Genomic DNA, 115,343 nt, shown 5'->3' on the forward strand with positions numbered 1-115,343 from the left:
AGATTCCTAGGCATTACTCACCCGTCCGCCGCTAAATCAAGGAGCAAGCTCCTCTCATCCGCTCGACTTGCATGTGTTAGGCCTGCCGCCAGCGTTCAATCTGAGCCATGATCAAACTCTTCAGTTCAATACTGCTTGGGTTTTGAGAAAACCCTAAACTTGGCTCAGCAATCGCAAAACTTTCAAATTAATGAAAGGTAACTCTCGAATTAACGAGTGTTGCTTTGTGATGCTGATAATCAGTTGACTATCAGTCTTACCTCACAAGCACCCACACGAATTGCTTGATTCAGTTGTTAAAGAACAGTTGGTTAAGCCTTTCATCTCAACCGAGGCGCGCATTCTACAGCAGCCCTTGTATCTGTCAAGCTGTTTTTCGAATTTGTTTCCGGAGAAACTTCTTTCTACTCAACCACTTGCGCCTTCGATCAGAACTTCTTCTCTCCAGCGGGAGGCGCATTCTACAGCGTTCAAAACCGCTGTCAACCACCTCTTTCAAACCGCTTTCGATCCATTCGACCGAACCACCAACAGAACCAAACCACCGCCCTGTCGACCGGCGCGCATTCTACACGCCAGATCTAGCTTTGCAAGCCCTTCATTCAACTTAACTTATTGATTAACAAGCAGTTTTTGAAGCGCTTCATCGCTGAAGTGGCGCGCATTCTACATCCAGCAGAATGCGCGTCAAGCCTATATTTCGATTTTCTTTGGATTCTCTCGAAAAAGGACGCCCGCTCTCTGTAATGCGCCCGCGGCAGCGGAGAGACGCATCAGCAGCAGCGCGCCACCGATCAACGCGTAAGCGAGCCATTCCCCCAGGTCAGCACGCACCACCCAGAGCATATGCAACAAGGCCAGCAGCAAGATGACGTAGATCAGGCGATGCAGCGTTTTCCACTTACGACCCAGCTTTCTAATACTGAAACGGTTCGAGGTAACGGCCAGAGCCAGCAAGCCCACAAAAGCCAATGCACCAACGATGATATAGGGGCGCTCGGAAAGATCGCGCAGCACCAGCTCCAGTCGCAACCCGGCGATAAACAGGACATAGCCGGACAGGTGCAGCGCCACGTAGGCAAAGCACCAGAGTCCTAGCTGTCGCCGCACGGCAATCCACCCACCCCATCGCGTCAACTGCTGCAAAGGGGTCATCGCCAGGGTGATCAGTAGAAGGATCAGGGCTCCGAGCCCCAGGTTATCCACCATCACCTTGCCGGGGTCAGGCCCCAGCAAATTGAAGACGGCGCAGTACAGCCAATACAGCGGCGGTACCGATGCAGCCAGGAATACGCCGACGCGCCAGAGCCTGTAGCGCATTAGTAGTACCTCGACAGATCCATGCCCGCATAGAGGTCAGCGACCTCCTCGTAGCCATTGAACATCCGCGTATCGATCACGTTGGGGCTGAACAACCCGCTGGGCAAACGTCGCTCGGTCGCCTGCGACCAGCGCGGATGGTCGACCTGCGGATTGACGTTGGCATAGAAGCCGTACTCATTCGGCGCGATACGCTCCCAGGTAGTTTTGGGCGCCTCACCCACAAGACTTATCCGCACGATGGATTTGATGCTCTTGAACCCGTACTTCCAAGGCACTACCAGGCGCAGAGGCGCCCCATTCTGGTTTGGCAAAACACGTCCGTACATGCCGACGGCCATGAAGGCCAACGGATGCATGGCCTCATCCAGCCGCAGCCCCTCGACATAGGGCCAATCGATCAGCGAGAACCCCGAGCGTTGCCCCGGCATGCGCTCACGATCGACCAGCGTCTCGAAGCGCACATAGCGAGCCGACGAGGTGGGTTCGACCTGTTTGAGCAGATCAGCCAACGGAAAACCCAGCCAGGGAATGACCATGGACCAGGCCTCGACGCAGCGCAGCCTGTAGATACGCTCTTCGAATGCATGCGGTTTGACCAAATCCTCGATGGAGTAGCGCCCAGGCTTGCTCACTTCGCCATCGACCATCACCGTCCAGGGCTCGACCTGCAACTTGCCGGCATTGGCTGCCGGGTCGCCCTTGCCCGTACCGAACTCATAGAAGTTGTTGTAGTGCGTGGCGTCCTTGAAGGGCGTGATGCTTTCACCTTCAGCGGTTATCGCCTGCCAACGCGCCGCCGCCAGCTTCTCTTGAAACCAGCCCGGAGCCTTCGACGGCTCGACATCGGCGTAGACACCTGGAGTGTCAGCACTGGCCAGACCCGGCATGGCAGCCATGGCCGCCAGCGCCAGCGAGCCCTGCATCAGCTTGCGACGAGAGAGATAAACAGACTCGGGGGTGACTTCGGACTCGAGGGCTCGAGAGGAAGGAGGAACTCGGATGAGCATGGCGACTCCGCGACTACAGTTCGAGAAACGAACTGTAGACCACGGAGTACGGAAGAAATTACAGCGTCACACCGTTTTACGACGGCGTAATTGCAACAGGTACTGAATAGGCCCCGAAAAAGCGTAAGCGAGGAAGATCAGCAGCAGGATACGGGGCGGATCGCTGAACACCACGGCGAACACTAGCACCACGGCGAGAATGGCTACGAAGGGCACGCGCCCCTTCAGATCCAGATCCTTGAAGCTGTAGTACTTGATGTTACTGACCATCAGGCATCCCGCAGCGGCCACCAGCAGCGCCACGGCGAAGGACATGTTCGAGCCCTTGATGCCGAAGTCACTGAACGCCCAGACAGTGCCAGCAACGACACCCGCCGCAGCCGGACTGGCCAGACCGATGAAGTAGCGCTTGTCGACACTACCGATCTGCGTATTGAAACGTGCCAGGCGCAAGGCTGCACCAGCGACATAGATGAAGGCGACCATCCAGCCAACCTTGCCCATGCTGCCCAGCGCCCATTCGAATGCGAGCAACGCCGGCGCAACGCCGAAGGCCACCATGTCTGAAAGCGAGTCGTACTCGGCGCCGAATGCACTTTGCGTATTGGTCAGGCGCGCCACGCGACCATCCAGACCATCGAGCACCATGGCAACGAACACCGCGGCGGCGGCCACGTAAAAGTTGCCGTTCATAGCATTGATGATGGAGTAGAAGCCGGCGAACAGGTTGGCCGTGGTGAACAGATTGGGCAACAGGTAGATACCACGGTGACGCACCTTGCGCCCCTCCGCGTCCTGCCCTTCCTCTATGTGCTCGTCGATCGGCAGCAGGCTTTCCAGATTGTCGCCAGCCGGCTTTTGATCCTCGGGACCTTCACTCATGAACAGCACCTTGCAACGGGTTTGAAAAATTTCGACCCGGGTAGCTGAACTCAGTTCGCCACCCGGCGAGCTGGCTTTATACCAGAAGCCTCGCTACAGAACGAAAAAACGCGGCATAAAGCCGCGCTCTTTCGCACATCGCAGACCTTAGTTCTTGGTCTTGTCGACGATCTTGTTGGCAGCGATCCACGGCATCATCGCTCGCAGTTGCTCGCCGATCACTTCGATACCGTGAGCAGCGTTGTTACGACGCTTGGCAGTCATCGACGGGTAGCCCGTGGCGCCTTCGCTGATGAACATCTTGGCGTATTCGCCGTCCTGAATACGCTTCAGGGCGTTACGCATGGCCTGACGGGATTCGGCGTTGATCACTTCCGGACCAGTCACGTACTCGCCGTACTCGGCGTTGTTGGAGATCGAGTAGTTCATGTTGGCGATGCCGCCTTCGTACATGAGATCAACGATCAGCTTCAGCTCGTGCAGGCACTCGAAGTAGGCCATTTCCGGCGCGTAGCCGGCTTCTACCAGGGTTTCGAAACCGGCCTTGACCAGCTCGACGGTGCCGCCGCAGAGAACGGCCTGCTCACCGAACAGGTCGGTTTCGGTCTCGTCCTTGAAGGTGGTTTCGATGATGCCGGTACGGCCGCCACCAACGCCCGAGGCGTAGGACAGGGCAACGTTCTTGGCGTTGCCGGAAGCGTCCTGGTAAACGGCGATCAGGTCAGGGATACCGCCGCCTTTGACGAACTCGGTACGTACGGTGTGGCCCGGGGCCTTCGGCGCGATCATGATCACGTCGAGATCGGCACGCGGCACGACCTGGTTGTAGTGAATGGCGAAACCGTGGGAGAAGGCCAGGGTAGCGCCCTTCTTGATGTTCGGCTCGATCTCGTTCTTGTACAGCTGGCCCTGGAACTCGTCCGGGGTCAGGATCATGACCAGATCGGCAGCAGCGACCGCGCTGGCGACGTCAGTTACTTTCAGGCCATGAGCCTCGGCCTTGGCAACGGTAGCGGAGCCTTTGCGCAGGCCGATGGTGACGTCAACGCCGGAGTCCTTCAGGTTGCAGGCCTGGGCGTGGCCCTGGGAGCCGTAACCGATGATGGCGACTTTCTTGCCCTGGATGATGGAGAGGTCGCAATCTTTGTCGTAATAAACTTTCATGTTCTTGGCTCTTTTGAATCGAAAGGGATGGGGTGCGAGGCACCGCGACGAAGACACCTTAAGTGATCCGCACCATTGCGTAAAATGATATATTTGCAATACAACATGCCGATATATGAAACATAAATGGACAGCCATTCCCTCCGGCTTTTTCTCTCCCTGGCAGACAACCTGCACTTCGGTCGCACCAGCCGCGAGCAGCATGTAAGCCCGTCCGCACTCAGCCGCAGCATCAAGCAGCTCGAGGACGAACTGGGTGCTGCCCTGTTCGTACGCGACAACCGCTCGGTGCGCCTGACCCGAGAAGGCCAACAGTTTCGCGAGTATGCGAGCGAGGTCATCAATGGTTGGCAGGCGATTCGCCAGACCTTCATGCAGGACCAGTTGAACCTGCATGGCGAGCTGTCGCTGTATTGCTCGGTTACCGCCAGCTACAGCTTCCTCTATGACATTCTTAGCAGCTTTCGCCAGGACTACCCACGCATCGAAATGAAACTGCATACCGGAGATCCGGCCAAGGCCGTTGAACGGGTGCAGCAGGGACTGGAGGACCTGGCCATCGGCGCCCTCCCCGACAGCCTGCCGAGCGGAGTGGAATTCCAGTCGATCACTCGCTCGGAATTGCGCTTCATCGGCCCACAGGCTCCCCAGCTGTTGAACGAAGAACAACTGCGCAACCCAACTTCAGAGAGCTGGAAGGACGTGCCGATGATCCTCTCCGAGGAAGGCCTGGCCCGCACGCGCACCGACCGCTGGCTGAAAAGCCACAACATCAAACCGCGCATCTATGCCCAGGTCAGCGGCAACGAAGCGATCGTCAGCATGGTCAGTCTGGGCTTCGGTATCGGGGTGGTACCGCAGATCGTGCTGGACAACAGCCCGCTGACTGCCCGCATCCGTATCTACGATATCCAGCCACCGCTTACCGCTTATGACATTGGCCTGTTCGCACTGGAAAAGCGCCTCAAGGACCCGCTGATCGCCGCCTTCTGGAATCGTCAGCGCTGAATGCCAGACAATAAAAAGCCCCGCACCAGGCGGGGCTCTGCATTACTGCAACAATCAGATGCTCAGTACCTTGTCGCCACGCGCGATACCGGTGACACCACTGCGCACCGTTTCCAGGATCGATGCAGTGCCAACAGCCTGAATGAAACTGTCCAGTTTGTCGCTGGTGCCGGTCAGTTGCACGGTGTAGACGCTGCTGGTCACATCCACGATCTGGCCGCGGAAGATGTCGGTCGTACGCTTGACCTCGGCACGCTGGGCGCCGGTGGCCTTGATCTTGACCAGCATCAATTCGCGTTCGATGTGCGCGCTTTCCGACAGGTTGACCAGTTTGACCACCTCGACCAGCTTGTTGAGGTTCTTGGTGATCTGCTCGATCACCTCATCCTGACCAACGGTGGTGAGGGTCAGGCGCGACAGCGTCGGATCCTCGGTTGGTGCAACGGTGAGGCTTTCGATGTTGTAGTTACGCTGGGAGAACAGACCAACCACGCGCGACAGTGCGCCCGGCTCGTTTTCCAGCAGCAGGGAAATGATGTGTCGCATCTTAGGTCCGCTCCGTCTTGCTCAGCCACATGTCACGCATCGCACCGTCTCTGATCTGCATCGGATAGACGTGCTCGCTGGAATCCACCGCGATGTCGAGGAACACCAGGCGATTCTTCAGGGCGAAGGCTTCCTCCAGCTTGGGCTTGAGGTCCTTCAGCGAGGTGATGCGCATGCCGACATGGCCATAGGCCTCGGCCAGTTTGACGAAGTCCGGCAGCGACTCCATGTAGGAGTGCGAATAACGGCTGTTGTACTGCATGTCCTGCCATTGGCGAACCATGCCGAGGGTGCCGTTGTTCAGGTTGACGATCTTCACCGGCAGGTCGTACTGCAGGCAGGTCGACAGCTCCTGGATATTCATCTGGATACTGCCCTCGCCGGTGACGCACGCCACGTCGGCATCCGGGAAGTTCAGCTTGATACCCATCGCAGCCGGGAAACCGAAGCCCATGGTGCCCAGGCCGCCAGAGTTGATCCAGCGGTTGGGCTTGTTGAAACGGTAATACTGCGCAGCGAACATCTGGTGCTGGCCGACATCGGAGGTGATGAAGGCATCGCCCTTGGTCACGTCACACAGGGTTTCGATCACGGTCTGCGGCTTGATGATCGAACCGTCGCCCTCGTTGTAAGGGAACAGACGGCCGCTACCACGCCACTCGTCGATCTGTTTCCACCAGCTGGCAACGGTGTCCTTGTTCGGAGTTTCGCCGATTTCCTTGAGGATGGCGACCATCTCGGTCAGCACACTGTCCACCGGGCCAACGATCGGGATGTCGGCCTTGATGGTCTTGGAGATCGAAGCCGGGTCGATGTCGATGTGGATGATCTTGGCGTTCGGGCAGAACTTCGCCGCGCCGTTGATCACGCGGTCATCGAAGCGCGCACCGACTGCCAGGATCACGTCGGCATGGTGCATCGCCAGGTTGGCAGTGTAGCTGCCGTGCATACCGAGCATGCCGATGAACTGGCGATCGGTACCCGGATAGCCACCGAGGCCCATCAGGGTGTTGGTCACCGGCAGGTTGAGCATTTGCGCCAGCTCGGTCAGCGGCGCGGAAGCGCCGCCCATGATCACGCCACCGCCGGAGTACATGACCGGACGCTTGGCAGCCAGGAGCATCTCGGCAGCCTTGCGGATCTGGCCAGAGTGGCCACGCACCGCCGGGCTGTAGGAACGCAGCTTGACCTTCTTCGGATAGACGTACTCGAACTTCTGGGTGGGATCACCCATGTCCTTCGGAATGTCGACCACGACCGGACCGGGACGGCCGGATTCAGCGAGGTAGAACGCCTTCTTCAGCACTTCGGGGATTTCCGATGGGTGCTTGATGATGAAGCTGTGCTTCACGATCGGACGGGAAATACCGACCATGTCGGTTTCCTGGAAAGCATCGGTACCGACCATGGCACTCGGCACCTGGCCGGAGATCACCACCATCGGAATGGAGTCCATGTAGGCGGTGGCAATACCGGTGATGGCATTAGTCGCGCCGGGGCCAGAGGTCACCAGCACCACACCGGCCTTACCGGTGGCGCGGGCATAGCCGTCAGCCATATGGGTCGCTGCCTGTTCGTGACGGACCAGGATGTGGGTCACTTCCGGTTCTTTGAACAGGGCATCGTAAATATGCAGGAGAGCACCACCGGGGTACCCATAGATATGCTTAACGCCTTCGTCACGCAGGAAGCGGACGACCATTTCAGCGCCGGATAAAAGCTCCACGTTGTTCACCTCTTGAACGCCAGTATGCCACCCGACAACGGGTAGCCCTAAGTAGGTCTTACTGTCAGCGGACACGCACGACGGTGATCGTGGATTCGGAACATCAGCTTGACGAGTAACGGAGCAGCCCATGGTCTTGCGGGGCCGACCCTCCCAGCGCGAGGTAACGCGTTGCGGGTGTCACGGTTCGGCGCGGGTAGCGCCTCTTTTCCCCGAGCTGAAGGACGCTTGCGGCGGACTCCACTACGGGGAAGGCTGGATTGTTCGGGTTCGGCGAGGGCAAGTCAAGTGATGACTAACCTATTATTCAACCTGCTGCTGTGACGCAGCGCAGGATGAAGATTGCCGGCTTTTGGTTATAGTAACCATCAGCACCGCCGCTCTCGATAAAGGAAACAGCATGCGCCACATGATTCTTACTGGCACCCTGATGCTCGCTTTGAGCACATCCGCCATGGCCAGCCAGGTTTACAAGTGGGTAGATGACAAAGGCGTGACCCACTTCGGCGCGCAACCTCCGCAGGGTCAAGAGTCCACGACCATCAATACTGCGGCCCCGCCTCCACGACCTGCGCCAAGTGAGCCGGCACCGAGCATAGAAGAGCAGCTCGACCCTGAGCAGGCGGCCATCGACAAGAAGGTCAAGGAAGATGTGGCGAAGCAGGAAGCCGAGCGCAAGCAGTACTGCGAGACAGCACGCACCAACCTTGCGCAGTTGGAAAACAACCCACGCGTCAGAATTGAAGATGGTGGCGAGTTGCGCCGTATTGGCGAGGATGAACGTCAGGAACGCATCGCGGAACTGAAGAAGTCCATCACAGAAAGCTGCAAATAATGAACTACGTGCACGCCCTCAAGGCGTGCGCGTAATCAGGCGATCGAACTCGCCGAGTAGTTCAAGCAGCCGACGTGCAACGCGCGGCTGCTGCTGATAGACCATCTCCGCCATGGCCTGAATGCCCGATACTGAGGGCAATGCTGCATCGGTTTCCAGCAGAACCTTCATACGCGGTAGAAAAATCCACTGCAGCCATTGTTCGAACGCCAGCGTATCGACACAGAACGGCTCCGGGCTGGCCAGGGCCTCGGCGCTCGGCGCCTCCTCCTGCCACCAACCCTGCACACGTAACTCACGCTCGATCAGCAGCAGGTGTTCGGCCAATGCGCTTGCCCGAGCATCCATCAGAGATTGACTCGTGCGCGTTCGCGGGCCTGGGCCGCACCAGCGGGATCCCCCTGGCGCTCGCGGGCGCGGGCAATCAGATCCCACAGGCTGGCCTGCAGCGCCGGACGACCACTGGCTTGAGTCAGACCACGACGGGCCAGTTGCTCGGCCTGCGCTGCATCGCCCTGAGCCATACGAACCTCGGCAAGACGGTAGAGCACCTGCGGCTCACGCGGGGCGATGCGCTGGGCACGTTCCAGACTGGAGGCGGCGCCATTCAGATCACCACCGCCCTGTTGCTGTTGAGCAGTGGTCAGCAGCGCGAGAACCGGTCCATCCAGTTGCTCGTCAGCAGCCAGGCCGCCACCGCTGGGGATGCCACTGGGCATGCTCGGTGCCGAGTTGCCGAAGCTGCCTTGGCTGGGCGCAGAAGGCTGGCTACTCACGGGCGGATCGAAGGTCAGGCCGCCACTGGAGGTAATCGGCTGCGAGTCGGTCTGTAATGGCGTCGAGACGGCACCCTGCGGCACCATCACAACAACACCGGAGTCCTCCTCGATACGCTGCGGCGCAGCTGCGGGGGTTGGGCTGGTCGACGGACCAGAACCACCCGACGATAGTGGAGAGCCGGCATCGATCACCGGAATCGATCCCTGCGGTACCGTGCTGCAACCACTCAACACCGCCGTTGCCAGCATAGTGGCAAGCCACTTCTTGTTCACATCCAATCCTCTCAGGTAACACCGAATCACTCGATCCGGCCGTTATTCCAACCACCCTTTGACCCAGTCCATCACGGACTCGACCGGAGCCTGAATACCGCAAGCAGAGCCCGGAGCGGGTTCACTGCCGCGAATATAAGGCATCTGCACCGCATTCGGGCAGCCCGAAGCCGAACCCAGACCAGTCTGACGATCCACCCAGGCCTGGGTGACGTTGTCCGGCATCGGCATATCCAACGGCAGCGGATCCGCCTTGCGCATGAACCCGGTCCAGACCTGCAGTGCACCGGTCGCACCGGTCAGCGGGGTCGGACCGTTGTCGTCACGCCCCAGCCACACCACCGACAGCAGATCCTGACTGAAGCCAGCGAACCAGCTGTCGCGCGAGTCGTTACTGGTACCGGTCTTGCCCGCCAGATTCAGCGAGCTGGGCAGTTGGCTGTAAACCGAGCGACCAGTGCCTTCACGCATGGTGCGCTGCATGGCGTTTTGCACCAGATAGATGGCGCCTGGATCGAAGCGCTGCTGGATCTGGAATGGATAACGACCGAGCGGCTGGCCATCGGCGGTCAGCACGCTGCGAATGCCGCGCAACGGCGTATTGAAGCCACCGTTGGCCAGGGTCTGATACATGCCTGCCACTTCCATCGGCGTCAGAGCCCCCGCACCGAGCAGCATCGACGGATAGGCCGGCCACTTGCGCTCCACGCCCAGTCGCTCGAGCGTCTTGAGCACGTTGGGCACGCCGATCTCCAGGCCGAGCTTGGCCGTGGACAGGTTGTAGGACTGCGCCAACCCCTGATACAGGTAGATGGTGCCATGAGCCTTGCGGTCGTAATTCTGCGGCGTCCAGACCTGGCCATCCTGACCCTTGATGGAAAACACTTCGTCCTCCAGCCAACTGGTCAGGGTGTACTGACTGGGACGCTCCAACGCAGACAGATAAATAGCCGGTTTGATCAGCGAGCCAATCGGCCGCACGGCATCCAGCGCCCGATTGAAACCGGCAAACCGCGGCTGGCGGCTGCCAATCAATGCCTGAATTTCCCCGGTCTCAGGATTGGTCACCACCATGCCAGCCTGCACTTCATCCACACCCTTGCGCCCAGCCAGGCGCTTGAGCGTCTCGGCCAGCGCCTCTTCTGCCTTGAGCTGCAGGATCGGATCGAAGCTGGTGAAGATGCGCAGGCCTTCTTCGGTCAGATCCTGCTCACGATAGTCTTCACGCAACTGACGCTTGACTAGATCGAGGAAAGCCGGGAACGAGCTGTCAGCCATGCTGCCGCGCGCGCTCACGCCAAGCGGCTTCTGTTTGGCTGCTGCGGCTTCCTCGGGGGTGATCGAGCCTTGCTCGGCAAGCAGATCGAGCACCAGATTGCGGCGCGCCAGCGCACGCTCAGGATTGCGCCGCGGGTTGAAGTAGGTGGGGCCCTTGACCATGCCCACCAGCAACGCGACCTGCTCCAGCTTCAGCTCGGAAACCGGCTGACTGAAGAAGTACTGGCTGGCCAGACCGAAACCATGCACCGCGCGTTGACCATCCTGACCGAGGAACACCTCGTTCATATAGGCCTCGAGAATCTCGCGCTTGTCGTAGTGCAACTCGAGCAGCACCGCCATCATCGCTTCGGTGGCTTTACGCACCAGGGTGCGCTCGTTGGTCAGGTAGAAGTTCTTCACCAACTGCTGAGTCAGGGTACTGCCACCCTGCACCAGGCGCCCGGACGTGGCGTTGATCCACAGAGCACGGGCGATACCCTTGGGTGACACGCCGAAGTGATCGAAGTAGTCGCGATCCTCGACTGCCACCAGCGCATCGATCAGATAGGCCGGCACCTGATCCAGCTTGATCAGGATGCGATCTTCCTGATGCGCCGGGTAAAGCCCGCCAATCAGCAGCGGCTCGAGTCGGGCTACCGCCAGGTTGCCGCCGTTGGCCTGGGTCAGACCGGCGACGTAATCGCCAGAGAAGCGCACACGTACCTTCTGTGACGGTTCGGCACCTTCATAGAACTGAAAGCCGCGACTGTGCAGTTCGATGTTGTTACCGGCCACCGACACTGCGCCCGGCCCGTTGACCGTGCTCTCGCGGCGATAGCCCAGCGCATCGAGCTCACGCAAGAAATCGTCCTTGGCCAGCTTCTGCCCGACGAAAAGTTCGAGCGGCCTGGCGTAGACCTTCGCGGGCACCGTCCAGCGCTTGCCGGAAAACTTTTCCTGCACCACGGCATCGAGATAAACGGCAAAGCCAGCAAGGATCACCAGACCAACAAGACCGAGCTTGAGGCCCCAGGCAAACCAGGGACGCATACCGGACGAGCGGGATTTTTTGTTTGAGCGGGGGGAGCGTTTTCGAGTCATGGCGGGATTATACGCACTTTACATAGGGGCCAGCAGGCCGCCTGGATGGTTTGCAGAGCAGCTCACAGCGGCCATAATGCCCAGCTCGAACAGCGTCTAGAACAAGGATCGAACGTGAGCCAAGCCCTGATTGCCGCATTGCAGAACCCGGCCCTGTATCCGCATCCTGTGGATGGGTTTCAGGTCATTGAGACCCACATTTCCTGGGTTTTGCTCACTGGCCCCTACGCCTACAAGATCAAAAAACCGGTCAATTTCGGGTTTCTCGACTTCACCGAGCTCGATGCACGCCGTCATTTCTGCGAAGAAGAGCTACGCCTCAATCAGCGCCTGACCCAGGATTTGTATCTGGACGTGTTGCCGGTAGGCGGTAGTGAAGACGCGCCCAGTCTCGACGGCAGCACGCCAGTCATCGAATACGCGCTGAAAATGCGCCAGTTCCCGCAAGAGCAACTGCTCAGCGCCATCCAGGCACGTGGCGAACTGAACGACGCCCATATCGACGCCCTGGCCGAGCAGATCGCCACTTTTCATCTGAACGCACCGAAGGTGCCGCAGGAACATCCGCTGGGTAGCGCAGAAGCGGTAATGGTTCCGGTGCAGCAGAATTTCGACCAGATTCGGCCGATGCTCAGCGAGCAGGCAGACCTGCAGCAACTCGATGCCCTCGAGGCCTGGGCCCAGTCCAGCTACGAACGCCTGCAACCACTGCTGAGCGAACGCAAGGCACAGGGTTTCATCCGCGAATGCCATGGTGATATTCACCTGGGCAACGCCGCCCAGATCGACGGTCGAGTGGTGCTGTTCGACTGCATCGAGTTCAACGAACCCTTCCGCTTTACCGACGTCACCGCCGATATCGCCTTCCTCGCCATGGACCTCGAAGACCGCGGCCTCAAATGCCTGGCACGTCGCTTTATCAGCGGCTGGCTGGAGCGCACTGGCGATTATGCCGCCCTGCAACTGCTGAACTTCTACAAGGCCTACCGCGCCATGGTGCGCGGCAAGGTCGCGCTGTTTCGCCTGGGGCAAGAAGAGAGTTCGGTACAACGGGCGGTCATCCTGCGCCAGTACCGCGCCTATGCCGCACTGGCGGAAAGCTACAGCGCCATTCCATCGCCCTTCCTGGCCATCACCCATGGCGTCTCGGCAGTCGGCAAGAGCCACGTGGCCATGCGCCTGGTGGAAGCACTGGGCACCATCCGCCTGCGCTCCGACATCGAGCGCAAGCGCCTGTTCGGCGAACAAAGCGCCGAAGCCAAGGATCAGCTGGCCGCCGGTATCTACAGCACTGACGCCAGTCAGGCGACCTACCAGCGGCTGCATCAACTGGCGCGTCAGACACTACTGGCAGGCTTCCCCGTGGTGATCGACGCAACCTATCTCAAGGCAGCGCAACGCCAGGCCGCCAGCGAAGTCGCCGAAGAGACCGGCGTGCCCTTCCTGATTCTCGACTGCCATGCGCCGCAAGCCGTGATTGCCAGCTGGCTGGAGCAGCGCCGCAGCGCAGGCCAGGACCCTTCCGATGCGACGCTGGAAGTGATCCAGGCCCAACAAACCAGCCGCGAGCCGCTCGACGATGAGGAGCAGAGCCACAGCAAGCGTGTCGATACACATGACAGCGCAAGCCTGGACAGCCTGGTCGAGCGTATTCGCCAGCGCCTGCCAGGGATCTGAGCATGGCCCCAAGCAGTCGGCACGCCCTGCCAGGCAAACCCTGGCAGGGCTTCTATACTGCCGGTGAAGCCATCACCGGTATCCGCCATGAGTCAGCCACGCCAGCTTGATCATCCGCTCTACCACCTGCTGCACAACGACGATGTGAAAGGCTTCAATGCGCAGAAGCCAAAAGGTGTGGAGGTCGATCTGTCCGGCGGCGACTTTCGCGGGCTCGACCTGCGCAACATGGACACCGACGCCGTCAATTTCAACGACGCGTATTTTCGCGGAGCAGACCTGCGTGGCCTGGACTTTCGCAATGCCCGGATCGAAGGGGCCAGCCTGGCCCACGCGCAGATTTCTGGCGCCTACTTTCCAGCCGAACTGACCGCCGACGAGATTCTCATGTCGGTCAACTTCGGCACTCGCCTGCGCTATCGCACCAAGTAGCGCACTTCGAGCGACGACGCGAAGCACCCAGGCCATTGGCCGCTACACTTCTTGGCAGGCACGCCAACGTGAACCTTTCACCCGCACGCATGGAGGCCCGATGAACGACGAACTGCAACACCTGAAGAACCTGGGCAAGACCTCGGCGCAGTGGCTGCACGCCGTAGGGATCCACAGCGCCAACGACCTGCGTCGCTACGGCGCTGTCGGAGCCTATCGCGCGGTCAGGGCGCGCGGTTTTCGTGCATCCAAGGTGCTGCTTTACGCCATCGAGGGCGCGCTGCTCAATGTGCATTGGAGTGAGCTCCCCCCCGCGCACAAAGCCGAACTGAACGGCAAGCTGGACGAAGCCCAGAGCCACAACAAGAGCTAGCTCACAACACCAGTGCAAGGTGATTTACTCGAAGAGCCGCACAGCCTATTGTTTCAGGGACCTTCGTGTGGTCAGCCAGTCCAGCCAGTTCAAGGAATTACGGTTATGTATTTACTCGGGGAGCAACCGGCCTACGCCGATCAGTTGATCAATCGCCTGCAGAGTATCCCCACTCAGCTGCTGGAAGGGCTGCAACCCGCGGGTGAGCCACTGCGTCTGGAGCGTGTCGATGATCTGGCCCAGGTACTGCCTGGCAACCAGCTATTCATCATCGAGAACGGCCTGTTGCATGCGCTGGTCGATGAACGCCCATTGTTCTATCTGCAAGAGGGCGATCTGGTCGGCCTGCGCCAGGGCATCGACCTCCCCTCCTGCCGCTACAGCAGCGAAGAACCCATCAGCCTGATTCCCTACTCGCGCAGCGAAACGTTCCAGCACATCTATGCCAGCGAGCAGCGCCAGGAACAGTTCATTCAATATCTGATCGGCCATACCGCCCTACTGTCCGACGCACTGGCACGTCTGAAACAGCCGGAGATCCGTCCGGCGACTGGCTTCCAGCATTTCGCTGCCGGCGAGGAGCTGATTCATCAGGGCGATGAAGCTGACCACGTGTTCATCATCATCGAGGGCCACGCCGAGGCTTACGTCGACGGGCAGAAGGTCGGCGATGTGCAAAAGGACGAAATCTTCGGCGCCATGGCGGTATTCACTCGCGAGAAGCGCAGCGCCACGGTTGTCGCCAGCGAACCCTGCACGGTGATGGTGATTCCCAAGGAACAATTCCTCAGTCTGATGCAAAGCAACCCGCGCATCGCTCACAGCCTGATCGAGAGCATGGCCCGACGCATCGACCTGCTGAACAAGGAAGTCACTCAGCTGCGCTTGCCTGGGGAATCCTGAGTCTCCATCCCACCCCTCAGCGAACCCCGGCCCCGTGCCGGGTTTTTGCATTTATGAGCCCGGCAGAAACTTTCTGAGAAAAGTTCTCAAAAGGGCGTTGACTATGTAATGAGAATTGTTATTATTATCTCAACTGGTCGCGAGATCAGCCGATAAGCTAAAGAGACCATTCAGTCGGACTCTTCAGATTATCTCCTCATCAGGCTAATCACGGTTATTGACCCGGCTCTTGCCGGGTCTTTTTTTGCCTGGACAAAAGTGCGTCCTGCCGTCTCCGCACGAAGCCCTTAGCGGGGTCTAGTCGTCGACCTGAGCCAGCCAGTCCGGCAAATTGAAATGCAGGCTGATGCGCGCGATCAGCCCGTGCTGGATCTCGAAGAAGGCGCCGACGCGCATCTCGTAACGCTGCCCGCAGGCGTCCGGCAGGCCATCGTCGGTAGCCAGGTACTCGCCGATGACACGGTACTCGCAGGCGGCATGTCGCCCTTGTGGTTCGACCAAGATCACCAGCGACTCGATCATCTCGCGATAGCAATGCAGCTGCCGCTCCAGAAAAGCCGCGAATGCATCGCGCCCGTGTTCGGTGAAACCCTGATTGGGCTGCAGAATCAACTCGTCGCTGACCAGTGCCATACAGGCGCGGATATCACGATCATTGAGGGCGTTGAAATAACCTTGCAGCAGGTCGCGAACGTCGATGGACATAGGCCAGGCTCCGAATCGGCAAAGCGCCGAGGATACCTTGCAGGCCGCCCGCGAAAGGCGGCTAGGGTCGCAGTTTGGCGCAGTGATCCCGCTCCGGCTGCGCTGCCGTGAACTAGACGTAATCGGCCATGGAGGCGTCCACCGCACGGCCGACTTCGGCCAATATCAGTACTGCGTTGCCAGCCTGCGCGCTGAGGTCCGCCAGATACAGTGGAACGCCGAGGTCCTTGCGTACATGGAAGGCGCCGGCCAGCAGCACGCTGGGCTGCGGCGCCGCCAGCAATGCCTCGGTCATGCGCCGATCACGCTGTTGCTGCACAGCAAGCATCGCCGGCAACTGGCTGTCCGGCAGCAGGCCGCAGTGCGATTCACGGATATCGGCCAGCAAACGCTCCTGCACCTCGGCTGCACCAGAGCGCTCCCCCCCCGAGCACAGGGCGCTGGCGATAGATCTGCATGATCTCGGCACGATCCAGATTGGCCGCAAGCAAGGGATAGGGCTGACGCAGTTGATGCATGACCAGCGGCCCGTAAAGCGACCAATCCCATCCAGGTTGCCAGGCCAGGGTAGCGAACGGATCGGTAATCGCCTGCCCCGCGCGCGCAGTTGTCTGGGCCTGATCGACCTTGTTCTGCTGATCGGGGTTGAGCATCTCCATCAACACGCTGCCCTGCGGGCGCAGCCTGGATAGCTCGCGCAACAGCCAGAGCTGCAGGGTATGGTGATCAGGATTGTCGTGCTGCTCACCGACCAGTACCCGCTCGGCCCTTGCCAGGCGATCAAGCAGTTGTTCAGGGCTGATCGCCTGCCCGCTGGCGAGATCGACGATACGCCCCAGATCAGCATGCTCATGCCCCAGTGGAGCGAGCGGCGCAGGCGGTGGCATAGGTGAGCCCTGGCAGGCAGCCAGCATCATCAGACAGCTCAGCAGTACGACTCGCATCGAGGGCTCCAACATTCAGCGTGCAACGATCAGCGGGTGACCGCGTTCAGGATGAGTCTGCACCAGCACTTCCAGACCGAACACGGCCTGCAGGGGCTCGGCCCGCAATACTTCGGCAGGCGTACCCAGCGCATGCGCCCGGCCCTGCTCCAGCAACAGCAGGCGGTCACAGTAACGTGCGGCCAGATTGAGGTCATGGAGGATCACCAGTACCGCCGCGCCGGATTCGGCCAAACGACGAACCGCCTGCAGGCAGGTGTGCTGATGCAGCGGATCGAGCATCGAGGTCGGCTCATCGAGCAGCAGGATCTGCCCCTCACCGCCTGGCCACAACTGCGCCAGCACCCGCGCCAGGTGCACGCGCTGGCGCTCCCCGCCGGACAACGCCAGATAGCTGCGCCCCGCTAGGTGAACAGCATCGGCTGCCTGCAACGCCTGCTGCACGATCTGCGCATCGCGCACGCGACCGCTGTCATGGGGCAGACGGCCCATGGCGACCACTTCTTCTACGCGGAAGGCGAAATTCAGACTGGAGCTCTGCGGCAGGACAGCCAGGCGCCTGGCGCGCTCCGGTCCGGCCCAGTCATCGAGCGCGCGCTGATCCAGCGTCACCTGCCCGGCGCTGGCCGGCAGCTCGCCGGTCATCGCCGCCAGCAAGGTGCTCTTGCCCGCACCGTTGGGCCCCAGTACACCCAGCACTTCGCCGGGGTGCAACTGCAGATCGATGCCACTGAGCACCACGCCCTGCCCGCGGCGGACTTCCAGCTGTTCGACCCGCAGCATCAGCTTCGCCCCCGCACCAGCAGATAGAGAAAGAACGGCGCACCAATCAGCGCCGTGACGATGCCGATCGGTAACTCGGCAGGCGCAAGCGCCAGGCGCGCGATCAGGTCGGCCAGCAGCAGCAGGCTCGCGCCGGCCAACGCCGAGGCAGGCAGCAACAGGCGATGATCGGGGCCCACCAGCAAGCGCATCAGATGCGGCACCACAAGGCCGATGAAGCCGATCAGGCCGGCGGCCGCCACCGCAGCACCGACACCCAATGCCGTACAGAACACCAGCTCGCGCTTGAGGCGCTCGACATCGAAACCGAGGTGGCGTGCCTCCGACTCGCCCAGCAGCAGCGCGTTCAGCGCCCGCGCCCGTCGCGGCAACCACAGCGCCACGGCCAACGTGGCCAGCAACAGCGGCCAGAGCCGCGTGTAACTGGCACCATTGAGGCTGCCCAGGTTCCAGAAGGTCAGGGTACGCAGGGTCGCATCGTCCGCCAGGTAGGTGAACAGGCCGATGGCCGCACCGGCCAGCGCGGTCAGGGCGATACCCGCTAACAACATGGTCGCCACATTGGTCTGCCCGTCACGTCGGCCCAGACGGTAGACCAACGCCGTGACCAGCAAACCACCGACGAAGGCACAGGCCGACAGCAGATAGGGCGCGAAGGCTTCCGGCAAGCCGCCGAACGCAGCGCCGCCGACAATGGCCACCGCAGCGCCCAGCGCGGCGCCGCTGGAGACGCCGACCAGACCGGGGTCAGCCAGTGGATTGCGAAACAACCCCTGCATCGCCACGCCACAGAGCGCCAGCACCATGCCTACGGCCAGCCCAAGCAAGGTGCGCGGCATGCGGATCTGCGACAGGATCAATTCCGCCTGCTGGATCGATGCATCCGCCGCGAGAGGCAGGCCCAGCAAACGCAACGCAGCACGCATGGTATCGCCCAATGGCAGACTGACCGGTCCGAGCGCCAGCGACAGCCACAGCACGAGCACGAGCAGCAGGCCCAGTGCGATGAACAATGGGCGCGTCGAAAAAGAGGAGGTCATGGCTCGCGCTTGGCTTCGGTTGTCGGAAATTGGCTGGCAGGATAAAAGCCTGCGGCTAGCATCGCCAGCCCATCCGGCACGCGCGGCCCCAGGCCACCGACCAGCAGGGTCGGGTCCAGCGCCAGTAAACGTCCCTCGCGCGCCGCGCGGGTACCGGCCAGGGCAGGGTTCTGCTGCAGCAGGGCCTGCCTGGCTGCGTCACCCTCCAAGGCGCGATCAGCCACCACCACGACCTGCGGATCGAGCGCCAGCAGCGCTTCGTTGGACAACGCCTTGTAGCCGCTGTGACTGGCCAGGTTGCGCCCGCCGGCACGGCTGATCAGCCAATCTGCAGCGGTGTCGATACCACCCACCAGCGGACTGCCACCGGCATGACCGAGCAATAGCAACACACCAGGCACGTCCTGACTGCGCTGCGCCTGCTCGACCCATTGCTGCTGGGTCTGCAGGCGCTCCTGGTAATCGGTAAAGGCGCGTTGCCCTGCCGCCTCATCACCGAGCAACTGGCCCAGGCGCTTCAGGTTGGCCTGCAGGCTATCCAACTCGGCTCGCGCAGTCAGGCGTTCGATACGCACACCCGCCGCCGCCAATTGCGCGAGCACTGGTGGCGGGCCCATCTCCTCGCTGCCGAGCAGCAGGTCCGGACGCAGGGCGAGAATGCCCTCGGCCGCCAGTTGCCGCTGATAACCGACGCTGGGCAGCTTGGTCAGCGAGGCGGGATGACGACTGGTAGTATCGACGCCCACCAGCTTGCTCTCACCGCCAAGCAGCACCACCCACTCACTCAGCGCGCCACCGGAACTCACCCAGCGCTGCGGCAAGGGCTCGGCTGCCAGTACCAGATTGGGAAACAGCAGGACAGCCACCAGGCCGCCCAGGATATTGGCAAGACGCATGATCTCGACTCCTCGAAGGTGACATCGACCGGCCCCTGCGGGAGGCCGGCACACTCGGTTCAGGCCAGCACAGGTAATGATTCGACCAGCTCGCGCCAGTCGGCGCGCTCGGCCATGCCCGGCTTGCGCGCACCGAACAGCTGGACCACCAGCTCGCCCTCGGCATCGAAGGCCTCCAGACTGGTGATCACCCCGTCAATGCTGGGTTTGCGCACGCGCCACAACTCGACCACACCGCGCGTCTGCAGATGCAGGTTGAAGTCGGGGTCAAGCACGTTGAACCAGCTGTCCATCCAGCGCAGGTTGTGCACCGGACCAGTGTGAATCTGAATGCAGTGGCGGTTGCCGACGAACACCATGATCGGCACTTCAAGGGCAGCAGCCTGCTCCATCAGCGCCGTCAACTCAGAAGTCGCCAACGGTTGCGCCCATTGCTCACCCGCCAGGCGCAACGCCTGGGTACGGGCCACCTCATGCTTCTTCAAAAGGGCGAAGAAATGGTGGGTGTCCTGCAGCGTCGCCCAGCCTTCACGCAGCGCCTGACTGTCGACCTCCGCATCGGCCTTGCGCACCGGCGCGGCTGGCGGCGGCAACAACTGCAATTCGGCGCTCTGCTCGCCAGCGAAGCGTTCGACCAGCGGCTGCCAGGCGCTCAGCTCACTGCGTTCGGTCAGGTAGACCTTGTGCACGGCAATGCCCTGCTGATCGAACACCTGGATGCTGCGCTGGGTGCCCTTGGCGGTTTGCTCGGCGACGGCGAACACGCTGGCCCATCCACCAAGGAAAAGACGCAGGTCGATATCGGCAGACACCACCAGGCCCATTTGTCCAGATGCGGCAACACTCACCTCGCGGTACAGCCCCTTGCGTTCATGGACACAGTGCTCGTTGCGAGTCAGCACCATCACATGGCCGAGCGCGCCGAGTGCCGGCAGCAACTCGGCCCAATCCGGGCGCAGCCGCTGGGTGTCGATGCCCAGACGGCTTGCAGTCAGCTCGGCCTCGCTCACGCCCAGCTGCGCTGCCGCCTCGCGAGCGCGCAGACGTGGTTGTTGCAGGCGTAACGCTTGCCAAGCCTGGAAAAGATCGACCGCCTGAGCGGCAGCAGTTGGAGCGGTACTCATGGGAACAGTCCTTCCTCGCGGGCGATTGCCAGTCTCTTTGCAGCACTGATGCTAGGCCGGCACCAACAAAACAGAGCGATAATCTACATGAGAATCACTTATATATGGAGTAGTAATCTGCCGCCCCAATCATGGCAACGCCGCCAACCTCGGGCTTAGGCGTCATACCTGAGCATGGATGCGCCCTCTTTCTTCTTGCGGGATAATCCGCCCCTCTTGCGGCGCTATGCGCCCCCTCTCAGGAGGGAGAAGATCATCAGAGGTCGCCACTAAGCGACTTCCACGCTAACGGGAAACCGCGATGATTCGCCTGTGCGCCCCACACGAACTGGCCGAAGGTCAGAGCCGGGGCTTTGTGATCGACCAATTGAACCTGCTCGCCGTGCGCAGGGCTGGCCAGGTGCATGCCTACCTCAACCGTTGCCCGCATCGTGGCATTGCATTGGAATGGCAGAAGGACGATTTTCTCGATGACAGCGGCAGCCTGATCCGCTGCGCGACCCATGGCGCGCTGTTTCTGATCGAGAACGGCGAATGCGTGGCGGGCCCCTGCGAGGGGCAGGCACTGCAGAGACTGACGTGCAGGGAAGATGCGAACGGGATCTGGATCGCGCCGTAGGGTGCGCCATACGCACCAGGCGATATGGATGATGTCGCAATTGTTGCGGACAGGATGTAGCAAAGAGTCGGTGCGCGCAGCGCACCCTACCCCAGTACTTCCAGCCGACGAACCAGGGCGATCCCCTCGGAACTGAGCTCGGCGCCATAAGCCAGCACCTCAACCCCCGATGCCTTGGCTTCGCGCAAGCCGGCCGCGTAGGCAGGGTCGATTTCCTCGGCAGCGCGCACGGCGCGGATACCGGAAAGGTTCACGCAATACAGCTGCACGGTCCGCACACCGACACGCGCCAGCGCTGCCAGCTCGCGCAGGTGCTTGGCGCCTCGCTGCGTCACCGCATCGGGAAAGGCCGCCACGTCGCTATCATCGAAGCCCAGCGTCACGCTCTTGACCTCGACATAGACCGGCCCTTCCGGGTAGTTCAGACGAAAGTCGGCGCGGCTGTTCTCCACCCCGTAGGCCACCTCGCGCTTGAGCGCGGTGAAGCCGGCCAACTCGGTGATCAGCCCGGCACGCAGCGCCTCTTCCACCAGCGCATTGGCCCGCGCGGTATTGATGCAGGCCAGACGCCCTTGCGGCGTTTCGCTGATTTCCCAACTGCCCGGTAACTTGCGCTTGGGATCATTGCTGCGACTGAACCACACCCGGCACCCTTCGCTCATGCAATTGAGCATCGAGCCGGTGTTGGCGCAGTGGATGGTCATCTGCTCTCCGCTGGCGGTCTCGATATCGGCGAGAAAGCGCTTGTAGCGGCGCAACAGACGCCCCTCTTCCAGCGGCGGATCAAAGCGCATCAGGCTTCCAGCTCTTCAGGCCACGGGCGATACGCTCGACCGCCTGCTGCAGGCGCTCGACATTCTGCGTGTAGGCGAAACGCACATGGTGCCCGGCCTGGTAACGGCCGAAATCCAGGCCCGGGGTGAAGGCCACATGCTCGGTTTCGATGAAGTGCCTACAGAAAGCGAAGGCGTCGCCGCCGAAGGCGCTGATATCTGCATATAGATAGAAGGCACCTTCCGGCTCCACGGCGATAGCAAAGCCCAGCTCGCGCAACGCCGGCAGCAGGTAGTCGCGGCGGCGCTGAAATTCGTGACGGCGCTCTTCGAGGATCGCCAACGTGGCCGGCTCGAAGCAAGCCAGCGCGGCATGCTGGGCCATGCTCGGCGCACTGATGTAGAGGTTCTGCGCCAGCTTTTCCAGCTCCGGCACGGCCGCCTCGGGCGCCACCAGCCAGCCCAGGCGCCAGCCGGTCATACCGAAATATTTGGAGAAACTGTTGAGCACGAAGGCATCGTTATCCACCTCCAGCACGCTCGGCGCGTCGCAGCCGTAGGTTAGGCCGTGGTAGATCTCGTCCACCACCATATGGCCGCCGCGCTGCTTGAGGCAGGTCGATAGCGCCGCCAGCTCGTCCTTGTGCAGTAGGGTGCCGGTCGGGTTGGCCGGCGACGCGACCAGGGCGCCGACGCTGTCCGAGTCCCAATGCCGCTCCACCAGGTGCGGAGTGAGCTGGTAACGCACGTCCGGGCCGACCGGCACCAGTTGCGCGGCGCCTTCGACCAGGCGCAGGAAGTGGCGGTTGCAGGGATAGCCCGGGTCGGCCAGTAGCCAGTGCTTGCCGGGATCGACCAGCAGGCTGGCGGCCAGCAGCAACGCACCCGAGCCGCCCGGCGTCACCAGAATGCGCTGCGGGTCGACATTCAACCGGTAACGTTCGGCATAGAAGCCGGCGATGGCTTCACGCAGCTGCGGCAGGCCACGCGCGGCGGTGTAACGGGTATGCCCGGCAGCCAGTGCGGCCTGCCCGGCGCGGATGATCGGCTCGGCGGTGGTGAAATCCGGCTCGCCAATCTCCAGATGAATCACATCGTGACCAGCCGCCTGCAATTCGTTGGCACGCGCCAGCAAGGCCATCACATGAAAGGGTTCGATGGCGCGACTGCGCGCACTGTAGAGCTGGGCCATGGGTCTGTCTTCAGGGTTGCGAGGCGCGGATTCTAGCAGGGCAGCTTGAGCCCGCGGCAAGGTCGCCAAAGCGCCGCTACGCTTACTGGCCAGTCACATGCAGATTTCGTTCATACCCCGGGACAGGGCAGAGACAACCGGGAGTAGCGCGCCCCGATTCGATCTGGTAAGTTCGCCGGCTTGCAGTCGCAGGGCCGGACAAACGCCTGGCAATGGAATAACCTGCGCGATGGATTAGAAAGAGTGAGAGGCGTCATCCATGCCCACAAAAGAAAAAGCCAAAAGCACCAGCCAGCTGATTCGTGGTTTCGAGCCTTATCAAGAGAAGAAGGGCGAGGAATACATGAGCGAGCCGATGCGCGCTCACTTCACCAGCATCCTCAATAAGTGGAAGCTGGAGCTGATGCAGGAAGTCGACCGTACCGTGCACCACATGCAGGACGAAGCGGCCAACTTCCCGGACCCGGCCGACCGCGCCAGCCAGGAAGAAGAGTTCAGCCTGGAACTGCGCGCCCGTGACCGCGAGCGCAAGCTGATCAAGAAGATCGACGAGACGCTGCAACTGATCGAAGACAACGATTACGGTTGGTGCGACTCCTGTGGTGTTGAAATCGGCATCCGCCGCCTCGAAGCCCGCCCGACCGCGACTCTTTGCATCGACTGCAAGACGCTGGCGGAAATCAAGGAAAAGCAGATCGGTTCCTGATCTGACGACGGGGCGCTTAGGCGCCCCGCTCTGTTTCTGGCCTTGGCTCCATGAACACTGCCTATATCGGGCGCTTCGCCCCCACGCCCAGCGGCTACCTGCACTTCGGTTCGCTGGTCGCCGCCCTCGCCTCCTACCTCGATGCCCGCGCCGTCGGCGGCCGCTGGTTGCTGCGCATGGAGGACCTCGACCCGCCACGAGAAATACCTGGCGCACAGGACGCGATCCTGCGCACGCTGGAGAGCTACGGTTTCGAGTGGGACGGCGAACTGGTGCGCCAGAGCGAGCGGCATGCCGAATATGCAGCAGTGATCGCCCGCCTGTTCAGTCAGGGTCTGGCCTATGCGTGCACCTGTTCGCGCAAGCAACTGGAAGGCTACGCTGGCATCTATCCGGGGTTTTGCCGTAACGCCTGCCATCCTGATCACGACGCCGCCGTCCGCCTGCGCGTACCGGAGCTGGACTACCACTTCATCGACCGCGTGCAGGGCGAATTTCGCCAGCACCTGGGCCGTGAAGTGGGCGACTTCGTGATCCGACGGCGTGATGGATTGTTCGCCTATCAGCTCGCCGTGGTGCTGGACGATGCCTGGCAGGGGGTGACCGACGTGGTGCGCGGCGCCGACCTGCTCGACTCCACGCCGCGCCAGCTCTACCTGCAGGAACTGCTCGGGCTGCCACAACCGCGTTATCTACACGTGCCGCTGATCATCCAGCCCGATGGCCACAAGCTGGGCAAGAGCTACCGCTCGCCACCACTGCCCGCCGACCAGGCCGGACCTCTGCTGCTGCGCGCTCTGCGAGCCTTGGGCCAGCAGCCACCCACCGACCTGCAAGGCGCGGCACCTGCCGAGCTTCTGGCCTGGGGCATCGCCAACTGGGACGCCACGCGCATTCCACAAAGCCGCACCCTGGCCGAAGCACAATTGAAGTAGCCGTAGCCCGGATGCAATCCGGGAACGATGTGCAGGCATCCCCGGATTTCATCCGGGCTACGCGCCAGACAGGCTGGCTTCAAGTTTGTGGCTTGCGATGCGCGGCATCCTTTACCATCGCGGCATCTTTCGACGAGATGTCACATGTATATCTACCGACTGGTTCTGATCCTGGTAGTGGGGATCTACCTGTTCTCACCGGCCATCATGGACTGGTGGATCGACCCCAATGGCGCCTGGTATCGGCCTTATCTGCTGTGGCTGATCCTGATCGTCGTCACCTTCATTCTTCAGAGCCAACGCGATGCTGACGAGCTTTAGCCTGAGCGAACTGATTCTGATCAGCGCCGGCTATCTGCTGGTGCTGTTCGGCGTCGCCTGGGTCAGTGAACACGGTCTTATCCCCCGCTGGATCATCCGCCACCCGCTGACCTATACCCTGTCGCTGGGCGTGTATGCCAGCGCCTGGGCCTTCTACGGCACGGTGGGCCTGGCCTATCAGTACGGTTACGGTTTCCTTGCCAGTTACCTGGGTGTTTCCGGGGCTTTCCTGCTGGCACCGGTACTGCTCTACCCGATCCTGCGCATCACCCGTACCTACCAGCTGTCATCACTGGCCGACCTGTTCGCCTTTCGCTTTCGCAGCACCTGGGCCGGCGCACTGACCACCCTGTTCATGCTCATCGGCGTGCTGCCGCTGCTGGCCCTGCAGATTCAGGCGGTGGCCGACTCCATCGGCATCCTCAGCCGCGAGCCGCTGCAGGAAAAAGTGGCGCTGAGCTACTGCGGCCTGATCATCCTCTTCACCATCCTGTTCGGTGCGCGCCATATCGCCACGCGCGAGAAGCACGAGGGCCTGGTGTTCGCCATCGCCTTCGAATCGCTGGTCAAGCTGGTCGCCCTCGGCGTCATCGGCTGGTACGCGCTGTATCAAGTATTCGGGGGCCCGCGTGAGCTGGAATTGTGGCTGGTGCAGAACCAGGCGGCGTTGGCCACTCTGCACACGCCGCTGCAGGAAGGCCCGTGGCGCACCCTGCTGCTGGTGTTCTTCGCCTCGGCCATCGTCATGCCGCACATGTACCACATGACCTTCACCGAGAACCTCAATCCGCGCGCCATGGTCAGCGCCAGCTGGGGCCTGCCGCTGTTCCTGCTGCTGATGAGTCTGGCCGTGCCGCTGATCCTCTGGGCCGGCCTCAAGCTCGGGGCGACCACCAACCCGGAATATTTCACCCTGGGCCTGGGTATCGCGGTCAACAGCGAGACCCTGGCATTGCTCGCCTATGTCGGCGGACTGTCGGCCTCCAGCGGCCTGATCATCGTCTCGACCCTGGCGCTGTCGGGCATGGCCCTCAACCACCTGGTACTGCCGCTCTACCAGCCACCGGCCGAGGGCAACATCTACCGCTGGCTGAAATGGACGCGCCGCACGCTGATCGCCTGCATCATCATGGCCGGCTACGGCTTCTACTTGCTGCTCGGCGCCCAGCAGGACCTGGCCAATCTGGGCATTGTCGCCTTCGTCGCCACCCTGCAGTTCCTGCCCGGCGTGCTCTCGGTGTTGTATTGGCAAACGGCTAATCGCCGCGGTTTCATCGCCGGCTTGCTGGCCGGCATCAGCGTCTGGGCACTGACCATGCTGCTACCGCTGCTGGGCAACCTGGAAGGCTTCTACCTGCCGCTGTTCAACGTCATCTATGTGCTCGACGATGCCAGTTGGCACCTCGCAGCCATTGCCTCGCTCGCCGCCAACGTACTGGTGTTCACCTTGGTGTCGCTGTTCACCGAGGCCAGCCCCGAGGAAAAGAGCGCCGCCGAAGCCTGTGCGGTGGACAACGTGCGCCGCCCGCAACGACGCGAGCTGGTCGCCGTGTCGCCGCAGGACTTTGCCGCGCAACTGGCCAAGCCACTCGGCGCCAAGACCGCACAACGTGAAGTCGAACAGGCCCTGCGTGACCTGCACCTGCCCTTCGACGAAAGCCGCCCCTATGCCTTGCGCCGCCTGCGCGACCGCATCGAGGCCAACCTGTCCGGCCTGATGGGGCCGAGCGTGGCGCAGGACATCGTGGAAACCTTCCTTCCCTACAAGTCCGGCAGCGAGGGTTATGTCACCGAAGACATCCACTTCATCGAGAGCCGCCTGGAAGACTACCAGTCGCGCCTCACCGGCCTCGCCGCCGAGCTCGATGCCCTGCGCCGCTACCACCGCCAGACCCTGCAGGAACTGCCAATGGGCGTGTGCTCGCTGGCCAAGGATCAGGAGATCCTGATGTGGAACCGGGCCATGGAAGAGCTCACCGACATCCCCGCGCAGCGCATCGTCGGCTCGCGCCTGAGCACCCTGAGCGAACCCTGGCAGAGCCTGCTGCAGGACTTCATCGAACGCCCCGACCAGCACCTGCACAAGCAGCACCTGGCGCTCGACGGCCAGATCCGCTGGCTCAACCTGCACAAGGCAGCCATCAACGAACCGCTGGCCCCCGGTAACAGCGGCCTGGTGCTGCTGGTCGAGGACCAGACCGAAACCCAGATGCTCGAAGACAAACTGGTGCACTCCGAACGCCTGGCCAGCATCGGCCGCCTGGCCGCTGGCGTGGCCCACGAGATCGGCAACCCGATCACCGGCATCGCCTGCCTGGCGCAGAACCTGCGCGAAGAGCGCGAGACCGATGGCGAGCTGACCGAAATCAGCGGGCAGATCCTCGAACAGACCAAGCGCGTGTCACGCATCGTCCAGTCGCTGATGAGCTTCGCCCACTCCGGCAGCCACCAGCGCAGCGACGAGCCCGTATGCCTGGCCGACGTGGCGCAGGACGCCATCGGCCTGCTGTCGCTGAACAAGCGCAACTTCGACATCCAGTTCTACAACCTGTGCGATCCGCAGCACTGGGCCTGTGGCGATCCGCAACGTCTGGCCCAAGTCCTGATCAACCTGCTGTCCAACGCCCGCGACGCCTCGCCACCAGGCGGCGCCATCCGCGTACGCAGCGAGGCCAGCGAACATACCGTCGACCTGATCGTCGAGGACGAAGGCAGCGGTATTCCCAAGGCGATCATCGACCGCCTGTTCGAACCCTTCTTCACCACCAAGGACCCCGGCGAGGGGACCGGCCTGGGCCTCGCGCTGGTCTATTCGATCGTGGAAGAGCATTATGGACAGATAACAATCGACAGCCCGGCAGACCCCGAGCGCCAATTGGGCACTCGAATCAGGGTCACCCTGCCAAGGCATGTCGAGGCGACGTCCGTAGCGATGTAAACAGCGAGAGAGGCTGCCAATGGCACCTCCGTGACCGTCGAGAGACCGAATTGATGCCACATATTCTTATCGTCGAAGACGAAACCATTATCCGCTCTGCCTTGCGCCGCCTGCTCGAACGCAATCAGTACCAGGTCAGCGAAGCTGGCTCGGTACAGGAAGCCCAGGAACGCTACAGCATTCCCACCTTCGACCTGATCGTCAGCGACCTGCGCCTGCCCGGGGCGCCTGGCACCGAGCTGATCAAGCTGGCCGAAGGCACCCCGGTGCTGATCATGACCAGCTACGCCAGCCTGCGCTCGGCGGTGGACTCGATGAAGATGGGCGCAGTCGATTACATCGCCAAGCCCTTCGATCACGACGAAATGCTGCAGGCGGTTGCCCGCATCCTGCGTGACCGCCAGGACGCCAAGAGCGCGCCCGCGCCAGCTGCCGCCAGCAACGCACGCAGCGGCAATACAGAAAAGGTGGTGGATAACGCCAATGGCGAGATCGGCATCATCGGTTCCTGCGCGGCCATGCAGGAGCTCTATAGCAAGATTCGCAAGGTCGCCCCCACCGACTCCAATGTACTGGTACAGGGTGAGTCCGGCACGGGCAAGGAACTGGTCGCCCGCGCCCTGCACAACCTCTCCAAGCGCGCCAAGGCACCGCTGATTTCGGTGAACTGCGCCGCCATTCCAGAAACCCTGATCGAGTCCGAACTGTTCGGCCACGAAAAAGGCGCCTTCACCGGCGCCAGCGCCGGGCGTGCCGGCCTGGTGGAAGCGGCCGACGGTGGCACACTGTTCCTCGACGAAATTGGCGAGCTGCCGCTGGAAGCCCAAGCCCGTCTGCTGCGCGTGCTGCAGGAAGGCGAAATTCGCCGGGTCGGCTCGGTGCAGTCACAGAAGGTCGACGTACGTCTGATCGCTGCTACGCACCGCGACCTGAAGACGCTGGCCAAGACCGGCCAGTTCCGTGAAGACCTGTATTACCGCCTGCACGTCATAGCCCTCAAGCTGCCGGCGCTGCGTGAGCGAGGCAGCGACGTGACCGAGATCGCCCAGGCGTTCCTCGTCCGCCAGTACACCCGTATGGGCCGCGAACCATTGCGCTTCGCTCATGATGCCGAGCAGGCGATCCGCCATTACCCCTGGCCGGGTAACGTGCGCGAACTGGAAAACGCCATCGAGCGCGCGGTGATTCTCTGCGAGGGTACGGAAATTTCCGCGGACCTGCTGGGCATCGACATCGAGTTGGACGACCTGGATGACGAGGACTTCGGTCTGCCGGCGGCAGGCGGACAGAACAGTGGCAACAGCCACGAACCTACCGAGGATCTGTCACTGGAGGACTACTTCCAGCACTTCGTCCTCGAGCATCAGGACCACATGACCGAGACCGAGCTGGCCCGCAAGTTGGGCATCAGTCGCAAATGCCTGTGGGAACGGCGTCAGCGCCTGGGCATTCCGCGACGCAAATCCGGTGTGACCAGCGGCCCTTGACGCCACGGCCGCGGTGACAACCTGCCCGCACAGGGGTTCCACAGGTTGTTACCGTTTCAATATCTCGTAACAAAGGCCGGGTCTATCGGTAACGAAAACCCGGCCTTTTTCTCCCCCACCAAACACCCACGATTGCCGCAAGCCCTTGATTTACAAGGAATCGCAAAAACTGGCACGGCATCTGCTTTATCTCTGGCACAACAACAATAACAAGCAATGCCCTACACAATAAGAACAAGACGTAACGACTCCAGAACAACAAAAACAACAAGGTACGGAGGCGCAGCTAACTGATTCTTTTGGAGAGGAGTTGCCGCGAGGGGTTCGCCCCAGCGACCAGGCTGAGAACAATAAAACTGCCTCAAGGCAGCGCCGGAACTGGTTGATTAAGGCAGCATCAGCGTCCAAAGAAATCCGTTTGCTATTGGCTCCCCTCTCTGGGGAGCACCCGGTAAGCCACGGTAAGCCGGGAAGGGCCGAACAACAAAAACAACAGGCCCTCAATAACAATAAAAACATAGCACGCACCAACTTGGGGGGGAGCTTCGGCTCCCCCAGTAGCTTCCGGTCCTCGGATCCCCGCCTGCCGCCCTTCCATACACCTTCTCCCGACACGATGCTAGAATCCGCAGCAATCATGCGGTCATCGTTTCGCATGCAGTTGAAAAACCTTGCCGAAGCAAACTGCTTTTGACGCCGTGATGCTCACGCAATTCGATTTTCAAGCGCATGCGCAGCAGGCCGACCACTACTCCAAACAGTGCATCCCATGCTGAAAAAGCTGTTCAAATCTTTCCATTCACCTCTGCGCCGTGCCCCACGTCCACGCAGCACTCCCGAAGTGCTGAGCAGCAGCCAACATCCGCTCAAGCGCAACGAGATCAGCCGTCACGCCATCAGCGTGGTCGAGCGCCTGCAGAAGGCCGGCTACCAGGCCTACCTGGTCGGCGGCTGCGTACGCGACCTGCTGCTGGATATCGACCCCAAGGATTTCGACGTGGCCACCAGCGCCACGCCCGAGCAGGTCCGCGCGGAATTTCGTAACGCACGGGTGATCGGCCGCCGCTTCAAGCTGGTACACGTTCATTTTGGTCGCGAGATCATCGAAGTGGCCACCTTCCGTGCCAATCACCCTCAGGGTGACGAGGAAGAGAACAGCAATCTGGCGTCGCGCCACGAGAGCGGCCGCATTCTGCGCGACAACGTCTACGGCACACTGGAAGACGATGCCCAGCGCCGCGACTTCACCATCAACGCGCTGTACTACGATCCGACCCAGGAACATATCCTCGACTACGCCCGCGGCATGCACGATGTGCGCAACCATCTGGTGCGCCTGATCGGTGACCCGGAACAGCGTTACCTGGAAGACCCGGTGCGCATGCTGCGTGCGGTGCGTTTCGCCGCCAAGCTGGACTTCGAGATCGAAAAGCACAGCGCCGCGCCGATTCGCCGTCTGGCGCCAATGTTGCGCGACATTCCCTCGGCGCGTCTGTTCGACGAAGTACTCAAGCTGTTCCTCTCCGGTTACGCCGAATACACCTTCGACCTGCTGCTCGAACACGACCTGTTCGCCCAGCTGTTCCCGGCCAGCGGCGCAGCGCTCAAGCAGAATCCGCAGTACACCGAGAAGCTGATCCGCCAGGCGCTGATCAACACCGATGACCGCATTCACGATGGCAAGTCGGTCACGCCGGCCTTCCTCTTCGCGGCGCTGCTCTGGCCTGCGCTACCGGCCCGTGTACTGCAACTGCAGAACAAGGGCATGCCGCCGATTCCGGCGATGCAGGAAGCCGCCCATGAACTGATCGCCGAGCAATGCCAGCGCATTGCCGTACCCAAGCGCTTCACCATCCCGATTCGCGAGATCTGGGACATGCAGGAACGCCTGCCGCGCCGCAGCGGTAAACGTGCCGATCTGCTGCTGGAAAATCCGCGCTTCCGCGCCGGCTACGACTTCCTCCTGCTGCGCGAACTGGCCGGGGAAGATACCGGTGGCCTGGGCGAATGGTGGACGGACTATCAGGACGCCAACGACAGCGAGCGCCGGCAGATGATTCGCGACCTCGCCAGCAAAGGCGAAAGCACCGGCAACGCGCCGCGCAAACGTCGCCGCAGCAACAACAATCGCCGTAAGCGCAGCGACGACAGCGGCGGCGAGTGATGGAGCGGGTTTACATCGGCCTCGGCAGCAACCTGGCCGAACCACTGCAACAGCTGCGCGCGGCCCTGCACGCCATCGCGCAGTTGCCGCGCAGCCAATTACAGGCGCACTCGTCGTTCTACATCAGCGATCCCCTTGGCCCGGCCGATCAACCGCGTTACGTCAACGCCGTGGCAGCGCTGGATACCGAGCTGGAGCCCTGGCAACTGCTTGATGCGCTGCAACGCATCGAGCAGGAACAGGGGCGCGTGCGCAAGGCCGAGCGCTGGGGCCCGCGTACACTGGACCTGGACATCCTGCTGTTCGGTGAGCGCCTGATCGACGATGAGCGTCTGACCGTGCCGCACTACCACATGCAGGCGCGCCCCTTCGTGCTCTATCCGCTGGCCGAACTGGCCGCAGAGCTGCAGCTTCCGGACGGCCGCAGCCTCGATGCATTGCTGGAAGCCTGCCCCTTCACCGGGCTGGAACGCCTGGCCGAGTAGCCCGGCCGCCCTCTGTAGGAAGGGCTTCAGCCAAGCCCCGACAAGCTCGCCGCTGAAAGCGCCTCCCACCGGACGGTCCCTTGCGCAACCCGACATCCCGCGCATTGGCGGTAACGCCAGTAACAGAGCGGTAACACCTGCAATTGACTTCACGCCCCCCCATCAGGACTATAGGCGTCCCGTCGCCCCGCGCCGGGCGCACCTTTGATGCCAATCCAGGCCGGATTGCAGCCAGATAGAAGCGGTATACCGAGCCTGAGCGAGGACCTTTGAAATGCCTGACGTTACCCTGACCACCCTGCAGAGCCTCAAGCAGAACGGTGAAAAGATCGCCATGCTGACCTGCTATGACGCCACCTACGCCCATGCGGCCTGCCAGGCGGGTGTCGACGTGTTGCTGGTCGGCGACTCCCTGGGCATGGTCCTGCAGGGCCACGACAGCACCCTGCCGGTCAGCGTCGAGGAGATGGCCTACCACACTGCCTGCGTCAAACGCGGCAACCAGGGCGCACTGATCGTCACCGACCTGCCATTCATGGCCTACGCCACCACCGAGCAGGCTCTGCACAACAGCGCCAAGCTGATGCAGGCCGGCGCGCATATGGTCAAACTCGAAGGCGCCGGCTGGCTGGCCGAGCCGATCCGTTTGCTGGCCGAGCGTGGCGTACCGGTGTGCGCGCACCTGGGCCTGACCCCGCAAGCGGTGAACATCCTCGGCGGCTACAAGGTACAAGGCCGTCAGGAAGCGCAGGCACGGCAGATGCGCGCCGATGCCATGGCACTGGAGCAGGCCGGTGCTGCCATGCTGCTGCTCGAATGCGTGCCGAGCGAACTGGCCGCAGAAATCACCCAGGCGGTGAAGATTCCGGTGATCGGCATCGGCGCTGGCAGCGCCACCGACGGTCAGGTGCTGGTGCAGCATGACATGCTCGGGCTGTCGCTATCGGGCCGCGCACCGAAGTTCGTACGCAACTTCATGGAGGGGCAGAGCAGCATTCAGGGTGCTTTCAGCGCTTACGTACAGGCTGTCAAGGACGGTAGCTTCCCCGCCGCCGAACATGGCTTTTCCGCATGAACACGGTGAAAACCCTGCGCGAGTTGCGCGCAGCTGTCGCCCAGGCACGGGCCGAAGGCAAGCAGATCGGTTTCGTGCCGACCATGGGCAATCTGCACGCGGGTCACGTTTCGCTGGTAGAGATCGCCGCCCAACGCGCCGACTTCGTGGTTGCCAGCATCTTCGTCAATCCACTGCAGTTCGGCGCCGGTGAAGATCTGGACAAGTATCCGCGTACCCTCGCCGCCGACCAGGAAAAACTGCTGGCAGCCGGCTGCCACCTGCTGTTTCACCCCGATGTTGCGGAAATCTACCCGCACGGCATGGGTGACCAGACCCGCGTCAGCGTTCCCGGTGTTTCCGAGGGCCTATGCGGCGCCAGCCGTCCGGGGCATTTCGAGGGTGTGGCGACGGTGGTGACCAAGCTGTTCAACATGGTCCAGCCTGATCTGGCCGTATTCGGCGAGAAGGACTATCAGCAACTGGCGGTAATCCGCGCGCTGGTGCAGGACCTGAACATGCCGATCCAGATCATCGGTGCGCCGACTCAACGCGCCGAAGACGGCCTCGCGCTGTCTTCGCGCAACGGCTACCTCAGCGACCAGCAACGCGCCGCCGCCCCAGCTCTGTATCGAGGCCTGCAAGCGATTGCTGAAGAACTGCGCCGCGGCGCCCGCGACTACCCGCGGCTTATCGAGACTACCCAGGCGCAACAGCGTGCTGCTGGTTTCGTGCCCGACTACCTGGAGATTCGTAACGCGCTGAATCTGCGCCCGGCACAGGTCGACGACCATCACCTGGTGATTCTGACCGCCGCACAGCTGGGTAGCACCCGTCTGATCGACAATCTGGTGGTTGAACTGCCGCGCCAGTAGCTGCCTGCAAAGGCAGCCGGTTACACTCTCAAAGGCCCGGATCGATCCGGGCCTTTTGCTTTTGTGGATCAGGAGCTCCGATGGCCTATTACCAGCAGCCTCAAGACGTCACCACCCTGCCCGCCTGGCAGGCCCTGCAGCAACATCGTGCCGAGATGGCCGGTTTCAGTATGCGCGAGGCCTTTGCAGCAGATACAAGGCGCTACCAGCGATTTTCTCTCGACAGCTGCGGGCTGCTGCTGGATTACTCGAAAAACCTGATTGATGAGCGCAGCCTCGAGCTGCTGATTCAACTGGCAGAGCAGGCCGGTCTGCAGGAGTCCATCGCCAACCTGTTCAACGGTGAGCAGGTCAATGCTTCGGAAGGCCGCGCCGCCCTGCACACGGCCCTGCGCAGCCCGATCGGCCGCCGCCTGCTGGTCGATGGCCATGACATCATCCCCGAGGTCCATCGCGTGCTGAACCAGGTCACCGAACTGGTCAGTCGCATTCACAGCGGTCTGTGGCGCGGCTACAGCGAAAAACCGATCAAGGAAGTCGTCAACATTGGTATCGGCGGCTCCTTCCTCGGCCCGCAACTGGTCTCCGAAGCGCTGCGCCCGTTCACGCAACGCGGTGTGCGCTGCCACTACCTGGCCAATATCGACGGCAGCGAATTCCGCGAGCTGACCGCCCGCCTCAACCCGGAAACCACCCTGTTCATTGTTTCCAGCAAGTCCTTCGGCACTCTGGAAACCCTGAAGAACACCCTGGCCGCGCGCGACTGGTACCTGGCCATGGGCGGCCCGGAAGAGCAATTGCATCGCCATTTCATCGCCGTGACCAGCAACCGCAAGGCGGCCATCGAGTTCGGCATCGGCGAGGAGAACATCTTCCCCATGTGGGACTGGGTCGGCGGCCGCTATTCGCTGTGGTCGGCCATCGGCCTGCCCATCGCCCTGGCCATCGGCGTATCCAACTTCAAGGAGCTGCTGGCCGGCGCCTATGCCATGGACGAGCACTTCACCCAGGCACCATTGGCCGAGAACATGCCGGTGCTGATGGCCCTGCTGGGCATCTGGTACACCAACTTCTGGGACGCGCAGAGCCACGCGATTCTGCCGTACGACCACTATCTGCGGAACTTCACCAAGCACCTGCAGCAGTTGGACATGGAGTCCAACGGCAAGAGCGTGCGCCAGGACGGCACGCCGCTGGATATCGCCACCGGCCCGATCATCTGGGGCGGCGTCGGCTGCAATGGCCAGCACGCGTACCACCAACTGCTGCACCAGGGCCGCCTGCTGGTGCCGGCGGACTTCATCGTCCCGGTCAACAGCTACAACCCGCTGTCCGACCATCATCAGTGGCTGTTCGCCAACTGCCTGTCGCAGGCCCAGGCGCTGATGCAGGGCAAGACCCGCGAAGAAGCCGAGGCCGAGCTACGTGCCAAGGGGCTGAGCGAAGACGAGGTGCAGCGCCTGGCGCCGCACAAGGTGATCCCCGGCAACCGACCGAGCAACATCCTGGTGATGAACCGCATCGCGCCATTCAACCTCGGCGCGCTGGTGGCGCTGTACGAGCACAAGGTGTTCGTGCAGAGCGCCATCTGGGGCATCAACGCCTTCGACCAGTGGGGCGTGGAACTGGGCAAGGAAATGGGCAAGGAGGTCTATCAACGCCTCACCGGCGCCAGTGGTGAACCGGCCAGCGACGCCTCCACCCAGGGACTGATCGAGCACTTCCGTTCCCAGCACCGCGGCTGATCGTTCCGCCGCGGGCGCATCCGTGCGCCTAGCGGCAGAAGCGCTGCCGGTACTCCGCCGGCGTCACCCCCAGAGCCCGGCTGAAGGCATGCCGGAGGTTGTACCCGCTGTCGAAACCGCTGCGCTGCGCCACGCGCTTGAGCGAGGCTTCGCCTGCCTCCAACAGCTGGCAGGCGCACTCCAGGCGCAGCTGCAACAGCAACCGCGCCGGCGTCAGCCCCAGTTCCGCCTGGCAGTGACGGTGCAGCGTGCGCGTCGACATGGCCATGTGCTCGGCCATGGTCTCGACATCCAGCGGCTCGGCCAATGACTCGCGCAACCACTCCAGCAGCCGCCGCATCTGGCCATCCGGCGGTGCCTGCTGCGCCAGCAGCTCGGCGCTGAACTGGCGCTGACCGCCCGGCCGGCGCAGGTACATCACCAGCCCCTTGGCCACCTGCAACGAGGCCTGGCGACCATGGTCGTCCTCCACCAGGCTCAGGCACAGATCCATGCCAGCGGTGACCCCCGCCGAACTGTAGAAGGTGCCGTCACGCACGAATAAGCTGTCGTGCAGCACGCGCAAGCGGGGGAACAGGCGTTGCAGCAGTTCGGCGTAACGCCAGTGGGTGACCACCTCGCGGCCGTCCAGCAGGCCGGCCTGCGCCAAGAGAAAGGCGCCGGTACAGACCGAGCCGCAGCGCGCCGCCAGCGGCGCGGCCTCGCCCAGCCAGCGGGCGATCCGCCCTTCCTGCATGGCAGCCTGTACGCCACTTCCGCCGGCCACCAGCAAGGTGCTACCGGCAACCGAGCGAGGCTCGGGCAGCGCCTCGGTGCTCAGCGTCAGGCCGGCGCTGGAGGCCACCAGACCACCTTGCGGCGAGATCGTCTGCAGCCTATAGGCAGGCCGGCCCGCCGCTGGCAGATGTTCGTCCACTGCCGCGAACACCTCGGCCGGCCCGGTGGCGTCGAGTAATTGAAACTCGGGAAACACCAGTAGCAGCACGCGCCCCGTCATGGCTATCGCCTCAATCTGAAAACCGATTGGCAGATATTCACTCATCAGTGACAGATACGACAGCAGCCACTGCGCCACGCTGCATTCCAGCCTTGATGGAGATGCCGCATGCGCCATACCGTACAACTGTCCCGCTACCTGCTGTGGTTGCTGTGCCTGGCCGTGCCGACCCAGGCCGCAGAGGAAAGCCTGGAGCCCTACCAGCCGAGATTCGGCCGTGAACGGCCGGTGGTGGCGGTGGTTGGCCAGAACCGGATGACCGAACTGGCCGACTATGTGGTGCCGCTGGGCGTGCTGCGCCGTTCTGGCCATGCGCAGGTGCTGGCGCTGGCCAACGAGGCGGCCCCGATCGAGCTGATGCCGGCCCTGAGCCTCCGCCCCGACGCCAGCATTGCCGAATTCCGCCAGCGCTTCCCGCAGGGCGCCGACTATCTGATCGTGCCGGCCGTGCACGACAGCCGGGATCCGCTGCTGCTGGAGTTCATCCGGCAACAGGCCGCCCTGGGCTCCACCCTGGTCGGCATCTGCGACGGCGTGCTGCCGCTGGCCCATGCCGGCCTGCTGCAGGGCCGCCGCGCCACCGGCCACTGGTACTCACGCAGCCAGCGCCTGAAGGACTTCCCCGACACCCTCTGGCAGGAAGATCGCCGCTATGTGGTCGATGGCGCCCTGATGACCACCTCCGGGGTCAGCGCGGCTTTGCCCGCCTCCCTGGCACTGGTCGAGGCCATCGCCGGCCACATCAGAGCCTCGACACTGGCACGGGAGTTTGGCGTGGCCAGCTGGTCGCCCGAACACCATAGCCAGGGCTTTGCCCTGGGCGCGCAAGGCTACCTGACGGCCTCCGGCAACTATCTCGCCCGGTGGCGACATGAGCGCTTCGCTGTCACCTTGCACGACGGCCTGGACGAGGTCGCCCTGGCGCTACGGGTGGACGCCTGGGCGCGCACCTTCCGCACCCAGGTCTACGGCGTTGCCCCACATACCGTGCGCAGCGCTGGCGGGCTGGCGTTCGTCCCGCAACGAGATGGCGCCGGGCTGCCGGCGCTGCCAGGGCGCCAAATGGATGCCGCCCGGGCCATCGATGAAGCGCTCGACGGCATTGCCGGGCGCTACGGCGAGGCGACCCGGCGCCTGGTCGCCGCGCAGCTGGAACATGCGCCCGCCGGCTCGGTCAATCCTGTGAAAGGGCAAATCGAGTTGCATAGCCCTTGAACCTGCACGGGCTTGGATGCACCCTTGGGCCTGTTGCGGACAAACAATTACAAGGACCCCGCCATGTTCGAGATCACCCGTCACCCCGTGGCCGACGCGGTGCGCCAGCGTGCACACCTGGATAACGACGCCTATCTGCGCCTGTACCAGCAGTCCGTCGAGCAACCCGATACCTTCTGGGCCGAGCAGGCCAAGGCCTTCCTCAGCTGGTTCAAGCCCTGGGATCAGGTCCACAGCAGCGACCTGAAACAGGGCCGCGCCGAGTGGTTCAAGGGCGGCCAGCTCAACGTCGCCTACAACTGCATCGACCGCCATCTGCAACAGCGCGGCGAGCAGGTCGCCATCATCTGGGAAGGTGACAACCCGGCCGAGTCGGCGCACATCACCTACAACAAGCTGCACCACAACGTCAGTCGCCTGGCCAACGTGCTCAAACGCCGCGGCGTGAAGAAGGGCGACCGGGTATGCATCTACATGCCGATGGTGCCGGAGGCGGCTTACGCCATGCTCGCCTGCGCGCGCATCGGCGCGGTGCATTCGGTGGTGTTCGGCGGCTTCTCCCCCGATGCCCTGCGCGACCGCATTCTCGATGCCGACTGCCGCACCGTGATCACCGCCGACGAGGGTGTGCGTGGCGGCAAGTACATTCCGTTGAAGAGCAACGTCGACAAGGCCCTACAGAGCTGCCCGAACGTCTCCACCGTGGTGGTGGTCGAGCGCACTCAGGGTGACGTGGCCTGGGTGGAGGGCCGTGACCTCTGGTATCACCAGGCGCTCAAGGAAGTCGAGGCTGACTGCCCGGCCGAGCCGATGGACGCCGAGGACCCGCTGTTCATCCTCTACACCTCGGGCAGCACCGGCAAACCCAAGGGCGTGCTGCACACCACCGGCGGTTATCTGCTCGGCGCGGCGATGACCCACAAATACGTGTTCGACTACCACGAGGGCGACATTTACTGGTGCACCGCCGATGTCGGCTGGGTCACCGGGCACAGCTACATCGTCTACGGCCCGCTGGCCAACGCCGCTACCACACTGATGTTCGAGGGTGTGCCCAACTACCCGGACGCCTCGCGCTTCTGGCAGGTGATCGACAAGCACCAGGTCAACACCTTCTACACCGCCCCCACCGCTCTGCGTGCGCTGATGCGCGAAGGCGAGGCGCCGGTCAAGTCCACCTCGCGTTCGAGCCTGCGTCTGCTCGGCACGGTGGGCGAGCCGATCAACCCCGAAGCCTGGGAATGGTATTTCCATGTGGTTGGCGACATGCGTTGCCCGATCGTCGACACCTGGTGGCAGACCGAGACCGGCTCCATCCTGATCACTCCTCTGCCCGGCGCCACCGACCTCAAGCCCGGCTCGGCCACCCGCCCCTTCTTTGGCGTGCAACCGGTGCTGCTCGACGAGCAGGGCAAGGAAATCGACGGCCCCGGCAGCGGCGTGCTGGCCATCAAGGCCAGCTGGCCGAGCCAGATCCGCAGCGTCTATGGCGATCACCAGCGGATGATCGATACCTACTTCAAGCCCTACCCCGGTTACTACTTCACCGGCGACGGCGCGCGCCGCGACGAGGACGGCTACTACTGGATCACCGGCCGCGTCGATGACGTGATCAACGTCTCCGGTCACCGCATCGGCACCGCCGAGGTGGAAAGCGCGCTGGTGCTGCACGATGCGGTGGCCGAAGCAGCCGTGGTCGGCTACCCGCACGACGTCAAGGGCCAGGGCATCTACGCCTACGTCACCCTGATGAATGGCCAGGAACCGTCCGACGAGCTGAAGAAGGACCTGCTGGCCCTGGTCGGCAAGGAGATCGGCAGTTTCGCCAAGCCGGAGCTGATCCAGTGGGCGCCGGGCCTGCCCAAGACCCGCTCGGGCAAGATCATGCGACGCATCCTGCGCAAGATCGCCTGCAACGAGCTGGAGAACATGGGCGATACCTCGACCCTGGCCGACCCCAGCGTGGTCGACAGCCTGATCGATCAGCGCCTCAACCGCTGAGCCTCGCGCCCGGCCCGAAAGGCCGGGCGCATCTTGTCTTGCGCCTGCCAAGCGCCGAAACTGCGCGCCATGGAAAGCCTACGTCGTCAGATCGAAAAACAGGTACACAGCCTCACCGGCGCCTCGCTGGGCGTGCTCGACCTCGACCAGCCATGCGGCGATGCCGGCCTGTTCGGCCCCGAGTCGATGGTCTGGGAAGTCCACGCCGACTTCACCGCGATGATGGTCGGCGGCATCTCCGCCCTGCTCCTGCAAATGCTTCACCCGCTGGCGCTGGCCGGGGTGTGGGATCACTCCACCTTTCGCCAAGACATGCTCGGCCGCCTGCGCCGCACCAGCCTGTTCATCGCCGGCACCACCTACGGCGGGCTGCACGATGCCGAACAGCTGATCGACAAGGTGCGCCGCATCCACCTGCAGGTGGTCGGCAGCGCGCCGGACGGTCGCCCTTATAGCGCCAGCGATCCCGAGCTGCTGACCTGGGTACATGTTTCCGAGGTCAGCCAGTTTCTCGCCGGTTACCTGCGCTACGTCGACCCGCAGCTAGCGTTGGCCGAACAGGATCGCTACTACCGCGAGGTGGCGTTGATCGCCGAGCGCCTCGGCGCGCGGGACGTGCCCAAGTCGGGCCAGGCCATCAGCGACTACCTCGAGCGCATGCGTGCGCAGCTGCTCTGCGACGAACGCACCCGCGAAGTGGTGCGGCTGCTGTATGCCGCACCAGTGCCCAACATTCTCGCCAGGCCCTTCGGCAACCTGATGATGCAGGCCGGCGTTGACCTGCTGCCGGACTGGGCCAGCGATCTGCTTGGCGAGCATCAGGCGCCCTGGCGACGTCCGCTGATTCGCAGCAGCGTGCAACGCACCGCCACGCTGCTGCGCTGGGCGATTCGCAACAGCGCCGCACAGCGTGCCCACCGTCGTCTAACGCCGCACCTGTAGGGTTGCTACAGTCGAGCAGGCGGGTTACGCCCGCCCTGGCCATACCCCGCGGCTTTTCTTGATAAACTGCCGGCCTTCCTTTCTCCGAGACGCCGCGCATGCCTTCTCTTGACCAGGCGCTGCGCGCCGCCCTCGCCGCTCGCGAAAACCTGCTCGCGGTGCTGCACGCCCAAGGCACCGACTGCTACCGCCTGTTCCACGGCAGCCAGGAAGGCGCGCCAGGCCTGACAGTCGACCGCTACGGCCCGCAGTTGCTGGTGCAGAGTTTTCATCAACCGCTGGAGGCCGACGATCTGCACAGCATCGTCGGCAGTGTCGAAGCCTGTCTGGGGCAGCCGTTGCTGTTGGTCTACAACGACCGCTCCAAGAGCAATTCGCGGATCGATCGCGACCCAACCCTGTTCCAGGCCGAGGATGCAGCACTGGAGGATATGGTCAGCCGCGAATGGGGGCTCAATTACCGCGTACGCGGTCGGCATGCCGGACAAGATCCTCTGCTGTTTCTCGACCTGCGCAACGCCCGTGGCTGGGTCAAGGCCAACAGCGCTGGCAAGGCCGTGCTCAATCTCTTCGCCTATACCTGCGGCGTCGGTCTATGCGCCGCAGCAGGCGGCGCAAGCGAGGTGATCAACCTCGACTTCGCCCAGGGCAACCTCGCCGTGGGCCAGGAGAACGGCGCGCTCAACCCCGAATTGCCCACCATGCAGTTCATCCAGTCCGACTATTTTCCGGCGATTCGTCAGTTGGCCGATCTACCGATCAGCAGCCGCCGAGGACAGAAACTGCCGAGCTATCCGCGCCTGCAACCGCGCCAGTTCGAGCTGGTTTTCCTCGACCCGCCAGCCTGGGCCAAGAGCGCCTTTGGCACCGTCGACCTGCTGCGCGACTACCAGAGCCTGCTCAAACCAGCGTTGCTGGCCACGGCCGAAGGCGGCACCCTGGTGTGCTGCAACAACCTGGCAAAGGTGGAGATGAGCGACTGGCGCGCGCAGGTGCTGCGCTGCGCCGAGAAGCTCGGCCGCCAGGTGCAGGATTGCCAAGTCATCGTTCCTGCGCCCGATTTCCCTTCGCAAGACGCCAAACCGCCGCTGAAAACCCTGATCCTGCACCTCTGAACCGGGACTTACGTGCAATCTGACTGCAGCGATAACGACCGGAACTGAACCGCCGTGCCATACTCCAAGTCGTCTCCTCGTCTGGATAGATGACGCCAAGCCATGCCCAAAGGACTGAAGCGCGCGCTGAGCGCACTGTTGATCACCGTTTTCCTCTACAGCCTGATCGGCTTTCTGATTCTGCCGGGCATCGCCCTGCGCATCGCCAATCAGCAGTTGGCGCAGTACGCCACGCTACCCGCCTCGCTGCAGCGCGTGCAGCTCAACCCCTTCACGCTCGAGCTGAGCCTTTGGGGCCTGCGTATCGGCGAGAGTGGCCAGGAGCAACTGAGCTTCCAGCGCCTCTACGCCAACCTGCAGAGCGACAGCCTGTGGAGCGGTGCCCTGCATCTGAGTGACGTAGAGCTCGACGGCGCACGTACCGAGATACTCTTCGACAAAGATGGCACGCTCAATCTCACCCAGTTGTTCAATCTGCCGCAAAGCCAGGCCGAACCCAAGGCAGAGAACAGCGAGCCCTTCCCGCTGCGCATCGACAGCATTCGTCTACGCGAGAAGTCGCTGCGCTTCCAGGACCTGCGCCCGAGCGAGGCCGTGGAATTCGCCTATGACGCACTCGATCTGGAATTGCACAACCTAAGCACCCTGGCCGGCGACAACGCCGAAATGACCATGACCGCCAGTGGCCCGCACGGCGCGCAGATCGACTGGCGCGGCCAGGTCAGCCTGACGCCCATCACCTCCAGTGGCAGCCTGAGCGTCAGCGACGGCCGCCTGAGCACCTTCTGGCCTTACGTGCGCGACGCACTGCCACTGGTCCTCAAGGAAGGCCAGGTCGACCTCAGCAGCGACTATCGCCTAGACCTGTCCAGCGGTACCGAGCTGCAACTGAGCAAGATCAAGGTGCAGTTGGCCCCCTTCGCCATCGACGACCCGCAAGGCAAACCGCTGGTACGCCTGCAACGCCTGGATATCGACAACACCAGCCTCGACCTGGCCAAGCAGCAGGTGGTGGTCGGCGAGGTACGCAGCCAGGGGCTGGAGGCCTGGGCAGCACGCGAAGCCGACGGCCAACTGGACTGGCAGAAGCTGTTCGCCAAACCAGAAAGCGCCAAGAGCGAAGCAGCCGAACCCGCGGAGCAGGCCGGTGAGAGCAAGCCCTGGCAAGTGCTGCTGCAGGATGTGCAGCTGCGCGACTACAAGGCTCACCTGGCCGACCGCGTACCGCAACAGGAAGTGGCGGTGGAGGTCGGCCCACTGAACCTCGACCTGAAGAACTTCGACAGCCTCGGCGACAAACCTTTCGACCTCAGGCTCGACACCGGCCTGGGCAAGCAGGGCAAGCTGCAGGCGGCCGGCAACGTACAACTGAGCCCAACCAGTGCTCAGCTCAAGGTCGCCACCCAGGACATCGACCTGCGCCTGGCGCAGGCCTACCTGAGCCCCTTCATTCGCCTGGAACTGCGCAGCGGCCTGCTCGGCAGCGACCTCGACGTGCAGCTCAAGAGTACCGAGCCGCTGGCACTCAGCGTCACAGGCAGCGCCCACGTCGATCAGTTGCACACTCTGGATACCCTGCGCGAACGCGATTTCGTGCGCTGGAAACAGGTACGGGTGAGTGGTCTCGACTACCGCCACGGCGAAAGCCTGGCCATCGAACGCGTGGAGCTGGATCAGCCCTATGCACGCTTCGTGATCAACGAGAACCTGACCACCAACGTCAGCGAGCTGATCGTGCCGCAGCCGACGACGCCGAACGAGAGCAAGACCGATGCGGGCAAGCCGCTGGCGATCCGCATCGGCGGCGTAGCCATCAATGACGGCTCGGCCAACTTCGCCGACTTCAGCCTGACCCCCAGCTTCGCCACCGCCGTTCAGCAGATGAACGGGCGCATCGGCGTACTCGACAATCAGAAACCGCAAGCCGCCAGCGTCGATATCCAGGGCAAGGTCGACCGCTACGCGCCGATGAGCATCAAGGGCAAGCTGACGCCATTCGATCCGCTCAACAGTCTGGATATCGCCACCAGCTTCAAGAATGTCGAGCTGACCACCATCACCCCCTACTCCGGCAAGTTCGCCGGTTATCGCATCCGCAAGGGCCGCCTCAACCTCGACCTGCACTACCGCATCGAGAAGGGCCAGCTCAATGCCGAGAACAAGGTGCTGGTGGAGAACCTGCAACTGGGCGAGCGCGTCGACAGCCCCGACGCCGTGGACCTGCCGATTCGCCTGGCAGTCGCCCTGCTCAAGGACACCCAGGGGCGCATCGCCATCGAGTTGCCGGTACAGGGTGATCTGAACAATCCGCAATTCAGCGTCATGCCCATTGTCTGGCAGACCCTGCGCAATCTGGTGTTGCGCGCGGCCCAGGCGCCGTTCAAGTTCATCGCCGGGTTGGTCGGTGGCAGCAACGTCGACCTCAGCACCGTGCCCTTCGTCGCTGGCTCTGCGGAGCTGCAGGGCGACGCGCGCCAGGCCCTGGACACACTGGCCAAAGCGCTCGAAGAGCGCCCGAATCTGCGTCTGGAGGTAGAAGGCCAGGCCGCGCAGAGTGCCGACGGCCCGCTGCTGGCCGAGCAGCGCCTGCAGCGCGAATTTCGCGAAACCTGGTACAAGGTGTTGCAACGCCGTGGTGACAGGGTACCGGCCAGTCCCGATGAGCTGACGGTCGCCGAAGACGAACAGGCCGCGCTGCTCGAAGGCATCTATCGCGCCCGCCTCAAGCAGCAGCCGCCAGCCGAGTGGGCCGAACTGGACAAAGAGCAACGCCAGCAGAACATGCGCAAGGCGGTGCTGGACTCCTGGGCGCAAAGCAAGCTGCTGCTGCGCCAACTGGCTCAGCAACGCGCTGCAACGATCAAGGATTATCTGGTTGAACACGGCGGGTTGTACGATGAACGTGTCTACCTGATCGATGCCAACCTCGGTGAACCCGAAGCCGACGGCCGCGTGCTCACCACCCTGCACCTGGACAGCCAATGATCATGCGCAGCTTATCTATCATCACACTTGTTACCCTGACTGCCGGCCTGCTCAGTGCTACCGCGCAGGCCGACACGCTGCGTTGCGGCAGCGCCCTGGTCAGCCTTGGCGACCGTCCGTTCGAGGTCGAGCGCAAATGTGGCACGCCGATGCACCGTGACCCGGTCGGCTACACCCTGGGCTCCTATGACCGCCGCGAGTACATGATCGAGGAATGGGTATACGGCCCGAGCAATGGCATGCTCAGCATCCTGCGCTTCGAAGGTAACCGCCTAACCGCCATCGAACGCCGCCGCGAGCGCTGAACAGGAGGTTCTCATGCGCAAATTCAGCTGTCTGCTCACGCTACTCTGCCTGCCCCTGATGGCCGAGGCGTCCTCCACCTATCGCTGCGGTAGCGCCCTGGTCAGCAAGACAGCACCTACCGCAGAGGTGCTGAACAAATGTGGCGAGCCGTCCAGTCGCGACTTTGTCGGTTACAAGGAAGTGGTCGACAGCTACGGTTTTCGCAACGAGGTGAGCGTCGAGGAGTGGGTCTACGGCCCGAAAAGCGGCATGTACCACTTTCTACGCTTCGAGGGCGGCCGCCTGACCGAAGTCCGCAGCAAGCGCGGCAGTTGATGCTGCGCAGCATGCAGAGCACTCGGAGCGGCATGCGCATCGTGCGCCCTGCATAAAAATCAAGGCCCCGCCGGTCACACCGGCGGGGCCTTCGCGCATCCATGCCTGTCGCTATCCGTGCTGAACAGGCGTCCTGCCTGTAGCCATCCGTGCTGAAGATACATCCGTTTCTGAAGCTATCCGTACCTGTGGGCATCCTTACCCGGCAATCCGTGCTCAGAGCTTGTCGCTGAAATCGCGCAGCTCTTGCTGGGCCTTTTCCTTGGTCCAGCCGTAACGTTCTTGCAGCTTGCCGGCCAGGTACTCGCTGTGGCCCTCGGCGACGTCCAGGTCGTCATCGGTCAGGTTACCCCAACGCTCCTTGATGCGACCGCTGAGCTGCTTCCATTTGCCTTTGATGATGTCGCTATTCATGGTCATTCTCCCAGTGACAGAAAGTGGGGCCGGGCGCTGGCCCGGCCGGCTCGGCTATCAGTCAGCGGTTTTCAGGGCATCGGCGGACACGTCACGCACACCCTCGATTTCCTTGGTCTTGGCGATAGCCAGATCACGCTCGGCGTCAGTTGCGACCACGCCGGACAGGGAAACTACGCCCTGGTTGGTCTCGACCTTGATGTCCAGCGCGCTGAGGTTCGAGTCAGCAACGAAGGTGGACTTCACTTTGCTGGTGATCCAGGTGTCGGATACCGCCTGCTCGGCTTTATCCACAGTGTCATTGGCCGCCAGCATGGTCGGCTCTGCGGCGAAGGCTGCCGAGGCCAGCGACATGCTCAGCACGGCAGCGGTCAGGGTGGTAGCGGCAAAACGGTTGATTGGCTGTTTCATGATTCGACTCCTGTACATTCCAGACAATCTGCAAACCAACTCCTGGTTGCAGGTTCACCAGTACTATTGCAGGGCCTGTGCCAGGTTTTTAAATTAAATTAAATCCTTTAAAAACAATCACTTAAATAAAATCACCACTATGCTTTTGATTGCATTTCGCCGAGTCGCAAAAAATCTCTCGGGCAATTTGCATGATCCGATAACCGAGTAAACGCATGCATCGCAGTCGCATCTCAGGTCGGCAATGATGAACCCTGACGATCGCGCACAAAAAAGGGCTCCCGCAGGAGCCCTCTCGTTCGAACAGGCGAACCGTGCTTAGACGCCAGAGGCCTCGGCAGCAGCTACGTCCTTGATCGACAGCTTGATACGGCCGCGGTTGTCCACGTCCAGCACCAGTACCTTCACTTCCTGGCCTTCCTGCAGCACGTCGGTGACCTTCTCCACGCGCTGATCGCTGAGCATGGAGATGTGCACCAGACCGTCCTTGCCCGGCAGGATGTTGACGAAGGCACCGAAGTCGACGATGCGCTCGACCTTGCCGACGTAGATCTTGCCGATCTCGGCTTCGGCAGTGATGGCCAGAACGCGCTGCTTGGCAGCCTCGGCCGCTTCCTTGGTTTCGCCGAAGATCTTGATCGAGCCGTCGTCTTCGATATCGATCGAAGCCTTGGTCTCTTCGCAGATCGCGCGGATGGTGGCGCCACCCTTGCCGATGACGTCGCGGATCTTGTCCTGGTCGATCTTCATCGCCAGCATGGTCGGTGCGTTGGCCGACAGTTCGCTGCGCGATTGGGCGATGACCTGGTTCATCTGGCCGAGGATGTTCAGGCGCGCTTCCAGCGCCTGCTCCAGCGCCTGCTCCATGATCTCTTCGGTGATGCCCTGGATCTTGATGTCCATCTGCAGTGCGGTGACGCCTTTGGCGGTACCGGCTACCTTGAAGTCCATGTCGCCCAGGTGATCTTCGTCACCGAGGATGTCGGTCAGCACGGCGAATTTCTCACCTTCCAGCACCAGACCCATGGCGATACCGGCAACCGGTGCCTTCATCGGCACACCGGCGTCCATCAGCGCCAGGGAGGCGCCGCACACCGAAGCCATGGAGGAAGAACCGTTGGACTCGGTGATTTCCGACACCACGCGGATGGTGTACGGGAACTCGTCGGCGCTCGGCAGCATGGCGGCAACGCCACGACGGGCGAGACGACCGTGGCCGATTTCGCGGCGGCCAGTGGCGCCCATGCGACCACACTCACCGACCGAGTACGGCGGGAAGTTGTAGTGCAGCATGAAGGGGTCTTTCTTCTCGCCTTCGAGGGTGTCCAGCAGCTGTGCATCGCGGGCGGTACCGAGGGTAGCCACGACCAGCGCCTGGGTTTCGCCACGGGTGAACAGCGCCGAACCGTGGGTCTTGTCCAGTACACCGACTTCGATGTTCAGGCCACGCACGGTGCGGGTGTCACGACCATCGATACGCGGTTTGCCGTTGACGATGTTCTCGCGCACGGTGCGGTATTCGATTTCGCCGAAGGCGTCTTTGACTTCACCGGCAGTAGGCTGACCCTCTTCGCCGGAGAATTTGGCGACGACCTGATCGCGCAGCTCGCCCAGACGCGCGTAGCGGTCCTGCTTGATGGTGATGGTGTAGGCCTGGGAAATCGCGTCACCGAACTCGCCACGGATGGCGTTCAGCAGTGCGGTGTTTTCCGGCTTTGGCTGCCAGTCCCAGGTCGGCTTGCCGGCTTCGGCAGCCAGCTCGGCGACAGCCTGGATGACCACCTGGAACTCCTCATGGGCAAACAGCACGGCGCCCAGCATCTGGTCTTCGGTCAGCTCTTTGGCTTCTGACTCGACCATCAGCACGGCGTCCTTGGTGCCGGCCACGACCATGTCCAGGCTCGAAGCCTTGAGCTGCTCGTAGTTCGGGTTCAGCAGGTAGCCGGTTTCCGGGTGGAAGGCGACGCGCGCGGCACCGATCGGGCCGTTGAACGGGATACCGGAGATGGCCAGGGCGGCCGAGGTACCGATCATCGCAGCGATATCCGGATCGGTCTTCTTGCTGGTGGAAACCACGGTGCAGATGACCTGCACTTCGTTCTGGAAACCTTCCGGGAACAGCGGGCGGATCGGACGGTCGATCAGACGCGAGGTCAGGGTTTCTTTCTCGGAAGGACGCGCTTCACGCTTGAAGAAACCACCCGGGATCTTGCCGGCAGCGTAGGTCTTTTCCTGGTAGTGCACGGACAGCGGGAAGAAGCCCTTGCTTGGGTCGGCAGTCTTGGCGCCGGTTACGGCGACCAGCACGCTGACGTCGTCGTCAACGGTGACCAGCACTGCGCCGGAGGCTTGACGGGCGATACGGCCAGTCTCGAGGGTAACGGTCGACTGACCGAACTGGAATTTCTTGATTACCGGGTTCACGGTGTTTTCCTTCTCTTTGTTGCCTTGGGGGAAATTGGAAAGAAGCGCGGGAGTCGGACCCGGTGCATCCCTCGAAAAGCCAAAAGCTGGAAGCCCAGCGCCACGAGGTGAGGATCACTCCCCACTCGCGACGCCGAACTCCCAGCTTCCAACTTGTGCAGCTCGCGTCTATTAACGACGCAGGCCCAGGCGACCGATCAGGGCGCTGTAACGACTGGTATCTTTACCCTTCAGGTAGTCCAGCAGCTTACGACGCTGGTTAACCATACGGATCAGACCACGACGGCTGTGGTGATCCTTACCGTTGGCCTTGAAGTGACCTTGCAGCTTGTTGATGTTGGCGGTCAGCAGGGCAACCTGCACTTCCGGGCTACCGGTATCGCCTTCAGCTTGCTTGTAGTCGTTAACGATCTGGGCTTTTTCTTCAACGCTGAGTGCCATGTTGGCTTCCTCTCATCTGGAAACTGCCGAAGCAGTCTCAATAGGCCGGGAATCGCTTCCCGTGTTTTAAAAAGAGGTATGACCGTGCCTACTAACAGCCACCCTCGCAGCACCTGATGACGACGTCGTCAACATCAGGCTTTCAGCCTTCTCGGCCGAACCGTTCGGTGCTACGCACCGGTATAAATCAATCGACGCGGAGCGATACGCCCATCGTCACTCACCTCACCGATGCCGATGAAGCGACCATTGTGATCCTGCACCCGCACCATGCCGAACTTCGGCGCTTCCGGCGCTCGCACCGGCTGCCCTTGCAACCAGTAGAACGCACTGTGCTCGGAGAACTGCAGCAGCGGCCAGTCCTGCAGACCGCTATCGGCCGGTAGCAGGAAGCGATCCAGCGCCTCGTTACCACCTTCGGCGTGTGCAGCCTCCAGTTCTTCCAGCGTCACGGTACGCGTCAAGTCGAACGGGCCGGCCTTGGTACGGCGCAACTCGGCGACATGTGCACCGCAGCCGAGCAACTGACCGAGATCCTCGACCAGCGTACGAATATAGGTGCCTTTGCTGCAATCAACCGCCAGACGGGCCTGCTCGCCTTCGCAGGCCAGCAGTTCCAGGCGCGCAATAGTAACAGAACGCGCTTCGCGCTCCACTACTTCACCCGCACGAGCCAGCTTGTAGAGTGGCTGACCGTCCTTCTTCAAGGCCGAGTACATTGGCGGTATCTGTTTGATTTCACCGCGAAAACGCGACAACAACGCCTCGATCTCGGCGCGACCGACGGTCACCGGGCGCCGTTCGATAACATCACCTTCGGCATCACCAGTGGTGGTGGTGACGCCCAACTGAGCGACGGTCTCGTAGCCCTTGTCAGCGTCGAGCAGATACTGGGAGAACTTGGTCGCCTCACCGAAACACAGCGGCAGCACACCAGTGGCCAACGGGTCGAGGCTGCCGGTATGTCCGGCCTTCTCGGCATTGAGCAGCCAACGCACCTTCTGCAGCGCGGCGTTGGACGTGAAACCGTGCGGCTTGTCGAGCAGGATGATGCCGTCGACCTTGCGGCGAATACGTTTGACCTGCGCCACGCCTTACTCCTTGGAACCCGCGGTGTCGTCGTGCAGACGATCTTCCGCCACGGCACGCTCGATCAGTGCCGACAGGTGAGCACCACGCTGGACACTCTCGTCGTAGTGGAAGTGCAGCTGTGGCACGCTGCGCAGCTTCATCGCCTTGCCCAGTTGCATGCGCAGGAAACCGGCCGCGTCGTTGAGTACCTTGAGGCTCTCTTTGATCGCCTCGGCATCATCCTGCCCCATGACGGTGATGAAGACCTTGGCGTGACCGATATCACGACTGACGTCGACTGCGGTGATGGTCACCAGCCCCAGACGCGGATCCTTGACCTCACGCCGGATAAGCTGGGCCAGTTCGCGTTGCATCTGGTCGCCGATACGCTGGGTACGGCTGTAATCTTTGGCCATTTTCTACTTACCTTTACTGCGTCCACCGTCTGTTCGCCAGCGGACTCAAAAGCGGCAAACGCCCGGCCGCGCGAATGCGGGGCCGGGCGTTGCGTGTTGCGACTCGCGATTACAGGCTGCGAGCCACCTGGACTTTCTCGAACACTTCGATCTTGTCGCCGACCTTGACGTCGTTGTAGCTCTTCACCGCAATACCGCACTCCATGCCGTTACGCACTTCGGCGACGTCGTCCTTGAAGCGACGCAGCGATTCCAGCTCACCTTCGAAGATCACCACGTCTTCACGCAGTACACGGATCGGACGGTTACGGAAGACAGTGCCTTCGATGACCATGCAACCGGCAACCGCGCCAAACTTCGGCGAACGGAACACGTCACGCACTTCGGCGGTGCCCAGGATGTTCTCGCGAACATCGCTGCCGAGCATACCGGTGAGCGCCTTCTTGACGTCTTCGATGATGTCGTAGATGACGTTGTAGTAGCGCATGTCCAGACCTTCGGCCTCGACGATCTTGCGCGCACCGGCGTCAGCGCGGACGTTGAAGCCGAAAAGCACGGCGTTGGAAGCCAGTGCCAGGTTGGCATCGGACTCGGTGATACCACCGACGCCGCCACCGACCACGCGCACCTGCACTTCATCGTTACCCAGGGTGCTGAGCGAGCCTTGCAGGGCTTCCAGAGAACCACGCACATCGGACTTGAGCACGATGTTGAGGGTTTTCTTCTCTTCCTGGCCCATGTTCTCGAAGATGTTTTCCAGCTTGCCGGCGTGAGCACGGGCCAGCTTGACCTCACGGAACTTGCCTTGACGGAACAGGGCAACTTCGCGGGCCTTCTTCTCGTCGGCGACCACAGTCATGTCGTCACCGGCATCCGGCGTGCCGTCGAGGCCGAGGATCTCGACCGGAATGGACGGACCGGCTTCCTTGATCGGCTTGCCGTTCTCGTCAAGCATGGCACGCACGCGGCCATAGTTGACGCCGACCAGGACCATGTCGCCCTGACGCAGGGTACCGTCCTGAACCAGCACGGTGGCCACCGGGCCACGGCCCTTGTCCAGACGCGATTCGACCACCACACCACGACCCGGGGCCGACGGCGTGGCTTTCAGCTCGAGGACTTCAGCCTGCAGCAGTACGGCTTCGAGCAGCTCGTCGATGCCGGTACCCATCTTGGCCGACACATGCACATAAGGTGCATCGCCGCCCCACTCTTCCGGGATCACGTCGAGAGCGGCCAGGCCGTTCTTGATGTTGTCCGGGTTGGCATCAGGCTTGTCGATCTTGTTCACCGCGACCACGATCGGCACGCCAGCCGCTTTCGCGTGCTGTACGGCCTCCTGGGTCTGCGGCATCACGCCGTCGTCAGCTGCAACGACCAGGATGACGATGTCGGTCGCCTTGGCACCACGCGCACGCATGGCGGTAAACGCAGCGTGACCGGGGGTGTCGAGGAAGGTGACCATGCCACGCTCGGTTTCCACGTGGTAAGCACCGATATGCTGGGTGATGCCACCCGCTTCACCGGAAGCCACCTTGGCGCGACGAATGTAGTCGAGCAGCGAGGTCTTACCGTGGTCGACGTGACCCATCACGGTCACCACCGGCGCGCGGGACACGGCCTCACCTTCGAACTTCAGCGACTCGGCCAGCGAATCTTCCAGGGCGTTATCGCTGACCAGCTTGACCTTGTGGCCCAGCTCTTCGGCGATCAACTGGGCAGTTTCCTGATCCAGCACCTGATTGATGGTCACCGGGGTGCCCATCTTGAACATGAACTTGATGACTTCAGCAGCCTTGACCGACATCTGCTGGGCCAGGTCGGCCACCGTGATGGTTTCGCCAATGGCTACGTCACGCACCACCGGGCCGGCCGGAGCCTGGAAGCCATGCTGGTTGCGCTTCTTCATCTTCGACTTGCCGCGGCCACCACGACGGAAACCGTCGCTTTCTTCATCGACGCTACGCGGAGCGACGCGCGGAGCCGGCGCCTTCTCCTTGGTAGCGGGGCGATGCTGGGTGTGCTTGCGATCGCGACGCTCGTCTTCATCAGAGCGTGCCTTCTCGGGGCGACGCACTTCTTCTTTCTTGCGCTCGACTTCGACGACCGGAGCGGCAACCAGCGGCTCGCTGACAGGCGTCGGCGCGGCAGCAGGTGCGGCGGTTTCGGTCGTGGCAGTTGCAGCCTGGCGCTTGGCTTCTTCTTCGGCCTTGCGCTTGGCTTCTTCCTCGGCCTTCAGGCGCTCGGCCTCGGCAGCGGCCTGCTGAGCTTCCAGCTCGCGCTGCTTCTCGGCTTCCAGCTCTTCCGGGCTGCGCTTGACGAAGGTCTTCTTCTTGCGCACTTCAACACTGATGGTCTTGCTACCAGCGACGCGCAGCGTGCTGGTGGTCTTGCGTTGCAAGGTAATCTTGCGCGGCTCTTCGACCTTGTCGCCGTGACTGCTCTTGAGATGGGCCAGCAGGGCCTGTTTCTCACTATCGGTCACTACTTGTTCGGCACTGTCGTGGGACAGGCCAGCTTCACGCATCTGCTGCAGCAGGCGCTCAACCGGGGTGTCGACCACTGTGGCCAGTTCTTTCACCGTGACTTGCGTCATGCATCTTTCTCCTCAGGCCGCAACCGCTTATTCGAACCAATGGGCTCGGGCGGCCATGATCAGCTTGCCGGCACGCTCTTCGTCGATGCCGTCGATGTCGAGCAGGTCGTCAATCGACTGCTCGGCCAGGTCTTCACGGGTAATCACGCCGCGCAGCGCAAGCTCTAGAGCCAGCGCCTTGTCCATGCCTTCCAGTTCCAGCAAATCATCTGCCGGATGGGCATCGGCCAACTTCTCCTCGTTGGCGATCGCCTTGGTCAGCAGACGATCCTTAGCCCGTGCACGCAGCTCATTGACGATCTCCTCGTCGAAGCCATCGATACTGAGCATTTCTTCCATGGGTACGTAGGCAATCTCTTCGAGACTGGTGAAACCCTCTTCGACCAGGACTTGAGCCAGTTCTTCGTCGACTTCCAGCTCGTCGATGAAGGACTGCATGATGTCGCCGGTTTCTGCCTGTTGCTTGGCCTGAATGTCCGCTTCGGTCATCACGTTCAGGGTCCAGCCGGTCAACTGACTGGCAAGACGCACATTCTGACCGCCACGACCAATGGCCTGGGCCAGGTTGTCTTCGCCAACGGCGATGTCCATGGCATGGGCATCTTCATCGACGATGATCGCAGCCACTTCAGCCGGCGACATGGCATTGATGACGAACTGCGCGGGATTGTCGTCCCACAGCACGATATCCACGCGCTCACCGCCCAGTTCACCGGAAACGGCTTGGACGCGCGAGCCACGCATACCGATGCAGGCACCCTGCGGGTCGATACGCTTGTCCTTGGAGCGCACGGCGATCTTGGCGCGCGAACCCGGATCACGGGAGGCGGCCTTGACGTCGATCAGCCCTTCGGCGATTTCCGGTACTTCGATGCGGAACAGCTCGATCAGCATTTCCGGAGCGGTACGCGACAGGATCAGTTGCGGGCCGCGGTTCTCGGTACGAATTTCCTTGAGCAGGGCACGCAGACGCACACCAACGCGGAAAGTCTCGCGCGGAATGATGTCTTCACGGGCCAGCAGCGCCTCGGCGTTGTTGCCCAGGTCGACGATGACATTGTCGCGGGTGACCTTCTTCACGGTGCCGGAGATGATCTCACCCAGGCGCTCGCGGTAGGCATCTACCACCTGAGCACGCTCGGCCTCGCGCACTTTCTGCACGATGACCTGCTTGGCGGTTTGCGCGGCGATGCGACCGAACTCGATGGAATCGACCTTCTCTTCGAGCACGTCACCGATCTTGGCGTTGGCCTCGACGGCCTGCGGCATGTCCTCGGTCACCTGGTAGGCCGGGTCCTCGAACTCGGACTCATCGACCACGGTCCAGCGGCGGAAAGTTTCGTAGCTACCGTTCTGACGGTTGATCGACACACGCAGGTCGACTTCGTCCTCGAAACGTTTCTTGGTGGCGGTCGCCAGAGCCAGCTCCAGCGCCTCGAAAATCACGCCGGCCGGTACACCCTTTTCGTTGGATACCGACTCAACAACCAGCAGTACTTCTTTGCTCATCGTACGCCTCGCCTTTCGCAATCCATTGGTTCTGCACAGTCCGCATCACGTTCACGCCATTGGCGCTATCTTCGTGAGCTGCCGCGCTACCTTCGCGCCATCTGTGTCGCTTGCGCTGCGCCGACAATCGACAGTCCAGCAGCGCCACAGAATCCGCATCTCAATCAAATCGGGGGATGATATTGGCCTTGTCGATCAGGTCGATCGGCAACAGATACTCGTGGTCATCCACCTGAACTACCACGTCCTGCTCCTCCACACCGCGAAGGAGGCCCTGGAAGTTACGACGCCCGTCGAAAGGCGAACGCAGCTTGATCTTCACCTGTTCACCGGCATGCGTCGCAAACTGTTCGAGGGTGAACAACGGACGATCCATGCCAGGAGAAGAAACTTCCAGTGTGTACTCCGAGGTAATCGGATCCTCGACATCGAGCACACCACTGAGCTGACGGCTGACGATTTCACAATCGTCGATCAGGATGCCATCGGCTTTATCGATATAGACACGCAGCAGCGAATGACGCCCCTGCGACAGGAACTCGATGCCCCAACATTGATAACCGAGCGCCTCGATTACTGGGGCCAACAAGGCCTGCAACTGTTCTAGCTTGCTCGACACTTAACGGCCCTCGTGCATGCTGTGCAAATAAAAAATGGGCGAAACGCCCATCCCTTCAATCCGCCGTAAATACCAACGGATACTGTCTTTCAGCTAACAAAAAGCCCCTGAAAAGGGGCCTGCTGAAACTGGTTGCGGGGGCAGGATTTGAACCTACGACCTTCGGGTTATGAGCCCGACGAGCTACCAGACTGCTCCACCCCGCGTCAAAGCTGGGCCGGAATTATACGGCCACCCCCTGGCGAGGGTCAACCAAACACTCCAGCAACAAGAAAGCCCGCGAACTGCGGGCTTTCTTGAGTATGGTACCGAGGAGGGGACTCGAACCCCTACAGCCTATGGCCACTACCACCTCAAGGTAGCGTGTCTACCAATTCCACCACCTCGGCAAAACTGTTACTGCTCTGGAGCCTCCGGCACATCCGAAGCATCGGACGCTGGAGCTTGCTCTTCGAGCACCGGCACATCTTCGACAGCCGGTTTTTGTTGAACTTCCAGAACCGCTGGATCTGGCAGACCAACCTGAGTCAGTGCATCAGCTTTTTCTTTAGCAAAGAACGCTAAACCCAAGCTGGTAATGAAAAAAGCCGCGGCGAGTATACCAGTAAACTTACTCAGAAAGGTAGAGGAACCTTGGCTTCCGAATACAGTTGCCGAAGCACCCGAACCGAACGACGCACCCGCGTCAGCGCCTTTACCCTGCTGCAACAGCACCAGCACTACAATCCCGATCGCACCCAGCAGGTGCAGAACAACAATGACTGTTTCCAGCATTCTTCAGTTTCCTGCAGCGCGACAGATCGCACCGAATTCATCCGCATTCAGAGAGGCGCCACCTACGAGCCCCCCATCGATATCCCGCATGCCGAACAACTCGGCAGCACTGGCGGCCTTCACACTGCCACCATAAAGAATTCTCAGCCCACTCGCGACACCAGCATCGAGCTGCGCAACTTGCGCGCGGATCGCTGCATGCACTTCCTGAGCCTGCTCGGGCGTAGCGGTCAACCCGGTGCCAATGGCCCATACAGGCTCATAGGCAACTACGGCGTTCTTCAGCGCATCGACACCCAGCGCGTCGATCACCGCGGCCAACTGGCCACCCACCACACCCAGCGTTGTATTCGCTTCACGTTGCTCGCGGGTTTCACCCACACAGAGCACGGGAGTCAAACCTGCAGCCTGTACCGCCGCAAACTTGCGCACGACCACTTCGTCACTTTCACCCAGAATCAGGCGACGTTCGGAGTGACCAACCAGCACCAGCTCACAACCGCCGTCGACCAACTGACTAACCGCCAGTTCACCAGTCAAGGCACCCTGCTCTACTTGTGCTGCACAATCCTGCGCTCCAACCATCACCGCTTTACCATTCAGACCTTCGACGACCTGAGCGATATGCAGACTGGAGGGAAACACCGCAACATCGACATCAGCAGGAAGCACCTGCTGACGTACACCTTCGATCAGCTCTGCGACGCTTGCGCGGGTACCGTGCATTTTCCAGTTACCAGCGACCAAGGGGCGACGCATGTTTTACCTCGTCGATCAAAGAGGGCGCAGATATTACCCAAGAGCACCCGCGGTAGCAAGCGCAATCAAGCACAGACTTCGGCAACAATCTTAGCCAATTCATCGGCATAGCCGCGAACCGAGCTTTCCTCGTCACCTTCGACCATCACCCGCACCAGCGGCTCGGTGCCGGACTTGCGCAGCAGCACGCGACCGCGCCCAGCCATGCTCTCGGTCACCCGCGCGCAGGCTTCCTTCACCGAAGGATGCTCGAGCGGATCGACAGCACCGGAGAACCGCACATTGACCAGCACCTGCGGACACTTCTTCAGATCGCTGCGCGCATCAACCAGGCTCTGACCACGGCGCTTGAGTGCCATCAGCACCTGCAGGGCCGCAATAATCGCATCGCCAGTCGTGGTGTGCTGGAAGCACACCAGGTGCCCGGAATTCTCGCCACCGAGCTGCCAGTTGCGCGCCAGCAATTCAGCGATCACATAACGATCACCGACATTGGCGCGAATGAATGGGATGTTGAGATCGGCCAGAGCCAGTTCCAGCCCGAGATTGCTCATCAGCGTGCCGACCACACCACCACGCAGCCGCCCACGCTCCTGCAGATCACGCGCAATGATGAACAGCAGTTCATCACCATCGACCACCGCACCATATTGGTCGACCATCAGCACACGATCAGCATCGCCATCGAAGGCGATACCCAGATCGGCCTGCTGCGCGACCACTTCGGCCTGCAGCGCGGCAATGTGTGTAGAACCACAAGCATCATTGATATTGAGGCCATCGGGCTGCGCCGAAATGACTCGAACCTCCGCACCCAGCTCGCGAAATACACTCGGCGCGACCTTGTAGGCAGCGCCATGGGCGCAATCGATGACGATCTTCAGACCTTTGAAGCTGGTGCCACTGGGCACGCTGCCCTTGCAGAACTCGATGTAGCGACCGGAGGCATCGTTGATCCGCGAAGCTTTGCCAATACAGGCAGATTCGACCACGGTCATCGGCTGATCGAGCAACTCTTCGATCATCGCCTCGACATCGTCCGGAAGCTTGGTGCCTTCGCTGGAAAAGAACTTGATGCCGTTATCGTCATGCGGATTGTGCGAAGCACTGATGACGATACCGGCATCGGCCTGAAAAGTGCGCGTCAGGTAGGCAATGGCCGGCGTCGGCATTGGCCCGAGCAGTTGCACGTCCGCCCCCGCTGCAGCCAGCCCCGCCTCGAGGGCGGACTCGAACATGTAGCCAGAGATACGCGTGTCCTTGCCGATCAGGATCCGGCACTTGCCCTGCTTGCGAAACGCCATGCCAGCCGCCCAACCGAGCTTGAGCATGAAATCCGGAGTAATGGGAAACTGGCCAACGCGACCACGAATACCGTCGGTGCCGAAGTATTTTCTAGCCATAACGCTTTCCTTGTTATTGCGCCGCTTCAACCGCAGCGATCATGCGCACCACGTCCACCGTTTCGGCGACATCGTGCACACGCAAAATATGTGCGCCCTTGGTCAATGCCAGAGCAGCCAATGCCAGACTGCCGTAGAGGCGCCCGCCCACCTCGTGACCGAGCACCTTGCCGATCATGCTCTTGCGTGACACACCAACCAGCAAGGGCCGCCCCAACGCAGAGAGCTCACTCATGCGCTTGAACAGGGCGAGATTGTGCTCCAGGGTCTTGGCAAAACCAAAGCCCGGATCGAGCAGGATCCGCTCAGCGGGAATACCGGCTGTCGCGCAGACAGCCATGCGCTCGACGAGAAAATCACGCACCTCAGCGACGATATCCGGATACTGCGGATCATCCTGCATGTTGCCGGGCTCGCCGCGCATATGCATCAGACACACCGGCAGACCCGTATCTGCCGCCGCATCCAGAGCGCCATCACGCTGCAACGAACGCACATCATTGATCAGCCCCGCACCCAGCCTTGCACTTTCGCGCATGACTGCGGGGGTCGAGGTGTCCACGGAAATGATCACGTCGAGCTGACGAGCGATAGCTTCGACCACCGGCGCAACCCGTTCCAGCTCCTCGGTCGGCGAAACGCTTCGCGCCCCAGGGCGGGTGGACTCACCACCGATATCGATCAGCGTCGCACCGGCCGCGACCATCTGCTCGGCGTGACGCAATGCAGCATCGCGCGCCGTAAAGCGCCCACCGTCGGAGAAAGAATCAGGAGTGACATTGAGGATGCCCATCACCTGCGGACGGGACAAATCAAGAAGCCGGCTACCAAAGGGCAGCCGGCTCGGGTGTTGCGTTTGAGACATATGAAACCTTAGTGCTCGGCCGCCGGCCCACCAATGGGCGTTTCAGAACGATCTGGCTCGTCGACCTTGGCCTGCGGAGCACCGGAGTCACCGCCACCATCCCAGCCGCGCGGCTCACGAGGCTCGCGACCATTCATGATGTCATCGATCTGCTCGGCGTCGATGGTTTCGTACTTCATCAGCGCTTCGGCCATGGCATCGAGCTTGTCACGGTTCTCTACCAGTAGTTTCTTGGCCGTGGCATAGCATTCATCGATGATACGACGCACTTCCTCGTCGATCTGCTTGGCAGTCTCGCCGGAAACGTTGCTGGCCTGGCTGCCCATGCTGCGACCGAGGAAAACTTCACCCTCTTCTTCCGCATACATCAGCGGGCCCAGCTTCTCGGAAAGACCCCACTTGGTGACCATGTTCTTGGCCAGTTGGGTGGCGCGCATGATGTCGTTCGAGGCGCCCGTGGTGACACCATCGAAGCCCAGAGTCATCTCTTCGGCGATACGACCACCGAACAGCGAGCAAATCTGGCTGATCAGCGCGCGCTTGCTGAGGCTGTAACGATCCTCTTCCGGCAGGAACATGGTCACGCCCAGGGCACGACCACGCGGAATGATAGACACCTTGTAAACTGGATCGTGCTCGGGCACGAGGCGACCAACGATGGCGTGGCCCGCCTCGTGGAACGCGGTGTTGAGCTTCTCCTTGTCGGACATGACCATGGTCTTGCGCTCGGCACCCATCATGATCTTGTCCTTGGCCAGCTCGAATTCCTTCATTTCCACCAAGCGCTTGCCAGCACGAGCGGCGAACAGAGAGGCTTCGTTGACCAGGTTGGCCAGATCGGCACCGGAGAATCCCGGGGTACCGCGCGCGATGACCGCCGGATTGACGTCGTCGCCCATCGGCACCTTGCGCATGTGCACTTTCAGAATTTGCTCGCGACCGCGAATATCCGGCAGACCAACGACCACCTGGCGGTCGAAGCGGCCAGGACGCAGCAGCGCAGGGTCGAGAACGTCCGGACGGTTGGTGGCAGCGATGACGATGATGCCGTCATTCATCTCGAAACCGTCCATCTCCACCAGCAGCTGGTTGAGAGTCTGCTCACGCTCGTCGTGACCGCCGCCCATGCCGGCGCCACGATGGCGACCCACGGCGTCGATCTCGTCGATGAAGATGATGCACGGCGCGTGCTTCTTGGCCTGATCGAACATGTCGCGAACGCGGGAAGCACCCACACCCACGAACATCTCGACGAAATCGGAACCGGAAATGGTGAAGAACGGCACTTTCGCCTCACCGGCCACGGCCTTGGCCAGCAGCGTCTTACCGGTACCCGGCGAGCCGACCATCAGCACGCCACGCGGGATGCGACCGCCCAGGCGCTGGAACTTGCCCGGATCGCGGAGGAATTCCACCAGCTCGCTGACTTCTTCCTTGGCCTCGTCGCAACCGGCGACGTCGGCAAAGGTGGTCTTGACCTGATCTTCGGAGAGCAGACGCGCCTTGGACTTGCCGAAGCTCATCGGCCCGCCCTTGCCACCAGCACCGCCTTGCATCTGGCGCATGAAGAACATGAAGACGGCGATGATCACCAGGATCGGGAAGCTGGCGACCAACAGCTGAGTCCAGATGCTCTGCTGCTCAGGCTGCTTGCCTTCGATGACCACGTTGTTGTCGATCAGGTCGCCAATCAGGCCGCCGTCCTGGATCGCCGGACGAATGGTCTTGAACCCCTCGCCATCGGTGCGCTTGCCGGTGATCACGTAACCATCGACGGTCACGCGCTCGACGCGCCCCTCCTTCACCTGCTCGATGAATTGCGAGTAGCTCAGGGTCTGCGGCTCGCTCGGACTGGAGAAGTTGTTCATCACGGTAACCAGCACCGCCGCGATGATCAGCCACAGGATCAGATTCTTTGCCATGTCGTTCAATTAGCTACCCTCTGAAGCAGGCCTCGTGGCGAAGCAGGCTTCCCATGACGACCAATGATATACCGACTAACTTACACCAAACGCCCGCTTCCCGCAGGCGCCGTCTGTAACCCTTTATGAGGTTTCTGCCACTGAGACCGACAGGGCGGACACCAGTTTCAACTCACATCCCGCGAAAGCCGCGCGCCAACAGATATTGCTCACGGGAGCGATCGCGCGAGGACAGCGGCTTGCGCATCTGCACCTTGTCGAACGTCTCGCGCACCTGCTTGTGGTAGGCGTCGAAACCTTCACCCTGGAAAATCTTGATCAGAAAATCGCCACCTGGGCGCAAGACACGCCCGGCCAGATCCAGCGCCAGCTCGCACAGATACATCGCACGTGCCTGATCGGCGGTTCTTACCCCACTCATATTGGGGGCCATATCGGAAATAACAAGGTCTACCGGATTTTCGCCGATGGCCTCGAGAATCTGCGCGAAGACCGCGTCATCGGTGAAATCACCCTGAATGAAGGTGACATCGGGAATGCTGTCCATCTCCAGGATGTCGGAGGCGATCAGACGCCCTTTGTCGCCGATCACTCGACTGGTGACCTGCGACCAGCCGCCTGGCGCGGCGCCAAGATCGACCACGGTCATGCCCGGGCGCAGGATGCGATCCTTCTCCTGGATTTCCAGCAACTTGTAGCTGGCGCGCGAACGATAGCCGTCCTTCTGCGCCATCTTCACGTATGGATCATCGAAATGTTCTTTCAGCCAACGCTGGCTGGTCTTGGAACGTGCCACTGAAACCTCTGACTCAACGGGTCATGAATAACTGCGCGGGCTCGGGTAAGATAGACGCCGTTTTCCAGACCGAATTAGGTACTAACGATTATGCCGCTCACTCAAGAGCAGAAGAAACAATTCAAATCTATCGGCCACCACCTGAAACCTGTATTGATCGTGGCTGACAATGGTTTGACCGAGGGCGTGCTGGCCGAACTGGACCGCGCCCTGAACGATCACGAGCTGATCAAGGTACAGCTGCGCCTCACCGAACGCGAGGATCGCCAGGCCGCCATTGTAGCCCTGTGCGAGAGCGGACGCGCTGAACTGGTCCAGTCGATTGGCAAGGTCGCCCTGCTCTATCGCAAGAACCCCAAACCGAATCGCAACCTGTCCAACGTTATTCGTTACCAGGGTTGAGGCGCTTCCATCGCGATCAGAGGCAGGCATGGCGTGCCCTGATCGCGAATGAATTCGCGTCTGAAAGCGTCGTTAGCGCCTGACCGGCGCCCCAGGCACGGGCTGCAGCACCAGCAACAGCCCACAAAACGCCATCACCAGATAGCTGAAGCGCAGCCAGTACTCGACATCGGGCCAGTAGCGCAACACAGCGAAGTAGCTCAGGGCCATGACCGCAACGGTCAGCAGTAGTTGCCCACGCATATCCCGCAATAGGCTCGACAGACCTTCACTGCGCAGCAAGGCAAAAGCCTGCAGAGCAACGCATACCGCTGTCAGACCGACCAGCAGCGGCACCAGCCGCGTGGCTATCTCCTGCACCAGCAGAGGTGCCAGGCCAGTCTGGCCGATGGCCGGCAGAATGACGAATTGCAGCAACCACAAGCCGCCGACCCAAAGAGTCTGGGCCAGCTGCCAGCTAACGGCAGCCGCCCGCGACGGCTGCTGTGACTTATATGTGGCGGACTTCGACAATCTCGTACTCGATCAGGCCACTGGGGGTCTGCACCGCAACCACATCGCCTTCATTCTTGCCAATCAAGGCACGGGCGATAGGCGAGCCGACGGAGATCTTGCCCTGCTTGATGTCGGCTTCATCTTCGCCAACGATCTGGTAGGTCACGCTTTCGTCAGTCTCGACGTTGGCGATTTCCACCGTAGTACCGAAGATCACCTTGCCGGTGTGCTCGATAGTGGTGACATCGATGATCACCGCGTTCTGCAGACGACCTTCGATATCACGCACACGCGCTTCGACCATGCCCTGCTGCTCACGCGCGGCGTGGTACTCGGCGTTTTCCTTGAGATCACCCAGCTCGCGGGCTTCACCGATGTCCTGACTGAGTTTCGGGCGAACCACCTTGGTCAGGTGCGCCAGCTCTTCTTCCAGGGCGCGAGCGCCCTGAACGGTCATTGGATATTTGTTCATGCCTTGATTCCTGCATGCAGATCCTGCAGCCGGCGCACAGTCTTCTCCGGGCCGAACTTGAGCGCTTCACAGACCGCCTGACCCGCCGCGATGGTCGTGGTGCAGTAGATCTTGTGCTGCAGGGCGTTACGACGGATCGAGTAGGAGTCAGCGATGGACTGGCGCCCCTCGGTGGTATTGATGATCAGGGTGACCTCATCATTCTTGATCATGTCGACGACATGCGGACGACCTTCAGTCACCTTGTTCACTCGACGAACTGGCAGACCAGCAGCCTCGATCACCTTGGCGGTGCCGGCAGTGGCAACCACTTCAAAGCCCAGCGCGACCAGATCACGGGCGACCTGAACGGCTTCCGGCTTGTCATCTTCACGTACGCTGATGAAAGCGCAACCGGAGTTCGGCAGGATCTCGCTGGCGCCCAGCTGGGCCTTGGCAAAGGCTTCGCCGAAGGTGTCACCGACCCCCATGACTTCACCGGTGGATTTCATCTCTGGGCCGAGGATCGGGTCGACGCCTGGGAACTTGGCGAAGGGGAATACCGCTTCCTTGACGCTGAAGAACGGCGGGATGATTTCCTTGCTGTAACCGGCCTCGGCCAGGCTCTTGCCAGCCATGACGCGTGCAGCCACCTTAGCCAGCGACTCGCCGACGCACTTGGAGACGAACGGCACGGTACGCGAGGCGCGCGGGTTCACCTCGATGACGTAGATGTCTTCGCCCTGCACCGCCATCTGCACGTTCATCAGGCCAACCACGCCGAGCTCCAGGGCCATTTTCTTGACCTGGTCGCGGATCTCGTCCTGGATGTGCATCGGCAGCGAGTATGGCGGCAGCGAGCAGGCGGAGTCACCAGAGTGCACGCCGGCCTGTTCGATGTGCTGCATGATCGCGCCGATCACCACGGTCTCGCCGTCGCACACCGCATCCACGTCCACCTCGATGGCGCAGTTGAGGAAGCGATCGAGCAGCACTGGGCTGTCGTTGGAGACTTTCACCGCTTCGCGCATGTAGCGCTTGAGTTCTTCTTCCTGGTAGACGATTTCCATCGCCCGGCCGCCCAGTACATAGGACGGACGCACCACCATCGGGTAACCGATGTTCTTCGACAAGGCCAGGGCCTCGTCTTCGCTGCGCGCAGTGGCGTTGGCCGGCTGACGCAGATTCAGGCGCTGCACCATCTGCTGGAAGCGCTCGCGGTCTTCGGCGCGGTCGATGGCCTCGGGGCTGGTGCCGATGATCGGTACGCCCGCTTCTTCCAGGGCGCGGCAGATCTTCAGCGGAGTCTGGCCACCGTACTGGACGATGACGCCTTTCGGCTGCTCGACACGGACGATTTCCAGCACGTCTTCCAGGGTCACCGGCTCGAAGTACAGGCGATCGGAGGTGTCGTAGTCGGTGGAGACGGTTTCCGGGTTGCAGTTGACCATGATGGTCTCGTAACCGTCTTCACGCATGGCCAGCGCGGCGTGTACGCAGCAGTAGTCGAACTCGATGCCCTGGCCGATACGGTTGGGGCCACCACCGAGGATCATGATCTTCTCGCGGCTCGAAGGATTGGCCTCGCACTCTTCCTCGTAGGTCGAGTACATGTAGGCGGTGTCGGTGGCGAACTCGGCGGCGCAGGTGTCCACGCGCTTGTACACCGGCAGCACTTTCAGCTTGTGGCGATGAGCACGCAGGCTCTTCTCGGAAACACCCAGCAGCTTGGCCAGGCGCGCATCGGAGAAGCCCTTGCGCTTGAGCTTGAACATCAGGTCGCGGTCGATAGCCGACAGACCGAGGGTCTGCACGGTGGCCTCGTCCTTGATCAGATCTTCGATCTGCACCAGGAACCACTCGTCGATACGGGTCAGCTCGAACACTTCGGCGACGGTCTTGCCGGCGCGGAAGGCATCGGCCACGTACCAGATGCGGTCGGCGCTGGGCACGGTCAATTCGCGGCGCAGGGTGCTTTCAGCTTCAGGGTCGTTCAGGTCGAGCTTTGGATCGAAGCCGGCAACGCCCACTTCCAGGCCACGCAAGGCCTTCTGCATGGACTCCTGGAAGGTACGGCCGATGGCCATGACCTCGCCCACGGACTTCATTTGGGTGGTCAGGCGGGCGTCGGCTTTCGGGAATTTCTCGAAGGCGAAGCGCGGTACCTTGGTCACCACGTAGTCGATGGCCGGCTCGAACGACGCCGGGGTACGACCGCCGGTGATGTCGTTGGACAGCTCATCGAGGGTGTAGCCAACAGCCAGCTTGGCGGCGATCTTGGCGATCGGGAAGCCGGTGGCCTTGGAGGCCAGCGCCGAGCTGCGCGATACACGCGGATTCATTTCGATGACGACCATGCGGCCGGTATTCGGGCAGATACCGAACTGCACGTTGGAGCCGCCGGTTTCCACGCCAATCTCACGCAGTACCGCCAACGAGGCGTTACGCAGGATCTGGTATTCCTTGTCGGTCAGGGTCTGTGCCGGCGCGACGGTGATCGAGTCACCAGTGTGTACGCCCATCGGGTCGAAGTTCTCGATGGAGCAGACGATGATGCAGTTGTCCTTCTTGTCACGGACCACCTCCATCTCGTATTCCTTCCAGCCGATCAGCGACTCGTCGATCAGCAGCTCACTGGTCGGCGACAGGTCGAGACCACGGGCGCAGATTTCCTCGAACTCTTCACGGTTGTAGGCGATGCCGCCACCGGTGCCGCCCATGGTGAAGGACGGACGGATGATGCACGGGAAGCCGACCTTCTCCAGCACGCCGTAGGCATCTTCCATGCTGTGGGCGATGCCGGATACCGGGCAGGCCAGGCCGATGTCCTTCATCGCCTTGTCGAAGCGCGAACGGTCTTCAGCCTTGTCGATGGTGTCGGCGTTGGCGCCGATCATCTCGACGCCAAATTTCTCCAGTACGCCATGACGCTCCAGATCCAGCGCGCAGTTCAGCGCGGTCTGGCCACCCATGGTCGGCAGCAGGGCGTCGGGGCGCTCCTTCTCGATGATCTTGGCCACGGTGGCCCATTTGATCGGCTCGATGTAGGTGGCGTCGGCCATCGACGGGTCGGTCATGATGGTGGCCGGGTTGGAGTTCACCAGGATGACGCGGAAACCTTCTTCCTTCAGCGCCTTGCAGGCCTGAGCGCCGGAGTAGTCGAACTCACAGGCCTGGCCGATGACGATGGGGCCGGCGCCGAGGATCAGGATACTTTTGATGTCTGTACGTTTTGGCATTTTTTCTCTCTCGAATCCGTAGGTCAGTCGGCGGGCTTAGCGGCGCTTGGCCATGGCTTCGATGAAGCGGTCGAACAACGGCGCCACGTCGTGCGGGCCGGGGCTCGCTTCGGGGTGACCCTGGAAGCTGAAGGCGTCCTTGTCGGTACGCTCGATGCCCTGCAGGGTGCCATCGAACAGCGACTTGTGGATCGCACGCAGGTTGCCCGGCAGGCTGCTCTCGTCCACGGCGAAACCGTGGTTCTGGCTGGTGATCATCACCACACCGCTGTCGAGATCCTGTACCGGGTGGTTGGCACCGTGGTGGCCATGGCCCATCTTCAGGGTCTTGGCGCCGGAGGCCAGGGCCAGCAACTGGTGGCCGAGACAGATGCCGAATACCGGGATATCGGTTTCCAGCACGTCCTTGATCGCCTGGATCGCATAGTCGCACGGCTCGGGATCGCCAGGACCGTTGGAGAGGAACACGCCATCAGGATTGAGTGCCAGCACCTCGCTGGCCGGAGTTTGCGCCGGCACCACGGTCAGGCGGCAGCCACGCTCGACCAGCATGCGCAGGATGTTCAGCTTCACGCCGTAGTCGTAGGCAACCACGTGATAAGGCAGCTCGCTGGCCGGAATCTCCGGGTGGCTGTCGGACTGCAGGTTCCAGGTGCTTTCGCGCCAATCGTAGCGCTCGGTGCAGCTGACGACCTTGGCCAGGTCCATGCCTTTGAGGCCCGGGAAACTGCGTGCCAGCTCCAGTGCTTTCTCTTCGGTGGCGTCGTCACCGACCAGAATGCAGCCATTCTGCGAACCCTTTTCGCGCAGGATGCGGGTCAGACGGCGAGTATCGATACCGGCGATGGCGACGGTGCCATTGGCTTTCAGGTACTCGTCCAGCGGCTGCTTGTCGCGCCAGTTGCTGGAAATCAGCGGCAGGTCGCGAATGATCAGGCCAGCGGCCCAGACGCGGTTGGACTCGGCATCTTCCGGCGTGGTGCCGGTGTTGCCGATGTGCGGGTAAGTCAGGGTAACGATCTGCTGGGCATAGGATGGATCGGTAAGGATTTCCTGATAGCCGGTCATGGCGGTGTTGAACACCACCTCTCCGATCGTCTGGCCATCGGCCCCGATGGAATCGCCGCGAAAAATGCTGCCGTCAGCAAGGGCCAAAATGGCAGGTTTGGGGGCTGGCTTAGTCAAGAAGACCTCCGTCTCGATCAAGGCTTGAAGCAAACGCAGGTTGTAAAAAAGCGGGATGACGTGTGAAGGTCATCCCGCTTTTTTATTTGAGCCATTCTGCGTAACTTTTAGTGGACACACTAAAACAGGAAGCTTACAGGAAAACCCTTTTTCGGTCCACCCGATAAGACGCCTCAGTCACACATTCGCATCAGCGCAGACCCAGCACGTCCTGCATGTCGTACAGAGCGGCATCACGCCCCTGCAGCCACAGCGCCGAACGCACCGCGCCCTTGGCGAAGGTCATGCGGCTGGAGGCCTTGTGCGTGATCTCGACACGCTCGCCATCGGCGGCGAACAGCACGGTGTGGTCACCCACCACGTCACCGGCACGCACGGTAGCGAAACCAATGGTCTCGCGCTCACGGGCGCCGGTCTGACCTTCGCGGCCATACACGGCGACTTTCTGCAGATCACGCCCCAGTGCATCGGCAACCACTTCGCCCATGCGCAGTGCTGTACCGGACGGTGCGTCGACCTTGTGCCGGTGGTGGGCTTCGATGATTTCGATGTCCACGTCGTCACCCAGCACGCGAGCAGCGGTATCCAGCAGCTTCAGGCACAGGTTGACGCCGACACTGAAGTTGGCGGCAAAAACGATGGGGATCTGCTTGGCCGCTTCGCTCAGCTGCTGTTTCTCCTCCACGGTGAAACCGGTGGTACCGATGACCATAGCCTTGCCCGCTTGGCGGCAGACCTCCAGGTTCTTCAGGGTCACCGACGGATGAGTGAAGTCGATCAGCACGTCAAAATCGTCGACCACTGCGGCCAGATCACCCGCCAGGGTTACACCAATCTTGCCCAGACCGACCAATTCACCGGCATCGGCACCGATCAGGCTGCTATCGGCGCGGTCGATGGCAGCACTGAGCTTGGCGCCCTCGGCCTGGCTCACCGCTTCGATCAGGGTCTTGCCCATACGCCCGGCTGCGCCCATCACTGCAATACGTTGCATACATCAGCTCCAAGCTGTCGCCCCGGCATCCACCGGGGCACTTTGGGGTTAAACGTCGCCGAAGAAGCGCTTCACACCTTCGAACCAGCCACTGGCCTTGGGTGAGTGGGAATCGTCACCCTGCAGCGACTTGCGGAACTCATCAAGCAGTTCGCGCTGACGCTTGTTCAGGTTGACCGGTGTTTCCACCGCGACCCTGCACATCAGGTCGCCCGCCGCACCGCCGCGCACCGGGGCCACGCCCTTGCCACGCAGACGGAACAGCTTGCCGGTCTGAGTACCTTCCGGGATCTTCAGCTTGACCCTACCATCGAGGGTCGGCACTTCCAGCTCGCCACCCAGCGCCGCATCGGCGAAGCTGATCGGCACTTCGCAGTAAAGATGCTTGCCGTCACGCTGGAAGATCGCATGCTCACGGACGTTGACCACCACATAGAGGTCACCGGCCGGACCGCCGTGCGTACCGGCCTCGCCCTCGCCGGACAGGCGAATGCGGTCACCGGTATCGACACCTGGCGGCACCTTGACCGACAGCGTCTTGCTCTCTTCCACGCGCCCCTGACCGTGGCAACTGCCGCAAGGATCGGTGATCATCTTGCCGCTGCCATGGCAGCGCGGGCAGGTCTGCTGCACGGAGAAGAAGCCCTGCTGCATGCGCACCTGACCGATACCACCACAGGTGGTACAGGTGACCGGGCTGGTACCCTTCTTGGCGCCCGAGCCATCGCAGGTCTTGCAGCCGACCAGAGTCGGCACGCGGATGGTCACGGTGGTACCGCGCACCGCTTCTTCCAGATCCAGTTCCAGGGTGTAGCGCAGATCCGAGCCGCGCTGGGCACCGCCACGCGAACCGCCGCGAGCGCCGCCGAAGAAGTCGCTGAACACGTCACCGAAGATATCGGAGAAGTTGGCGCCGCCGAAACCAGCGCCACCGCCGCCACCCATCTGCGGGTCGACCCCGGCGTGGCCGTATTGGTCGTAGGCCGAACGCTTGGCCGCGTCAGAAAGCACTTCGTAGGCCTCGTTGGCCTCCTTGAATTTCTCTTCGGCGTCTTTGTCGTCCGGGTTGCGGTCCGGGTGATACTTCATCGCCAGGCGCCGGTAGGCCTTCTTCAGCTCGGCTTCACTAGCGCCGCGCTCGACCCCCAGGATCTCGTAATAGTCACGTTTTGCCATAGTTGTGCTGCACTCTCAGATTCGTGAGCTCCAGATACGCCGACGCGGGAGAAGGCTCCCGCGCGGCGAATCCTGCCCGTCGCGAGCGACGGTGGAGCGTAAAGAAGAGGCGGCCCGCCGAGCAGGCCGCATCCCTTACTTGTTCTCCTTGACCTCTTCGAACTCAGCGTCGACCACGTCGTCACCGGCATCCTTGGCGTCGCCAGCGTCAGCCTGGGCAGCACCGCCTTGCGGCTGCTCGGCATACATCTTCTGCGCCAGCGGCGTGGTGGCTTCGGACAGTGCGTTCATCTTGGCTTCGATGGCAGCCTTGTCGTCACCCTTCACGGCCACTTCCAGTTCGCCAATGGCTTTCTCAATGGCCGCCTTCTCGTCGGCAGTGGCCTTGTCGCCAGCCTCGGTGATCATCTTGCGGGTGGCGTGCACCAGCTGATCACCCTGGTTACGTGCCGTGGCCAGCTCTTCGAACTTGCGGTCTTCCTCGGCATTAGCCTCGGCGTCACGCACCATACGCTCGATTTCCTCATCGGACAGACCGGAGTTGGCCTTGATCACGATGGACTGCTGCTTGCCGGTGGCCTTGTCCTTGGCGGACACGTGCAGGATGCCGTTGGCGTCGATGTCGAAGGTCACTTCGATCTGCGGCACGCCACGCGGAGCCGGCGGAATCTCGGCCAGGTCGAACTTGCCGAGGGACTTGTTCTGGGCGGCCTGCTTGCGCTCACCCTGCAGCACGTGAATGGTCACGGCGCTCTGGTTGTCATCGGCAGTAGAGAACACCTGCGACTTCTTGGTCGGAATAGTGGTGTTCTTCTCGATCAGCGCAGTCATCACGCCGCCCATGGTTTCGATACCCAGGGTCAGCGGGGATACGTCCAGCAGCAGTACGTCCTTGACGTCACCGGCCAGAACGGCGCCCTGAATGGCAGCGCCCATGGCGACGGCTTCATCCGGGTTGACGTCCTTGCGTGCTTCTCTGCCGAAGAACTCGGTCACCAGCTTCTGCACCAACGGCATGCGGGTCTGACCGCCGACCAGGATCACGTCGTTGATCGAACCGACGTCGACACCGGCATCCTTCAACGCGATACGGCAAGGCTCGATGGTGCGCTGCACCAGGTCCTCGACCAGCGATTCGAGCTTGGAACGGGAGATCTTCACGTTCAGGTGCTTCGGACCGGTGGCATCTGCAGTGATGTACGGCAGGTTGACGTCGGTCTGCTGGCTCGAGGACAGCTCGATCTTGGCCTTCTCGGCAGCTTCCTTGAGGCGCTGCATGGCCAGCGGATCGCCCTTGAGGTTCATGCCGGTTTCTTTCTTGAATTCGTCGACGAGGTAGTCGATCAGACGAATATCGAAGTCCTCACCGCCGAGGAAGGTGTCACCGTTGGTAGCCAACACTTCGAACTGGTGCTCGCCATCGACTTCCGCGATCTCGATCACGGAAACGTCGAAGGTACCGCCACCCAGGTCATAGACGATCACGGTGTGGTCGCCCTTGGCCTTGTCCATGCCATAGGCCAGCGCAGCCGCAGTCGGCTCGTTGATGATGCGCTTGACGTCCAGACCGGCGATGCGACCAGCATCCTTGGTGGCCTGACGCTGGCTGTCGTTGAAGTAGGCCGGAACGGTGATGACCGCTTCGGTGACTGGCTCGCCCAGGTAGTCCTCGGCGGTCTTCTTCATCTTCTTGAGAATTTCAGCCGAGATTTGCGGCGGCGCCATCTTCTGGCCGTTCACTTCAACCCAGGCGTCACCGTTGTCAGCCTTGGCGATCTTGTACGGCACCATCTGAATGTCTTTCTGCACGACTTCTTCGTCGAAACGACGACCGATCAGACGCTTCACCGCATACAGGGTGTTGTGCGGGTTGGTCACGGCCTGACGCTTGGCCGACTGACCCACGAGAATTTCACCGTCATTGGCGTAAGCGATGATGGACGGCGTGGTACGAGCGCCTTCGGCGTTCTCGATTACCTTGACGTTGCCATTTTCCAGAATGGAGACACAGGAGTTGGTGGTCCCCAGGTCGATACCGATAATTTTGCCCATGAATGTTCTCCCGAAACTTTGATTTTTCCGTCGCCTCGTTTCTCAGGCGCCGGCAGCACTAAAACGCTTGACTTAAAAATGGGGTCGTTACAGCTGATTTCAAGCCTGCTCGTCGATACTCGGCGGCGGCGTGGTTGGTGCCTTGCTGACCACGACCATGGCCGGACGCAGCAGGCGACCGTTGAGCAGATAGCCCTTCTGGAACACCTTGAGCACCGAGTTCGGCTCAGCGTGGATGCTCTCTTCCATGGCCATGGCCTGGTGATGCTCCGGATTGAACGGCGCACCATGCGGGTCGATGACTTCCAGGTTGTAGCGAGCCAGAGTGTCGTGGAACAGTTTGAGGGTCAGTTGCATGCCCTCACGCACGGCCTTGATCGACACATCGTCAGGGCTGGACAGCTCCAGACCGCGCTCCAGACTGTCGATGACCGGCAGCAGATCACCGGCGAACTTTTCCAGCGCGAATTTGTGTGCCTTCTCTACATCCTGCTCTGCGCGACGACGCACGTTTTGCAGGTCGGCAGCCATGCGCAGCGACTGATCCTGCGCAGCGGCCAGTTGCTCTTCCAGCGTTTGCACGCGAGCAGCCAGGTCGTCACCAGGCGCCACAGCGTCTGCTGCCTGCGCCTCGGGATTCTGCGTATCCAGGGTCTGTTCGTCAGCCATGCCTTTCTCCTCTCGAAAAAACTGGCGCGATACCGACTCGCGCTCCTGCCGCCTATATGGAGTCAATTCCACAGGTTTCAAGGGGCAATAGGGAGGATTGCCAGAGAAAGAAAAAACACTGTATAAATAACCAGACATCAATTCGGGAGCGTTCGCCATGCTGGTGCACCTGTCCATTCACAACTACGCCATCGTCGACCACCTGGATCTCGAGCTGGATGCCGGCATGAGCGCCATCAGCGGCGAGACCGGCGCGGGCAAATCGATCATGCTCGACGCCCTCGGCCTGTGCCTGGGTGATCGCGCCGACAGCGGCGTAGTACGCCCAGGCGCAGACAAGGCTGACATTCTCGCCAGCTTCGACCTGGCGGACATTCCCGAAGCCCGCACCTGGCTCGCCGAGCGGGATCTGGACAACGACGGCCCGTGCATCCTGCGCCGGGTGATCACCGCCGAAGGGCGCTCGCGTGGCTATATCAACGGCAGCCCCTGCCCGCAGGCCGACCTCAAGGCCCTTGGCGAGCTGATCATCGATATCCATAGCCAGCATGAGCATCAGTCGCTGCTCAAGACCGACACCCATCGCCGCCTGCTCGACGAATACGCCGGCAGCCAGGACCTCGCGCGCCAGGTGCAACTCGCCGCGCAACGCTGGAAGCAGACACGCAACGAACTGGAGCGCATCTCCAACCAGGGTGACGAACAGCGCGCCCGCCACCAGCTGCTCAGCTATCAACTGGAAGAGCTGGAAAATCTGGCGCTGGGCGACAACGAACTGGAACAGCTGGAACAGGAGCACAAGGCGCTGAGCAATGCCGAAGCGCTGCTCGCGGCCTGTCGCCAGGTGCTCGATCTGTGCAGCGAGAGCGATGTTGGCAACGTGCTGTCCGCACTAACCGCCAGCCTCAACCGCCTGGGCGCCTTTGGCGGCCAGGGCGGTGCCTTGAACGAAGCCAGCAACCTGCTGGCCAGTGCGCAGATCCAGGTCGAAGAAGCAGTCGGCGAGCTGAATCGCTTCCTCGATCACTTCGACGCCGACCCGGAGCGTCAGCAATTTCTCGAAGAGCGCCTGGACACCATCTACACCCTGGCACGCAAACATCGCATCCAACCCACCGAGTTGGCCGCCTTGCAGCAACAGTTGTTCGAGGAGCTTGAAGGCCTGAATGCCGACGACCAGGCCAGTGAACGCCTGGCCGAAGAGCTGGCCGCCTATGAGCGCCATTACCAGGAGAAAGCCGCCGAGCTCAGCACACTGCGCTGCAATGCTGCCGAGCGCCTGGCCGCTGCAGTGGAGCAGGAAATGCAGGCGCTGGGCATGCCTGGCGGCCGCTTCAACATCCAGCTCCAGGCCATGAGCAGCGAAGAACCGCATGCCAGTGGCCTGGAAATGGTGGAGTTCCTGGTCAGCGCCAACCCCGGCCAGCCGCTACGCGGCCTGGCCAAGGTAGCCTCCGGCGGTGAGCTGTCACGTATCAGCCTGGCGATCCAGGTGATCACCGCGCAGACCTCGCGTGTACCGACCCTGGTATTCGACGAAGTGGACGTCGGCATCGGCGGCCCAACCGCCGAAGTGGTCGGGCAGCTACTGCGCCGCCTCGGCGAACGCGGCCAGGTGCTGTGCGTCACCCACTTGCCGCAAGTCGCAGCGCAGGGCCATCAACATCTATTCGTGCACAAGCGTCGCGGCGAAGATGCCACGTCTACCGCCGTGAGCAAGCTGGACGAGAGTGGCCGCGTCGAGGAAATAGCCCGCATGCTCGGTGGCGTCGACCTGACCGAGGAATCCCTGGCTCACGCGCGCAAGATGGTCACCAGCGCTCAGGCTGCCTGAAGCGAAGTAGCCCGGAGCACCAAACCCGGGACCGCTTCCTGGCGAGACAAAGCAAAAAGGCGACCCGAGGGTCGCCTTTCTCATTGCCGCAGAAGAATCAGCTCTTCTTGCGCACGTACAGCACCAGATTGTGATCGACCAGTTCGAAACCGTGTTCTTTAACGATCTCTTTCTGGCGCTTCTCGATCTCGGCGTCGAAGAACTCGATCACTTCACCCGAGTCGACGCAGACCATATGGTCGTGATGGCCGCTGTCAGCCAACTCGAACACGGCATGGCCGCCATCGAAGTTGTGGCGCACCACCAGGCCGGCAGCCTCGAACTGAGTCAGCACGCGGTACACGGTGGCCAGGCCAACGTCCTCACCCGCCTCCATCAGAGCCTTGTAGACATCCTCCGCACTCATGTGGCGGTGCTCGGCGTTGTCGAGCATTTGCAGGATTTTGACTCGTGGCAGAGTCACCTTCAGTCCAGCTTTGCGCAGTTCGTTATTTTCAACCATGGTCTGCTTTCTCATGGATGCTGCTTCGCAGCACCCTTCAATACGGGTATGATCCGGGGTTCAAGTTGCCCAAGATAGTGGAAGTCACCCTCCGATGCAAAAAACCAAGCTCTTGCTGACCAGCCTGTCGCTGACCGGGCTCTTCGCACTCGCCGGTTGTTCATTCCCCGGGGTTTACAAGATCGACATTCAACAGGGCAATGTCGTGACACAGGACATGATAGACCAGCTACGCCCGGGAATGACCCGACGCCAAGTGCGGTTTATCATGGGCAACCCGTTGATCACCGACACCTTCCATGCCGATCGCTGGGATTATCTGTACAGCATCCAGCCTGGCGGCGGTCAGCGCCTGCAGGAACGCGTCAGCCTGGTATTCGACGGCAGCGACCAACTGGTTGGCCTGGCCGGCGACTTCATGCCCGGCGTCAGCCGTGACCAGGCAATCATGGGCGAAGGTAGCGACACCGACAGTGCGCAGCCGCAAGCCAAACCACAGGACGAAACCCCGCCGGCGCCAGGCTCGTTGCTCGAGCAGATTCAGCGTGAGGTGGATCAGGTCGAAACCGTCCCGGTTCCGACTCCCGAGCCGCTGGACACCGATCCGCAGTAACACGCGGACACGAAAAAGCCCGGAGCGAATCCGGGCTTTTTCATATCTGCCGCCTTACGAGCTGACGGGTCAGCTCGACTCCTCGCCTTCTTCCCTGGCCTTGGCTTTGGCCGCACGCTGCTTGCGCACTTCCTTCGGATCGGCGATCAGCGGTCGATAGATCTCGACGCGCTCCCCCTCCTCCAGCACTCGCTCTTCCGGCTTGCCTACCGCCTTGCCAAAGATGCCCAGCGGCGCCTGGCTCAGATCCAGCTCCGGAAAGAACTGCTGCATACCAGAACGCAGCGCGGCCTCGCGCACCGTGGTACCGGTCGGTACGGACAGACGCAGGAGCTTCTGCCGTTCGGCAAGGGCATAGACCACTTCGATGGCGATACTGGGCTTATCCATATAGCTGCTTGGCTCGCTGGCAGAAGGCGTCGACCATGGTATTGGCCGCCTGATTGAACAGCGGGCCCAGCGTGGCACGCACCAGCGGCCCAGCATAGTCGAAGGTAAGGTCCAGGCTGATCTTGCAGGCCTTGTCGCCCAGCGCCTTGAACTCCCAGACGCCATGGAGACTGGTAAAAGGCCCTTCCTGCAGGTTCATCTCGATACGCTGTCCAGGCTGCAAGACATTACGCGTGACGAAGCGCTGGCCGATACTGCCTTTGGCCACCTCGAGGCTGGCCAGCATATGCGTCTCGCTGACCTCCAACACCTCACTGGCGCGGCACCAAGGCAGAAACTGTGGGTAACCGGCCACGTCGTTGACGAGATCAAACAGTGCCTGCGCCGGGTACGGCAACAGCGCCGAACGCTGGATTCGAGTAGCCATTTACTTGCTCAGCTCCGCAATGAACACGATCAGCACGCCGATTGGCGCCACTACGCGAATCAGCCAGAGGGCCAGATTGAACAGCAGCGGGCTTCTGATGGACAACTCTTCACGCACAGCATCACGGCTCAGCACCCAACCAGCAAACATGGCGAAAGACAGACCGCCCAGCGGCAGCAGGATACGGCTGGTGAGGTAGTCGATGCTGTCGAAGAAGGTCTTGCCGCCCTCGGCACCCCACTGCAACAGATGGAAACCGTCCTCGGCGAAGACGAAGAACTTGGCCTCGGCCCACAGGTTGAACGACAGCACCGTGCCCATCCCCACCAGCCAGCACAGCAGCGCCAGCGCGGCGGTTACCTGCGCACGGCTGCGCCCGGTTTTTTCGACGAAGTAGGCCACGGCCGGCTCCAGCATGGAGATCGACGAACTCCATGCGGCAACAGCCACCAGCACGAAGAAGATCAACCCCATCACCTGACCGAAAGCGATATTGCCGAAGGCGATCGGCAGGGTGACGAACATCAGCCCCGGGCCACCGCCCGGCTCCAGGCCGGCGGCAAAGACGATGGGGAACAATGCCAGACCCGCCGTCAGCGCCACCAGGGTATCGAGCAGACCGACGGTCAGCACCGTGGCGCCGATCGAGGCCTTCTTCGGCATGTAAGCGCCGTAGACCATGATCGAGCCCACGCCCACGCTCAGGGTAAAGAAGGCGTGGCCCATGGCTGCCAGAATGCCGTCCTGCACCTTGCTCGGATCGAAATGGAAGAGGAAGTCGAAACCTTCGCGAAAATGCCCGGTGGTGAAGCTATAACCCAGCAGCACCAGCAACAACACGAACAGCAGCGGCATCATGATGCGCAGGCTGCGCTCCAATCCCGCTACCACGCCCTTGGCGATGACGAACGCGGTGACCAGCATGAACAGGCTGTGCCACAGGGTCAGTCGCCACGGATCGGAGGTCAGACCGCCAAACGCCGCACCTGCCCCATCGGCGCTGATGCCGGTGAAGTCGCCACGGCCCATACCGATGATGTAATCCAGCGACCAACCGGCTACCACGCTGTAGAAGGACAGGATCAGTAGCGCAGCGACCATCCCCATCAGCGCAGCCAGCGACCAGTGCTTCGAGGCTCCGGCTTCGATCGCCAGGCTCTTCATCGCATTGACCGGACTCTGCCGGCCGCGGCGGCCGATCAGGGTTTCCGCCAGCATGATCGGCACACCCACCAGGGCGATGCAGAACAGGTACATAACGACGAACGCACCGCCGCCGTAGACCCCGGTCATATAGGGGAATTTCCAGATATTGCCGAGCCCGACAGCCGAGCCGGTCGCCGCCAGAATGAACACCCAGCGACTGGCCCAGGCACCATGAATCGAAACTTTGTCGCTCGCCATTGCGGCCAAGACCCCATACTGCGGGAAAAAAGATCGCGCATTGTCGGAGATTCGCGGCATGGGCTCAAGTTTGGCCCGGTAAAGCCCCATGGCGCAGGCGCGGACGACTCCCTATAATGCGCGCCCTATGGCTAAGCAAAAGAAACATCCTCAAGGCACCATCGCGCTGAACAAAAAGGCGCTGCATGACTATTTCATCGAACACAAGTTCGAGGCCGGCCTGGTGCTGTCCGGCTGGGAAGTGAAGAGCCTGCGTGCCGGCAAGGCACAGTTGGTCGACAGCTACGTGCTGCTCAAGGACGATGAAGCCTGGCTGATGGGCTGCCACATCACGCCCCTGAAAACCGCCAGCACCCACGTCATCGCCGACCCGACCCGCACGCGCAAGCTGCTGCTGAACAAGCGCGAGCTGGAAAAGCTGTTCGGCTCCGTACAGCAGAAGGGCTACACCGCCGTGGCGCTGTCGCTGTACTGGAAGCAGCATCTGGTCAAATGCGAAATTGCCCTGGCCAAGGGCAAGAAGGACTTCGACAAGCGCCACACCGAGAAGGAACGTGACGCCGACCGCGAGGTTCAGCGCGCCATGCGCAGCAAGGGCAAGGAAGACTAAGAGCGGCGACAGGCTGCAGGCAAAGTTGGCGTAGAGCGGACCGGGACACCCGCCGCTCGTAGCGCCAGCGAACAGTTCGCCAGGCCATGCCCAGCTTGGCACTACAACCTACGCCCAATACTCCCAACGGCGTACTGCTTCCGAGCGGCCAGCGCCCCGGTAAGCCCTACGCGCAGCTTGCCGCTCGCTTTATATCCCCAAGCGCCTCTGCGCGCGCGCCACGCGCTGGGCTTCCAGCTGCACTTCCGAAAGGACTTCCTGCACATAGTCGATGTGCTGATTGGAGAGCTCGCGGGCGTCTTCCGCGCGACCTTCGATGATCGCCTGGTACAGCGCGCGGTGCTGTCCGATCAGCATGTCGCGGGTCTCTTCGCGCTGGGCATACATGCCACCGATGTTGGTCACCACGTTGCGCTTGAGCAGGTCGAACAAGCCACGAATAGTGTGCAGCAGAACAGCGTTGTGGCTGGCCTCGGCAATCGCCAGGTGAAAACGCGCATCGGCCGCCCCCTCCTCGGCTCGGGTCACCTTGCCGACTCGCGCGTAGCAATCCTGCAAGGCTTCGAACGCTTCGGTGAGACGCTGGCGGTCGATATCGGTGGCGCGCCTGGCCGCGTAGTAGGCGCAGGAGCCTTCCAGCGTATGACGGAACTCCAGCAGATCGCGCTGGGCGTCTTCCTTGTGCTCGAGCAGTTGCAACAGCGGGTCGCTGAAGGTCGAGCCGAGTGATTCGGCGACATAGTTACCGCCACCCTGGCGACTGACCAGCAGCCCCTTGGCCACCAGTTTCTGGATCGCTTCACGCAGGGACGGACGAGACACACCGAACTGCTCGGCCAGCGCACGTTCTGCAGGCAGCCTCTCCCCGGCACGCAAGGTGCCCTCGAGAATCATGGTTTCCAGTTGCGCGACGATGTCATCGGAGAGACGACGCTGCCGCACCTGACCTACTTCCATTACCCGCGTCTCCATTGGTTTGACCAGGCCGAAGGCCTCAGAAGACAAGCCTATAGCGCCCCTCTTCGCTGAACAAGCAAGCACTCTACGACCAAAGTCTTAGCATCTCGATTTGACAGCCTATTGGGCAACTTTTAACCTGAGCCCGCTACTTTGTAAATTGGTATTACCAATTTAACCAACAAGAACAACAAACCATCGAGGTCACGCCATGACAGCCCTAAGCGCTGCAAGCCTGTTCGATCACGCCTCATCCCTGCCGCGCCAGCTGCGCGCTCGTGTGGAGTAAGACCCAATGTCCAACGGAATTCTCGCCCTGCTGGCGTTCTCGCCGATTCTGCTTGCTGCCGTTCTGCTGATCGGTCTGCGCTGGCCGGCCAAACACGCCATGCCTCTGGTTTACCTGGTAACTGCCACCGTCGGCCTGTTCGCCTGGGACATGACCTTCAACCGCGTCCTGGCCTCCACCCTGCAAGGCTTGCTGATCACCCTTGGCCTGCTGTGGATCATTTTCGGCGCCATCCTGCTGCTCAACACCCTCAAGCACTCCGGTGGCATCACCGCCATTCGTGCCGGCTTCACCACCATCAGCCCTGACCGCCGCATCCAGGCGATCATCATCGCCTGGTTGTTCGGCTGCTTCATCGAGGGCGCATCGGGCTTCGGTACGCCGGCCGCCATCGCGGCTCCGCTGCTTGTCGCCATCGGTTTTCCGGCCATGGCCGCGGTGTTGATGGGCATGCTGGTACAAAGCACGCCGGTATCCTTCGGCGCCGTCGGTACACCGATCATCGTCGGCCTCAATACCGGCCTGGATACCGCCACCATCGGTGCACAGCTGGTCGAACAGGGCTCGTCCTGGGCGCAGTTCCTGCAACTGATCACCAGTGAAGTAGCGATCATTCATGCCACCGTTGGCGTGGTCATGCCGGTCATCATGGCGATGATGCTGACGCGCTTCTTCGGTCAGGAGAAAAGCTGGAAAGCTGGCCTGGAGGTCATGCCGTTCGCGATTTTCGCCGGTCTGGCCTTCGTTGTGCCGTACGTTTTCACCGGCGTCTTCCTCGGCCCCGAATTCCCGTCGCTGCTGGGCGGCCTGATCGGCCTGGCCATCGTCACCAGTGCCGCACGCTTTGGCTTCCTGGTACCGAAGAAGACCTGGGACTTCGCCCCGGCGGACAAATGGCCGAGCGAGTGGCTGGGCACCGTCGAGATGAAACTGGACGAACTGACCGCCAAACCGATGAGCGCACTGCGCGCCTGGCTGCCCTATGTGTTGGTCGGTGCGCTGCTGGTGGTCAGCCGCGTATTCCCGGAAGTGGGCAACGCGCTGAAGGCGGTGGTGGTGAATTTCCCCGACCTGCTCGGCGAAGCGGGCGTCAGCGCCAACTTCCAGCCGCTGTATCTGCCGGGCGGCATTCTGGTTGCCGTGGTCCTGGCCACCTTCTTCCTGCATGGCATGAAGGTACGTGACCTGGGCAAGGCTGTGAAAGAGTCGTCCAGCGTGTTGCTCAGCGCCGGCTTCGTGTTGCTGTTCACCGTGCCGATGGTGCGCATTCTGATCAACTCCGGGGTCAACGGCGCCGAGCTGGCCAGCATGCCGATCCTCATGGCGCGCTGGGTGGCCGACAGTGTTGGCGGCATCTACCCGCTGTTGGCCCCAAGCATCGGGGCTCTGGGTGCCTTCATCGCCGGCTCCAACACCGTCAGCAACATGATGTTCAGCCAGTTCCAGTTCGGCGTGGCCAGCAGCCTGGGCATCTCCAGCGCGCTGATTGTCGCGGTACAGGCCGTGGGCGCAGCCGCCGGCAACATGGTGGCGATCCATAACGTGGTCGCAGCTTCGGCTACCGTTGGCCTGCTAGGCCGCGAAGGCAGTACCCTGCGCAAGACCATCTGGCCGACGCTGTACTACCTGCTTTTCACCGGCATCATCGCGATGATCGCGATCTATGTGCTGGGTGTCAGTGATCCGCTGATGCCCCGTTGATCGACTGGTAGTGCCCGCCCCGACATCGTCGGGGCATTTGCCGTAAGGCTACGCTTCCCCTTTTCAGCAACAGGATGAGCCCATGATCATTTCTGCCTCGACCGACTATCGCGCTGCCGCGCAACGCAAGCTGCCGCCGTTCCTGTTCCACTACGCCGATGGCGGTGCCTACGCCGAGCACACCCTGCGCCGCAATGTCGCTGATCTGTCGGACATCGAACTGCGCCAGCGCGTGTTGAAGAACATGTCCGAACTGGACCTGTCCACCGAGCTGTTCGGCGAGAAGATGTCGATGCCGGTCGGCCTGGCGCCGGTCGGCCTGACTGGCATGTTCGCCCGTCGCGGCGAGGTGCAGGCAGCCAAGGCGGCAGCGGCCAAGGGCATTCCCTTCACCCTGTCCACCGTGTCGGTGTGCCCGATCGAGGAAGTGGCGCCAGCCATCGACCGGCCGATGTGGTTTCAGCTCTACGTGCTGAAAGATCGCGGTTTCATGAAGAACGCACTGGAGCGCGCCAAGGCCGCTGGCTGCTCGACCCTGGTGTTCACCGTCGACATGCCCGTGCCCGGCGCACGCTACCGTGACGCCCACTCCGGCATGAGCGGCCCGAACGCGACGCTGCGCCGCATGCTGCAGGCCATGACTCACCCGCAGTGGGCCTGGGACGTCGGCCTAATGGGCAAGCCGCATGATCTGGGTAACATCTCAGCGTACCGCGGCAACCCCACCGGCCTGGCGGACTATATCGGCTGGCTGGGCGCCAACTTCGACCCATCGATCTCCTGGAAGGATCTGGAATGGATCCGCGACTTCTGGGACGGCCCGATGGTGATCAAGGGCATCCTCGACCCGGAGGACGCCCGTGATGCGGTGACCTTCGGCGCCGACGGCATCATCGTCTCCAACCACGGTGGTCGTCAGCTCGACGGCGTGCTGTCCAGCGCCCGCGCGCTGCCGGCCATTGCCGACGCGGTCAAGGGCGAGCTGAAGATCCTCGCCGACTCCGGCATCCGCACCGGCCTCGACGTAGTACGCATGCTCGCCCTTGGCGCCGACACCGTGCTACTGGGCCGCGCCTTCCTCTATGCCCTGGCCGCAGCCGGTGGTGCTGGCGTGAGCAATCTGCTCGACCTGATCGAGAAGGAAATGCGCGTGGCCATGGTGCTGACCGGCGCCAAGTCCATCGCCGAAATCACTCCGGATCTGCTGGTAAAGGAGCGTTGAGCCAATGACTGCTGCCGCCTCCATCACCCGTGACGCCCTGCTGGCGCAGATGCGCCAGATCGTCGGCAGCAGCCATGTGCTGACCGACGAACAAGCCACACGGCGTTTCCGCAAGGGCCACCGTACGGGTGAAGGCAACGTGCTGGCGGTGGTGCGCCCAGGCTCCTTGCTGGAGCAATGGCGCATCCTGCAGGCGGCAGTCGCGGCCGATCGCATCGTCATCATGCAGGCAGCCAACACCGGCCTGACCGGCGGTTCCACCCCCGACGGCGCCGATTACGACCGCGAGATCGTGCTGATCAGCACCCTGCGCATCACCGGCGTACAACTGATCAACGATGGCGAGCAGGTGGTGTGCCTGCCCGGCGCCACCCTGGATCGCCTGGAACAGGCATTGGCGCCGCTGAATCGCGAACCGCACTCGGTGATCGGCTCGTCCTGCATCGGCGCATCGGTACTCGGCGGCATCTGCAACAACTCCGGCGGCGCCCTGGTGCGCCGTGGCCCGGCCTATACCGAGCTGGCGCTGTATGCGCAGGTGAAGGATGACGGTTCACTGGAACTGGTCAACCACCTGGGGATCGAGTTGGGCAACGATCCGGAGGAAATCCTCACCCGCCTGCAGAACAGCGACTACACGCCGCAGCAGGTGCGCAACGAAGAAACGGCAAAGGCCTCCGACGCGCGCTACGGTGAGCACGTGCGCGACGTCGATGCTGACACCCCGGCGCGCTTCAATGCCGACCCGTCGCGCCTGTTCGAAGCCTCCGGTTCGGCCGGCAAACTGTGCCTGTTCGCGGTGCGCCTGGACACCTTCCCGAAAGAGCCGAGCACGGTGTTCTACATCGGCAGCAATGCCCCGCATGACCTGACCGAAGTGCGCCGCCACCTGCTGGCCAGGCTGCCACGCCTGCCGATTGCCGGGGAATACATCCACCGCACCGCCTTCGACATCGGCGAGAAATACGGTAAGGACACCTTTCTGGTGATCGACAAGTTCGGTACGTCCAAGGTGCCGGCTGCCTTCGCCATGAAGAGCCGGGTCGACGGCTTCTTCGAACGCTTTGGCCTGCGCGGGGTGACCGACAAGGTGATCCAGGCCCTGATGAACCTGCTACCCAGCCACCTGCCGCCACGCATGCGCGAGTACCGTGACCGTTTTGAGCATCACCTGCTGGTGCGTGTATCCAACGACACGCTGGAACAGACCCGCGCTTTCCTCGCCGAATACTTCACCGGTAGTGACAGCGGCGCCTATTTCGAATGCGATGCCGATGAGGGACGCAAGGCCTTCCTGCATCGCTTCGCCGTGGCCGGTGCCGCGATCCGCTACCGCGAGTCGCACCGCAGCAGCGTCGAGGACATCCTGGCCCTGGACATCGCCCTGCGCCGCAACGACCGCGACTGGGTCGAAACGCTGCCGCAGGAGATGGAAGAGCAGATCATCCACAAGCTGTACTACGGGCACTTCTTCTGCCACGTGTTCCATCAGGACTACATCGTCAAGAAGGGTAATGACCCGCTCGCCATGGAACATGCCATGTGGAAGCTGCTGGACGAACGCCGCGCCGAGTACCCGGCCGAGCACAACGTTGGCCATCTCTATGTGGCCAAGCCGGCGTTGGCGGGGTTCTACCGCGAACTCGACCCGACCAATACCTTCAACCCCGGCATCGGCCATACCTCGAAGAAGAAGCATTGGGGCAATTGCTGCTAAGAGGATGAAGCCGCTCCTATGGATTAGGTGTAGGGCGGCCTCACGAGCGTAGCGAGTAGCCCGCCGGGCCATGCCAGGCCTGGCAGCACAACGACCGGCGTACTGCTTCGCGACGACTGCATGGATGCAGGAGGTAGAGCGACGCAGGAAGCCAAAGCCGAGTACGCCCTACGGGTTTCCCCTTTTCCCTACGGCTACAAAAACAAAGGCCCACCAATTTGGCGGGCCTTTGTGTTGACGCAGCAACCGATCAGGCGAAGACGATCTCCTCGCCGTCCACCTTGGCATGCACCACCGCACCCGGGGCGAAATCGCCGGCGAGTATCTGCTGCGCCAGCGGGTTCTCGATCCAGCGCTGGATCGCTCGCTTGAGCGGGCGCGCGCCGTACACTGGGTCGTAACCGACGGCGATCAGCTTGTCGAGTGCCTCCGGCGTCAGCTCCAGGCTCAGCTCACGCTCGGCCAGGCGGCCACGCAGGCGCTGCAACTGGATCTCGGCGATACCGGCGATCTGCTCGCGGCCCAGCGGCTCGAACACCACCACCTCGTCGATACGGTTGATGAACTCGGGACGGAAGTGACTGCTCACCGCATCCATCACTGCCGCGCGCTGCGCTTCCCTGTCGCCGACCAGTTCCTGAATCTGCGCCGAGCCAAGGTTGGAGGTCATCACGATCACCGTGTTCTTGAAGTCCACAGTGCGGCCATGGCTGTCGGTCAGACGGCCGTCCTCGAGCACCTGCAACAGCACGTTGAACACATCCGGGTGGGCCTTCTCCACCTCGTCCATCAGCACCACCGAATAAGGCTTGCGACGCACCGCCTCGGTCAGGTAACCGCCCTCTTCGTAGCCGACATAGCCAGGCGGCGCACCGATCAGGCGAGCGACGCTGTGCTTCTCCATGAACTCGGACATGTCGATGCGCACCAGCGCCTCCTCGGTATCGAAGAGGAATTCCGCCAGCGCCTTGCACAGCTCGGTCTTGCCCACCCCGGTCGGGCCGAGGAAGAGGAACGAGCCGCTCGGCCGGTTCGGATCAGCCAATCCTGCACGGGAGCGGCGCACGGCGTTGGCCACGGCCACCACCGCCTCGTCCTGGCCGATCACCCGCTGGTGCAACAAGCCTTCCATCTTCAGCAGTTTCTCGCGCTCGCCTTCGAGCATCTTGCTTACCGGAATACCCGTCCACTTGGAAACGACCTCGGCGATTTCCTCGTCGGTGACCTTGTTGCGCAGCAGCTGGTTCTCAGCCTTGCCGTGCTGGTCGACCATCTGCAGGCTACGCTCCAGATCCGGAATGATGCCGTACTGCAGCTCCGCCATGCGGTTGAGGTCACCTTTGCGCCGGGCGGCCTCGAGCTCGGTCTTGGCCTGCTCGATGCGCTGCTGGATTTGCGCCGACCCCTGAACCTCGGCCTTCTCCGACTTCCAGATTTCCTCGAGGTCGGCGTATTCCTTCTCCAGGCGGGCGATATCTTCCTTGAGCTTTTCCAGACGCTTGAGGGCCGCGTCGTCGTCTTCCTTCTTCAACGCTTCGCGCTCGATCTTCAGCTGGATCAGGCGACGCTCCAGGCGATCGAGCTCCTCCGGCTTGGAATCGATTTCCATACGAATGCGGCTGGCGGCCTCGTCGATCAGGTCGATGGCCTTGTCCGGCAATTGTCGGTCGGTGATGTAGCGATGGCTGAGCTTGGCCGCTGCGATAATCGCGCCGTCGGTGATGGTCACACCGTGGTGCACCTCATAGCGTTCCTTCAGGCCACGCAGGATGGCGATGGTGTCCTCCTCGCTCGGCTCGTCCACTAGCACCTTCTGGAAGCGGCGTTCCAGCGCAGCGTCCTTCTCGATGAACTGGCGGTACTCGTCCAGCGTGGTGGCGCCGACGCAGTGCAGCTCGCCACGGGCCAGGGCCGGCTTGAGCATGTTGCCGGCATCCATGGCGCCTTCGGCCTTGCCGGCACCAACCATGGTGTGCAGCTCGTCGATGAACAGGATGATGCGCCCTTCCTGCTTGGAGAGTTCGTTGAGCACCGCCTTCAGGCGCTCCTCGAACTCGCCGCGGAACTTGGCGCCGGCGATCAGCGAGCCCATGTCCAGCGACAGCAGGCGCTTATCTTTCAGGCCATCGGGCACTTCGCCGTTGATGATGCGCTGGGCCAGGCCTTCGGCGATGGCCGTCTTGCCCACACCGGGTTCGCCGATCAGCACCGGGTTGTTCTTGGTGCGACGCTGCAACACCTGGATGGTGCGGCGGATCTCGTCGTCACGGCCAATCACAGGGTCGAGCTTGCCCTCTTCGGCACGCTTGGTCAGGTCGACGGTGTACTTGTCCAGCGCCTGGCGCGACTCTTCGACGTTGGGGTCGTTGACCGCCTGGCCGCCGCGCAGGTTGGCGATGGCATTTTCCAGGGCCTTCTTCGACACGCCCTGGCCGAGCAGCAGCTTGCCCAGCTTGGTGTTCTCGTCCATCGCCGCGAGCAGCACCAGCTCGCTGGAAATGAACTGGTCGCCGCGTTGCTGTGACAGGCGGTCGGCCTGGTTGAGCAGACGCGCCAGATCCTGTGACAGGTTGATGTCGCCGGTGGGGTTCTGCAGCTTGCCGAGCTGATCCAGCTCGCGGGTCAGGGCCTGCCGCAGACTGTTGATGTCGAAGCCAACCTGCATCAGCAGCGGCTTGATCGAGCCGCCCTGTTGCTCGAGCAGCGCCTGCATCAGATGCAGCGGCTCGATGGCGGCGTGGTCCATGCCCACCGCCAGGGATTGGGCATCGGAGAGTGCAAGTTGCAGCTTGCTGGTCAAACGATCGATACGCATATATGTCCTTCCTCCAGAGTGGCGAGCCGGGACAACATCCCCGAAAAAAGAAACTCGCTGAGATGCAGACTAGATAAGGACGATTACGCCGTATTCAAGACAAGGCGATTTGATCCAAGTCAAACCTGGTTACCGCCAGGTGACCTGCTGCTCCAGCGGAAAGCGCAGGCGCGGGTTGTAGATGCCCTTCTCGCCCTGGCGCCCGACGGCCAGCAGCATGATGGGGATGGCCTGACGCGGGATATCCAGCACACGACGCAGGCGCGGCTCGTCGAACCCCTCCATCGGACAGGTGGCATAGCCATGGCTCTGGAAGGCCAGTATCAGGTTCTCCGCCGCCAGCGCCGTCGACTTGACCGCCCACAGTCGCATGTCGGCCTTGCTGTTGGGCTTGCGCATCAAGGGTTTGCGCACCCCCATCAGTCGCACCAGCTGACGCTTGAACAAACCCAGCAAGCCCAGCGGCCCCTGGTTGTACTGGAAGGGCGCGGTCTTGCTGTAGAAGCTACGGATGCGCGCCGGCACCTCGGCCTCCGGCCAGTAATCGATGACATTGCGGCAGGCCTGACGCCAGGTGTCCGGGCGCGCCAGCACGGCGATGATCAAAGGTGCACGGGCGGCGTTCTGGCTCATGCATACCGGGTGCAGCTGCGCCAGCAGCGCCGGATCGCGAATCACCTGAAAACTCCAGGGCTGCAGGTTGCAGGAATTTGGCGCCAGCACGGCCAACTCCAGGCAATCGCGAATTACCGCGTCCGGCACCGGTTCGGGGGTGAAGCGGCGTACCGCGCGGCGACTTTCGATCAACGCGCGCAGTTCGGCCGGCGAAGCCATGGCGGGTGTTTGCTCGTTGAGAAAGCTGGTCATAGGCGCACTCCTCGGCAGTCGCCCGATTAAGCAGCCGGGCGACTTTGCGAACAAGAGGATGGGAGGAAATGGCCGTGGATTTGGCTGATCAGCCTCACCTGCGCCTCTGATCGAGGACGCAGGAGCCAAGACCTAGAGGCCGAGCGCTTTCTCGATGGCCTGGATCAGTGCAGGATCGTCCGGCGTGGTGCGCGGCGAGAATCGCGCCAGCACACGGCCATCCTGGCCGACCAGAAACTTCTCGAAATTCCAGGTGATGTCACCTGGAAACTCAGCGCCCTCGCCCGCCAGCAGGCGATACAGCGGGTGGCGACCTGGGCCATTGACCTCCAGCTTGCTGCCCAGCGGGAAGCTCACACCATAATTGAGACTGCAGAACGAGCGGATCTCGTCCTCGCTGCCCGGCTCCTGACCGGCAAACTGGTTGCAGGGCACGCCGAGCACGGTAAAGCCATTGCCCTTGTACTGCTGATAGAGCTTTTCCAGCCCCGCGTACTGAGGCGTCAGGCCGCACTTGGAGGCGACGTTTACCACCAGCACCACCTGGCCCTTGTAGGGCGCCAGCGGCAGTTCCTGGCCATCCAGCGCGCGTAGATTGAGATCGTGAAAGGCACTCATGACGAACTTCCTCAGCGAATTCAGTGCAGCGGGCGCAAGGCCCTGTAATCCTCGAGGCAGCTGCGTTTGGGCAAGCCGCCATGCATAAAAAAGGCGCCCTAAGGCGCCTTTATCGCAAGCTTGAGCTTAGCAGCGGTTGAACCAGTGAGAACGACCGCAAGTCGCCTGACGGGCAACTCAGCCTGTCAGTGGTGGTGACCACCTTCGCCATGGATATGACCATGAGCCACTTCTTCTTCGCTGGCGTCACGCACGCCTACGACCTTGACCTTGAAGTTCAGGCGCTGACCGGCCAGCGGGTGATTGCCGTCGACGGTCACGTCGTCGCCGTCGATATCGCGGATGGTAACGATCTGCATGCTGCCGTCCGGGCCGGAAGCGTGGAACTGCATGCCCACTTCCAGGGTGTCGACGCCTTCGAACATGGCGCGGCTCAGAGTCGCGACCAGCTCGGCGCTGTATTCGCCGTAGGCTTCTTCCGGCTCGACGGAAACGTCCAGCTCATCGCCAATCTGCTTGCCAACCAGGGCCTTCTCGAGGCCGGCGATGATGTTACCGGCACCATGCAGATACACCAGCGGCGCGCCGCCAGCGGAGCTGTCGATCACCTCACCGGCATCGTTGGTCAGGGTATAGTCGATGGAGACGGCCTTGTTGGCGGCGATCAGCATGGGGAGACCTTTTGCGAAAGATAAATGAACGGGCAAGTTTAACCAACGCCAGCCTGGATTGCGACCCGAGCCCGGACAAACGGGCCGTGCGCATCGTTGATTTTCGTCAGGACGATGACGGCGACTGGGTGGCAGTCTTGTCTTGTGGCCATACTCAGCATGTACGCCACCGACCACCCTGGCAGAATCGGCCCTGGGTACTCGATCCAGAGCAGCGCCAAGTCACGCTGGGAAGCCTCTTCCCCTGTGGTTGGTGTGCCATGGATCGGTCGCACGATGAATCCAAGGAAGTCTAAATGTCTGCACGCAACATTCTGGTGATCAACTGCGGCAGCTCGTCGATCAAGTTCGCCCTGGTCAACGAAGCGCAGGAAACCTTCATGCTCAGCGGCCTGGCCGAGCGTCTTGGCAGCCCCGAGGCGGTGCTGCACTGGCAACAAGGTGAGCAAAAGGACAGCCTGGTACTGCCGGGCGCTGACCACCGCCTGGCCCTGTCTCATCTTCTACCTGTGGTACAGCAAGCCGCAGCCGGCAAGCTGCACGGCATCGGCCACCGCGTGGTGCATGGCGGCGAGCACTTCTCCGGGGCCTCTCGTGTGGACGCCACCAGCCTGCAAGCGATCCGCCAGGTCGCGCCGCTGGCCCCGCTGCATAACCCGGCCAATCTGCAGGGTATCGAGGCGGCGATGAAGCTGTTCCCGGACCTGGTCCAGGTGGCGGTATTTGATACCGCCTTTCATCAAAGCCTGCCCGAGCACGCCTACCGCTACGCCGTACCGCAGGCGCTCTACGCCGAACACGGCGTGCGCCGCTATGGCTTCCACGGCACCAGTCACCACTATGTCAGCCGCCAGGCCGCGCAGATGAGCGACCTGGCATACGACGCCAGCAGCTGGCTGGTCGCGCACCTTGGCAATGGCAGCTCCACCTGCGCCGTGGAAAATGGCCACAGCCGCGACACCAGCATGGGCCTGACGCCGCTGGAGGGCCTGGTGATGGGCACACGCAGCGGCGATGTCGACCCTAACCTGCACGGCCACCTAGCGCGCACCTTGGGCTGGAGCCTGGAGCGGATCGACAGCATGCTCAACAAGGACAGCGGCCTGCTCGGCCTGTCCGGCCTGTCCAACGACATGCGCACGCTGGAGCAGGCCCGCGAACAAGGCCATGCCGGCGCCACCCTGGCCATCGAGGTGTTCTGCTATCGCCTGGCCAAATCGCTGGCGGCGATGAGCTGCGCGCTACGCCGTCTCGATGGCCTGATCTTCACCGGCGGTATCGGCGAGAACTCGACGCTGATCCGCAGCAAGACCGTGAACCATCTCAGCCTGCTCGGGCTGCAGCTGGATGCCCAGGCCAACGCCCACTGCGTGCGCGGCGTCGCCGGTGCCATTCATGCCGACGGTCACCCGCGCGTGCTGGTGGTACCCACCAATGAAGAGCGGCAGATCGCCCTCGATACCCTTGCCCTGCTCGACTGAGGCTTTTTAATGCATACCTTCTTCATCGCCCCCACCGGTTTCGGTGTCGGCCTTACCTCCATCAGCCTCGGCCTGGTAGGCGCGCTGGAGCGCAGCGGTCTCAAGGTCGGCTTCTTCAAGCCCATCGCCCAACCGCATGCCGGCGACCTCGGCCCGGAGCGTTCCAGCGAGCTGATCGCCCGCACCCACGGCCTGAACTCGCCCAAGCCGCTGCCGCTCAGCCATGTCGAGCGCATGCTCGGCGACGGCCAACTGGATGAACTGCTGGAAGAGATCATCAGCCTCTACCAGCAGGCGGCAGTCGGCAAGGACGTGGTCGTCGTCGAAGGCATGGTACCGACGCGCCACGCCAGCTACGCCGCACGGGTCAATTTCCACCTGGCCAAGAGCCTGGATGCCGACGTGATCCTGGTCAGCGCCCCGGAAGACGAGAACCTCACCGAACTGTCCGACCGCATCGAAATCCAGGCGCAGCTGTTCGGCGGGCCGAAGGACCCGAAGGTGCTCGGCGTGATTCTCAACAAGGTGCGCAGCGAGGATGGCATCTCTGCCTTTGCCGAGCGCCTGCTGGAACTCTCACCACTGCTCAAGAGCCAGGATTTTCGACTGCTCGGCTGCATTCCCTGGCAGGACGAACTGAACGCGCCACGCACCAAGGACATCGCCGAGCTGCTCGGCGCGCGCATCCTCAACGCAGGCGATTACGAGCAGCGACGCATGCTCAAGATCGTGCTCTGCGCCCGCGCCGTGGCCAACAGCGTACAACTGCTCAAGCCGGGCACTCTGGTGGTAACGCCGGGTGATCGTGACGACATCATTCTCTCCGCCAGCCTCGCGGCGATGAACGGTGTGCCGCTGGCCGGCCTGCTGTTGTGCAGCGATTTCGCCCCCGACCCACGCATCATGGAGCTGTGCCAGGGTGCCCTGGCCAGCGGCCTGCCGGTGATGACCGTGAGCACCGGCTCCTACGATACCGCCACCAACCTCAACCGTCTGAACAAGGAAATCCCCCTGGATGACCGCGAGCGCGCGGAGAAGGTCTCCGACTTCGTTGCCGGGCATATCGATCATGACTGGTTGAGCGCGCGCTGCGGCACACCACGCGAGCTGCGCCTGTCACCCCCGGCCTTCCGCTACCAGCTGGTGCAACGCGCCAAGGCCGCCGCCAAGCGCATCGTCCTGCCCGAGGGCAGCGAGCCACGCACCGTTCAGGCAGCCGCCATCTGCCAGGCGCGCGGCATTGCCCGCTGCGTGCTGCTGGCCAAGCCGGAAGAGGTGCAGGCTGTCGCCCGAGCACAGGGTATCGAGCTACCGGAAGGCCTGGAAATTCTCGACCCGGACCTGATTCGCGGTCGCTACATCGAGCCGATGGTCGAGCTGCGCAAGGGCAAGGGCCTCAACGCGCCGATGGCCGAGGCGCAGCTGGAGGACACCGTGGTGCTCGGCACCATGATGCTGGCACTGGACGAAGTGGACGGCCTGGTGTCTGGCGCCATTCACACCACCGCCAACACCATTCGCCCGGCGCTGCAGCTGATCAAGACCGCACCGGGTTACAACCTGGTGTCCTCGGTGTTCTTCATGCTGCTGCCCGACCAGGTGCTGGTCTACGGCGACTGCGCCGTGAACCCTGATCCCAACGCCGAACAGCTGGCGGAGATCGCCCTGCAGAGCGCCGCCTCGGCGCAGGCCTTCGGCATTCCGCCGCGGGTGGCCATGCTCAGCTACTCCACTGGTGATTCCGGCAGCGGCGAGGAGGTGGAAAAGGTACGGGCCGCGACCCGCCTGGCCCGCGAAAAACGCCCGGACCTGCTACTCGACGGCCCGCTGCAGTACGACGCCGCGGCCATCGAGAGCGTCGGCCGGCAAAAGGCGCCAAACAGCCCGGTAGCCGGTCGCGCCACGGTGTTCGTGTTCCCTGATCTGAACACCGGCAACACCACCTACAAGGCAGTGCAGCGCAGCGCCGAGTGCATCAGTGTCGGGCCTATGCTGCAGGGCCTGCGCAAGCCGGTGAACGACCTGTCGCGCGGTGCGCTTGTCGACGACATCGTCTACACCATCGCACTGACGGCCATTCAGGCGGCCGATCTACCGAGCTAGAGAGGTCGTAGGGTGCGCCGTGCGCACCATGGAAAGCTGGGGGGCGCGCCGGCCACAATAGCCGGTGCGCACGGCGCACCCTACAAGCCGGCGAGACCCACAAGTCAACACTGGCACTTGCAGGTCAGTGCACAACCGTTACCCTTGGCGCCGAACCAGCTCGCTGCACGGAACGCCGCAGCTCTTTCGACTGATACGGGGCGCAGAGAAAGCCCCTTTCTCAGGCTGCCCGCCGGACGTGCAGCCTGCTTATGGAGGCGTTCGCCCGATGCTGCACTTTCTTCCCGCGCCGCTGCGCGGCCTGATCGCGAGCCTGCTGCTGGCTCTCAATACCCTGTTCTGGTGCTGGCCGCTGTTCTTCGTCGCCCTGCTCAAACTGCTGCTGCCCTTCGCGCCGATCCAGCGCGCGCTGCGCTTCGTCATGCACGGCATCGCCGAAAGCTGGATCGGTATCAATAAATTCTGGATGCGCCTGGTTGGCCACATCGAATGGAAGGTTCAGGGGCTGGAGCGCTTCGATACCCGTCATTCCTATCTGGTGACCAGCAACCACCAGAGCTGGGTGGACATCCTGGTGCTGCAATACCTGCTCAACCAGCGCATGCCGCTGCTGAAATTCTTCCTCAAGCAGGAGTTGATCTGGGTACCGGTGATCGGCCTGTGCTGGTGGGCGCTGGAGTTTCCCTTCATGAAGCGCTTCAGCAAGGAATACCTGGCCAAGTACCCGGAAAAGCGTGGCCAGGACCTGGCCACCACGCGCAAGGCCTGCGCGCGTTACAAGACCAATCCCGTGGCGGTATTCAACTTCCTCGAGGGTACCCGCCTGACTCCGGCCAAGCATGCGCAACAGCAGTCGCCGTTCAAGTACCTGCTCAAGCCCAAGGCAGGCGGCATCGCCTTCGTGCTCGACGCAATGGGTGAACAGCTGCATGCCATCGTCAATGTCACCATCCACTATCCCCACGGTGTGCCGGGCTTCTGGGACCTGCTCTGTGGCCGCCTAGATGCTGTGCAGGTGATTTTCAGGCAGGTCGATATTCCGCGCGAATTCATCGGCCGCAACTACGATCAGGACGACGACTACCGCCTGGCATTCCAGCAGTGGGTCAATCGTCTGTGGGAAGAGAAAGACGCGGAGCTCGCCAGCCTTCACCAGCAAGCCTGAAACGCGCCTGGCGCTTCAGGGCTCCTCTAAAAACGTTAACGAGGCAGTCAGCGCAAGGCAAAAACAAGCGAAAAGGCGGAGTTTACGAATTGTAAATGAGCACTTTGAGCTTGTTTTTAACGCAGCGATGACAACGCAGGTAGTTTTTAGAAGAGCTCTTCATTCGCCGCGCGGCAGCGGCAGCCTGCTCCAATCCAGCTGTGCCGGCACCTGCATCGCGGTGCCGGCCGGCACACCCGGCGCCACCAGAAAGCCCTGCATGATGTTGCAGTGGTGCCGCGTCAGCCACTCGCGCTGCGCCTGAGTTTCGACACCCTCGGCGATGACCTCCAGCCCCAGATGCCGACCAAGATCGATGATGGTGCTGACCACCGCGGCATCACGCGGTGAGTCGAGCATGTTGGAGACGAACAGACGGTCGATCTTCAGCGTGTCCAGTTCGAAATGACGCAGATAGGCCAATGACGAGTAACCGGTGCCGAAGTCATCAATGGCGATCTTCACCCCCAGCTCACGCAGCTGACGCAGCTGCGCCTGGGTCAGCTCCAGGTCCTGCATCAGCGCACTCTCGGTCACTTCCACCTCCAGCTGACTGGGCTTCAGTCCGTGGGCGTCGAGCACACGCTGCAGATCAGTCACCAGTTGCGGCATACCGAACTGCACCGGGCTGACGTTAAGGCTGAGCACCATGTCTTCGCCAAACTGTTGCTTGAAGTCCGCCAACTGCCTGGCGCCCTCACGGAAGATCCACTCACCGAGACGATTGATCAGGCGGGTTTCTTCGAGCAGTGGAATGAACACGTTCGGTGCCACAGTGCCAGCGACACGATGCTGCCAGCGCAGCAAGGCCTCGAAGCCGCGCAGGCGCCCGCTATCGAGATGGAACTGGGGTTGATAGACCAGCACGAAGTCATCGTTCTCGATGGCGTGACGCAGGCTTTCTTCGAGCATCAGCCGCGACCGCGCGCGGCCGTTCATCTCCGGTGAGAAGAAGCGGTATTGCTGGCGACCGGCGCGCTTGGCTTCGTACATCGCCATGTCGGCGGAGCGTAACAGGCCTTCGACGCTCTGCCCGCACTCGGGAAAGCAGGCGATGCCGACACTGGCGCCGAGGGTGAAATCCACACCATCAAGGTTATGCCGCACCGAGACCAGTTCGATCAGCTTCTCCGCGACCTTGGCCGCATCCTCGGGGTGACCGAGGTTGTCCAGCAGCGCAGTGAACTCGTCACCACCGATGCGTGCCAGGCTGTCGTAGGGGCGCAAGCACGCCTTGAGCTGCTCACCGACGCGGCGCAGCAGCTGATCGCCGACATCATGACCCAGCGAGTCATTGATGCGTTTGAAACCGTCCAGGTCCAGGTACAGCACCGCAACCCGCTGACCGCTGCGTTCGATACGCGCCAACGCCGATTCCAACGCCAGATGAAAGCCACGGCGATTGAGCAGGCCGGTCAGCGCGTCAGTGACCGCCTGCGACTCCAACTGCGCGTGCAGATTGCGCACCACCGACATGTCCAACGCGATCAATACCATCGCGCGTTGCGGCCGCGGCAGTGGCGAACAGGACAACGCCACAGGCAGGCAACCACCCTTGAGCGTGCGCATGATCGCTTCATGCACGCGGTAGGTCGCCTCGCGCCTGAAGTGCAGATAGAACTCCGATTGCTGCCAACCGTCTTCGCTGGCCGGATTCTTGAGAAACGACAGCAGATCGGCGCCCTCGAGATCGCCTACCTCGCCATCGAGCATCTGCGCCATGGCCGGGTTGGCGAACTGGATGCGACCATCCTCGCCGACCACCAGGATACCCTCGGCGGCGTTGGCCAGCACCGAGGCGTTAAATGCCCTGGCGCGCTCGAGCTGCTGTGAAAGTGTCTGTAATTCGCAGCGATTGTGCTCGTGCTCCAGCAGGCTCTGAATCTTGTGGCGCAGCACGCTGGAATCGAAAGGTTTGAGCACGAAGTCCACGGCGCCAGTGCTGTAACCACGCAGCACGGCATCGTGGGTCTGCGCGATGGCGGACACGAAGATGATCGGCGTCAGCCGCGTACGCGGGTTGCCGCGCATCAACCGGGCGACTTCGAAGCCGTCCATACCCGGCATCTGCACGTCCAGCAGCACCAGCCCCACATCCTCTTCGAGCAGACAGCGCAGGGCCTCTTCGCCGGAACTGGCACAGCGCAGCAGCCACTCTCCATCTTCGAGCAGCGCCTGCATGGCCTCGAGGTTCTCTACACGGTCATCCACCACCAGCAGAACCTGCTTGGCGGGTACGGCGGCGTTCTTGCTCTGCGCCTGGGCCATCGTCACTCCCCTATCCATCTGCCCTTGCACCAGTCACTCCTGTCATCAGGGTAGTCCATCGCCGGGCGAAGGCATGGTCGGCATCGCCAGCCAGCGCTCCAGCAGTGCCAGCAGCTCATCACGCTTGATCGGCTTGGCCATGTAGTCATCCGCGCCAGCGGTGATGCACTTCTCGCGATCGCCCTTCATGGCATGGGCCGTGAGCGCAATGATGGGGATCACGCAGCCGTGCTCCTGCTTGAGCAGCCGCGTGGCCGTGTAGCCATCCATATTGGGCATGGCCATATCCATCAGAATCAGGTCGAAGGGATCACGCTGGTAACTGGCGATGGCTTCCAGGCCGTCCTTGGCGGAGCTGACGCGCAACCCCACTTCATCCAGCAGCGCCGTCAGTGCATAGACGTTACGCACGTCGTCATCCACCAGCAGAATGCGCTTGCCCTGTAACGGGTTGAGCCGTGCATGGGCCGGTTGCGGCGCACGCACGTCACCGAGAAAGCCCTGTACCGCCTGGCACAACGCGTCGGTGTCGTCACCGTGCTTGCGCACCACCACGGCGCTATAGCGCCGCAGCCGTTGCAGGGTCTGCTGAGTGACGTCCACACCGGTGTTGATCACCACGCGCGTACCTTGCAACGTGCGCAACTGGTTGAGACTGTCGAGCAGGGCAAAACCGTCCTGATCCGGCAGGTCGAGATCGATCACCAGCGCGCAGAACTGGCCCTGCGCATAGGCCTCGCGTGCCTGCTCGCCATCGGCGCAGGCGATGACCTGGAAGCCCAGCTCCGTCAACTGCTCGTGATAGTGCTCGCGCTCTATCTCGACATCCTCCACCAACAACAATGCCTGCTCCTGCTGCGCACCGTGCTGCAGCTCGATGAACACCTGCTCCAACTCATCGCGGCCGATGGGTTTGACCAGATAGCGGGTGCCATCGTCGTTCCAACCCACCGGTTGTGGGACGCAGGAAATAATGTGCACCGGCGTATGCCGATGGTTCGGCTGGGCGCGCAGACGCCGAAACAGCTGCCAGCCACTGAGATCGGGAAGCAGGATGTCGAGGATCACCGCATTGAACGATTCCTGCTGCAGCAGTCCCAGCGCCTGTAACCCGGTGCGGCAGTGCACGCTGGAGAAGCCGTGAGCATGAGCCTCCTCGGCGATCACTGCGGCGAAATTGGCATCGTCCTCGATGATCAACAGCGGCGGGCCGTCACCTGCACGCTGCGGCCCCTCGAGTGGCGCTTCGACACTGAGCGAGCCCGCCTGCACCGGCAATCTGACGGTGAAGGTAGAACCCTGCCCCGGCGCGCTCTGCAGGCTGATGTCGCCATCCAGGGCCAGCACCAGCTGACGGGTGATGGCCAGCCCCAGGCCGGTACCGCCGAAACGCCGGCTGGTAGAACCATCGATCTGCTGAAAAGCCTGGAAGACCTGCTCGTGCTGGGCCGGATCGATGCCAATGCCGGTATCACGCACGCTGAAGCAGAGCAGCTCGCGCTCATCCTCCTGGCGCCCCTGACTGCTGACGCTCAGCGTGACCTCACCCTGGTCGGTGAACTTCAGCGCGTTGGACAGCAGATTGCGCAGGATCTGATGCAGACGCACACGGTCGGTGTGAATGACGCGTGGTACCCCGGCCTCCAGCTGGGTGTGCAGACGCAAGCCCTTGAGTTCGGCCATCGGCCGCAGGCTGGCATCGAGCTCCACCAGCACGTCCTGCATGTTGATCGGCTCCAGCTTGAGCTGCATGCGCCCCGATTCGACCTTGGCCAGGTCGAGTACATCGTTGATCAGTTGCAGCAGATCGCTGCCAGCGCGGTGCACGATATCGGCGTGCTTGGTCTGCTTCTCGGTGAGATTGCCCGCCAGATTCTGGCGCAGTTGATCGCTGAGAATCAGGATGCTGTTGAGCGGCGTGCGCAGCTCATGGGACATGTTGGCGAGGAACTCGGACTTGTAGCGGTTGGCCAACAACAGTTGCTCGGCCTGCTCTCGCAATTTCTGCTCGGCCGCCTTGCGCTCGCTGATATCGATGATCACCGCCTGCACCAGGTTTTCATCGCCGCTGCGAATGGGTGACAGGCCGACCTCCAGAGGAATCATGCGGCCTTCACGATGCTGCCCGAACAGCTCGCGATTGCCGCCCATGCGGCGCTGTTCGGGCATGGCCTGGTAACCACGACGCAGCGCCACATGGCTGCCACGCTGCGCCGCCGGCAGGAGCATTTCCACCGGCTCGCCGAGCAACATCTGCCGCTCGTACCCGAACAGCAGCTCGGTCTGTCGATTGACCATGGCGATGCGCCCCAGCGCATCGACCAGCACGATGGCATTGGGCGAAGCCTCGACCACCAAACGAAAACGCTCCTCGGCCACCTTGCGCGCACGCAGGTCCACCAGGTTGATCAGGTAGCTGCTGCCCTCGTGCAGCGGGTTGAGGCTGATGCTGACCGGAATCGACTCACCGCGTAACGTGCGCACCATGCGTTCGTCACTCTCGGCCAACTGCTCCTGCAGGTCTTTCGGCGACTCGATATTGGGCAGCACGCGCAACACGGTCTCACCCGGCAAGGCATTGAGCGGGCAGTCGAACAGCTCGGCAGCGCTGCGATTGGCCATTTCGATGCGGCCCCTGTCATCACAGAGCAGGGTCGCCACCGGCAGCCGTTCGACCAATAGACGAAAGCGCTCTTCGCGCTCGCGCAGGGCCACGGCAGCCCGCTCACTGATCTGCAGCTTGCGGTCGCGCTGATAGAGAAAGCCGCCGACCAGAATCGACAGCAACAGCGTTGCGGCCAGCCCCGCCCAGAGACCGAGCATGCTGCTGCGATCGACCAGGCTGCGCTCGTATTCAGGGGTGCCTATCACCTCAAGCGCCCAGGTGCGGCCATACAGGGATAACTCCTGCTGACTGCGAAATCTCGGCTGCCAGCCATTGGCCTTGGTTTCGCCGCTGAGCAGCTGAAGGTCAGTTGCCTGCGGATCTTTCAGAACGATGTCGAACAAACGCGTCTGAGCGCCAAGAATCCCATCGATCAGGTCATGGCTGCGAAAAGCCCCATGCACCAGGCCCAGCAATGCAGATCGCCGCTGTTCTGCGGTATTGACGGGTAACCCTGGGCGAAACACCGGCAGGTAGAGCAGTACGCCAGACTGCACGTCTACATCGACCTCCTGACGCAAGATCAGCGGCGCGCTGAGGCTGGCTTCGCCAGTCTCTACACTGCGCTCGATAGCCGTCCGCCGCACTGCTTCGCTGAGCATGTCGAAGCCAAGCACGCGCCGATTGCGCCAATCCACGGGGCTGACGTAATCAATGGGCAAATAATGCTCACGCTCACCAGAAGGGAAGATTTGATAGTCGAGGCGACCGTCGGCAGCCACCTCGGCGGCAAAGTCAGTCAGTTGCTCCGGCAGCAGATAACGTGACCAGGCCACGGCCTGAATGCCAGGGTAGCGATCCTGAACCTGCAACTGATCCAGAGCGCGCTCCCACTCGGCGAGCGAGACTTGATCACTGCCTATCATCAGCCCGGATACGCCGCGCAGGACCATCTCGTATGTGCGCATACGCGCCAGCACCCGCTGGCTTACGTCCTGAGCCTCCAGCTGAAAGCGGCGCTGACTGTTCTCGCGCTCTCGCTCCTGCAAAGTATTCCACTGCCAGAAAATCAGGCCACCCAACCCCAGTAGCAGGCCAAGTGCAACCAGCAGCGGCGTCCAGGGCCTTGGCGGCCGCTCGACAGCTCTGTCGTCCATTCGCTCTCCTTCGGTCATCCAGAACCAACGCGCACGGTACATCCGCACGCGGACATCACAGAACCACAGCAAGCATTCTAGTCAGGATTTGAATGAGTGGCCTTTTGCCAGAAGAGACTCGACGGGCGGTCACGGACATTGCCGCAAACGCCCTCTGACGCCTCAGTGGAATACGTCCGCAGCCGTGAATGTCAGCGACATAAAAAAGCCTCCCGGAGGGAGGCTTTGATTCAACGCGACGAGGCCTTAAAGCGGACGCAGGTTGATCTCGACACGACGGTTCTGCGCACGACCAGCATCGGTGGCGTTGCTGGCAATCGGCTGGCTCGGACCAGCACCGTATGCAGAGATGCGCTGACCCGGCACGCCGTTGGCGGTCAGGTAGTTGGCCACGCTCTGAGCGCGACGCTGCGACAGGCTCTGGTTAAGCTCCTGCGAACCGGTGCTGTCGGTGTGACCGACGATGTTCACACCGTTCTTGTTGAACTCCTTGAACACCAGCACCAGTGAATTGAGGGTCGGGTAGAAGCTGCTGGAGATATCCGCCGAGTTGCTGGCGAAGGTGATATTGCCCGGCATGATCAGTTTCAGATCATCGCCGTTGCGTTGCACCTGCACGCCGGTGCCCTGCAGGGTCTGGCGCAGCTTGGCCTCCTGGGTGTCGACGTAATAGCCGTAACCACCACCGGCGGCGCCACCGACGGCTGCACCGATCAGCGCGCCTTTGGTGCGGTCCTTTTTGCTAGAAGTCGCAGCACCGATCACCGCGCCGGTCGCGGCGCCAATACCGCCATAGATGCCGGCTTTGCCGGCCTGGCTCTCGCCGGTGTAAGGGTTGGTGGTACAGCCGGCCAGCAAGGCCATGAGCGCAGTGGCTGCGATCAGATTACGCCTGGTCTTCATAACATTTCCTTAGGATTTCTTCTGGTATCGGGCAGACATGCCGCAGCCTTCGAACCGCCAAGGCGCGGTGAAGTTCCGCCCAAGCTTATCAGCCTGGGGCTATCAGAACTGCGAAGCAGAGCAGATCGACCCGATACGTACCTTACTGCACACCGGGCAGCGGTCGCAGCGTTACTTCGACCCGGCGATTCTGCGCACGACCTTCAACGGTGGCGTTGCTGGCCACCGGCTGATCCGGCCCCATACCACGGGTACTCAAGCGGCTGGGGTCCACCCCCTGCGCCAACAGATAGTCGGCCACGCTCTGCGCACGACGCTGCGACAGCCCCATGTTGTGGCTATGCGAGCCGGTGCTATCGGTATGCCCGACCACCTCGATGCTGTTCTGGTTGTACTGGCGGAAGGAATTGGCCAGGTTGTTCAGCGGCTGATAGAAGCTGCTGGCGATCTGCGCCGAGTCAGTGGCGAAAGTGATGTTGCCCGGCATGATCAACTGAATCACATCGCCTTGGCGCTGCACCTCGACGCCGGTGCCCTGCATGCTGCGGCGCAGCTCTTCTTCCTGCTTGTCGGCGTAGTAGCCATAACCTGCCGCCGCGGCGCCAGCCACGGCCGCGCCGATCAGCGCGCCCTTGCCGCGGTTGTCATGGTTGATCAGCGCACCGGCAGCCGCGCCGGCCAGCGCCCCGATACCACCGTAGGTGGCGGTGCGGTTGGAGCTCGGTGCACTCTGGTCATAGGGGTTCTGCGAGGCGCAGCCGCCAAGCAACAGCGCGGACGAGCAAAGGGCAATCAGAGAAAGACGGAACATGAAGGAATCTCCATGAACGGTGGGTGATGGCTCTTTGAGTTCCAGCGCTGCCTTTAGTGCCCTGTCACGCACGAATAAAGGGGTTCTCACGCATTTCGTCGCCAAGGCGGGTATCCGGGCCATGCCCTGTGACCACGGTGGCATCCTCGTCAAGGCTGTACAGGCGCTGCTTGATCGAACGCTCGATGGTCGCGTAATCACCGCCCCACAGGTCGGTACGCCCGATACCGCGACGGAACAGCGTGTCACCGGCGATCAGCAACTTGGCGTCCTCGAACCAGAAGCTCATCGAACCCGGCGTGTGCCCTGGCGTATGCAAGGCCACGCCGCAGCCACAGGCCAGCTCCTCGTCATCGGCCAGCCATTTGTCCGGTGCCGGCACAGGCGTGTAAGGCACACCGAACATGCTGCACTGCATCTCCAGATTGTCCCAGAGGAACTGATCTTCCTTGTGCAGGTGCAGCGTGGCACCGGTTTTCTCCTTCATCTGCCCCGAAGCAAGAAAGTGATCGAGGTGCGCATGGGTGTGGATGATGCTCACGACCTTGAGACCATGCGCCTCCAGACGCGCCATGATCAGATCGGGATTGCCACCCGGATCGACGACGATGGCCCTCTTGGTAATCGGGTCGCCGATGATGGTGCAGTTGCACTGCAAGGGGCCTACTGGGAAGGTTTCGCGGATCAGGGCGGGACGTTCTACAGAACTCATCAGGGCACCTCATTTCGGTAATCGCCGGGCAGTTTACCGGTCCATTTGCGGAATGCACGGCGGAAGTTGGACGGGTCGCTGAAACCCAGCAACTGGGCAATTTCATACAGCGGCAAATGCGTGGTGCTCAGGTACTGCAGGGCCAGCCGTTTGCGCACGTCGTCGAGCACCTGCTGATAGCTGATACCCATCTGCGCCAGGTGCCGGCGCAGGCTGCGTCCACTGGTATGCAGGGCACTCGCGGCGCTTTCAAGATCAGGAAAGTCACCTGGTCGTGCCAACAACAATCGGCGCACCCGTGTGAGCAGGCCGTCCTGCACGTCGAGGCTGGCCAACAGGGCTTCGCACTGCTGCTCGCACATCTGCACCGTGGCCGGGTTGGCCAGGGCCATGGGCCGCTGCAGATAGTGCCGCGGCAGGCGCAGCCAATGACAGGGCTGCTCGAACTGCGCGGCCACACCGAACACCTCGGCATAGCGCTCGGCGTACTCCGGTGCAGGATGAGCGAAACCGACGGCCAAGCCCTGTAGCTCTTCCCCCAGGAGAAAACGTGCAATGGTGTGAATGCTGGTCAGCAGGCCCTCGGCGGTAAAGCGCGATTGCGGCCCCATGGGGAAAGACTCGATGGCGCGCAATTCCACATCCTCGCCCTGCTCTACGAGTTCCAGCTCGAAGGACAGACCGAGCACGCGGTAGTACTTCAGGGCGAACTGCAGCGCCTTGCCCAAATTGGCGCTGGACAGCACCGCGTAACCGAGAATGCCATGGGTGGAGACGTTCAGGCGCTGGCCCAGTACCAGGCCAAGTGCCGGTTCGCCGCACCGCTCCAACGCAGCCTGAGTCAGATGGTGAAAGTCGATAAAGGACAGTCGACCATTGGGACTGCCAAGCACCTCTGGGCGTACCCGCGCGGCGGCAAACAGCTCGGCACGCGCCAGGCCGAGCTCTTCGGCCAGCGCCAGCAATGCCTCGGCGTAGGCAACGGGAACCAGTTCGGCGGTGAAGTTGAGGGTTTGTTTCATGGGTTCGTTGTTCTGGCGACTGGCCGCAAATGACCTTCCCGATTGCGAACCTTAGCTCAGCGAATCCATGCTCGCTGCCCTGCTGCTGCCCCAACTTTCTGCTGGAATAACGCACTGGCCGGATATGACTGTCACCTTGGCTGTTACGAACCTGTCCCCAGCGGCTTATGACGCCCATAGTGGGAACCAGTCAAACAGCGCAATGGAGTTCTCATGGCCAGCACTACACCGGAAGGATTGCAGATTCGTCCCAGGCACATGGATTTCGATCTGCCCAACCCGCTGCCGCGCCACTGGAACGGCGGCGACGCCTTCAAGACCCATTTGTTCGATGCCATGTCGGTGTTGTTTCCCGACGGCGAGCGTTTCTTCATCGACTCGGTACGCCATTTCCGCAACCGCATCGACGACCCGGTACTCAATGAACAGATTCGCGGTTTCATCGGCCAGGAAGGCCACCACAGCCGTGAACATCTCGAATACAGCCAGCGCCTGCGCGACCTGGGTTACGACGTAGAGCGCATCGAGAAACGCGCCCAGACGCGCATCCGCTACACCCAGAAGAAGTTCTCGCCACAACGCCAGTTGGCCGCAACCGCAGCGCTGGAACACATTACCGCGATCATGGCCGATGGCCTGCTGAGAAATAACGCATACATGGTCGACGCTCATCCGACCCTGGCTCGCCTGTGGCGTTGGCACGCGCTCGAGGAGACCGAGCACAAGGCGGTGGCCTTCGATGTCTACAACCAGGTGTGCGGCAGCCGCAAGCTGCTGCGGCGGGCAATGCTCATGGGCACTTTTTTCTTCGTGCTCGATACCACCCGTGGCTTGGCACACATGCTCAAGGTCGACGGCCTGCTGTGGAACTGGCGCGTCTGGCGCGACGGCATTCGCTGGATGTGGGGCAAGGAAGGCGTGTTCCGCCCGCTGATCCGCACTTATCTGGATTTCTTCAAGGACGGTTTCCACCCCTGGAAGCACAACAACCTGGATCTGCTGCACGCCACCCGCGAGGAGTTTGACGGTACCCCGCTGATTCAGGCCGGAGCCGCCTGAAACGCAGCACCTGCCACGTAATACAAACAAGCCCGGATTGTCTCTGGGCCTTTCCAGGGCAAGCTCAACCCAGCAGAAATTTCATTGCATCGGCGGCGCTCTGCTCGGGAATCTCTTCCATGGGAATGTGCCCGACACCGGGGTAGACCTTGACCTGAATGCCCGGCAAATCGCGCTGCCACAACGGCACGTGCCTGGGTGAGATCCAACGATCACGATCACCCCACATCAGCAGAGTAGGCACCTTGATCAGCGCGACCCGCTCTGGCGTCGTGTGGAGTTCTTCCTTGTTGACCTTCAACAGCACACGGAAGATATCCATCATGCCGCGGCGGTTGCCTGGGCGCCGCGACAGGTCGTAGTAGCGGTCGACCACGCCTGGTTTGATTCGTCCTGGCTCACCGTACACCTCCTTGATGCCCTGGGCGATCAAGGCGCGCGGCATCCACATCGGCATGGCGACAGTAGCGCCGGGCAGCGCAGCGGCGGCGATCATCCAAGGCACCTTGTGCATCGGATAGCCGGCCGGGTCGATCAGCACCAGCTTGCCAACGCGCTGCGGCTGCGTCAGGGCGAAGTTCCAAGCGATATAGCCACCGAGGGAGTTGCCGGCGACATGCGCCTTGTCCACCTGCAGGTAATCGAGCAGTTGGCCAAACACATGCATCATGCGCTCGACCGAGTAGACGCCGTCGCGCGCCGGACCGGTGAGGCCGAAGCCCGGAACGTCGAAGCGGATGATGCGGTAATGCGGGGCGAAGGCCTGCACCCACCCATCCCAGGTGTGCAGAGAAGCGACCACGCCATGGATCAGTACCAACGCCGGTTTGTCACGGCTGCCTTCGTCACGGTAATGGACATTGAAGCCGTCAATCTCGACATAGCGAGAACCCTGAGCAGCATTGCCATAACGCGATTTCAGGCGCTCCAGCGGCAGAGGCCCGAAGCCCAGACGGGCGAAGCCTGCAGCCAACGGCGGTTGCAGAGACAGTCTATTGGCAGACATGCGCGATACCTCGACACTTGCAGTAGGTATCCGTGATCAGAGCATGAGTGGGCGCCAAACACCGCCCAACCTAGGTTGAGCCAAGCACCGTCTTGATCGGCTGCTGCAATGCCCAGATCAGCGCAGCAGACCGAGGCCCTTAGCCCGCGCCACTGCCTGAGTGCGCCGCTCGACGCCGAGCTTGCTGTTGATGTGACGGGCATGGGTCTTGACCGTGTGCAGGGAGATGAACAGACGCTCGCTGATCTCCTGATTGGAACAGCCACGCGCGATCAACTGCAGCACGGCCAACTCGCGGCCACTGAGTTTTTCCGTCAGGCCGCCCTCCTCTGCTACCACCTCCTCGTCCGAATCCCGACTGCCTGGCAACTGCACGAGCAGCGCGTCGCACAGCGGACACGGCGGACGCAACTGCAGACGCTCGCGCAGCCATCGCGGCTGATGCTGTAACAGCTCGATGAAAGGTAGCAACGCACCGCCTTGAGCGAGATCCAGACAACTGTCGAGCTGCTGCTGCGCCTCCCGCTCTCGCCCGGTCTGCTTCAGTAATTGGGCGAGCTGCGCCTGCGCCGCCAGACCGACCAATTGACCACCCAGCCCCTGTGCACGCTGCTGCAACGCACGCAGACGACGCTCCGCATGCTCCAGCTCGCCCTGCAAACGCTCCAGCGCTGCCTGCTGCAGATCGATATGCAACGCCAGCTGCGGGTGAAACTCCGGCGCCAGTGCTCGCCCCTGCTCACCATAGGTTTCCGCCAGCTGAGGCAACCAGGCGGCAGCCAACTCCACCTGTCCTTGCCGCAGCCACAGCTCACACTTGATCAGCGTGATCATCGCCAGGTAGTAGATCGCCGGCACATCCCAGACATGCATCAAGCGTTCGGCCTCACCCAGCAGCGCAAACGCTTCGGCTGGCCGTCCATCACGCCCTTCCAGGCTGGCCAGCACGCAATAGCCAATCAATGCACCGACATCGCGGCAAGCCCTGGCTTCGGCAATCCCCACCCGTAAGCGTTCCACGGCCTGAGGCTGCAGACGCAGACTGAGCAGATAGCCCTCATAAATCGTCAAGCGCGCCCGCACCGAGTAATTACGCTGTGCCGGCAAACGCTGCACCAGCAGCAATCCCTGGTGCACTTCCTCCTGCGCGCGCAGCACCTCACCACGGGCCTGCAACACACGAGCCCGCTCATAATGGGCAAGCGCCTCGAGCAGAGGGTTGTCGATACGCTGTGCCAGCTCCAGGGCGTCGCGGTTCAGCCCACGCGCACGCCACAGATCGCCACGCACCATGGCCAGGTTGGACAACGCCGACAGACACATGAAATGCGGGCCATAACGCTCCGCCGGTAAACCGGCCAAGGCCTCGCTGCATTGCAGTTCGGCACGCACACCATCGCCACGGCCACGGGCGATGACCCCATCGAGCGCCTGCCATTGCGCCAGCAGGCTGCGCTGGGTGGCAGGCTCGGCAGCCGGCAGGAAGCGTGCGAGCTGATCAAGCAACTCTTGGGCGGCATCCAGCTGGCAGGCCAATGCCAGTGCCCAGCCATAGAGCATGATCAGTCGTGGTGTGCTGGCCAGCAGATCGTCCGGCAGATTGGTTTTCCAGCGCAGCAGCATGGCGATGTTCTGTTCCGCCAGCATCTGCTCCTCGGACAGGTTCTGCACCAGGCTGGCGGCCACGTCAGCCTGCCCCGCCAGCAGCGCCTGCTCAATGGCGGCATCCAGCATGCCTTGCGCAGCAAACCAGCGACAGGCACGCAGGTGGGCGCTACCGTGCGAACGACTCAATCCGTCGGCAGAGCGCGCATTGAGCAGGTCGGAGAACAGGTGATGATAGCGAAACCAGTGCCCCTGCTCGTCGAGCGGCACCAGAAACACCTGATTGGCCTGCAGATGACGGATGATCGCGGCGCTGTCATGGCTGTCACGAACCGCATCGCACAACTCAGCGCAGAAGCGCTCCATACAGGCGGTGTCATACAGGAACTGTTGCACCTCGGCGGGCTGCCGCTCGATGACCTCCTCGAGCAGGTATTCACGGATCAGCCCTTCACCGCCGTGCAGTTGAAGCAACTCGCCAGCTTCCGCCAGTTCCTCGACATCCAGCAGCCAGAGTCGTAAACCAGCGATCCATCCCTCACTGCGCTGCAGAATCCCGCTGACCTGCTGCTGCTCGAGACGCGCGCCCTGACTTGCCAACAGCGCGTCCAGCTCGGCAGCCGTCAGACGCAGATCCTGCTCGTTGAGCTCCAGCAACTGCCTCGATAGACGCAGGCGCGCCAGGTGCCAGTCAGGCCGCTGACGGCTGGTGACCAACAGCAGCACACCAGGTGGTAAATGATTGAGGAAGAATTGCAGACAGCGATCCAGCACCGGCCCCTGCGCCAGATGGTAGTCGTCCAGCACCAGCAACAGCGGTTGACCATCATCGAGTTGCTGGGTCAGCTCATCGAGTAAACCGTCAAGCCACTGCTCGAATGCGAAGGGTTGGTGGCGCTGGCGCATCTTCAACAGCCCGAGCGCTTCCTCGCCGAGGCCAGGGTAGAACTGCTGCAGCCCATTCAGGAGACGCTCGAGGAAGCGCCCCGGATCATGATCGCGCTCGCTCAGCCCGAGCCAGAGGCTGTGCCAGTGATCGGGTAGTCGTTCGCAGAACTCGATGGCCAGCGAGCTTTTGCCAAAACCTGCTGGCGCACTGACCAGCAGCAAGCGCCCTTGCAGGCCCTCCTCAAGACGCTCACACAGCCTGGGCCGTGGCATATGCCCTGCCGGCAGTGGCGGACGATAGAAACGCGCTTCCACCGGTGTGGCCGGCGTGTAGGGAAAACCTGGCGAGCGGGAGAGATCTGTCATCGGCCTATTCTTGGAAGTCTTCTATGTGCATCGGCGGGCTCGATCTGAACCCAGCCTAGCGACTTGCAATGGCCATTTGAAGCGCCCGCTACAGTCCGTAACGAAAAAGCCGGCACAAGGCCGGCTTCTTCGTGTTGCTTGAGGCAGGTTTTAGCGAACGCCAGCCTGACGCAGAGCGGCCGGGGTGTAATCGCTGCTGGAGGCCTTGTAGTTGAAGTCGTAGGCTTGTTTCTCCTCGTTCTTCATACCCAGGGCCAGGTAGCGACCGGACAGCAGGTCGTACAGGGTTTCCAGTGTATACCAGGGCACCTGCTTGTCGTAGTAGTACTGGGCATGCGCCTCAGCTACACGCCACAGGGTGCCACGGCCGTCGTAGTGGTCGATCAGAGCGGCTTGCCAGGTGTCCTCGTCGATGTAGAAGTCACGCTTGGCGTAGATGTGACGCTCGCCAGACTTCAGGGTCGCGGTCACGTGCCATACGCGGTGCAGCTCGTAACGAGTCAGATCCTGGTTGATGTGGCCGGCCTTGATGATGTCGGCGTACTTCAGGTTCGGCGAGTCGAGCTTGTAGGCATTGTAGGGGATATAGATCTCCTTCTTGCCGATCAATTGCCAGTCGTAACGATCCGGCGCACCGTTGTACATGTCCAGGTTGTCCGAGGTGCGCAGGCCGTCAGCGGCGGTACCCGGACCGTCGTAAGACACCTGCGGGGCACGACGCACACGACGCTGACCGGCGTTGTACAGCCACGCCAGACGCGGTTCCTTCACCTGGTCCAGGGTCTCATGTACCAGCAGCACGTTGCCGGCCAGGCGCGACGGAGCGGTTACGCGCTGCTTGAAGTAGAACAGTACGTTGCCGGCCTTGCTCGGGTCATAGTCGGTCAGCGCATCGCGGAAAACAAACTCGTCTAGGAAGTAGACCAGCGAGTAGGAACCGTTCGCCTGCGGAGTCGCCTGGGTCACCAGACGACGCACGCTGCCACCGCGGTAGCGGGTGATGTGGTTCCAGATCACTTCCAGACCGTTCTGCGGGATCGGGAAGGGGTTGGCGGTCTGGAAGTTCTCCAGGCCATTACCACCTTCCACCATCTTGGTGTTCACCGCGTTCTGCTTGGTCGCCTCCAGCACCGCAGCCGGCAGGCTGGCCGAACGGTGAGTCGGATAGACCGGCATCTTGTAGCTTTCCGGGTAGCGCTTGAACATCGCCAGCTGGCCAGGGGTCAGCTTGTCCTTGTACTGGTCGACGTTCTGCGCGGTGATGGTGAACAGCGGCTGCTCGTTGGCGAACGGATCGGCCAAAAAGCCACGCGGATCGACCACACCGGCGTTAGTCGGCAGACCGCCGGTCCAGGCCGGAATCGAACCATCGGCATTGCCGGCCATCTCGGCACCGACTGGAGTCAGGGTGTTGCCCAGCTTCGCCGCCTCATCGGGCGACACCGCCGCCATCACGCTGGTAGCCAGCAGAGACAGGGTCAGGACACCGCGTTGCCACAGTTTTTTTGTTGTTTTCATTTGCATCATGATTCCTCGAAATTCCTGGACGCTTAGAAGTTCATACCGAAGCTGAGTGCGACGAAGTCGCGGTCACGCTGAGTGTTGTACTTTCCACCACCGAAGAAGTTGGTGTACGACAGATCAGCGGTGTAGGTGTTCTGGTACTCGGCATTAAGACCAAGGCTCACGGCCTTGCGACCTTCCTCGAAGTTGGCGCCTGGGCCAGGAGAATAGCCCTTCACATCGTGCGACCATGCGACACTTGGACGCAGATTCACGCCAGCCAGGGCATTCGGGTATTCCCAAATAGCGCGAGCGCGATAGCCCCAGGAGTTGGAGGTAGTGAAACCGTCATTTTCACAATAGCGTCCGACATTCTCGGCCGTACCACTACCCAAATTCCCTGTATTCAGGCTTTGGCAAGTACCGCCAGGCAGAGGCCCCGGCCCAAAGACGGGGTCACGCCCGTAACGTGCCTCGCTATTGCTTTCCAAACCACCGACATGGGTCCAACCGATTTCACCCACCAACGTCAGACGACTTGCGCCCATGACTTGATCTAAGAAATGAGTGAAAGTCGTTTGAAGCTGAGTGATTTCCTTACGGCGATAGCCATGCAGATCGGTGCCGGGAGAGCCCTGCAGTACCGACACATTAGGATTAAGCGGCGTAATGCCGGCAAAGAGGATATCGGTGGAGTTCAGTTGTACTGGTGCGTTGGGTCGGTAGCTGATCTCCCCGCTCCACGCGGTGCCTGTTGGCAAAGTGGTTGAGAAGCTCAAGCCATAAAGACGAATGTCTTCCGGATACTCCACAAAGTACTTGGAATTACCAGCCACGACTAGCGGAGCCAATTGCCCCACCAAGCCTGGGATAGCAGGGCCAGGCACACCAATACCATTTAGCTGCGAACCAAGACCGCCGGGATTCGAAGGAATGAACAATGCATAGACGGAGGGATCGGCAGCCGCGCCACTAAATATCGGCAAGCGACTGTGATAATTCATCGCATAGAAACCGAATTCGGTATCCAATGGCTCAAACAGATAGCGGAATGCGACACCCCACTGACCACTGTCTCGGGCATCTCGATCAGCGCCACGGGCAACCAGAACCCCTTCATCGGGGTTACTCCAAGAAACACCATTGTCCTTGAGAAGATCAACAACCCCCGGAGCCAACGGGCCGAGGCCTGCCAAGGATTGAGACAAACCAACCTCCGTACTGAGCACTGGTAAGTTGTTATCACAACCATCCGCAATAATATCCGCCTGAGAGAAGAAGGTGCCGCAGTTATCCACCACGGTCTGATCCCATTCAACCTGGTAAAAAGCTTCCATGGAAAGGTTGTCGGTCAAACTCTGCGCGACATAGAACATGTTGACAGGGATCAGACCTTCCTTGATCTCCGCGCCAGGGCGACGGAATGCAGAAACGTCAACGGGGTTGATGGCGTTGATGCCACCACCTATGAAAGTACTCTCACCCCAGTTGACCACTTGCTTACCGAAACGAACGCTACCCGGCATATTACCGATGGCGTAGTTGTGGTAGATGAAGGCGTCGAGGATCTCAGCGCCGGAAGACTGCGCGCCCTCTTTACGGTTGCTATCGCTGATGTCCTTGAACAGACGGCTCTCGTCCTTCAGCTCGAAGTCGTACCAATATTTGCCGCGAACGAATACGCCGGTGTCACCGTACTTCAGTTCAAGATCATGGATACCTTTAAAGATTTTCGAGAAGGTCTCACCACGCTTGAAGTTCAGGTGACCGTCATCGGAGGTCTGCGACAGACCACGACCGCCGTTATTCACGCCGATCAGGTCTTTATCTGCCTTTTCAGTCGACCAACTGGCGCCCACCGACAGCGACGAGTCGAACTGGCCTTCGATCTCGCCGATATTGAAAGTGACGCCGAATGCCGGAGCGGCAAGGGTGGAAGCGAGGCTGACGGCCAGCGGCAGTTTTGCCAGGCGCCAGTAGGGTTTTGTTTTTGTTGTCATCGACGCTACTCCATGTGTTTTTTGTTATGGATGCTTTGACTATAGCCAGCAGGTGGTACTGCTTGATCCCTCGAAAGTGTGATTTGCAGCCCCCAGGCACTCTGGCTCGCAGGTTTCAGGCCCTGCCCCTAGCCAAGCATGGACGTGAAACAGCAATTAGCAAGCCAAACGCTTGTTTGACTGAGCGGTCACTTTCACCGGCCAGTCAATTCGCACCTCACAGCGTGGACAGGAACGCGCTGCCAGCCTCCAGCCACTGGGCGATTTCGACGCGAATGCGCTTCTTGTCCAGTTTGCCAACGCTGGTCTTGGGAATTTCAGTAACAAGGGCGATCTGCGTGGGAATCGCCCACTTGTTGATGTGGCCTTGCTCCACGAAAGGCTTGAGATGCTCCTTCAAGCCTTTGGCATCCAGCCCCTGTTCTTCGCGCAGCACCAACAGCGCGAACGGGCGCTCCCCCCACTGCGGATCAGGCACCCCAACCACTGCCACTTCACGTACCACAGGGTGACGGCTGATCAGGTCCTCCAGCTCCAGTGAGGAAATCCACTCGCCACCGGTCTTGATCACGTCCTTGATGCGATCACGGATTTCGATGAAGCCCATGCCATCGATGGTCGCCACATCGCCGGTATGCAGCCAGCCATGCGCCCAGAGCTCCTCACCCTTCTCTGGCTCACGGAAATAGCCCTGGGTCAGCCAAGGAGCACGCAACACCAACTCACCCTGGGATTCGCCGTCACTGGGCAATAATTTTCCGTCAGCATCCATGATCGCAGCCTCCACCAACGGCACCGGAATACCGGCCTTGATCCGATAAGTGGTGCGTTCATCCTCGCTACCCGCGCGCAGCTCCTCATTGAGATAAGCGCAGGAGATCAAGGGGCAAGTCTCGGACATGCCATAGGCCGCCGTCAGCTGGATGCCGCGCTCCTTGGCCGCCTCGTAGAGGGAGCGATTCAGCGCGCTACCACCGATGATCATCTTCATGCCGCCGAAGTCATGGCCCTGCGCCCCCGGTGCACTCAGCACCATCTGCAGGATGGTCGGGACGCAGTGGGAGAAGTTGACCTTCTCTTCCTTGATCAGGCGGCAAAGCATTTCCGGCTCGTAGCGGCCGGGATATACCTGCTTGACCCCAAGCATGGTGGCCACGTACGGCACGCCCCAGGCATGCACGTGGAACATCGGCGTAATCGGCATGTAGACATCGTCGTTGCCCAGCAGGCGGATGCTGTCAAGGCCGCCCATGGTGGTCGCCATGGACATGGTGTGCAGCACCAGTTGCCGATGAGTGAAGTACACGCCCTTGGGGTTACCAGTGGTGCCAGTGGTATAGAAGGTCGTAGCCACCGAGTTCTCATCGAAATCGGCGAAGTCGTAGTGCGGGCTGGCCGCGGCCAGCAGGCTCTCGTACTCGCCAACGAGGTTCGGCAACTCGGCGTTCTTGTCTTCGCCATCGGTCAACAGCAGGGTCTTCTCGACGGTGGTGAGCTGCCCGGCAATGCCGTTGTACAGCGGCACGAACTCACTGTTGACCAGCACGAAACGGTCCTCGGCGTGGTTCATGGTGTAGAGAATCTGATCCGGCGACAGGCGGATGTTGATGGTGTGCAGTACCGCGCCGAGCATGGGTATGGCGAACATGCACTCAAGATAGCGGTGACTGTCCCAGTCCATGACCGCCACGGTATCGCCGGCCTTGACCCCCGCCTCGCTGAGCACGCTGGCCAGCCTTGCGACACGCTCGTTGAAGGTGGCGTAGCTGTAACGCAGTTTGTCGCGATAAACGATTTCGCGGGTCTTCTCGTAGCGACTACCGGAGAGCAGCAGACGCTTGATCAGCAGCGGATAGGCGTGGGCGTTGTTGGCGGGAGGGATCAGTCGAGTCTGCAGCATGAAGTCACCTTGAGGCACGCGAGGAATGGGTATGCAGCGACTCTAGAGCGCCTGCTGCACAGCGAAATCAGCCCAAAGAATGATTTGCTACGTGACCCTATGGCCACTTTTGGTCACAGGTTAGAATCAGGCCAGCAAGCCAGTCTATAAACAGACTTCACCGAGCCACACTTTCGTTTGAGGTAACACAATGTCCGATATCGTCATCGTCAGCGGCGCCCGTACTCCCATGGGCGGCTTTCAAGGCAGCCTGGCCAGCGTGCCTGCCGTCGAGCTGGGCGCTGCCGCCATTCGTGAAGCAGTCAAGCGTGCCGGCATCGAGCCGGCCGACGTACAGGAAGTGATCATGGGCTGCGTACTGCCCGCTGGCCTCAAGCAAGGCCCGGCCCGTCAGGCGTCGCTCAATGCTGGCCTGCCCTCCGCCACCGGTTGCACCACCATCAACAAGCTGTGCGGCTCGGGCATGAAGGCCGTGATGATGGCCTTCGACTCACTGAAGGCCGGCAGCAACCAGGTAATGATCGCTGGCGGCATGGAAAGCATGTCCAACGCGCCCTATGTACTGGAAAAAGCCCGCACCGGCCTGCGCATGGGCCATGGCGAGATCAAGGACCACATGTTCCTCGACGGCCTGGAAGATGCGCGCACTGGCCGTCTGATGGGCTCCTTCGCCCAGGAAACAGCAGACCAGTACGGCATCACCCGCGAGGAAATGGATGCCTACGCCATCGAGTCACTGCGCCGTGCCCAGGCAGCGATCAAGGATGGGTCGCTGGACGCGGAGATCGTTCCGGTCACCGTCACCTCGCGCAAGGGTGAGGTGGTGGTCAAGGATGACGAACAGCCGCTGACGGCCAACCTGGGCAAGATCCCCGCACTCAAGCCTGCCTTCAAGAAGGACGGCACCATCACCGCGGCCAACGCCAGTTCGATTTCCGACGGCGCCAGCGCACTGCTAATGATGACTGCTGATGAAGCCGCCAAGCGCGGCCTCAAACCACTGGCCAAGGTGGTTGCCCATGCCACCCAGAGCCAGGACCCGAGCGAGTTCACCCTGGCGCCCATCGGCGCCATGAGCA

The 115,343-nt window shown here is 61.9% G+C and carries 96 protein-coding genes, 2 tRNA genes, 1 rRNA gene and 2 pseudogenes (1 of these 101 running past the window's edge); 37 read left to right on the forward strand and 64 right to left on the reverse strand.

What is annotated here, in order from left to right:
* The 5 genes from BM186_RS14915 to ilvC all read right to left on the reverse strand — a co-directional run.
* Positions 1–127: ribosomal RNA gene (locus tag BM186_RS14915) — 16S ribosomal RNA — on the reverse strand; the annotation flags it as partial.
* A gap of 566 nt (positions 128–693) precedes the next feature.
* Positions 694–1,320, reverse strand: a complete 627-nt coding sequence (gene msrQ / locus BM186_RS14920) for a protein-methionine-sulfoxide reductase heme-binding subunit MsrQ (protein WP_074916266.1) — start codon at positions 1,318–1,320, stop codon at positions 694–696.
* On the reverse strand, positions 1,320–2,330 hold the full coding sequence (gene msrP, locus BM186_RS14925) for a protein-methionine-sulfoxide reductase catalytic subunit MsrP (protein ID WP_026088415.1): 1,011 nt from the start codon (positions 2,328–2,330) through the stop codon (positions 1,320–1,322). The genes msrQ and msrP overlap by 1 nt, the downstream gene beginning before the upstream one ends.
* Positions 2,331–2,396: 66 nt before the next feature.
* Positions 2,397–3,212, reverse strand: coding sequence for a CDP-diacylglycerol--serine O-phosphatidyltransferase (gene pssA, locus BM186_RS14930; RefSeq protein WP_074916267.1), 816 nt, complete (start codon positions 3,210–3,212; stop codon positions 2,397–2,399).
* Between the two features lie 147 nt (positions 3,213–3,359).
* Positions 3,360–4,376 carry a ketol-acid reductoisomerase gene (gene ilvC / locus BM186_RS14935; protein WP_011921089.1) on the reverse strand — a complete coding sequence of 339 codons (1,017 nt, stop codon included), beginning with the start codon at positions 4,374–4,376 and terminating at the stop codon, positions 3,360–3,362.
* Between the two features lie 126 nt (positions 4,377–4,502).
* On the opposite strand from ilvC, the gene ilvY reads away from it, so the two are divergent.
* Positions 4,503–5,384 (forward strand): HTH-type transcriptional activator IlvY, encoded by an 882-nt coding sequence (gene ilvY / locus BM186_RS14940; RefSeq protein WP_072424227.1) that lies wholly within the window; start codon positions 4,503–4,505, stop codon positions 5,382–5,384.
* A 54-nt stretch (positions 5,385–5,438) separates the two neighbouring features.
* Here the strand turns inward: ilvY and ilvN are convergent, their stop codons facing one another.
* Positions 5,439–5,930 carry an acetolactate synthase small subunit gene (gene ilvN, locus BM186_RS14945; RefSeq protein WP_003462832.1) on the reverse strand — a complete coding sequence of 164 codons (492 nt, stop codon included), beginning with the start codon at positions 5,928–5,930 and terminating at the stop codon, positions 5,439–5,441.
* 1 nt (position 5,931) lies between these two features.
* Positions 5,932–7,656 carry an acetolactate synthase 3 large subunit gene (locus BM186_RS14950; RefSeq protein ID WP_072424228.1) on the reverse strand — a complete coding sequence of 575 codons (1,725 nt, stop codon included), beginning with the start codon at positions 7,654–7,656 and terminating at the stop codon, positions 5,932–5,934.
* 400 nt (positions 7,657–8,056) lie between these two features.
* On the opposite strand from BM186_RS14950, the gene BM186_RS14955 reads away from it, so the two are divergent.
* Positions 8,057–8,491 (forward strand): DUF4124 domain-containing protein, encoded by a 435-nt coding sequence (locus BM186_RS14955; protein ID WP_074916269.1) that lies wholly within the window; start codon positions 8,057–8,059, stop codon positions 8,489–8,491.
* Positions 8,492–8,509: 18 nt separating this feature from the next.
* Here the strand turns inward: BM186_RS14955 and BM186_RS14960 are convergent, their stop codons facing one another.
* From BM186_RS14960 to mrcB, 3 genes are all read right to left on the reverse strand, one after another.
* On the reverse strand, positions 8,510–8,839 hold the full coding sequence (locus tag BM186_RS14960; RefSeq protein ID WP_074916271.1) for a YqcC family protein: 330 nt from the start codon (positions 8,837–8,839) through the stop codon (positions 8,510–8,512).
* Complete coding sequence (locus BM186_RS14965) at positions 8,839–9,519, reverse strand: tetratricopeptide repeat protein (RefSeq protein ID WP_074916273.1); 681 nt, start codon at positions 9,517–9,519, stop codon at positions 8,839–8,841. Before BM186_RS14965 ends, BM186_RS14960 begins: the two co-directional genes overlap by 1 nt.
* A gap of 66 nt (positions 9,520–9,585) precedes the next feature.
* Entirely contained in the window at positions 9,586–11,904 is a 2,319-nt protein-coding gene (mrcB, locus tag BM186_RS14970; protein WP_139228014.1) for a penicillin-binding protein 1B, read from the reverse strand.
* A gap of 114 nt (positions 11,905–12,018) precedes the next feature.
* On the opposite strand from mrcB, the gene BM186_RS14975 reads away from it, so the two are divergent.
* The 4 genes from BM186_RS14975 (at position 12,019) to BM186_RS14990 (ending at position 15,289) form a co-directional block, all read left to right on the forward strand.
* Positions 12,019–13,581, forward strand: a complete 1,563-nt coding sequence (locus tag BM186_RS14975) for a bifunctional aminoglycoside phosphotransferase/ATP-binding protein (protein ID WP_074916276.1) — start codon at positions 12,019–12,021, stop codon at positions 13,579–13,581.
* 87 nt (positions 13,582–13,668) lie between these two features.
* Positions 13,669–14,013 carry a pentapeptide repeat-containing protein gene (locus tag BM186_RS14980; protein ID WP_072424234.1) on the forward strand — a complete coding sequence of 115 codons (345 nt, stop codon included), beginning with the start codon at positions 13,669–13,671 and terminating at the stop codon, positions 14,011–14,013.
* Between the two features lie 100 nt (positions 14,014–14,113).
* Positions 14,114–14,386: a TfoX/Sxy family protein gene (locus BM186_RS14985; RefSeq protein ID WP_017675298.1), complete on the forward strand. Its 273-nt coding sequence runs from the start codon at positions 14,114–14,116 to the stop codon at positions 14,384–14,386.
* Between the two features lie 105 nt (positions 14,387–14,491).
* Entirely contained in the window at positions 14,492–15,289 is a 798-nt protein-coding gene (locus tag BM186_RS14990) for a cyclic nucleotide-binding domain-containing protein (protein WP_017675299.1), read from the forward strand.
* Positions 15,290–15,586: 297 nt separating this feature from the next.
* Here the strand turns inward: BM186_RS14990 and BM186_RS14995 are convergent, their stop codons facing one another.
* The 6 genes and pseudogenes from BM186_RS14995 to BM186_RS15020 all read right to left on the reverse strand — a co-directional run bounded on the left by BM186_RS14995 (position 15,587) and on the right by BM186_RS15020 (position 20,781).
* Positions 15,587–15,994 carry a nuclear transport factor 2 family protein gene (locus BM186_RS14995; protein ID WP_074916279.1) on the reverse strand — a complete coding sequence of 136 codons (408 nt, stop codon included), beginning with the start codon at positions 15,992–15,994 and terminating at the stop codon, positions 15,587–15,589.
* 112 nt (positions 15,995–16,106) lie between these two features.
* Positions 16,107–16,938: pseudogene (locus tag BM186_RS15000) on the reverse strand (ChaN family lipoprotein).
* Between the two features lie 15 nt (positions 16,939–16,953).
* On the reverse strand, positions 16,954–17,721 hold the full coding sequence (locus BM186_RS15005) for a heme ABC transporter ATP-binding protein (protein ID WP_021489307.1): 768 nt from the start codon (positions 17,719–17,721) through the stop codon (positions 16,954–16,956).
* Positions 17,721–18,761, reverse strand: coding sequence for a FecCD family ABC transporter permease (locus BM186_RS15010; protein ID WP_074916280.1), 1,041 nt, complete (start codon positions 18,759–18,761; stop codon positions 17,721–17,723). Before BM186_RS15010 ends, BM186_RS15005 begins: the two co-directional genes overlap by 1 nt.
* Positions 18,758–19,657, reverse strand: coding sequence for a heme/hemin ABC transporter substrate-binding protein (locus tag BM186_RS15015; RefSeq protein WP_074916282.1), 900 nt, complete (start codon positions 19,655–19,657; stop codon positions 18,758–18,760). Before BM186_RS15015 ends, BM186_RS15010 begins: the two co-directional genes overlap by 4 nt.
* Before the next feature lie 59 nt (positions 19,658–19,716).
* The gene (locus BM186_RS15020; protein WP_074916284.1) at positions 19,717–20,781 is read right to left on the reverse strand and encodes a hemin-degrading factor; all 1,065 of its coding nucleotides are present in this window, start codon (positions 20,779–20,781) and stop codon (positions 19,717–19,719) included.
* Positions 20,782–21,082: 301 nt separating this feature from the next.
* Between BM186_RS15020 and BM186_RS15025 the strand changes: the two genes are divergently transcribed.
* Positions 21,083–21,400: a Rieske (2Fe-2S) protein gene (locus BM186_RS15025; protein ID WP_074916286.1), complete on the forward strand. Its 318-nt coding sequence runs from the start codon at positions 21,083–21,085 to the stop codon at positions 21,398–21,400.
* 86 nt (positions 21,401–21,486) lie between these two features.
* Here BM186_RS15025 and sfsA read toward each other — a convergent pair whose 3' ends face one another.
* Both sfsA and BM186_RS15035 read right to left on the reverse strand, forming a co-directional pair.
* Positions 21,487–22,194: a DNA/RNA nuclease SfsA gene (gene sfsA, locus BM186_RS15030; RefSeq protein WP_074916288.1), complete on the reverse strand. Its 708-nt coding sequence runs from the start codon at positions 22,192–22,194 to the stop codon at positions 21,487–21,489.
* A complete protein-coding gene (locus tag BM186_RS15035; protein WP_074916290.1) occupies positions 22,184–23,365 on the reverse strand; it encodes a pyridoxal phosphate-dependent aminotransferase in 1,182 nt (393 codons plus the stop codon). The genes sfsA and BM186_RS15035 overlap by 11 nt, the downstream gene beginning before the upstream one ends.
* A gap of 259 nt (positions 23,366–23,624) precedes the next feature.
* On the opposite strand from BM186_RS15035, the gene dksA reads away from it, so the two are divergent.
* The 10 genes from dksA (at position 23,625) to pgi (ending at position 36,075) form a co-directional block, all read left to right on the forward strand.
* On the forward strand, positions 23,625–24,071 hold the full coding sequence (dksA, locus tag BM186_RS15040; RefSeq protein WP_017675309.1) for an RNA polymerase-binding protein DksA: 447 nt from the start codon (positions 23,625–23,627) through the stop codon (positions 24,069–24,071).
* 50 nt (positions 24,072–24,121) lie between these two features.
* Positions 24,122–25,006, forward strand: a complete 885-nt coding sequence (gene gluQRS, locus BM186_RS15045) for a tRNA glutamyl-Q(34) synthetase GluQRS (protein WP_074916292.1) — start codon at positions 24,122–24,124, stop codon at positions 25,004–25,006.
* A 144-nt stretch (positions 25,007–25,150) separates the two neighbouring features.
* Positions 25,151–25,327, forward strand: a complete 177-nt coding sequence (locus tag BM186_RS26330) for a hypothetical protein (protein ID WP_003244646.1) — start codon at positions 25,151–25,153, stop codon at positions 25,325–25,327.
* The gene (locus tag BM186_RS15050) at positions 25,311–28,265 is read left to right on the forward strand and encodes a sensor histidine kinase (RefSeq protein WP_074916294.1); all 2,955 of its coding nucleotides are present in this window, start codon (positions 25,311–25,313) and stop codon (positions 28,263–28,265) included. The genes BM186_RS26330 and BM186_RS15050 overlap by 17 nt, the downstream gene beginning before the upstream one ends.
* Before the next feature lie 53 nt (positions 28,266–28,318).
* The gene (locus BM186_RS15055) at positions 28,319–29,752 is read left to right on the forward strand and encodes a sigma-54-dependent transcriptional regulator (protein WP_074916296.1); all 1,434 of its coding nucleotides are present in this window, start codon (positions 28,319–28,321) and stop codon (positions 29,750–29,752) included.
* A gap of 769 nt (positions 29,753–30,521) precedes the next feature.
* Positions 30,522–31,916, forward strand: coding sequence for a polynucleotide adenylyltransferase PcnB (locus BM186_RS15060; protein WP_021489316.1), 1,395 nt, complete (start codon positions 30,522–30,524; stop codon positions 31,914–31,916).
* Complete coding sequence (gene folK, locus BM186_RS15065; RefSeq protein ID WP_174892483.1) at positions 31,916–32,401, forward strand: 2-amino-4-hydroxy-6-hydroxymethyldihydropteridine diphosphokinase; 486 nt, start codon at positions 31,916–31,918, stop codon at positions 32,399–32,401. Before BM186_RS15060 ends, folK begins: the two co-directional genes overlap by 1 nt.
* Positions 32,402–32,675: 274 nt before the next feature.
* The gene (gene panB, locus BM186_RS15070; protein ID WP_059392570.1) at positions 32,676–33,476 is read left to right on the forward strand and encodes a 3-methyl-2-oxobutanoate hydroxymethyltransferase; all 801 of its coding nucleotides are present in this window, start codon (positions 32,676–32,678) and stop codon (positions 33,474–33,476) included.
* A complete protein-coding gene (gene panC, locus BM186_RS15075; protein ID WP_074916299.1) occupies positions 33,473–34,330 on the forward strand; it encodes a pantoate--beta-alanine ligase in 858 nt (285 codons plus the stop codon). The genes panB and panC overlap by 4 nt, the downstream gene beginning before the upstream one ends.
* Before the next feature lie 80 nt (positions 34,331–34,410).
* A complete protein-coding gene (gene pgi, locus BM186_RS15080; protein ID WP_072424248.1) occupies positions 34,411–36,075 on the forward strand; it encodes a glucose-6-phosphate isomerase in 1,665 nt (554 codons plus the stop codon).
* Positions 36,076–36,103: 28 nt separating this feature from the next.
* Here pgi and BM186_RS15085 read toward each other — a convergent pair whose 3' ends face one another.
* Positions 36,104–37,150, reverse strand: a complete 1,047-nt coding sequence (locus BM186_RS15085) for a GlxA family transcriptional regulator (RefSeq protein ID WP_241201278.1) — start codon at positions 37,148–37,150, stop codon at positions 36,104–36,106.
* A gap of 30 nt (positions 37,151–37,180) precedes the next feature.
* On the opposite strand from BM186_RS15085, the gene BM186_RS15090 reads away from it, so the two are divergent.
* The 7 genes from BM186_RS15090 (at position 37,181) to BM186_RS15120 (ending at position 45,951) form a co-directional block, all read left to right on the forward strand.
* On the forward strand, positions 37,181–38,287 hold the full coding sequence (locus tag BM186_RS15090) for a DJ-1/PfpI family protein (protein WP_074916301.1): 1,107 nt from the start codon (positions 37,181–37,183) through the stop codon (positions 38,285–38,287).
* A 63-nt stretch (positions 38,288–38,350) separates the two neighbouring features.
* A complete protein-coding gene (gene acs / locus BM186_RS15095; RefSeq protein WP_074916302.1) occupies positions 38,351–40,288 on the forward strand; it encodes an acetate--CoA ligase in 1,938 nt (645 codons plus the stop codon).
* 69 nt (positions 40,289–40,357) lie between these two features.
* The gene (locus tag BM186_RS15100) at positions 40,358–41,230 is read left to right on the forward strand and encodes an oxygenase MpaB family protein (RefSeq protein WP_074916304.1); all 873 of its coding nucleotides are present in this window, start codon (positions 40,358–40,360) and stop codon (positions 41,228–41,230) included.
* A gap of 98 nt (positions 41,231–41,328) precedes the next feature.
* A complete protein-coding gene (locus BM186_RS15105; protein WP_074916306.1) occupies positions 41,329–42,345 on the forward strand; it encodes a class I SAM-dependent rRNA methyltransferase in 1,017 nt (338 codons plus the stop codon).
* A gap of 102 nt (positions 42,346–42,447) precedes the next feature.
* Entirely contained in the window at positions 42,448–45,330 is a 2,883-nt protein-coding gene (locus BM186_RS15110; protein WP_074916307.1) for a DUF748 domain-containing protein, read from the forward strand.
* Positions 45,327–45,635 carry a DUF2845 domain-containing protein gene (locus BM186_RS15115; RefSeq protein WP_074916309.1) on the forward strand — a complete coding sequence of 103 codons (309 nt, stop codon included), beginning with the start codon at positions 45,327–45,329 and terminating at the stop codon, positions 45,633–45,635. Before BM186_RS15110 ends, BM186_RS15115 begins: the two co-directional genes overlap by 4 nt.
* Positions 45,636–45,648: 13 nt before the next feature.
* Entirely contained in the window at positions 45,649–45,951 is a 303-nt protein-coding gene (locus BM186_RS15120; protein ID WP_074916311.1) for a DUF2845 domain-containing protein, read from the forward strand.
* A gap of 216 nt (positions 45,952–46,167) precedes the next feature.
* On the opposite strand, the gene BM186_RS15125 is transcribed toward BM186_RS15120, so the two are convergent.
* The 17 genes from BM186_RS15125 to rlmE all read right to left on the reverse strand — a co-directional run bounded on the left by BM186_RS15125 (position 46,168) and on the right by rlmE (position 62,371).
* Positions 46,168–46,365: a CsbD family protein gene (locus BM186_RS15125; RefSeq protein WP_074916313.1), complete on the reverse strand. Its 198-nt coding sequence runs from the start codon at positions 46,363–46,365 to the stop codon at positions 46,168–46,170.
* A 57-nt stretch (positions 46,366–46,422) separates the two neighbouring features.
* Positions 46,423–46,776, reverse strand: a complete 354-nt coding sequence (locus tag BM186_RS15130; protein ID WP_017675327.1) for a BON domain-containing protein — start codon at positions 46,774–46,776, stop codon at positions 46,423–46,425.
* A gap of 318 nt (positions 46,777–47,094) precedes the next feature.
* Complete coding sequence (pnp, locus tag BM186_RS15135; RefSeq protein WP_064494878.1) at positions 47,095–49,200, reverse strand: polyribonucleotide nucleotidyltransferase; 2,106 nt, start codon at positions 49,198–49,200, stop codon at positions 47,095–47,097.
* 171 nt (positions 49,201–49,371) lie between these two features.
* A complete protein-coding gene (gene rpsO / locus BM186_RS15140; protein WP_004424394.1) occupies positions 49,372–49,641 on the reverse strand; it encodes a 30S ribosomal protein S15 in 270 nt (89 codons plus the stop codon).
* A 170-nt stretch (positions 49,642–49,811) separates the two neighbouring features.
* Entirely contained in the window at positions 49,812–50,732 is a 921-nt protein-coding gene (truB, locus tag BM186_RS15145) for a tRNA pseudouridine(55) synthase TruB (RefSeq protein WP_074916315.1), read from the reverse strand.
* A gap of 3 nt (positions 50,733–50,735) precedes the next feature.
* Positions 50,736–51,128: a 30S ribosome-binding factor RbfA gene (rbfA, locus tag BM186_RS15150; RefSeq protein WP_004424397.1), complete on the reverse strand. Its 393-nt coding sequence runs from the start codon at positions 51,126–51,128 to the stop codon at positions 50,736–50,738.
* A gap of 109 nt (positions 51,129–51,237) precedes the next feature.
* A complete protein-coding gene (gene infB / locus BM186_RS15155; RefSeq protein ID WP_074916317.1) occupies positions 51,238–53,724 on the reverse strand; it encodes a translation initiation factor IF-2 in 2,487 nt (828 codons plus the stop codon).
* Positions 53,725–53,751: 27 nt separating this feature from the next.
* Entirely contained in the window at positions 53,752–55,233 is a 1,482-nt protein-coding gene (gene nusA, locus BM186_RS15160; protein WP_074916320.1) for a transcription termination factor NusA, read from the reverse strand.
* 160 nt (positions 55,234–55,393) lie between these two features.
* A complete protein-coding gene (gene rimP / locus BM186_RS15165) occupies positions 55,394–55,852 on the reverse strand; it encodes a ribosome maturation factor RimP (RefSeq protein ID WP_004424406.1) in 459 nt (152 codons plus the stop codon).
* A gap of 129 nt (positions 55,853–55,981) precedes the next feature.
* A tRNA-Met gene (locus BM186_RS15170) sits at positions 55,982–56,058 on the reverse strand.
* A gap of 97 nt (positions 56,059–56,155) precedes the next feature.
* Positions 56,156–56,241 (reverse strand) — tRNA-Leu (locus tag BM186_RS15175).
* A gap of 7 nt (positions 56,242–56,248) precedes the next feature.
* Positions 56,249–56,626: a preprotein translocase subunit SecG gene (gene secG, locus BM186_RS15180; RefSeq protein WP_004424408.1), complete on the reverse strand. Its 378-nt coding sequence runs from the start codon at positions 56,624–56,626 to the stop codon at positions 56,249–56,251.
* A gap of 3 nt (positions 56,627–56,629) precedes the next feature.
* A complete protein-coding gene (gene tpiA / locus BM186_RS15185) occupies positions 56,630–57,385 on the reverse strand; it encodes a triose-phosphate isomerase (RefSeq protein WP_074916321.1) in 756 nt (251 codons plus the stop codon).
* A gap of 65 nt (positions 57,386–57,450) precedes the next feature.
* Complete coding sequence (gene glmM / locus BM186_RS15190) at positions 57,451–58,788, reverse strand: phosphoglucosamine mutase (protein ID WP_074916323.1); 1,338 nt, start codon at positions 58,786–58,788, stop codon at positions 57,451–57,453.
* A gap of 13 nt (positions 58,789–58,801) precedes the next feature.
* Complete coding sequence (gene folP, locus BM186_RS15195) at positions 58,802–59,653, reverse strand: dihydropteroate synthase (RefSeq protein WP_074916325.1); 852 nt, start codon at positions 59,651–59,653, stop codon at positions 58,802–58,804.
* Positions 59,654–59,661: 8 nt separating this feature from the next.
* Positions 59,662–61,575 carry an ATP-dependent zinc metalloprotease FtsH gene (gene ftsH / locus BM186_RS15200; protein WP_074916327.1) on the reverse strand — a complete coding sequence of 638 codons (1,914 nt, stop codon included), beginning with the start codon at positions 61,573–61,575 and terminating at the stop codon, positions 59,662–59,664.
* Between the two features lie 172 nt (positions 61,576–61,747).
* Entirely contained in the window at positions 61,748–62,371 is a 624-nt protein-coding gene (rlmE, locus tag BM186_RS15205) for a 23S rRNA (uridine(2552)-2'-O)-methyltransferase RlmE (RefSeq protein ID WP_017675335.1), read from the reverse strand.
* 90 nt (positions 62,372–62,461) lie between these two features.
* Here rlmE and yhbY point away from each other — a divergent pair, with 90 nt between their 5' ends.
* Complete coding sequence (yhbY, locus tag BM186_RS15210; protein ID WP_017675336.1) at positions 62,462–62,773, forward strand: ribosome assembly RNA-binding protein YhbY; 312 nt, start codon at positions 62,462–62,464, stop codon at positions 62,771–62,773.
* 72 nt (positions 62,774–62,845) lie between these two features.
* On the opposite strand, the gene BM186_RS15215 is transcribed toward yhbY, so the two are convergent.
* The 8 genes from BM186_RS15215 to grpE all read right to left on the reverse strand — a co-directional run bounded on the left by BM186_RS15215 (position 62,846) and on the right by grpE (position 73,211).
* A complete protein-coding gene (locus tag BM186_RS15215) occupies positions 62,846–63,286 on the reverse strand; it encodes a DUF4149 domain-containing protein (protein ID WP_072424262.1) in 441 nt (146 codons plus the stop codon).
* A complete protein-coding gene (gene greA, locus BM186_RS15220; protein WP_072424263.1) occupies positions 63,264–63,740 on the reverse strand; it encodes a transcription elongation factor GreA in 477 nt (158 codons plus the stop codon). The genes BM186_RS15215 and greA overlap by 23 nt, the downstream gene beginning before the upstream one ends.
* Positions 63,737–66,958: a carbamoyl-phosphate synthase large subunit gene (carB, locus tag BM186_RS15225; RefSeq protein ID WP_072424264.1), complete on the reverse strand. Its 3,222-nt coding sequence runs from the start codon at positions 66,956–66,958 to the stop codon at positions 63,737–63,739. Before carB ends, greA begins: the two co-directional genes overlap by 4 nt.
* A gap of 36 nt (positions 66,959–66,994) precedes the next feature.
* Entirely contained in the window at positions 66,995–68,143 is a 1,149-nt protein-coding gene (gene carA, locus BM186_RS15230; protein ID WP_074916329.1) for a glutamine-hydrolyzing carbamoyl-phosphate synthase small subunit, read from the reverse strand.
* Between the two features lie 190 nt (positions 68,144–68,333).
* Positions 68,334–69,137, reverse strand: coding sequence for a 4-hydroxy-tetrahydrodipicolinate reductase (gene dapB / locus BM186_RS15235; RefSeq protein ID WP_021489334.1), 804 nt, complete (start codon positions 69,135–69,137; stop codon positions 68,334–68,336).
* A gap of 48 nt (positions 69,138–69,185) precedes the next feature.
* Positions 69,186–70,313: a molecular chaperone DnaJ gene (gene dnaJ / locus BM186_RS15240; protein WP_021489335.1), complete on the reverse strand. Its 1,128-nt coding sequence runs from the start codon at positions 70,311–70,313 to the stop codon at positions 69,186–69,188.
* Between the two features lie 135 nt (positions 70,314–70,448).
* Positions 70,449–72,365 carry a molecular chaperone DnaK gene (dnaK, locus tag BM186_RS15245; protein WP_072424267.1) on the reverse strand — a complete coding sequence of 639 codons (1,917 nt, stop codon included), beginning with the start codon at positions 72,363–72,365 and terminating at the stop codon, positions 70,449–70,451.
* A gap of 99 nt (positions 72,366–72,464) precedes the next feature.
* Entirely contained in the window at positions 72,465–73,211 is a 747-nt protein-coding gene (grpE, locus tag BM186_RS15250; RefSeq protein ID WP_338153425.1) for a nucleotide exchange factor GrpE, read from the reverse strand.
* Between grpE and recN the strand changes: the two genes are divergently transcribed.
* Positions 73,192–74,868, forward strand: coding sequence for a DNA repair protein RecN (recN, locus tag BM186_RS15255; protein WP_074916333.1), 1,677 nt, complete (start codon positions 73,192–73,194; stop codon positions 74,866–74,868). The two genes, grpE and recN, sit on opposite strands and share 20 nt — an antisense overlap.
* 97 nt (positions 74,869–74,965) lie before the next feature.
* Here the strand turns inward: recN and fur are convergent, their stop codons facing one another.
* Positions 74,966–75,370 (reverse strand): ferric iron uptake transcriptional regulator, encoded by a 405-nt coding sequence (fur, locus tag BM186_RS15260; RefSeq protein WP_003240531.1) that lies wholly within the window; start codon positions 75,368–75,370, stop codon positions 74,966–74,968.
* Positions 75,371–75,464: 94 nt separating this feature from the next.
* Here fur and BM186_RS15265 point away from each other — a divergent pair, with 94 nt between their 5' ends.
* Positions 75,465–75,983, forward strand: a complete 519-nt coding sequence (locus BM186_RS15265; RefSeq protein ID WP_072424270.1) for an outer membrane protein assembly factor BamE — start codon at positions 75,465–75,467, stop codon at positions 75,981–75,983.
* 69 nt (positions 75,984–76,052) lie between these two features.
* Here the strand turns inward: BM186_RS15265 and BM186_RS15270 are convergent, their stop codons facing one another.
* From BM186_RS15270 to BM186_RS15280, 3 genes are read right to left on the reverse strand one after another with little or no spacing between them, the layout of a single operon-like run.
* Positions 76,053–76,373, reverse strand: a complete 321-nt coding sequence (locus BM186_RS15270; protein ID WP_072424271.1) for an RnfH family protein — start codon at positions 76,371–76,373, stop codon at positions 76,053–76,055.
* Positions 76,366–76,800 (reverse strand): type II toxin-antitoxin system RatA family toxin, encoded by a 435-nt coding sequence (locus BM186_RS15275; RefSeq protein ID WP_055987035.1) that lies wholly within the window; start codon positions 76,798–76,800, stop codon positions 76,366–76,368. The genes BM186_RS15270 and BM186_RS15275 overlap by 8 nt, the downstream gene beginning before the upstream one ends.
* Positions 76,801–78,204 carry a sodium-dependent transporter gene (locus BM186_RS15280; RefSeq protein WP_074916335.1) on the reverse strand — a complete coding sequence of 468 codons (1,404 nt, stop codon included), beginning with the start codon at positions 78,202–78,204 and terminating at the stop codon, positions 76,801–76,803. It lies immediately after the preceding gene.
* A 127-nt stretch (positions 78,205–78,331) separates the two neighbouring features.
* Between BM186_RS15280 and smpB the strand changes: the two genes are divergently transcribed.
* On the forward strand, positions 78,332–78,814 hold the full coding sequence (gene smpB, locus BM186_RS15285) for an SsrA-binding protein SmpB (RefSeq protein ID WP_055987029.1): 483 nt from the start codon (positions 78,332–78,334) through the stop codon (positions 78,812–78,814).
* 189 nt (positions 78,815–79,003) lie between these two features.
* Here smpB and BM186_RS15290 read toward each other — a convergent pair whose 3' ends face one another.
* Positions 79,004–79,771, reverse strand: coding sequence for an FCD domain-containing protein (locus BM186_RS15290; protein ID WP_072424274.1), 768 nt, complete (start codon positions 79,769–79,771; stop codon positions 79,004–79,006).
* Between the two features lie 295 nt (positions 79,772–80,066).
* Between BM186_RS15290 and BM186_RS15295 the strand changes: the two genes are divergently transcribed.
* The 3 genes from BM186_RS15295 (at position 80,067) to dld (ending at position 84,700) form a co-directional block, all read left to right on the forward strand.
* Positions 80,067–81,761 (forward strand): L-lactate permease, encoded by a 1,695-nt coding sequence (locus BM186_RS15295; protein WP_074916337.1) that lies wholly within the window; start codon positions 80,067–80,069, stop codon positions 81,759–81,761.
* 82 nt (positions 81,762–81,843) lie between these two features.
* On the forward strand, positions 81,844–82,983 hold the full coding sequence (gene lldD / locus BM186_RS15300) for an FMN-dependent L-lactate dehydrogenase LldD (protein ID WP_074916339.1): 1,140 nt from the start codon (positions 81,844–81,846) through the stop codon (positions 82,981–82,983).
* Positions 82,984–82,987: 4 nt separating this feature from the next.
* Positions 82,988–84,700: a D-lactate dehydrogenase gene (gene dld / locus BM186_RS15305; RefSeq protein WP_074916341.1), complete on the forward strand. Its 1,713-nt coding sequence runs from the start codon at positions 82,988–82,990 to the stop codon at positions 84,698–84,700.
* Between the two features lie 250 nt (positions 84,701–84,950).
* Here dld and clpB read toward each other — a convergent pair whose 3' ends face one another.
* From clpB to BM186_RS15325, 4 genes are all read right to left on the reverse strand, one after another.
* Positions 84,951–87,515 carry an ATP-dependent chaperone ClpB gene (gene clpB, locus BM186_RS15310; protein WP_072424278.1) on the reverse strand — a complete coding sequence of 855 codons (2,565 nt, stop codon included), beginning with the start codon at positions 87,513–87,515 and terminating at the stop codon, positions 84,951–84,953.
* A gap of 129 nt (positions 87,516–87,644) precedes the next feature.
* Positions 87,645–88,382 (reverse strand): nitroreductase family protein, encoded by a 738-nt coding sequence (locus tag BM186_RS15315; protein WP_074916343.1) that lies wholly within the window; start codon positions 88,380–88,382, stop codon positions 87,645–87,647.
* Between the two features lie 132 nt (positions 88,383–88,514).
* A complete protein-coding gene (locus BM186_RS15320) occupies positions 88,515–89,000 on the reverse strand; it encodes a glutathione peroxidase (RefSeq protein ID WP_072424280.1) in 486 nt (161 codons plus the stop codon).
* A 185-nt stretch (positions 89,001–89,185) separates the two neighbouring features.
* Complete coding sequence (locus BM186_RS15325; protein WP_074916345.1) at positions 89,186–89,671, reverse strand: FKBP-type peptidyl-prolyl cis-trans isomerase; 486 nt, start codon at positions 89,669–89,671, stop codon at positions 89,186–89,188.
* Between BM186_RS15325 and BM186_RS27080 the strand changes: the two are divergent.
* The 4 genes and pseudogenes from BM186_RS27080 (at position 89,640) to BM186_RS15345 (ending at position 94,420) form a co-directional block, all read left to right on the forward strand.
* Positions 89,640–89,967: pseudogene (locus tag BM186_RS27080) on the forward strand (DUF3565 domain-containing protein). The gene BM186_RS15325 and the pseudogene BM186_RS27080 overlap by 32 nt on opposite strands.
* Positions 89,968–91,152 carry an acetate kinase gene (locus tag BM186_RS15335; protein WP_074916349.1) on the forward strand — a complete coding sequence of 395 codons (1,185 nt, stop codon included), beginning with the start codon at positions 89,968–89,970 and terminating at the stop codon, positions 91,150–91,152.
* Positions 91,153–91,161: 9 nt separating this feature from the next.
* Complete coding sequence (gene pta, locus BM186_RS15340) at positions 91,162–93,255, forward strand: phosphate acetyltransferase (RefSeq protein ID WP_074916351.1); 2,094 nt, start codon at positions 91,162–91,164, stop codon at positions 93,253–93,255.
* A 268-nt stretch (positions 93,256–93,523) separates the two neighbouring features.
* Positions 93,524–94,420 (forward strand): acyltransferase, encoded by an 897-nt coding sequence (locus tag BM186_RS15345; protein WP_074916353.1) that lies wholly within the window; start codon positions 93,524–93,526, stop codon positions 94,418–94,420.
* A 159-nt stretch (positions 94,421–94,579) separates the two neighbouring features.
* Here BM186_RS15345 and BM186_RS15350 read toward each other — a convergent pair whose 3' ends face one another.
* The 6 genes from BM186_RS15350 to BM186_RS15375 all read right to left on the reverse strand — a co-directional run bounded on the left by BM186_RS15350 (position 94,580) and on the right by BM186_RS15375 (position 103,937).
* Entirely contained in the window at positions 94,580–96,727 is a 2,148-nt protein-coding gene (locus BM186_RS15350; protein WP_074916355.1) for a putative bifunctional diguanylate cyclase/phosphodiesterase, read from the reverse strand.
* Positions 96,728–96,772: 45 nt separating this feature from the next.
* Positions 96,773–100,489 carry a response regulator gene (locus tag BM186_RS15355; protein ID WP_074916357.1) on the reverse strand — a complete coding sequence of 1,239 codons (3,717 nt, stop codon included), beginning with the start codon at positions 100,487–100,489 and terminating at the stop codon, positions 96,773–96,775.
* Positions 100,490–100,735: 246 nt separating this feature from the next.
* Positions 100,736–101,392 (reverse strand): YiaD family glycine zipper/OmpA-like lipoprotein, encoded by a 657-nt coding sequence (locus tag BM186_RS15360; protein ID WP_021489349.1) that lies wholly within the window; start codon positions 101,390–101,392, stop codon positions 100,736–100,738.
* 142 nt (positions 101,393–101,534) lie between these two features.
* Positions 101,535–102,203 carry a YiaD family glycine zipper/OmpA-like lipoprotein gene (locus BM186_RS15365; protein ID WP_072424288.1) on the reverse strand — a complete coding sequence of 223 codons (669 nt, stop codon included), beginning with the start codon at positions 102,201–102,203 and terminating at the stop codon, positions 101,535–101,537.
* A gap of 64 nt (positions 102,204–102,267) precedes the next feature.
* Positions 102,268–102,915: an MBL fold metallo-hydrolase gene (locus BM186_RS15370; protein ID WP_074916359.1), complete on the reverse strand. Its 648-nt coding sequence runs from the start codon at positions 102,913–102,915 to the stop codon at positions 102,268–102,270.
* Positions 102,915–103,937, reverse strand: a complete 1,023-nt coding sequence (locus BM186_RS15375; RefSeq protein WP_074916361.1) for an AraC family transcriptional regulator — start codon at positions 103,935–103,937, stop codon at positions 102,915–102,917. The genes BM186_RS15370 and BM186_RS15375 overlap by 1 nt, the downstream gene beginning before the upstream one ends.
* A gap of 213 nt (positions 103,938–104,150) precedes the next feature.
* Here BM186_RS15375 and BM186_RS15380 point away from each other — a divergent pair, with 213 nt between their 5' ends.
* Positions 104,151–104,996, forward strand: coding sequence for a metal-dependent hydrolase (locus BM186_RS15380; RefSeq protein WP_074916363.1), 846 nt, complete (start codon positions 104,151–104,153; stop codon positions 104,994–104,996).
* Positions 104,997–105,060: 64 nt separating this feature from the next.
* On the opposite strand, the gene BM186_RS15385 is transcribed toward BM186_RS15380, so the two are convergent.
* From BM186_RS15385 to BM186_RS15405, 5 genes are all read right to left on the reverse strand, one after another.
* Complete coding sequence (locus BM186_RS15385) at positions 105,061–106,002, reverse strand: alpha/beta fold hydrolase (RefSeq protein ID WP_074916365.1); 942 nt, start codon at positions 106,000–106,002, stop codon at positions 105,061–105,063.
* 117 nt (positions 106,003–106,119) lie between these two features.
* Positions 106,120–108,861: a winged helix-turn-helix domain-containing protein gene (locus BM186_RS15390; protein ID WP_074916367.1), complete on the reverse strand. Its 2,742-nt coding sequence runs from the start codon at positions 108,859–108,861 to the stop codon at positions 106,120–106,122.
* 150 nt (positions 108,862–109,011) lie between these two features.
* Complete coding sequence (locus BM186_RS15395) at positions 109,012–110,379, reverse strand: DUF1329 domain-containing protein (RefSeq protein WP_074916753.1); 1,368 nt, start codon at positions 110,377–110,379, stop codon at positions 109,012–109,014.
* A gap of 32 nt (positions 110,380–110,411) precedes the next feature.
* On the reverse strand, positions 110,412–112,364 hold the full coding sequence (locus BM186_RS15400; RefSeq protein WP_074916369.1) for a DUF1302 domain-containing protein: 1,953 nt from the start codon (positions 112,362–112,364) through the stop codon (positions 110,412–110,414).
* Between the two features lie 217 nt (positions 112,365–112,581).
* Complete coding sequence (locus tag BM186_RS15405; RefSeq protein ID WP_074916371.1) at positions 112,582–114,264, reverse strand: fatty acid--CoA ligase; 1,683 nt, start codon at positions 114,262–114,264, stop codon at positions 112,582–112,584.
* A 190-nt stretch (positions 114,265–114,454) separates the two neighbouring features.
* Between BM186_RS15405 and BM186_RS15410 the strand changes: the two genes are divergently transcribed.
* On the forward strand, positions 114,455–115,343 hold the 5' portion of the coding sequence (locus tag BM186_RS15410) for a thiolase family protein (protein ID WP_074916373.1). Its footprint extends 287 nt past the window's final position; only the first 889 of its 1,176 coding nucleotides appear in the window; its start codon is at positions 114,455–114,457; its stop codon lies off the right edge, out of view.

Source organism: Ectopseudomonas toyotomiensis (assembly GCF_900115695.1).
Taxonomy (GTDB): Bacteria; Pseudomonadota; Gammaproteobacteria; order Pseudomonadales; family Pseudomonadaceae; genus Aquipseudomonas; species Aquipseudomonas toyotomiensis.

What these genes read in the sequence shown, in the direction of transcription:
- BM186_RS15315 (WP_074916343.1), bottom strand. Translation starts at nt 88,382, where the DNA reads ATGACCAGCTTTCTCAACGAGCAAACACCCGCCATGGCTTCGCCGGCC.
- BM186_RS15370 (WP_074916359.1), bottom strand. Translation starts at nt 102,915, where the DNA reads ATGAGTTCTGTAGAACGTCCCGCCCTGATCCGCGAAACCTTCCCAGTA.
- panB (WP_059392570.1), top strand. Translation starts at nt 32,676, where the DNA reads ATGCCTGACGTTACCCTGACCACCCTGCAGAGCCTCAAGCAGAACGGT.
- BM186_RS15265 (WP_072424270.1), top strand. Translation starts at nt 75,465, where the DNA reads ATGCAAAAAACCAAGCTCTTGCTGACCAGCCTGTCGCTGACCGGGCTC.
- folP (WP_074916325.1), bottom strand. Translation starts at nt 59,653, where the DNA reads ATGTCTCAAACGCAACACCCGAGCCGGCTGCCCTTTGGTAGCCGGCTT.
- secG (WP_004424408.1), bottom strand. Translation starts at nt 56,626, where the DNA reads ATGCTGGAAACAGTCATTGTTGTTCTGCACCTGCTGGGTGCGATCGGG.
- BM186_RS15120 (WP_074916311.1), top strand. Translation starts at nt 45,649, where the DNA reads ATGCGCAAATTCAGCTGTCTGCTCACGCTACTCTGCCTGCCCCTGATG.
- BM186_RS15385 (WP_074916365.1), bottom strand. Translation starts at nt 106,002, where the DNA reads ATGTCTGCCAATAGACTGTCTCTGCAACCGCCGTTGGCTGCAGGCTTC.
- BM186_RS14990 (WP_017675299.1), top strand. Translation starts at nt 14,492, where the DNA reads ATGTATTTACTCGGGGAGCAACCGGCCTACGCCGATCAGTTGATCAAT.
- BM186_RS15110 (WP_074916307.1), top strand. Translation starts at nt 42,448, where the DNA reads ATGCCCAAAGGACTGAAGCGCGCGCTGAGCGCACTGTTGATCACCGTT.
- BM186_RS15390 (WP_074916367.1), bottom strand. Translation starts at nt 108,861, where the DNA reads ATGACAGATCTCTCCCGCTCGCCAGGTTTTCCCTACACGCCGGCCACA.
- BM186_RS14995 (WP_074916279.1), bottom strand. Translation starts at nt 15,994, where the DNA reads ATGTCCATCGACGTTCGCGACCTGCTGCAAGGTTATTTCAACGCCCTC.
- BM186_RS15335 (WP_074916349.1), top strand. Translation starts at nt 89,968, where the DNA reads ATGTCTGCACGCAACATTCTGGTGATCAACTGCGGCAGCTCGTCGATC.
- BM186_RS15375 (WP_074916361.1), bottom strand. Translation starts at nt 103,937, where the DNA reads ATGAAACAAACCCTCAACTTCACCGCCGAACTGGTTCCCGTTGCCTAC.
- BM186_RS15290 (WP_072424274.1), bottom strand. Translation starts at nt 79,771, where the DNA reads ATGGAAGTAGGTCAGGTGCGGCAGCGTCGTCTCTCCGATGACATCGTC.
- BM186_RS15380 (WP_074916363.1), top strand. Translation starts at nt 104,151, where the DNA reads ATGGCCAGCACTACACCGGAAGGATTGCAGATTCGTCCCAGGCACATG.
- BM186_RS15320 (WP_072424280.1), bottom strand. Translation starts at nt 89,000, where the DNA reads ATGAGTGCCTTTCACGATCTCAATCTACGCGCGCTGGATGGCCAGGAA.
- BM186_RS15115 (WP_074916309.1), top strand. Translation starts at nt 45,327, where the DNA reads ATGATCATGCGCAGCTTATCTATCATCACACTTGTTACCCTGACTGCC.
- BM186_RS15355 (WP_074916357.1), bottom strand. Translation starts at nt 100,489, where the DNA reads ATGGACGACAGAGCTGTCGAGCGGCCGCCAAGGCCCTGGACGCCGCTG.
- dld (WP_074916341.1), top strand. Translation starts at nt 82,988, where the DNA reads ATGACTGCTGCCGCCTCCATCACCCGTGACGCCCTGCTGGCGCAGATG.
- grpE (WP_338153425.1), bottom strand. Translation starts at nt 73,211, where the DNA reads ATGGACAGGTGCACCAGCATGGCGAACGCTCCCGAATTGATGTCTGGT.
- BM186_RS14965 (WP_074916273.1), bottom strand. Translation starts at nt 9,519, where the DNA reads ATGCTGGCAACGGCGGTGTTGAGTGGTTGCAGCACGGTACCGCAGGGA.
- dnaJ (WP_021489335.1), bottom strand. Translation starts at nt 70,313, where the DNA reads ATGGCAAAACGTGACTATTACGAGATCCTGGGGGTCGAGCGCGGCGCT.
- BM186_RS15360 (WP_021489349.1), bottom strand. Translation starts at nt 101,392, where the DNA reads ATGAAGACCAGGCGTAATCTGATCGCAGCCACTGCGCTCATGGCCTTG.
- ilvC (WP_011921089.1), bottom strand. Translation starts at nt 4,376, where the DNA reads ATGAAAGTTTATTACGACAAAGATTGCGACCTCTCCATCATCCAGGGC.
- clpB (WP_072424278.1), bottom strand. Translation starts at nt 87,515, where the DNA reads ATGCGTATCGATCGTTTGACCAGCAAGCTGCAACTTGCACTCTCCGAT.
- pta (WP_074916351.1), top strand. Translation starts at nt 91,162, where the DNA reads ATGCATACCTTCTTCATCGCCCCCACCGGTTTCGGTGTCGGCCTTACC.
- BM186_RS15020 (WP_074916284.1), bottom strand. Translation starts at nt 20,781, where the DNA reads ATGAGTACCGCTCCAACTGCTGCCGCTCAGGCGGTCGATCTTTTCCAG.
- msrQ (WP_074916266.1), bottom strand. Translation starts at nt 1,320, where the DNA reads ATGCGCTACAGGCTCTGGCGCGTCGGCGTATTCCTGGCTGCATCGGTA.
- panC (WP_074916299.1), top strand. Translation starts at nt 33,473, where the DNA reads ATGAACACGGTGAAAACCCTGCGCGAGTTGCGCGCAGCTGTCGCCCAG.
- BM186_RS15280 (WP_074916335.1), bottom strand. Translation starts at nt 78,204, where the DNA reads ATGGCGAGCGACAAAGTTTCGATTCATGGTGCCTGGGCCAGTCGCTGG.
- dnaK (WP_072424267.1), bottom strand. Translation starts at nt 72,365, where the DNA reads ATGGGCAAAATTATCGGTATCGACCTGGGGACCACCAACTCCTGTGTC.
- BM186_RS15105 (WP_074916306.1), top strand. Translation starts at nt 41,329, where the DNA reads ATGCCTTCTCTTGACCAGGCGCTGCGCGCCGCCCTCGCCGCTCGCGAA.
- acs (WP_074916302.1), top strand. Translation starts at nt 38,351, where the DNA reads ATGTTCGAGATCACCCGTCACCCCGTGGCCGACGCGGTGCGCCAGCGT.
- BM186_RS15050 (WP_074916294.1), top strand. Translation starts at nt 25,311, where the DNA reads ATGCTGACGAGCTTTAGCCTGAGCGAACTGATTCTGATCAGCGCCGGC.
- BM186_RS15035 (WP_074916290.1), bottom strand. Translation starts at nt 23,365, where the DNA reads ATGGCCCAGCTCTACAGTGCGCGCAGTCGCGCCATCGAACCCTTTCAT.
- mrcB (WP_139228014.1), bottom strand. Translation starts at nt 11,904, where the DNA reads ATGACTCGAAAACGCTCCCCCCGCTCAAACAAAAAATCCCGCTCGTCC.
- BM186_RS15365 (WP_072424288.1), bottom strand. Translation starts at nt 102,203, where the DNA reads ATGTTCCGTCTTTCTCTGATTGCCCTTTGCTCGTCCGCGCTGTTGCTT.
- yhbY (WP_017675336.1), top strand. Translation starts at nt 62,462, where the DNA reads ATGCCGCTCACTCAAGAGCAGAAGAAACAATTCAAATCTATCGGCCAC.
- BM186_RS15405 (WP_074916371.1), bottom strand. Translation starts at nt 114,264, where the DNA reads ATGCTGCAGACTCGACTGATCCCTCCCGCCAACAACGCCCACGCCTAT.
- gluQRS (WP_074916292.1), top strand. Translation starts at nt 24,122, where the DNA reads ATGAACACTGCCTATATCGGGCGCTTCGCCCCCACGCCCAGCGGCTAC.
- BM186_RS15325 (WP_074916345.1), bottom strand. Translation starts at nt 89,671, where the DNA reads ATGCTGATCGCCGCCAACAAGGCCGTCTCCATCGACTATACCCTGACC.
- ilvY (WP_072424227.1), top strand. Translation starts at nt 4,503, where the DNA reads ATGGACAGCCATTCCCTCCGGCTTTTTCTCTCCCTGGCAGACAACCTG.
- BM186_RS15055 (WP_074916296.1), top strand. Translation starts at nt 28,319, where the DNA reads ATGCCACATATTCTTATCGTCGAAGACGAAACCATTATCCGCTCTGCC.
- rbfA (WP_004424397.1), bottom strand. Translation starts at nt 51,128, where the DNA reads ATGGCCAAAGATTACAGCCGTACCCAGCGTATCGGCGACCAGATGCAA.
- BM186_RS15015 (WP_074916282.1), bottom strand. Translation starts at nt 19,657, where the DNA reads ATGCGTCTTGCCAATATCCTGGGCGGCCTGGTGGCTGTCCTGCTGTTT.
- carB (WP_072424264.1), bottom strand. Translation starts at nt 66,958, where the DNA reads ATGCCAAAACGTACAGACATCAAAAGTATCCTGATCCTCGGCGCCGGC.
- BM186_RS15060 (WP_021489316.1), top strand. Translation starts at nt 30,522, where the DNA reads ATGCTGAAAAAGCTGTTCAAATCTTTCCATTCACCTCTGCGCCGTGCC.
- pssA (WP_074916267.1), bottom strand. Translation starts at nt 3,212, where the DNA reads ATGAGTGAAGGTCCCGAGGATCAAAAGCCGGCTGGCGACAATCTGGAA.
- folK (WP_174892483.1), top strand. Translation starts at nt 31,916, where the DNA reads ATGGAGCGGGTTTACATCGGCCTCGGCAGCAACCTGGCCGAACCACTG.
- fur (WP_003240531.1), bottom strand. Translation starts at nt 75,370, where the DNA reads ATGGTTGAAAATAACGAACTGCGCAAAGCTGGACTGAAGGTGACTCTG.
- BM186_RS14985 (WP_017675298.1), top strand. Translation starts at nt 14,114, where the DNA reads ATGAACGACGAACTGCAACACCTGAAGAACCTGGGCAAGACCTCGGCG.
- BM186_RS15350 (WP_074916355.1), bottom strand. Translation starts at nt 96,727, where the DNA reads ATGGCCCAGGCGCAGAGCAAGAACGCCGCCGTACCCGCCAAGCAGGTT.
- pgi (WP_072424248.1), top strand. Translation starts at nt 34,411, where the DNA reads ATGGCCTATTACCAGCAGCCTCAAGACGTCACCACCCTGCCCGCCTGG.
- glmM (WP_074916323.1), bottom strand. Translation starts at nt 58,788, where the DNA reads ATGGCTAGAAAATACTTCGGCACCGACGGTATTCGTGGTCGCGTTGGC.
- BM186_RS15025 (WP_074916286.1), top strand. Translation starts at nt 21,083, where the DNA reads ATGATTCGCCTGTGCGCCCCACACGAACTGGCCGAAGGTCAGAGCCGG.
- BM186_RS14955 (WP_074916269.1), top strand. Translation starts at nt 8,057, where the DNA reads ATGCGCCACATGATTCTTACTGGCACCCTGATGCTCGCTTTGAGCACA.
- greA (WP_072424263.1), bottom strand. Translation starts at nt 63,740, where the DNA reads ATGAACAAATATCCAATGACCGTTCAGGGCGCTCGCGCCCTGGAAGAA.
- infB (WP_074916317.1), bottom strand. Translation starts at nt 53,724, where the DNA reads ATGACGCAAGTCACGGTGAAAGAACTGGCCACAGTGGTCGACACCCCG.
- ftsH (WP_074916327.1), bottom strand. Translation starts at nt 61,575, where the DNA reads ATGGCAAAGAATCTGATCCTGTGGCTGATCATCGCGGCGGTGCTGGTT.
- recN (WP_074916333.1), top strand. Translation starts at nt 73,192, where the DNA reads ATGCTGGTGCACCTGTCCATTCACAACTACGCCATCGTCGACCACCTG.
- BM186_RS15270 (WP_072424271.1), bottom strand. Translation starts at nt 76,373, where the DNA reads ATGGATAAGCCCAGTATCGCCATCGAAGTGGTCTATGCCCTTGCCGAA.
- tpiA (WP_074916321.1), bottom strand. Translation starts at nt 57,385, where the DNA reads ATGCGTCGCCCCTTGGTCGCTGGTAACTGGAAAATGCACGGTACCCGC.
- BM186_RS15395 (WP_074916753.1), bottom strand. Translation starts at nt 110,379, where the DNA reads ATGAAAACAACAAAAAAACTGTGGCAACGCGGTGTCCTGACCCTGTCT.
- sfsA (WP_074916288.1), bottom strand. Translation starts at nt 22,194, where the DNA reads ATGCGCTTTGATCCGCCGCTGGAAGAGGGGCGTCTGTTGCGCCGCTAC.
- BM186_RS15345 (WP_074916353.1), top strand. Translation starts at nt 93,524, where the DNA reads ATGCTGCACTTTCTTCCCGCGCCGCTGCGCGGCCTGATCGCGAGCCTG.
- BM186_RS14960 (WP_074916271.1), bottom strand. Translation starts at nt 8,839, where the DNA reads ATGGATGCTCGGGCAAGCGCATTGGCCGAACACCTGCTGCTGATCGAG.
- smpB (WP_055987029.1), top strand. Translation starts at nt 78,332, where the DNA reads ATGGCTAAGCAAAAGAAACATCCTCAAGGCACCATCGCGCTGAACAAA.
- nusA (WP_074916320.1), bottom strand. Translation starts at nt 55,233, where the DNA reads ATGAGCAAAGAAGTACTGCTGGTTGTTGAGTCGGTATCCAACGAAAAG.
- BM186_RS26330 (WP_003244646.1), top strand. Translation starts at nt 25,151, where the DNA reads ATGTATATCTACCGACTGGTTCTGATCCTGGTAGTGGGGATCTACCTG.
- dapB (WP_021489334.1), bottom strand. Translation starts at nt 69,137, where the DNA reads ATGCAACGTATTGCAGTGATGGGCGCAGCCGGGCGTATGGGCAAGACC.
- BM186_RS15400 (WP_074916369.1), bottom strand. Translation starts at nt 112,364, where the DNA reads ATGACAACAAAAACAAAACCCTACTGGCGCCTGGCAAAACTGCCGCTG.
- BM186_RS15090 (WP_074916301.1), top strand. Translation starts at nt 37,181, where the DNA reads ATGCGCCATACCGTACAACTGTCCCGCTACCTGCTGTGGTTGCTGTGC.
- rpsO (WP_004424394.1), bottom strand. Translation starts at nt 49,641, where the DNA reads ATGGCACTCAGCGTTGAAGAAAAAGCCCAGATCGTTAACGACTACAAG.
- BM186_RS15275 (WP_055987035.1), bottom strand. Translation starts at nt 76,800, where the DNA reads ATGGCTACTCGAATCCAGCGTTCGGCGCTGTTGCCGTACCCGGCGCAG.
- BM186_RS15125 (WP_074916313.1), bottom strand. Translation starts at nt 46,365, where the DNA reads ATGAATAGCGACATCATCAAAGGCAAATGGAAGCAGCTCAGCGGTCGC.
- BM186_RS15130 (WP_017675327.1), bottom strand. Translation starts at nt 46,776, where the DNA reads ATGAAACAGCCAATCAACCGTTTTGCCGCTACCACCCTGACCGCTGCC.
- msrP (WP_026088415.1), bottom strand. Translation starts at nt 2,330, where the DNA reads ATGCTCATCCGAGTTCCTCCTTCCTCTCGAGCCCTCGAGTCCGAAGTC.
- lldD (WP_074916339.1), top strand. Translation starts at nt 81,844, where the DNA reads ATGATCATTTCTGCCTCGACCGACTATCGCGCTGCCGCGCAACGCAAG.
- BM186_RS15100 (WP_074916304.1), top strand. Translation starts at nt 40,358, where the DNA reads ATGGAAAGCCTACGTCGTCAGATCGAAAAACAGGTACACAGCCTCACC.
- dksA (WP_017675309.1), top strand. Translation starts at nt 23,625, where the DNA reads ATGCCCACAAAAGAAAAAGCCAAAAGCACCAGCCAGCTGATTCGTGGT.
- BM186_RS15005 (WP_021489307.1), bottom strand. Translation starts at nt 17,721, where the DNA reads ATGCTGCGGGTCGAACAGCTGGAAGTCCGCCGCGGGCAGGGCGTGGTG.
- ilvN (WP_003462832.1), bottom strand. Translation starts at nt 5,930, where the DNA reads ATGCGACACATCATTTCCCTGCTGCTGGAAAACGAGCCGGGCGCACTG.
- BM186_RS15295 (WP_074916337.1), top strand. Translation starts at nt 80,067, where the DNA reads ATGTCCAACGGAATTCTCGCCCTGCTGGCGTTCTCGCCGATTCTGCTT.
- BM186_RS14980 (WP_072424234.1), top strand. Translation starts at nt 13,669, where the DNA reads ATGAGTCAGCCACGCCAGCTTGATCATCCGCTCTACCACCTGCTGCAC.
- BM186_RS15010 (WP_074916280.1), bottom strand. Translation starts at nt 18,761, where the DNA reads ATGACCTCCTCTTTTTCGACGCGCCCATTGTTCATCGCACTGGGCCTG.